General features: G+C 31.6%; 113 protein-coding genes (1 of these 113 running past the window's edge). 70 read left to right on the top strand and 43 right to left on the bottom strand.

The genetic code is table 11. From position 1 onward, the window contains the following. The 5 genes from H527_RS0107040 to H527_RS0107020 form a co-directional block, all read left to right on the top strand. A protein-coding gene (locus H527_RS0107040) for a non-ribosomal peptide synthetase (protein WP_027412047.1) crosses the window boundary here: on the top strand, positions 1-4,418 show its 3' portion. Its footprint begins 31 nt before the window's first position; 4,418 of the gene's 4,449 nt are visible here — the last part of the coding sequence; the start codon falls outside the window, past its left edge; its stop codon occupies positions 4,416-4,418. Between the two features lie 53 nt (positions 4,419-4,471). Beyond that, positions 4,472-6,394, top strand: coding sequence for an alpha/beta fold hydrolase (locus H527_RS0107035; protein WP_229809256.1), 1,923 nt, complete (start codon positions 4,472-4,474; stop codon positions 6,392-6,394). A 37-nt stretch (positions 6,395-6,431) separates the two neighbouring features. After that, the gene (locus H527_RS0107030) at positions 6,432-7,817 is read left to right on the top strand and encodes a hypothetical protein (protein ID WP_027412045.1); all 1,386 of its coding nucleotides are present in this window, start codon (positions 6,432-6,434) and stop codon (positions 7,815-7,817) included. Between the two features lie 480 nt (positions 7,818-8,297). After that, positions 8,298-9,698, top strand: coding sequence for a hypothetical protein (locus H527_RS0107025; protein WP_027412044.1), 1,401 nt, complete (start codon positions 8,298-8,300; stop codon positions 9,696-9,698). Positions 9,699-9,800: 102 nt separating this feature from the next. Next, positions 9,801-10,457, top strand: a complete 657-nt coding sequence (locus H527_RS0107020; protein ID WP_027412043.1) for a 4'-phosphopantetheinyl transferase family protein — start codon at positions 9,801-9,803, stop codon at positions 10,455-10,457. 222 nt (positions 10,458-10,679) lie between these two features. On the opposite strand, the gene H527_RS0107015 is transcribed toward H527_RS0107020, so the two are convergent. Both H527_RS0107015 and gldJ read right to left on the bottom strand, forming a co-directional pair. Beyond that, entirely contained in the window at positions 10,680-11,957 is a 1,278-nt protein-coding gene (locus H527_RS0107015) for a UDP-N-acetylmuramoyl-tripeptide--D-alanyl-D-alanine ligase (protein ID WP_027412042.1), read from the bottom strand. Positions 11,958-12,041: 84 nt separating this feature from the next. Then, positions 12,042-13,718, bottom strand: a complete 1,677-nt coding sequence (gene gldJ / locus H527_RS0107010; RefSeq protein ID WP_027412041.1) for a gliding motility lipoprotein GldJ — start codon at positions 13,716-13,718, stop codon at positions 12,042-12,044. A 505-nt stretch (positions 13,719-14,223) separates the two neighbouring features. Between gldJ and porV the strand changes: the two genes are divergently transcribed. The 7 genes from porV (at position 14,224) to H527_RS0106970 (ending at position 21,810) form a co-directional block, all read left to right on the top strand. Next, positions 14,224-15,399 (top strand): type IX secretion system outer membrane channel protein PorV, encoded by a 1,176-nt coding sequence (gene porV / locus H527_RS0107000; protein WP_027412040.1) that lies wholly within the window; start codon positions 14,224-14,226, stop codon positions 15,397-15,399. Positions 15,400-15,650: 251 nt separating this feature from the next. Beyond that, positions 15,651-16,133 carry a cytidine deaminase gene (locus H527_RS0106995; RefSeq protein ID WP_027412039.1) on the top strand — a complete coding sequence of 161 codons (483 nt, stop codon included), beginning with the start codon at positions 15,651-15,653 and terminating at the stop codon, positions 16,131-16,133. A gap of 148 nt (positions 16,134-16,281) precedes the next feature. Further along, on the top strand, positions 16,282-17,283 hold the full coding sequence (pdhA, locus tag H527_RS0106990; protein WP_027412038.1) for a pyruvate dehydrogenase (acetyl-transferring) E1 component subunit alpha: 1,002 nt from the start codon (positions 16,282-16,284) through the stop codon (positions 17,281-17,283). Between the two features lie 3 nt (positions 17,284-17,286). Further along, on the top strand, positions 17,287-18,891 hold the full coding sequence (locus H527_RS0106985; protein WP_027412037.1) for a pyruvate dehydrogenase complex dihydrolipoamide acetyltransferase: 1,605 nt from the start codon (positions 17,287-17,289) through the stop codon (positions 18,889-18,891). A gap of 163 nt (positions 18,892-19,054) precedes the next feature. Continuing rightward, a complete protein-coding gene (locus H527_RS0106980) occupies positions 19,055-20,026 on the top strand; it encodes a M20/M25/M40 family metallo-hydrolase (protein ID WP_027412036.1) in 972 nt (323 codons plus the stop codon). A gap of 48 nt (positions 20,027-20,074) precedes the next feature. Beyond that, positions 20,075-20,755, top strand: a complete 681-nt coding sequence (locus tag H527_RS0106975) for an SDR family NAD(P)-dependent oxidoreductase (RefSeq protein WP_027412035.1) — start codon at positions 20,075-20,077, stop codon at positions 20,753-20,755. A 269-nt stretch (positions 20,756-21,024) separates the two neighbouring features. Further along, a complete protein-coding gene (locus H527_RS0106970; protein WP_027412034.1) occupies positions 21,025-21,810 on the top strand; it encodes a hypothetical protein in 786 nt (261 codons plus the stop codon). 81 nt (positions 21,811-21,891) lie between these two features. Here the strand turns inward: H527_RS0106970 and H527_RS0106965 are convergent, their stop codons facing one another. Further along, the gene (locus H527_RS0106965; RefSeq protein ID WP_027412033.1) at positions 21,892-22,356 is read right to left on the bottom strand and encodes a hypothetical protein; all 465 of its coding nucleotides are present in this window, start codon (positions 22,354-22,356) and stop codon (positions 21,892-21,894) included. Beyond that, positions 22,353-22,748: a hypothetical protein gene (locus H527_RS0106960; RefSeq protein WP_027412032.1), complete on the bottom strand. Its 396-nt coding sequence runs from the start codon at positions 22,746-22,748 to the stop codon at positions 22,353-22,355. The genes H527_RS0106965 and H527_RS0106960 overlap by 4 nt, the downstream gene beginning before the upstream one ends. Before the next feature lie 643 nt (positions 22,749-23,391). Here H527_RS0106960 and H527_RS21610 point away from each other — a divergent pair. The 5 genes from H527_RS21610 to H527_RS21605 all read left to right on the top strand — a co-directional run bounded on the left by H527_RS21610 (position 23,392) and on the right by H527_RS21605 (position 27,996). Next, entirely contained in the window at positions 23,392-24,273 is an 882-nt protein-coding gene (locus tag H527_RS21610; protein WP_081414565.1) for a DUF4349 domain-containing protein, read from the top strand. Positions 24,274-24,348: 75 nt separating this feature from the next. Next, positions 24,349-24,945: a SprT-like domain-containing protein gene (locus H527_RS0106950; protein WP_027412031.1), complete on the top strand. Its 597-nt coding sequence runs from the start codon at positions 24,349-24,351 to the stop codon at positions 24,943-24,945. 2 nt (positions 24,946-24,947) lie between these two features. After that, complete coding sequence (locus tag H527_RS0106945) at positions 24,948-26,027, top strand: mannose-1-phosphate guanylyltransferase (protein WP_027412030.1); 1,080 nt, start codon at positions 24,948-24,950, stop codon at positions 26,025-26,027. 6 nt (positions 26,028-26,033) lie between these two features. Beyond that, positions 26,034-27,479, top strand: coding sequence for a DUF389 domain-containing protein (locus H527_RS0106940; protein WP_027412029.1), 1,446 nt, complete (start codon positions 26,034-26,036; stop codon positions 27,477-27,479). 31 nt (positions 27,480-27,510) lie between these two features. After that, positions 27,511-27,996, top strand: a complete 486-nt coding sequence (locus H527_RS21605; RefSeq protein WP_051316672.1) for a hypothetical protein — start codon at positions 27,511-27,513, stop codon at positions 27,994-27,996. Positions 27,997-28,061: 65 nt separating this feature from the next. On the opposite strand, the gene H527_RS0106930 is transcribed toward H527_RS21605, so the two are convergent. Both H527_RS0106930 and H527_RS0106925 read right to left on the bottom strand, forming a co-directional pair. Next, positions 28,062-28,826 (bottom strand): ABC transporter ATP-binding protein, encoded by a 765-nt coding sequence (locus H527_RS0106930; RefSeq protein WP_027412028.1) that lies wholly within the window; start codon positions 28,824-28,826, stop codon positions 28,062-28,064. After that, positions 28,826-29,563: an MlaE family ABC transporter permease gene (locus H527_RS0106925; protein ID WP_027412027.1), complete on the bottom strand. Its 738-nt coding sequence runs from the start codon at positions 29,561-29,563 to the stop codon at positions 28,826-28,828. The genes H527_RS0106930 and H527_RS0106925 overlap by 1 nt, the downstream gene beginning before the upstream one ends. 113 nt (positions 29,564-29,676) lie before the next feature. On the opposite strand from H527_RS0106925, the gene pafA reads away from it, so the two are divergent. After that, positions 29,677-31,317, top strand: a complete 1,641-nt coding sequence (gene pafA / locus H527_RS0106920) for an alkaline phosphatase PafA (RefSeq protein WP_035087579.1) — start codon at positions 29,677-29,679, stop codon at positions 31,315-31,317. Between the two features lie 93 nt (positions 31,318-31,410). Here the strand turns inward: pafA and H527_RS0106915 are convergent, their stop codons facing one another. From H527_RS0106915 to gcvP, 9 genes are all read right to left on the bottom strand, one after another. Next, positions 31,411-31,716: a carboxymuconolactone decarboxylase family protein gene (locus H527_RS0106915; RefSeq protein ID WP_027412025.1), complete on the bottom strand. Its 306-nt coding sequence runs from the start codon at positions 31,714-31,716 to the stop codon at positions 31,411-31,413. 124 nt (positions 31,717-31,840) lie between these two features. Continuing rightward, complete coding sequence (locus H527_RS0106910) at positions 31,841-32,587, bottom strand: SDR family NAD(P)-dependent oxidoreductase (protein ID WP_027412024.1); 747 nt, start codon at positions 32,585-32,587, stop codon at positions 31,841-31,843. Positions 32,588-32,652: 65 nt separating this feature from the next. Continuing rightward, positions 32,653-33,216, bottom strand: a complete 564-nt coding sequence (locus H527_RS0106905) for a TetR/AcrR family transcriptional regulator (RefSeq protein ID WP_035087577.1) — start codon at positions 33,214-33,216, stop codon at positions 32,653-32,655. A gap of 454 nt (positions 33,217-33,670) precedes the next feature. Next, positions 33,671-34,519 (bottom strand): glycosyltransferase family 2 protein, encoded by an 849-nt coding sequence (locus H527_RS0106900; protein ID WP_027412022.1) that lies wholly within the window; start codon positions 34,517-34,519, stop codon positions 33,671-33,673. Between the two features lie 50 nt (positions 34,520-34,569). Beyond that, on the bottom strand, positions 34,570-35,100 hold the full coding sequence (locus H527_RS0106895) for a methyltransferase domain-containing protein (RefSeq protein WP_027412021.1): 531 nt from the start codon (positions 35,098-35,100) through the stop codon (positions 34,570-34,572). Positions 35,101-35,242: 142 nt separating this feature from the next. After that, positions 35,243-35,956, bottom strand: a complete 714-nt coding sequence (locus H527_RS0106890; protein ID WP_155837824.1) for a hypothetical protein — start codon at positions 35,954-35,956, stop codon at positions 35,243-35,245. 235 nt (positions 35,957-36,191) lie between these two features. Further along, entirely contained in the window at positions 36,192-37,250 is a 1,059-nt protein-coding gene (locus H527_RS0106885) for a 3-oxoacyl-ACP synthase III family protein (RefSeq protein WP_027412019.1), read from the bottom strand. Positions 37,251-37,379: 129 nt separating this feature from the next. Then, positions 37,380-37,745, bottom strand: a complete 366-nt coding sequence (locus tag H527_RS0106880; RefSeq protein WP_027412018.1) for a group III truncated hemoglobin — start codon at positions 37,743-37,745, stop codon at positions 37,380-37,382. A gap of 67 nt (positions 37,746-37,812) precedes the next feature. After that, a complete protein-coding gene (gcvP, locus tag H527_RS0106875) occupies positions 37,813-40,668 on the bottom strand; it encodes an aminomethyl-transferring glycine dehydrogenase (RefSeq protein WP_027412017.1) in 2,856 nt (951 codons plus the stop codon). Between the two features lie 135 nt (positions 40,669-40,803). On the opposite strand from gcvP, the gene H527_RS0106870 reads away from it, so the two are divergent. Continuing rightward, a complete protein-coding gene (locus H527_RS0106870) occupies positions 40,804-41,634 on the top strand; it encodes a UbiA prenyltransferase family protein (RefSeq protein WP_027412016.1) in 831 nt (276 codons plus the stop codon). Between the two features lie 278 nt (positions 41,635-41,912). Here H527_RS0106870 and H527_RS0106865 read toward each other — a convergent pair whose 3' ends face one another. The 7 genes from H527_RS0106865 to H527_RS0106835 form a co-directional block, all read right to left on the bottom strand. Next, the gene (locus tag H527_RS0106865) at positions 41,913-42,170 is read right to left on the bottom strand and encodes a hypothetical protein (RefSeq protein ID WP_035087591.1); all 258 of its coding nucleotides are present in this window, start codon (positions 42,168-42,170) and stop codon (positions 41,913-41,915) included. A gap of 8 nt (positions 42,171-42,178) precedes the next feature. Then, positions 42,179-42,733, bottom strand: coding sequence for a sigma-70 family RNA polymerase sigma factor (locus tag H527_RS0106860; RefSeq protein WP_027412014.1), 555 nt, complete (start codon positions 42,731-42,733; stop codon positions 42,179-42,181). A gap of 118 nt (positions 42,734-42,851) precedes the next feature. Then, positions 42,852-43,313 (bottom strand): SRPBCC family protein, encoded by a 462-nt coding sequence (locus tag H527_RS0106855; protein ID WP_027412013.1) that lies wholly within the window; start codon positions 43,311-43,313, stop codon positions 42,852-42,854. A gap of 3 nt (positions 43,314-43,316) precedes the next feature. Next, entirely contained in the window at positions 43,317-44,228 is a 912-nt protein-coding gene (locus H527_RS0106850; RefSeq protein ID WP_027412012.1) for a TIGR01777 family oxidoreductase, read from the bottom strand. A gap of 7 nt (positions 44,229-44,235) precedes the next feature. Further along, entirely contained in the window at positions 44,236-45,117 is an 882-nt protein-coding gene (locus tag H527_RS0106845) for a methyltransferase domain-containing protein (RefSeq protein ID WP_035087590.1), read from the bottom strand. Between the two features lie 14 nt (positions 45,118-45,131). Further along, the gene (locus H527_RS0106840; RefSeq protein ID WP_027412010.1) at positions 45,132-45,572 is read right to left on the bottom strand and encodes a hypothetical protein; all 441 of its coding nucleotides are present in this window, start codon (positions 45,570-45,572) and stop codon (positions 45,132-45,134) included. Between the two features lie 87 nt (positions 45,573-45,659). Beyond that, positions 45,660-46,163: a GbsR/MarR family transcriptional regulator gene (locus H527_RS0106835; RefSeq protein ID WP_027412009.1), complete on the bottom strand. Its 504-nt coding sequence runs from the start codon at positions 46,161-46,163 to the stop codon at positions 45,660-45,662. Positions 46,164-46,853: 690 nt separating this feature from the next. Here H527_RS0106835 and H527_RS23090 point away from each other — a divergent pair. After that, positions 46,854-48,953 (top strand): M20/M25/M40 family metallo-hydrolase, encoded by a 2,100-nt coding sequence (locus H527_RS23090; protein ID WP_081414564.1) that lies wholly within the window; start codon positions 46,854-46,856, stop codon positions 48,951-48,953. Positions 48,954-49,049: 96 nt separating this feature from the next. On the opposite strand, the gene H527_RS0106825 is transcribed toward H527_RS23090, so the two are convergent. From H527_RS0106825 to H527_RS0106815, 3 genes are all read right to left on the bottom strand, one after another. Beyond that, positions 49,050-51,071: a M3 family metallopeptidase gene (locus H527_RS0106825; protein WP_027412008.1), complete on the bottom strand. Its 2,022-nt coding sequence runs from the start codon at positions 51,069-51,071 to the stop codon at positions 49,050-49,052. Between the two features lie 568 nt (positions 51,072-51,639). Further along, on the bottom strand, positions 51,640-52,125 hold the full coding sequence (gene purE / locus H527_RS0106820) for a 5-(carboxyamino)imidazole ribonucleotide mutase (protein WP_027412007.1): 486 nt from the start codon (positions 52,123-52,125) through the stop codon (positions 51,640-51,642). 91 nt (positions 52,126-52,216) lie between these two features. Beyond that, positions 52,217-53,374, bottom strand: a complete 1,158-nt coding sequence (locus H527_RS0106815; RefSeq protein ID WP_027412006.1) for a 5-(carboxyamino)imidazole ribonucleotide synthase — start codon at positions 53,372-53,374, stop codon at positions 52,217-52,219. A 559-nt stretch (positions 53,375-53,933) separates the two neighbouring features. Between H527_RS0106815 and H527_RS23485 the strand changes: the two genes are divergently transcribed. The 3 genes from H527_RS23485 to obgE are packed head-to-tail and all read left to right on the top strand — an operon-like array spanning position 53,934 to position 56,570. Then, positions 53,934-55,046, top strand: coding sequence for an adenylate kinase (locus H527_RS23485; RefSeq protein WP_081414563.1), 1,113 nt, complete (start codon positions 53,934-53,936; stop codon positions 55,044-55,046). Position 55,047: 1 nt separating this feature from the next. After that, a complete protein-coding gene (locus H527_RS0106805) occupies positions 55,048-55,539 on the top strand; it encodes a hypothetical protein (protein ID WP_027412004.1) in 492 nt (163 codons plus the stop codon). Between the two features lie 32 nt (positions 55,540-55,571). Then, entirely contained in the window at positions 55,572-56,570 is a 999-nt protein-coding gene (gene obgE, locus H527_RS0106800) for a GTPase ObgE (protein ID WP_027412003.1), read from the top strand. Positions 56,571-56,626: 56 nt separating this feature from the next. Here obgE and H527_RS0106795 read toward each other — a convergent pair whose 3' ends face one another. The 3 genes from H527_RS0106795 to H527_RS0106785 are packed head-to-tail and all read right to left on the bottom strand — an operon-like array spanning position 56,627 to position 58,684. Next, the gene (locus tag H527_RS0106795; protein ID WP_027412002.1) at positions 56,627-57,769 is read right to left on the bottom strand and encodes an FAD-dependent monooxygenase; all 1,143 of its coding nucleotides are present in this window, start codon (positions 57,767-57,769) and stop codon (positions 56,627-56,629) included. Between the two features lie 21 nt (positions 57,770-57,790). Beyond that, complete coding sequence (locus H527_RS0106790; RefSeq protein ID WP_035087574.1) at positions 57,791-58,213, bottom strand: DoxX family membrane protein; 423 nt, start codon at positions 58,211-58,213, stop codon at positions 57,791-57,793. Between the two features lie 18 nt (positions 58,214-58,231). Next, positions 58,232-58,684 (bottom strand): carboxymuconolactone decarboxylase family protein, encoded by a 453-nt coding sequence (locus tag H527_RS0106785; RefSeq protein ID WP_027412000.1) that lies wholly within the window; start codon positions 58,682-58,684, stop codon positions 58,232-58,234. A gap of 303 nt (positions 58,685-58,987) precedes the next feature. Here H527_RS0106785 and H527_RS23085 point away from each other — a divergent pair, with 303 nt between their 5' ends. Next, positions 58,988-59,590, top strand: coding sequence for a fasciclin domain-containing protein (locus H527_RS23085; RefSeq protein ID WP_051316670.1), 603 nt, complete (start codon positions 58,988-58,990; stop codon positions 59,588-59,590). Positions 59,591-59,649: 59 nt separating this feature from the next. Here the strand turns inward: H527_RS23085 and H527_RS23080 are convergent, their stop codons facing one another. From H527_RS23080 to H527_RS0106760, 4 genes are all read right to left on the bottom strand, one after another. Beyond that, positions 59,650-60,504, bottom strand: a complete 855-nt coding sequence (locus H527_RS23080; protein ID WP_162143810.1) for a hypothetical protein — start codon at positions 60,502-60,504, stop codon at positions 59,650-59,652. A gap of 33 nt (positions 60,505-60,537) precedes the next feature. Further along, positions 60,538-61,500, bottom strand: a complete 963-nt coding sequence (locus H527_RS0106770; protein ID WP_027411998.1) for a hypothetical protein — start codon at positions 61,498-61,500, stop codon at positions 60,538-60,540. Positions 61,501-61,618: 118 nt separating this feature from the next. Further along, positions 61,619-62,269: a TIGR02117 family protein gene (locus H527_RS0106765; RefSeq protein ID WP_027411997.1), complete on the bottom strand. Its 651-nt coding sequence runs from the start codon at positions 62,267-62,269 to the stop codon at positions 61,619-61,621. Between the two features lie 95 nt (positions 62,270-62,364). Then, positions 62,365-68,406, bottom strand: coding sequence for an alpha-2-macroglobulin family protein (locus H527_RS0106760; protein ID WP_229809257.1), 6,042 nt, complete (start codon positions 68,404-68,406; stop codon positions 62,365-62,367). A gap of 421 nt (positions 68,407-68,827) precedes the next feature. Here H527_RS0106760 and H527_RS0106755 point away from each other — a divergent pair, with 421 nt between their 5' ends. Further along, positions 68,828-70,198 (top strand): UDP-N-acetylmuramate--L-alanine ligase, encoded by a 1,371-nt coding sequence (locus H527_RS0106755; protein ID WP_027411995.1) that lies wholly within the window; start codon positions 68,828-68,830, stop codon positions 70,196-70,198. 35 nt (positions 70,199-70,233) lie between these two features. Here the strand turns inward: H527_RS0106755 and H527_RS0106750 are convergent, their stop codons facing one another. Then, positions 70,234-70,677 (bottom strand): DUF1569 domain-containing protein, encoded by a 444-nt coding sequence (locus H527_RS0106750; RefSeq protein ID WP_027411994.1) that lies wholly within the window; start codon positions 70,675-70,677, stop codon positions 70,234-70,236. Positions 70,678-70,781: 104 nt separating this feature from the next. Beyond that, on the bottom strand, positions 70,782-71,225 hold the full coding sequence (locus tag H527_RS0106745) for a hypothetical protein (RefSeq protein WP_027411993.1): 444 nt from the start codon (positions 71,223-71,225) through the stop codon (positions 70,782-70,784). Between the two features lie 228 nt (positions 71,226-71,453). Here H527_RS0106745 and radC point away from each other — a divergent pair, with 228 nt between their 5' ends. From radC to H527_RS23075, 4 genes are all read left to right on the top strand, one after another. Next, complete coding sequence (gene radC, locus H527_RS0106740) at positions 71,454-72,152, top strand: RadC family protein (protein WP_027411992.1); 699 nt, start codon at positions 71,454-71,456, stop codon at positions 72,150-72,152. A gap of 23 nt (positions 72,153-72,175) precedes the next feature. Next, entirely contained in the window at positions 72,176-73,477 is a 1,302-nt protein-coding gene (locus tag H527_RS0106735) for a polysaccharide deacetylase family protein (protein WP_027411991.1), read from the top strand. Next, positions 73,470-74,156 carry a YjjG family noncanonical pyrimidine nucleotidase gene (locus H527_RS0106730; protein WP_035087571.1) on the top strand — a complete coding sequence of 229 codons (687 nt, stop codon included), beginning with the start codon at positions 73,470-73,472 and terminating at the stop codon, positions 74,154-74,156. Before H527_RS0106735 ends, H527_RS0106730 begins: the two co-directional genes overlap by 8 nt. A 170-nt stretch (positions 74,157-74,326) precedes the next feature. Further along, complete coding sequence (locus H527_RS23075) at positions 74,327-75,106, top strand: hypothetical protein (RefSeq protein ID WP_051316669.1); 780 nt, start codon at positions 74,327-74,329, stop codon at positions 75,104-75,106. 65 nt (positions 75,107-75,171) lie between these two features. On the opposite strand, the gene H527_RS0106720 is transcribed toward H527_RS23075, so the two are convergent. Then, positions 75,172-76,449: a replication-associated recombination protein A gene (locus tag H527_RS0106720; protein ID WP_027411988.1), complete on the bottom strand. Its 1,278-nt coding sequence runs from the start codon at positions 76,447-76,449 to the stop codon at positions 75,172-75,174. Positions 76,450-76,638: 189 nt separating this feature from the next. Between H527_RS0106720 and H527_RS0106715 the strand changes: the two genes are divergently transcribed. Next, positions 76,639-77,397 (top strand): rhomboid family intramembrane serine protease, encoded by a 759-nt coding sequence (locus H527_RS0106715; RefSeq protein WP_027411987.1) that lies wholly within the window; start codon positions 76,639-76,641, stop codon positions 77,395-77,397. Positions 77,398-77,410: 13 nt separating this feature from the next. On the opposite strand, the gene rlmB is transcribed toward H527_RS0106715, so the two are convergent. The 5 genes from rlmB to H527_RS0106690 form a co-directional block, all read right to left on the bottom strand. Continuing rightward, positions 77,411-78,145 carry a 23S rRNA (guanosine(2251)-2'-O)-methyltransferase RlmB gene (gene rlmB, locus H527_RS0106710; protein ID WP_027411986.1) on the bottom strand — a complete coding sequence of 245 codons (735 nt, stop codon included), beginning with the start codon at positions 78,143-78,145 and terminating at the stop codon, positions 77,411-77,413. 99 nt (positions 78,146-78,244) lie between these two features. Continuing rightward, complete coding sequence (locus H527_RS0106705; RefSeq protein ID WP_027411985.1) at positions 78,245-79,018, bottom strand: hypothetical protein; 774 nt, start codon at positions 79,016-79,018, stop codon at positions 78,245-78,247. A gap of 478 nt (positions 79,019-79,496) precedes the next feature. Continuing rightward, on the bottom strand, positions 79,497-80,366 hold the full coding sequence (locus H527_RS0106700) for a hypothetical protein (protein ID WP_155837823.1): 870 nt from the start codon (positions 80,364-80,366) through the stop codon (positions 79,497-79,499). Between the two features lie 13 nt (positions 80,367-80,379). Then, entirely contained in the window at positions 80,380-82,092 is a 1,713-nt protein-coding gene (locus H527_RS0106695; protein ID WP_027411983.1) for a SusD/RagB family nutrient-binding outer membrane lipoprotein, read from the bottom strand. A gap of 10 nt (positions 82,093-82,102) precedes the next feature. After that, positions 82,103-85,360, bottom strand: coding sequence for a SusC/RagA family TonB-linked outer membrane protein (locus tag H527_RS0106690; protein ID WP_027411982.1), 3,258 nt, complete (start codon positions 85,358-85,360; stop codon positions 82,103-82,105). A gap of 894 nt (positions 85,361-86,254) precedes the next feature. On the opposite strand from H527_RS0106690, the gene rpsL reads away from it, so the two are divergent. From rpsL to H527_RS0106500, 38 genes are all read left to right on the top strand, one after another. Next, on the top strand, positions 86,255-86,629 hold the full coding sequence (gene rpsL, locus H527_RS0106685; protein WP_024770883.1) for a 30S ribosomal protein S12: 375 nt from the start codon (positions 86,255-86,257) through the stop codon (positions 86,627-86,629). Positions 86,630-86,651: 22 nt separating this feature from the next. After that, positions 86,652-87,128, top strand: a complete 477-nt coding sequence (rpsG, locus tag H527_RS0106680) for a 30S ribosomal protein S7 (RefSeq protein WP_027411981.1) — start codon at positions 86,652-86,654, stop codon at positions 87,126-87,128. A gap of 10 nt (positions 87,129-87,138) precedes the next feature. Then, entirely contained in the window at positions 87,139-89,265 is a 2,127-nt protein-coding gene (fusA, locus tag H527_RS0106675; protein WP_027411980.1) for an elongation factor G, read from the top strand. A gap of 11 nt (positions 89,266-89,276) precedes the next feature. Next, positions 89,277-89,582: a 30S ribosomal protein S10 gene (rpsJ, locus tag H527_RS0106670; protein WP_010181931.1), complete on the top strand. Its 306-nt coding sequence runs from the start codon at positions 89,277-89,279 to the stop codon at positions 89,580-89,582. Between the two features lie 183 nt (positions 89,583-89,765). Further along, positions 89,766-90,383, top strand: coding sequence for a 50S ribosomal protein L3 (gene rplC, locus H527_RS0106665; protein WP_027411979.1), 618 nt, complete (start codon positions 89,766-89,768; stop codon positions 90,381-90,383). Continuing rightward, positions 90,383-91,012: a 50S ribosomal protein L4 gene (gene rplD, locus H527_RS0106660; protein ID WP_027411978.1), complete on the top strand. Its 630-nt coding sequence runs from the start codon at positions 90,383-90,385 to the stop codon at positions 91,010-91,012. The genes rplC and rplD overlap by 1 nt, the downstream gene beginning before the upstream one ends. Positions 91,013-91,017: 5 nt before the next feature. Beyond that, positions 91,018-91,308 carry a 50S ribosomal protein L23 gene (rplW, locus tag H527_RS0106655; protein WP_027411977.1) on the top strand — a complete coding sequence of 97 codons (291 nt, stop codon included), beginning with the start codon at positions 91,018-91,020 and terminating at the stop codon, positions 91,306-91,308. A 9-nt stretch (positions 91,309-91,317) separates the two neighbouring features. Then, on the top strand, positions 91,318-92,142 hold the full coding sequence (gene rplB / locus H527_RS0106650; RefSeq protein WP_027411976.1) for a 50S ribosomal protein L2: 825 nt from the start codon (positions 91,318-91,320) through the stop codon (positions 92,140-92,142). A 6-nt stretch (positions 92,143-92,148) separates the two neighbouring features. After that, complete coding sequence (gene rpsS / locus H527_RS0106645; RefSeq protein ID WP_019386271.1) at positions 92,149-92,427, top strand: 30S ribosomal protein S19; 279 nt, start codon at positions 92,149-92,151, stop codon at positions 92,425-92,427. A gap of 8 nt (positions 92,428-92,435) precedes the next feature. Further along, the gene (gene rplV / locus H527_RS0106640; RefSeq protein ID WP_027411975.1) at positions 92,436-92,843 is read left to right on the top strand and encodes a 50S ribosomal protein L22; all 408 of its coding nucleotides are present in this window, start codon (positions 92,436-92,438) and stop codon (positions 92,841-92,843) included. An 8-nt stretch (positions 92,844-92,851) separates the two neighbouring features. Beyond that, positions 92,852-93,580: a 30S ribosomal protein S3 gene (rpsC, locus tag H527_RS0106635; protein WP_027411974.1), complete on the top strand. Its 729-nt coding sequence runs from the start codon at positions 92,852-92,854 to the stop codon at positions 93,578-93,580. A gap of 20 nt (positions 93,581-93,600) precedes the next feature. Beyond that, positions 93,601-94,020 carry a 50S ribosomal protein L16 gene (gene rplP / locus H527_RS0106630; protein ID WP_027411973.1) on the top strand — a complete coding sequence of 140 codons (420 nt, stop codon included), beginning with the start codon at positions 93,601-93,603 and terminating at the stop codon, positions 94,018-94,020. A gap of 13 nt (positions 94,021-94,033) precedes the next feature. Beyond that, a complete protein-coding gene (gene rpmC / locus H527_RS0106625) occupies positions 94,034-94,228 on the top strand; it encodes a 50S ribosomal protein L29 (protein ID WP_027411972.1) in 195 nt (64 codons plus the stop codon). Positions 94,229-94,240: 12 nt separating this feature from the next. Then, on the top strand, positions 94,241-94,498 hold the full coding sequence (gene rpsQ, locus H527_RS0106620; RefSeq protein WP_024770871.1) for a 30S ribosomal protein S17: 258 nt from the start codon (positions 94,241-94,243) through the stop codon (positions 94,496-94,498). Positions 94,499-94,500: 2 nt separating this feature from the next. Next, complete coding sequence (gene rplN / locus H527_RS0106615; protein WP_027411971.1) at positions 94,501-94,869, top strand: 50S ribosomal protein L14; 369 nt, start codon at positions 94,501-94,503, stop codon at positions 94,867-94,869. 13 nt (positions 94,870-94,882) lie between these two features. After that, complete coding sequence (gene rplX, locus H527_RS0106610; protein WP_027411970.1) at positions 94,883-95,194, top strand: 50S ribosomal protein L24; 312 nt, start codon at positions 94,883-94,885, stop codon at positions 95,192-95,194. A gap of 2 nt (positions 95,195-95,196) precedes the next feature. Next, positions 95,197-95,748 (top strand): 50S ribosomal protein L5, encoded by a 552-nt coding sequence (rplE, locus tag H527_RS0106605; protein ID WP_027411969.1) that lies wholly within the window; start codon positions 95,197-95,199, stop codon positions 95,746-95,748. Between the two features lie 2 nt (positions 95,749-95,750). Continuing rightward, positions 95,751-96,020, top strand: a complete 270-nt coding sequence (rpsN, locus tag H527_RS0106600) for a 30S ribosomal protein S14 (RefSeq protein WP_027411968.1) — start codon at positions 95,751-95,753, stop codon at positions 96,018-96,020. A gap of 22 nt (positions 96,021-96,042) precedes the next feature. Beyond that, complete coding sequence (rpsH, locus tag H527_RS0106595) at positions 96,043-96,441, top strand: 30S ribosomal protein S8 (RefSeq protein WP_027411967.1); 399 nt, start codon at positions 96,043-96,045, stop codon at positions 96,439-96,441. A 20-nt stretch (positions 96,442-96,461) separates the two neighbouring features. Beyond that, positions 96,462-97,004, top strand: coding sequence for a 50S ribosomal protein L6 (gene rplF / locus H527_RS0106590; RefSeq protein ID WP_027411966.1), 543 nt, complete (start codon positions 96,462-96,464; stop codon positions 97,002-97,004). 11 nt (positions 97,005-97,015) lie between these two features. Further along, positions 97,016-97,372, top strand: coding sequence for a 50S ribosomal protein L18 (gene rplR, locus H527_RS0106585; protein ID WP_027411965.1), 357 nt, complete (start codon positions 97,016-97,018; stop codon positions 97,370-97,372). A 6-nt stretch (positions 97,373-97,378) separates the two neighbouring features. Then, complete coding sequence (gene rpsE / locus H527_RS0106580) at positions 97,379-97,903, top strand: 30S ribosomal protein S5 (RefSeq protein ID WP_027411964.1); 525 nt, start codon at positions 97,379-97,381, stop codon at positions 97,901-97,903. Between the two features lie 11 nt (positions 97,904-97,914). Continuing rightward, positions 97,915-98,094: a 50S ribosomal protein L30 gene (rpmD, locus tag H527_RS0106575; RefSeq protein WP_024770862.1), complete on the top strand. Its 180-nt coding sequence runs from the start codon at positions 97,915-97,917 to the stop codon at positions 98,092-98,094. Positions 98,095-98,103: 9 nt separating this feature from the next. Next, on the top strand, positions 98,104-98,556 hold the full coding sequence (gene rplO / locus H527_RS0106570) for a 50S ribosomal protein L15 (RefSeq protein ID WP_027411963.1): 453 nt from the start codon (positions 98,104-98,106) through the stop codon (positions 98,554-98,556). Between the two features lie 11 nt (positions 98,557-98,567). After that, positions 98,568-99,905, top strand: a complete 1,338-nt coding sequence (gene secY, locus H527_RS0106565) for a preprotein translocase subunit SecY (RefSeq protein ID WP_027411962.1) — start codon at positions 98,568-98,570, stop codon at positions 99,903-99,905. Then, the gene (gene infA / locus H527_RS0106560; RefSeq protein WP_010181908.1) at positions 99,905-100,120 is read left to right on the top strand and encodes a translation initiation factor IF-1; all 216 of its coding nucleotides are present in this window, start codon (positions 99,905-99,907) and stop codon (positions 100,118-100,120) included. The genes secY and infA overlap by 1 nt, the downstream gene beginning before the upstream one ends. Positions 100,121-100,240: 120 nt before the next feature. Continuing rightward, entirely contained in the window at positions 100,241-100,357 is a 117-nt protein-coding gene (ykgO, locus tag H527_RS21580; RefSeq protein WP_013621733.1) for a type B 50S ribosomal protein L36, read from the top strand. Between the two features lie 2 nt (positions 100,358-100,359). Next, positions 100,360-100,734 (top strand): 30S ribosomal protein S13, encoded by a 375-nt coding sequence (rpsM, locus tag H527_RS0106555; RefSeq protein WP_027411961.1) that lies wholly within the window; start codon positions 100,360-100,362, stop codon positions 100,732-100,734. Positions 100,735-100,742: 8 nt separating this feature from the next. Next, positions 100,743-101,126, top strand: coding sequence for a 30S ribosomal protein S11 (gene rpsK, locus H527_RS0106550; RefSeq protein WP_027411960.1), 384 nt, complete (start codon positions 100,743-100,745; stop codon positions 101,124-101,126). Positions 101,127-101,256: 130 nt separating this feature from the next. Continuing rightward, entirely contained in the window at positions 101,257-101,862 is a 606-nt protein-coding gene (gene rpsD / locus H527_RS0106545; RefSeq protein ID WP_027411959.1) for a 30S ribosomal protein S4, read from the top strand. 23 nt (positions 101,863-101,885) lie between these two features. Then, a complete protein-coding gene (locus H527_RS0106540) occupies positions 101,886-102,878 on the top strand; it encodes a DNA-directed RNA polymerase subunit alpha (protein ID WP_027411958.1) in 993 nt (330 codons plus the stop codon). Positions 102,879-102,938: 60 nt separating this feature from the next. Beyond that, positions 102,939-103,430 carry a 50S ribosomal protein L17 gene (rplQ, locus tag H527_RS0106535; protein ID WP_027411957.1) on the top strand — a complete coding sequence of 164 codons (492 nt, stop codon included), beginning with the start codon at positions 102,939-102,941 and terminating at the stop codon, positions 103,428-103,430. Positions 103,431-103,613: 183 nt separating this feature from the next. Continuing rightward, the gene (gene carA, locus H527_RS0106530; RefSeq protein ID WP_027411956.1) at positions 103,614-104,714 is read left to right on the top strand and encodes a glutamine-hydrolyzing carbamoyl-phosphate synthase small subunit; all 1,101 of its coding nucleotides are present in this window, start codon (positions 103,614-103,616) and stop codon (positions 104,712-104,714) included. 220 nt (positions 104,715-104,934) lie between these two features. Next, complete coding sequence (eno, locus tag H527_RS0106525; RefSeq protein WP_027411955.1) at positions 104,935-106,224, top strand: phosphopyruvate hydratase; 1,290 nt, start codon at positions 104,935-104,937, stop codon at positions 106,222-106,224. A gap of 174 nt (positions 106,225-106,398) precedes the next feature. Continuing rightward, positions 106,399-107,685 carry a citrate synthase gene (locus H527_RS0106520; RefSeq protein ID WP_027411954.1) on the top strand — a complete coding sequence of 429 codons (1,287 nt, stop codon included), beginning with the start codon at positions 106,399-106,401 and terminating at the stop codon, positions 107,683-107,685. A 114-nt stretch (positions 107,686-107,799) separates the two neighbouring features. Then, entirely contained in the window at positions 107,800-108,762 is a 963-nt protein-coding gene (locus tag H527_RS0106510; protein WP_027411953.1) for an arginase, read from the top strand. Positions 108,763-108,798: 36 nt separating this feature from the next. Continuing rightward, on the top strand, positions 108,799-109,707 hold the full coding sequence (gene ctlX, locus H527_RS0106505; RefSeq protein WP_035087566.1) for a citrulline utilization hydrolase CtlX: 909 nt from the start codon (positions 108,799-108,801) through the stop codon (positions 109,705-109,707). A gap of 73 nt (positions 109,708-109,780) precedes the next feature. After that, on the top strand, positions 109,781-110,191 hold the full coding sequence (locus H527_RS0106500; RefSeq protein WP_027411951.1) for an RrF2 family transcriptional regulator: 411 nt from the start codon (positions 109,781-109,783) through the stop codon (positions 110,189-110,191). A gap of 55 nt (positions 110,192-110,246) precedes the next feature. Here the strand turns inward: H527_RS0106500 and H527_RS0106495 are convergent, their stop codons facing one another. Beyond that, positions 110,247-110,867: a chromophore lyase CpcT/CpeT gene (locus H527_RS0106495; RefSeq protein ID WP_027411950.1), complete on the bottom strand. Its 621-nt coding sequence runs from the start codon at positions 110,865-110,867 to the stop codon at positions 110,247-110,249. Positions 110,868-110,947: 80 nt separating this feature from the next. Beyond that, positions 110,948-112,375, bottom strand: coding sequence for an SDR family oxidoreductase (locus H527_RS0106490; RefSeq protein WP_027411949.1), 1,428 nt, complete (start codon positions 112,373-112,375; stop codon positions 110,948-110,950). Positions 112,376-112,540: 165 nt separating this feature from the next. Between H527_RS0106490 and argS the strand changes: the two genes are divergently transcribed. Together argS and H527_RS0106480 are read left to right on the top strand one after the other, a co-directional pair. Next, positions 112,541-114,322, top strand: coding sequence for an arginine--tRNA ligase (argS, locus tag H527_RS0106485; protein ID WP_027411948.1), 1,782 nt, complete (start codon positions 112,541-112,543; stop codon positions 114,320-114,322). 175 nt (positions 114,323-114,497) lie between these two features. Beyond that, positions 114,498-114,926: a GNAT family N-acetyltransferase gene (locus H527_RS0106480; RefSeq protein WP_162143809.1), complete on the top strand. Its 429-nt coding sequence runs from the start codon at positions 114,498-114,500 to the stop codon at positions 114,924-114,926. 98 nt (positions 114,927-115,024) lie between these two features. On the opposite strand, the gene H527_RS0106475 is transcribed toward H527_RS0106480, so the two are convergent. After that, positions 115,025-115,343: transposase (locus H527_RS0106475; protein ID WP_027411946.1), on the bottom strand; the 319-nt coding region annotated here is incomplete at its 5' end.

The following is a 115,343-nucleotide window of genomic DNA, read 5'->3' as shown; positions in this document are numbered from 1 at the left end:
ATTTTGAGCAATTGTTATACCCTAACGATCCTATTTATAATATAGGTGCCAAGATAGCTATCGAAGGTAATATGATATATGAAATACTTAATAAAGCATACGTTATGTTGATTAATCAACATGATGCATATAGAAGTATTGTTATAGAAAATCAAGAAGAAATACAAATTGAAATTTTATCAAATCATAATTCATCTTTAGGTTTTGTTGATTTTTCTAAGGAAGTTAATGCAGATAAAAAAGCAAATATTTATATGCAAGAAACCTTTAAGCAACCATTTAACTTAAAGGCAAAAGAATTATTACATCGATTTACTTTAATAAAAATTTCTGAGAGTCATTACTATCTGTTTTCAATGTATCATCATATTATTACAGATGGTTGGGGTACATCCTTGATGTTTCAAAGGTTAGTAGCAAATTATAATGAACTCACTAGGTTTGGGGGTATAAAAACCGAATACCCATACAGTTACAAACATTTTGTTTTAGACGATGAAACCTATTTTAACTCAGATTCGTTTATAAAGGATAAAGCATATTGGATCGAAAAATATCAAAACCTTCCAGAACGTTTATTCGAAAAGATAAAGGAAACAGGACCTATAAATAAAAGTAGTCGTAAAGAACTTATAATTAAAAGATCTCTATATAATCAACTTTCAAGTATTGCAACAAACTGTAATAGTTCTACTTTTCATATAATACTAGGTGTTTTATATCTTTATTTTGGGAGAAAGTGTCAAAATGATGATTTTGCAATAGGACTTCCTGTATTAAATAGAAGTAAATCTGTTTTTAAAAAAACAGTAGGGCTTTTTATGGGGGTTTCTGCTTTGCGTATTAACCTTGATTTTGAAGATACTTTTGAAAAATTAATATATACTATAAAGCAACAACTGCGGCAAGATTATAGATATCAACGTTTCCCTTTAGGAAAACTTATAAAAGAATTAGATCTCTTTAGAGAAAAAGACAGACTGTTTAATATTACGTTATCCTACGAGAAACAAAATTATGCAGATCATTTTGAGAATACAAAAACCAGCGTAATACCATTAACACACCAATCAGAACGGGTAGCATTGGCTGTGTATATAAGAGAATTTGATGATCAGGAAGATGTAAAAATTGATTTTGACTACAATGTTAATTATTTTGAAGAAAGTGAGATTACTCAGGTAGTTTCACATTTTGAAAAACTTATTTCTAATGTATGTGCTGATAGTAAGAAAAAATTAATAGAATACCAATATATAACAAAACCAGAACAGGCACTGTTGTTAAATAGTTTTAACCAAACTCATTTTGAGTATCAAAAAGAAGCTACATTACTAGATTTTTTTAATAAACAAGTAAAAGTAAAATCTGATAAAACCGCAGTAAAAGATGATAGTACTTCCTACTCCTATAAAGAGCTAGATATAGTATCTAATAAGATAGCAGAGTATTTATGTCAAAATTTTGACAATAAAGATACATCTCCCATCGCTGTTTTGATGGATCGTTCTGCAAATTTAATAGCAATATTATTAGGGATATTTAAATCAGGAAGAGCTTATATACCCTTAGATCCAGGTTTTCCACAAGAACGACTAAACTATATAATAGAACACAGCGAAGTAGAGTGTATTATTGGAGAAACAAAATTTAGCAAACTCATTACCCCTAAGGCTCAATTTGTGGATGTAAACTCTGTATTATATTCTAATAGCGAGATTACTTTAAAAAATGGTTCAAATATAAACTCTACAGATAACGCATATATAATTTATACGTCAGGATCCACAGGGAACCCCAAAGGAGTTGCAATCAAACACCAATCCCTGTTAAATTTTTTATTAAGTATACAGCAAAAACCAAAGGTTAACAGTAATGATTTATTATTCTCTGTAACAACACAATCTTTTGATATTTCAATATTAGAGTTTTTTACTCCTTTAATATCAGGAGCTACATTATATATAGCAGATACAAATACATTAACAGATCCTATAGCTTTAATAGAAAAATTAGAGCAAATACAACCAACCATATTACAGGCAACACCTAGTTTTTATCAAATGTTATATAATATTGGTTGGAGTGGAGATTTAAAATTAAAAGTATTATGTGGAGGAGATCTTTTAAGTGAATCTTTAGCAGAAAAATTAGTAAACACTTGTGCCGAAGTTTGGAATATGTATGGCCCAACCGAGACAACAATTTGGTCTAGTTGCAAACAAATAAAGACATCAAAAAATGCTTCAAACATAGGAAAACCAATACATAATACAAAGTTTTATATTCTGGATAAGTATAAAAAGTTGCTACCTGTCGGAACAGATGGAACCATTTATATCGCAGGAGATGGATTAGCAAAAGAATATTTTAGAGATAAAAAACTAACGTCTGACAAGTTTATTGAAAATCCTTTTGAAGAAGGACAAAAGATGTACGACACAGGAGATATTGGTAAATGGAATAGGGAAGGCGAGATAGAGTTTATGGGGCGTAATGATAACCAAGTTAAAATTAGAGGATATCGTATTGAGTTAGGAGAGATAGAAACAAAGCTTAACCAACTAAACTATATCAAGAACTCTGTTGTTATAGCAAAAAAAGGAGACCAACAAGAAGCAGTTCTAATCGCTTATATAATCCTTAATGAAACAAGTGTAGATCCAAAAGGAATCATAAACAAGTTACGTAAAGAACTTCCTGAGTATATGATACCACATACAATTATACCACTAGAAAAGTTTCCTCTTACACCAAATAAAAAAATTGACAGAAAATCACTATCTCTAAGAAAAATAGAAATAGAGCAAAAACAACAACAAGTACCTAATCAAATACCAACGACAGATCTGGAGATTAAACTTAGTAAATACTATCAAGAGGTTTTAGGATTAGAAAAACCAATAAGTGTTACAGAAAGTTTTTTTGAATTAGGAGGGCATTCATTAAATGCAGTAAAACTTATTAGTCGTATTGAAGAATATCTAAGCTATAGAATTTCGTTAAGGACAATCTTTGACTTTCCTACTATAAAATCTTTGTCGAAATACTTAGAAAATGAAAAAAAACAAAACTACAGTTCAATACAACTAGTAGAGAAAAAAAGTTTTTATAACGTTTTATCCTCTCAGTATTCTATTTGGTTAGCTTCTCAAGAAAAAAAAAGATCTATAGCCTATAACATGTCTGAAGCTTTTATAATAGATGGAGATATAGAGGAATCATTGTTAGAAAAAGCCTTTCAAAAGGTGGTGGAGAAATATGAAATATTAAGAACTAATTTTATTGAAATTAATGGAACTCCTTATCAAAGAGTTAATCTTGGAAATGCTATTTCTTTTAAGATAGACAAATTTCTTATAGAAAATGATATACAACAGAGGCTTGAGGATTATATGAATCAAGAATTTGATTTAGAAAATCAATTACTATTGCGCGTTGGGGTATTTCAAAAAACAAACGGAGACAAGATCTTGATATTTATTACACATCATATTATAATGGATGGATGGTCTTTAGAAATTTTAATTAAAGAAGTAATAGATAGTTATGTAGCGTTAAGTGTAAAAACAAATCCAGAAAAACAAGTATTAGGATTTGAATTTAAAGATTACGTAGACTGGCAAGAAAAGACAAAGAAAAAAAATGAAAAAGTAAATTATCAATTCTGGCAACAGTATCTATCTGGTTACGAATGGAAAAACCTAATTCAATTTGATCAAGATCCTTTGATAGAAAAATATAGGGCAGCTTTTAGAGACTTTAATTTAGAAACAAAAATTTTTGAAAAATTAAACCAAATTACAATAAAGCAAAAAATAACACTACATACACTTTTGGTATCTGTGTTTAATGTATTGGTTTATAAGATACAAGGTCATAAAGATATTTGTTTAGCAACAATAAATTCAGGGCGGCAGTTTCCAGATTTACATTCTCAAATAGGAATGTTTGCAAAAACACTACCATTGCGATCCAAAATAAATCCAAACCAATTATTTTCAGAATATCTAGAAAACGTACAGTTAGATTTATTGTCTTTGGATACATATCAGGATATTCCAGATAATATTAATAATAATCTACGATTAGACGTATTACTAGTTTTACAAAATCCAACATTTAGTTATAATCAAATATATGTTAATGAAAACCTAAGCTTAAAATCTTGCTCAATAGACTCTAAATATAGTAGGCTGCCATTACTGATTAATTTTTCTGTACAAAAACAAGAATTAGAAGGAAGGATTCAATATGATATCGATAAATACGATAAAGAAACTATCGAAATCTTAGTTTTAAAATATATAAAAATCATTGAACAAATTATAGATAGTATTGAGATTCCTATAGAGGATATAGATACAGATTTAGAATTTGAAAAAGAAAAAACCATAGAGATAGATTTTAGTTTTTAGAACAAATTCACATTATCAAACACATTTACACAATCATGAAACTTTACAAAAAAATGAAATATTTATATATAGTATTAATTGTTTTATTATGCTACAATGTAAAAGGGCAAAATGTAAAATTTGAAAAAGCAGAATCTTTTTACCCAAATTCTGAAAGTCTGAAACAAAAAAATATAATATGGGGACATCTTATTGTTCCAGAAAACTGGCAAGATATAAATAGTGCCAAAATCAAAATAGCCGTTTCTGTATTAAAAAATTCATCTAATAAATCGGATGCAGATGCAGTAGTTTTTATACAAGGAGGTCCTGGAGCTAGCGGAATTCAAAATGTTAGATCATGGCGTAACCACCCTCTACGAAAAAAAAATGACATCGTATTGATGGATATAAGAGGAACAGGGTTTTCAGAGCCTAGATTATGTCCAGATTTGGGAAGCAAGTTTTTAGAAATCTTAGCAAAAAACCAATCAGAGGAAGAAGATGAAAAGCAAAAAACAATTGCAGCATTATCTTGCAAACAAGACCTTATCAATAAAGGGATAGATATAGAAGTGTATAATAGTCTATCTATATCAAAAGACTTAAACGCTTTAAAAAAGCAGTTAGGATATGAAAATTGGAATGTTTATGGAGTTTCTTATGGCACATATATAGCACAAGTATATGCAAGTACATTTTCTGATGATATTAAAGCATTAATATTAGATTCCTCTGTATCAGATATTACTACATACTATACTAAGAATACTAGTAACTATATCTCTAGCTTATCTAAAGTATTTGAAAAATGTAAGAATAATGAAGCGTGTAATAGTCAATATCCAGAATTAGAAAACGTATATTATAAAACTATAGCAGATTTAGAAGATCATCCTATTACTGTTTCTGTAGATAAAGAGACAATAAAATCGGGAGAGTTTACTTATAATTCAGAAGATTTTAAAATTGCTGTTCAACAAGCATTATACAATAAGCAGCTTATTGAAGTAATCCCATTATTAATATATCAGTTTCAAGAAAGAAATGCAGATGCTTTAGGTAATTTGGTAAGTGCATTTTCAAATCTTTTGGGTATGGATTATGGAGTTTATTATTGCGTCAGTTGCAATGAAGTCCTTCCAAACAATAACATTTCAGAATATGAAAAAGATGTATCAAAATATGACAAAATAGGAGGAGGGGTATCTTTTTATAAATCAGACTTTAGGGTTTGTGATCAATGGAATCTAAACCGTAAAGATTCTATCGTAAATCATGATCTATCAAAATTAGAAGATTTCTCTTTTCCAGTAATGGTTTTTTCAGGAGAATACGATCCAATTACGCCCTCCGCTAATGGCAAAGAAGTTGCTAAGAGATTTAAAAAGGCTAACGTAATAAACGGGTTAACATATGGGCATGTTCCAAGTTTTACAAAAATAGGAAAAGAAGTAGCAGATTCATTTATAAATAACCCTTTTCAAAAACCAGATTTTCAGGCTTTTAAAAATGTAAAAAAAGTAAATTTTGTTAGTGATATCACAATTAATTCTGGAGTTGCCAAAATAGGAAACAGTCTTAGTCAGTTTGATCCTATTTTTATGGCTCCTTTATTTATAGCTTTGATAGTTATGATTGTTTTTGTGTTTACGTACACGATAAGGTTAGTAAAAAGAAAATACAATACAAATTCGGATAAAATAATAAGGGGTTTTGGTATTCTAACCTCTATTATAGGGATTGTAGGCTTGATTAGTCTTGTTTTAGCATTGATTAAGATTTCAGGCACTAACTATTTTGTCTTAGCTTTTGGGTTAACCAGTAATTTTAGTTATGTATTTACTCTAATAATTACTTTTGTAATATTACTTGTAGTTACGATACTCTATTTTATTATGAGTATAAAAAGGATACAGGATAGGAGTATTGTTTTTTCTTTACTGTTCTCAAATGTTTTATTAGTAACATATATGTTTTACTGGGGTATTATCTAAAACCTTTGATTTATAAAACAAATAAAAAAATAAGTTGATGAAAGAAACTGTTGTTCAAAAAAATAAAGAAAACACTATCCTTTCGGATAAATTTGATATGTTTTTTAATAATAGATCAGAGAACCTCGAAGCTATTATAGATATAAAAAAACATAATCTCTCAGGAACGCTCAAAAATTTCATATACCCTGTAAGCTCCTGGCCGGTAATATTAGAAAATGAAACATCTAATAAATTATCAGAATTAAGTGTGATATTACCAGAGTTAATATATCAAATTCCAGAACTTTATTTTGATAATGATATATCTTCTATAGCCCATTTTTATTTTAATGGAAATGAAGAACTAGCGCAATATGCGATGATGTGTCACAATAAAAAAATAGAAGTAAGTTGTCGTTTAGATTTAACATTAACCGATAGCGGTTTTAAAATATTAGAGATAAATGCAGGGTCATCTATTGGAGGTTGGCAATTAGATGATTTTGAAGGGATAGTTCGGGAATCACATGATATATTAAAAAACACACAAAATGATTTCAAATTTACAAGTATACAATCTACATATCTAAATTTTCTTATAGATAAAACACTTCAATATGTAAAAGAGATTAAGAATGAAATTAATGTTTTTGTAATTGTAGGTAATAATGCCGAAATTGATTCACAGGGAGAAAAAGACATCTTTTTTGATAATTTGCTAAAACAAAAATTAACGGAGAGAGGTATGAGTGGAAGTGTGCATATAGGTAAAGCATCGCTACTTAAAATGATAAGAGGAGATTTATATTTAAACAATAAACGTATTCATAGTGTTCTTAATATGGATTACGCTTTAAAAAATATAACGCCAGAATTATTTAGAGCTCATATTATGGGATCTGTTTATTTTCCAGATCATTTAGGAACCCCCATTTTGGGAGACAAAAGAAACTTGGCGATTTTAAGAGAACTAGCCCTAAGTGGCAAATTTGACTCAAAAAATAACGAGTTGATCCTAAACAGTATTCCCTGGACAGTAGTAATAAATAATGATAAAGTAACATTTAAAGAACAAGAACACAATTTACTTCGATTGTTAAAGGAACAGAAAGATCAATTTGTAATTAAAATAGCAAATGGATGTATGGGAGATAGTGTTTTTATCGGTAAATTTTTATCTGCAACTGAGTGGGAAAAGGCGATAGAAGTATCTATAGGAAAGGAAGCATATATTGCTCAAGAATTTAGCGATTCTATAGATTTTATTGCACCAAATATTTCGAATCAATGGACACAGCACAAATTGATATGGGGTTCATTTGGCTTTGGTAATACCTATGGAGGAGTAATTACAAGAATGGTCGATGTAGAAATAGATGATGGAATAATAAACTCTGCTAGAGGAGCTGTCTTGGGGATGGTTTATGAATGTATTGATTAGCCAAGATATTCTACATTAACGATCAAAAATATTATAATCACTACTTAATAAGTATTTAAATCGATAATAAAATACTTAACAAATATATAGAATAGAAAAATATTCTGATAAGCTTACACTATTAGAGAGTTGAAGCTTTTAAAAGTGCTATTAAAATAGTTATACCATTTGTAGTTTGAGTTTACTGGAAAAGAAAATTAAGATTTTTTTTCGCTTCAGTGAAGAATAAAAATTAAGCATAGCACAGATAGGGGGATTGGTTTTATAGAGACCAGCTCTTTTATATATTTAATCGATCAACACCTTACAAATTCTTTTTCAGAAATAATTATAAAGAAATTTTGAATAAGAATAAATCCACTAAAATAAATATCAGAGTTATTGTTTTTACTACTAATATCCGTAAATCTATTGTTTGTAATATACAATTAAACTATAGTCTTTCAATTCTTTTAAAAAACAACCTTTTATTTTAATTAAATGAAAAAAACGTTAACAGTTTGTACTAAAAATACAATACTATCAGATATGTACGATAAATTTACAACAGAACATTCAGAGAATTTACCAACCTGGATTAGTACGTTAGAAAATAATGTACCTCGAGTATTTAAAAATTATGAATATCCAGTAAGTTCATGGCCAGTTATAATTAATCAAGAAAAAGCGATTAGATTAAATAAATTGAGTGTAAAGTTACCAGAATTACTCTATCAGATTCCTTTGTTATGTTTTAATAATGATATTAAAAAAATTGCAGATTTTTATTTTGGAGGTAACGAAATGATAGCTGCAGTTGCTATGATGGGACATGAAAAAAATGTTGACATAGGATGTCGTTTAGATCTAACCTACACAAAAAAAGGATTTAAGGTTTTAGAAATTAATATGGGATCATCCATAGGTGGATGGCAAGTTCAAAGTTTTGAATCTATAATTAGAAAGTCACATCCTCAATTATCCAGTTCAGAAACTAGGCATAATTATGATTCCAAAAACACCCAATTAATTTATATTGAATTTCTAGTAGATAAGATAGTACAATATGTGCCTTCTGTTAATAATGAAATTAATGTTTTTGTTAGTTTAAAAAATGACATGAATGCCGATGTAAAGAAGGATGGCGTCGCATTTTTTAATGATTTATTAAAAGTAGAATTACAAAAACGAGGAATTAAAGGAGGAGCATATTCTGGAGATATTTCTTCTCTTAAGTTAGTGGATAAAAAACTAACGCTAAATAGTAAAGAAATACATAGTGTCTTATTTTTTAGTTTAGATAATACTCAGGAAGTCCCAAGGGATGTTTTTAGAGCTTTTATAATGGATAATATATATTTTCCTGATCATTTAGGAACATCGTTTTTGAGAAATAAAAAAAATCTAGCTTTATTAAGAAATTTAGCAGAACAAGGAAAATTTACCCCCGAAGATAATATGTTGATATTAGAAAGTATTCCTTGGACTTCTTTAATAAAAGATAGTATGGTAGTATATGAAGAACAAAAATATAAACTCATTGATTTACTAACACAAAAAAAAGATAGTTTTGTAATTAAGGCTGCAAATGGAGCTCAGGGAGAAGATGTTTTTATAGGGAAGTTTTCTACTGCAGAAAAATGGAAAACGATCTTAGAATTAGCATTAGAAAAGAATAACTTTATAGCACAAGAGTTTAGTGATTCGATAAGCTTTTTAGCACCAAACGGATCTAATGAATGGGTGCCGCACAAATTAATTTGGGGATCTTTTGGCTTTGGAGAAAGATATGGTGGTGTTTGGGTTCGAATGTCTGCCGTAAAAACAGACGTAGGGGTCATTAATTCTGCTACAGGAGCCGTAGAAGCAATTGTTTATGAAAACATTTCTTCGTTCAATTAATATCGTTTTATAGTTTAAATTTACTGAAAAATAATATTTTTATTGCAATAAATTTAAAATGATAAACACTATAATTTATTAGCTAACTAGTAACTTACAAAAATGACTCAAATACTTTATTCTTATATAAGTGAAGAGCATCATTCATATCTTTTAAAAGAGGTAGCTCCAAGGTTTTCTCATGATTTTCAAAAGAAAATTTTAAAGTATAGGCGATGGCAAGATGCTCAATTATCTTTATTAGGGCGGGTGCTTTTATGGAGTAGTTTAAAAAAACTAAACAAACATCTTTGCGTAGAAGATGTACGTTACAACTCTTACAAAAAACCATACTTTGAAAATGAGAATATTAAATTCAATATATCACATTCTGGAAACTTAGTTGTATGTGTAATAACACAAAATAACGAAGTAGGTGTAGATGTAGAGGTTTTGCAGGACATCAATGTGGAAGACTTTAAAGTTCAAATGACACCGTTAGAGTGGCAGAATATTGTTTCTTCACATAATGTTAAAGATGCTTTTTTTAATTATTGGACACAGAAAGAAGCGGTAATAAAAGCCCATGGCATGGGGCTATCCATTCCATTAAACTCTTTTGAGGTTATAGAAAATCGAACTAAAATTAAAGAAGATAGTTTTTTTTTAACGGAAATAAATTTAGATACTAATTATAAATGTCATTTAGCATCAAATGATAAAATTGATACCTCTTTGATAGATATTAAAAAAGTAGATTTATTTATGTCATTAAGTTAAGAATTTAAACTATTGATTTAAATTTTGTTAATGGTAAATTTCAGCCTACACTGGAATGATGAAATAACCAAAACACAATGCTTTCTGCTTGTCATTCCGGCGTAGGCCAGAATCCATGATGGCAGTAAAGGGGGGATTTTGCTTTTACAGATATTTAATCCTCAAAAAGATACAGGGTAACTTAACAACATTGGTAGATTTATTTATGTTTGAGAATAATTGTTAAAGCAGATCTAAAATTCGTTCTAATTTCATTCCTCGAGAACCCTTAATGAGTATTGCATCTTCGTTATTTTTTATATTCCAATTAGTTTCAAGTTCTTCAAAAGTTCTAAATCTTTGAACACGAGGATCATTACATTTGGTTTCAAAAAAAATATTTCCTATAAGATAAATTTCACTAACTTTTGTTTTACTTATTTCATCGACTATTTTTTGATGTTCTAAAGATGATTCTTTACCTAATTCAAACATATCCCCTAGAAACATAATTTTAGATTTATATTTTAACTGTACAAAATTACTTATTGCTGCAGTCATACTAGTAGGATTTGCATTATAAGCATCCAGAATGATGGTATGTTTTTGCTTTTTAATTATTTGAGAGCGATTATTGTTAGGGATATAGGATTCGATAGCTACTTTAATTTGATCGGCTGTAATATTAAAAAAACTTCCTATTGTAATTGCTGCAGCTATATTAGTAAAGTTATACTCGCCAATTAGATTAGTTTTTATTGTAGTATCTTGATAAGAAACAATCACATTTGGATTAACATCTATTACCTTTATAATAGCATCACTATTATCAGATTTAGAAAAAGTATACGTATTTACTCCCTGTGAAGCATCAAGAAGTTTGTGGTCATCAATATTTAAGAAAACTAATTTATTTTGCTTTTTTAGATAGTCATATAGCTCTGTTTTACCTTTTAAAACTCCTTCAATAGAGCCAAAACCCTCCAGATGAGCTTTGCCAATATTAGTGATATAACCATAATCTGGTTTGGCAATAGTAGATAAAAAACGGATCTCTCCAATATGATTTGCACCCATTTCTACAATTCCTATTTCGGTATCTTTTGTCATGGATAAAAGAGTAAGAGGAACTCCTATATGGTTATTTAGATTCCCTAAAGTAGCAGTTGTTTTAAATTGAGAAGAGAGTACAGCGTTTATTAATTCTTTAGTAGTAGTTTTTCCATTACTGCCTGTTAAAGCAATTACAGGAATATCAAGATATTCTCGATGATAAGAAGCCAAATCTTGTAATGTCTTTAAAACGTCATCTACAAGAATACATTTCTGCGAAATATTATATTCAATTTCATCTATTATAGCAAATGTCACACCAAGCTCTAATGCTTTTTTTGCATAGATGTTCCCATTAAAATTATCTCCTTTTAAAGCAAAGAAAATGGAGTTTTGTTTGATTTTTCGAGTATCGGTACACACACCGTTACTTGCTAAAAATAATTGATGTAGTTGAGGTATAGTCATTAACTAACTGGTATTAAAAAGCCCTGACAAAATTTGTACAGGGCTTTAGTATTTTATAACGAACTTTATAATAAATCTAATGTGCTATTTTCCAGGTTTTTGATGTCTTGGTGTTTTTTGCTTTTTAGCTTTGGTACCAACACGAGACATTGCGTTTCTAAAACCAATATAGTCTGTAGCCATATCTTGAGGCATAAATCTTCTTTGTGCCGGGTCTAACCAGTATGCTCTGTCTTTCCAAGAACCACCTTTATAGACACGTACTTTATTATCAACGATAGTAGTTCTTTTTGTAGACTCATCATATCGTCTATCCATTTTGGTACTGTCTTCAGCATCTGGACCTACATAATGAATAGGAGCATTATACATTCTTCTGTTTGGAGTATTTTGATCTTGATATCCTTCATAATACCTAGAAGAACTCTTATCTCCATCTCTATAGTTTCTATTATCACTATCGGTGAAGTTTGTTCTCATGTATGTTTCGTTTTCATCGATAGGAACTTGTAAAATTCCACCAGGCAATACTCTTGCTATAATTTTACCATTACTAAGCGTATCATAAACAACAGAATCTGTCATAACTATTTTTACAGTTCCATCAGGATTGATAGCATTTTTAGTATATACATTACCTCTGTAGTAATTGAAGTCATTATATTCATCATCAACAATTGGTCTGTATACATCAGCTACCCATTCAGCAACATTTCCTGCCATATCATATAAACCATAATCATTAGGCTCATAAGATTTTACTGGAGCGGTAATATCTGCTCCATCATCACTCCATCCAGCTATTCCTCCATAATCACCATCTCCTTGTTTAAAGTTAGCTAATTGATCCCCTCTTGTTCTTCTTTCTCCAGATCTAGTATATTTACCACTCCAAGGATATTTCTTTCTACCTCGGTATATGTTGTAACTTCTAAGTTCTACTAATGCCAAAGCAGCATATTCCCATTCAGCTTCAGTTGGGAGTCTGTATTTAGGTAAAAGCAATCCATCTTTACGTTGTATATATAAACCAGTAGAATCATTTCTTTTTTCATACTGTTCAGAAGCTCTACCTCCTCTGGTAGCTTCATCATTACCTCCATAAGTTTGTGAAGGAGCATTCAAATATGTTTCTGTATCAAAAGTACTTTCTGCAGAAACATCCTCAAAAGGAGCATTTTTCTTAATTACATCTTCTTCTTCAAGAATTCTTTCATTAACACGATTTGTTCTCCAATTACTAAACTCTATTGCCTGAATCCAATTTACACCTACAACAGGGTAGTTAGCATAGGCTGGATGACGTAAATAATTATTTGTCATCATTTCATTAAACCCAAGTCTGTTTCTCCAAACCAAAGTATCAGGTAGAGCCCCATAATAAATGTTTCTATATTTTGGCTCAGTAGGAGGGTAAACACCTTTTAACCAATCCAAATATTCTAGATACATCACATTGGTAACTTCAGTTTCATCCATATAGAAAGACTGAACATGCTGTTGGGTAGGAGTATTATTCCAATCGTGCATCACATCATCCTGCACACGTCCCATAGTAAAAGTACCACCTTCAATGAAAACTAATCCAGGACCTGTTTCTTGTTCTTTGTAGTTTGTAGCTACTTGAAAGCCACCGTCTTTAGAGTTGTATTCCCAACCCGTGGCTCTAGAATTACTCCCGTAATTGTTCTTAGAACAACTAAAAAATAATACACTAACGGCGAGTACCATTAGCGACTTAAAAATAAACGCGTTTTTCATAATCTTAAGTTCGTTAAAGTAGAAATAAGGGCTTGCAATATAATTAATAAACGTTAAAATTACCCTAATTTTTTCAAAATATTATCAATTCATATTTTTTTTATGAATTTATAACGACTTTGGTTTAACGCAATATTAATAAGTTTATTACTTATCCCCTAGGAAAAACTAAAAATATAAGCAGTTAAAGACCTATTTTATTTGTTTTTCTTAATATTTAAAAGATAATGAACAATAAATTGACTACATAGGGTTTTTTGTCTCAAAATATTTTACTCCTAAATATATAAAACCACTAATCATAAGTTTCTTAATTAGGTCTTTTTCTACCCAAAAAATTATGAAAAATTGAAATGATTGTTGAATTTTGATCATATAAAATAGGATTAAACATAAGATTTCTCTAAAATACACGTTTATAAACAGTCAACTTAAAAAAAATAAGAACACATTATTCTTAGTAACTAAATAACTATATATTTGTCAAACTCAATTTTTAAAGGATATGAAAAGAATATTAACCCTTAGCTTAGCGTGTGTTACGCTTTTAACTTTTAAAACGCAGGCTCAGGAACAAAACAGGGCGATAACAACCGCAGTTCCATTTTTATTAATTGCTGCAGATGCACGAGCAGCAGGTCTTGGGGATCAAGGAGTTGCCACTTCTGCAGATGCATTTTCACAACAATGGAATCCAGCTAAATACGCATTCATAAAAAACAAACAAGGTGTTGGGGTTAATTATACACCTTATTTAAGTAGCCTTGTTAACGATATATTTTTGGGGAATGTAAATTATTATAATCGTATTAATGAGCGTAGCGCTGTAGCAGCTAGTTTTAGATATTTTAGTTTAGGGGAAATTGAATTTAGAAAAGACGCAAATGATTTAGGGCTATCTCAGCAACCAAATGAATTAACATTTGATCTTACGTACGCTTTAAAGTTAAGTGAACGATTTTCTATGTCAGTAACAGGGCGATATCTTCGTTCTGATTTGAAATTACAAGGATTAGGAGATGATGCAAGTGCTGGTAATGGTTTTGGTGTAGATATCGCAGGTTTTTATAGGAGTGATGAGATTGCTTTTGACTCCTTTAATGGTAGATGGAGAGCAGGGGCTACTATTTCTAATATAGGACCAAAAATAAAATATGATGATGCAGGACAAGAAAATTTTATACCTACTAACTTTAGATTAGGGGGGTCTTTTGATTTTATATTTAATGAAGATAATCGAATTACACCATCTTTGGAAATCAGTAAGTTATTAGTGCCTACTCCTTTAGATAATAGTATAGATCGAAATGGGGACGGAGAAGTTGATGCTGCAGATACGGCTATTGCTAATACTGAGTATAATAATAAAAGTGCATTTGGATCTATTTTTTCTTCATGGGGGGATGCTCCAGATGGTTTTAGTGAAGAGCTAAAAGAAATGACATGGGCATTAGGAGCAGAATATGTATATCAGGATGTGTTTGCTTTTAGAGCAGGATATTTTAATGAAAGTGAAGAAAAAGGAGCTCGTAAATTTTTATCTCTAGGAACAGGATTTAAATATAATATTGTAAATCTGGATATATCCTATTTGTTCTCTACTTCAGCAGTTAAGAGTCCATTAGAAGGAACTTTACGTTTTGGTCTTTCATTTAATTTTGGAGACGAATATTATGACTAAAATAAAATAATCAAAACATAAAAAAAGTATCAAGCTTTACAGGTTTGATACTTTTTTTGTTTATAGTACATTATAGACCTAATAATTTAGGGATATTGAAAATTGTTAGAATACTTTTTTATTTAATCCACATTGTGGAGTTTAATTCTCCGAGGTCTGCCTCGAAAACAAAATATATTTTCGGAAGCATACCTCATGAGTTTGCTCCGAGGTTATTGATTAATCTGGGATATTAAAATATATAGTAGTGTATGAAAGAAATTGAAATAAAATCTATTTTACAAGTATATGACTCGTTTGATGAACTACCAGCAGATGTTCAAAAATTAATGGAGCAATCTATGATGGTTAGAGATAGAGCATATGCGCCTTATTCAGAGTTTTTGGTTGGCGCAGCACTTTTGTTAGAAAACGGAGAAGTTGTTTTAGGAAATAATCAGGAAAATGCGTGTTATCCATCTGGTTTATGTGCAGAACGCACTGCGATCTATTATGCCGGAGCTAATTTTCCGGATATTTCTATCACTACAATGGCATTAACTGCTAAATCCTTAAAGCATAAATTAATAACACCAACACCTCCGTGTGGAGCCTGTAGACAAGCAATTGCAGAATATGAAGTTAAACAAAATTTGCCCATAACCATATATTTTATGGGAGAAACAGGTAAAGTAGTAAGGTCATCATCATTGTCAAATATATTACCACTTGTTTTTGATAATTCATATTTATAACGTTTTCGTTGATTTTATAGGCAAACTCCTTTTTCCTTAATTTCGAATATGTTATTTTTGTTTTTTGTTTTCTTAATAAATAAGGGGATAATTAAATAATTGCTAGTTTTAAAACTAGTTTTTTATACATATATCAGCATAATTATAGATGAAAAAAATAACCAAAGATATTTACCTAAATTGGTACGAAGAAATGCTTTTCTGGAGAAAATTTGAAGATAAGCTAGCTCAGGTGTATATACAGCAAAAAGTAAGAGGTTTCTTGCACTTATATAATGGTCAGGAAGCGATTTTAGCAGGCGCCTTACATGCTATGGATCTTACCAAAGATCGTATGATTACAGCATATCGTAATCACGTACAGCCAATTGGTATGGGGGTGGATCCAAAACGAGTAATGGCAGAGTTATACGGCAAAGGTACTGGTACATCTCAAGGTTTAGGAGGATCTATGCATATTTTTTCAAAAGAGCACCGATTTTATGGAGGACATGGCATCGTAGGAGGGCAAATACCTCTGGGTGCTGGTTTAGCATTTGCAGATAAATATAATAAAAGAGATTCTGTAACATTAACTTTTATGGGAGATGGAGCTACTAGACAAGGATCTTTGCATGAAACTTTTAATTTAGCAATGCTTTGGAATCTACCTGTAGTGTTTTGTGTAGAAAATAATGGATATGCTATGGGTACATCTGTAGAAAGGACTGCTAATCATACAGATATTTGGAAACTTGGGTTAGGGTATGAAATGCCTTGTGGACCAGTAGATGCAATGAATCCAGTAAAGGTAGCAGAAGCTATGGATGAGGCAATTACAAGAGCAAGAACAGGAGGAGGCCCGTCTTTCTTAGAACTAAAAACATATAGATATAGAGGACACTCTATGAGTGATGCCCAAAAATATCGTACTAAAGATGAAGTTGCAGAATATCAGAAGATAGACCCTATAACTCAGGTTTTAGATACTATTAAAGAAGAAAATTATGCTACCGATCAAGAAATAGCAGAAATAGATAAAAGAGTAAAAGATAGAGTGGCAGAATGTCAAAAATTCGCTGAAGAATCACCGTTCCCGGATAAGAACGTAATGTATGATGTTGTATACGATCAAGAAAATTACCCATTTTTATCACACAAACCACAATAGATTATGGCTACAGTAATTAATATGCCGCGATTGAGCGACACCATGGAAGAAGGAGTTGTTGCGAAGTGGCTTGTTAAAAAAGGAGATAAGATTAGCGAAGGAGATATTCTTGCTGAAATAGAAACAGATAAAGCTACAATGGAGTTTGAGTCCTTCTATGAAGGAACATTGCTTCATGTCGGGGTTGAAGAAGGAGAGACAGCGCCCGTAGATCAATTATTGGCAATTATAGGAGATGAAAACGAAGATATTTCTGACCTGTTAAGTGGTAGCACAGCTACTGAAACAGAAACTCCAAAACAAAAAGAAGAACCAAAATCAGACTCTTCTCAAAAAAGTACAGAAATTCCAGAAGGAGTAGAAGTTATTACTATGCCTCGTCTTAGTGATACGATGGAAGAAGGAACTGTTGCGACTTGGTTGAAAAAAGAAGGAGAAGCTGTTGAAGAAGGAGATATTCTCGCAGAGATAGAAACCGATAAAGCTACAATGGAGTTTGAATCTTTCTATAATGGAACTCTTTTGTATGTAGGTATTAAAGAAGGGGAAACAGCCCCTGTAGATGCCTTGCTAGCAATTATTGGACCAGAAGGAACAGATGTCTCTAGTCTTAAAAGTGGTGTTTCAAAACCAGAAACAGCAACAAAACAAACTACTAAAATAGAGGAAACAAAAACAGAATCAAAAACAGTAGCTTCTGAAGAAGAAAGTGTTTCTGAGGGTAGAATTTTTGTTTCTCCTTTAGCAAAAAAAATAGCAGCAGATAAAGGTATTGATCTTAAAAAAGTGAAAGGGTCTGGAGAGAATGGACGTATTGTAAAAAAAGATATAGAATCCTATACACCTAGTAAAGAAGAAAAACCTTCTCAGTCTAAAACAGAGATGGTTTCTGAACCAGCAATACAAACATATACACCCGCAGGAGAAGAAAGCTTTGAAGAAGTGAAAAACTCGCAAATGCGTAAAGCAATAGCTAAATCTCTTTCGGCTTCTAAGTTTAACGCTCCACATTATTATCTTACTATCGAGATAAATATGGAAAATGCAATTGCATCTCGTAAAAATATAAATGAATTACCAGATACTAAAGTGTCTTTTAATGATATGGTGGTTAAAGCATGTGCTATGGCACTTCGTAAACACCCACAAGTAAATACACAATGGACAGATGTTGCAACAAAATACGCCAAACATATTAGTGTAGGTGTAGCAGTAGCGGTACCAGATGGTTTGGTGGTTCCTGTATTGCCTTTTACAGATCAAATGTCTCTTACTCAGATAGGAGCAAAGGTTAAGGATTTAGCAGGGAGAGCACGTAATAAAAAATTAACCCCGCAAGAAATGAGTGGTAGCACATTTACAGTGTCTAATTTAGGTATGTTTGGTATTCAAGAGTTTACTTCTATTATAAATCAACCTAATTCATCTATTTTATCAGTTGGGACAATTGTAGAAAAACCAATTGTAAAAGATGGGCAAATTGTTGTAGGAAATACAATGAAAATCACTTTAGCTTGTGACCATAGAACAGTCGATGGAGCTACAGGAGCACAATTTTTACAAACTTTAAAACAATATATTGAAAACCCAGTAACAATGCTGGCATAATTAGAGTATTTAAAGAAAATAAGATAAAAAAATCCTGCTTCCGATAAAGCAGGATTTTTTTTTATCTTTTAAAAAGATTTTAACTTGTTTCTATAAGTTAATAGATAAATTTGGTAATAACATAAAAATTAGACCATCTTTCGTCTAATAAACAATATAACATATGTATAAGAATATTTTTATTATTTTGATTTCAGTTTTGTTTATTAATTGCAAACAAGCCATTATCGCTCAGTCACAGATAGATGTAGCTGAAAAACGAAATTCAGAAAAAATTAAAGCTTCAGAGATAGAAGATATTATTAATTATTTAGCAAGTGATGAATTAGGTGGGCGTGATACTGGTAGTGAAGGATTGAAGAAAGCAGCACAGTTTATTGAAGAAGAGTTTAAGAAATATGATGTAGCTCCTTACTTTAAGACCTATAAAGATACTTTTAAAGCAAAAGGTATAGAAACATATAATATTGTAGGTTTTATAAAAGGAACAGATGCCAAATTAGCTAATGAGTTTATTGTGCTGGGTGCACATTTTGATCATATAGGGGTAGGAAAAGAAGTAAATGGAGATACTATTGCCAATGGAGCTAATGATAATGCAGCAGGAAGCAGTGCTGTATTGTCTCTGGCTAAACAGTTTGCAAAATTAAAAAATAATAAACGGAGTATCCTTTTTGTATTATTTGGTGCAGAAGAAAAAGGATTATTAGGTTCAGAGCATTTAGCAAAAACGCTAAAAGAAAAAAATGTAGACCTATATGCCATGGTTAATTTTGAAATGATAGGAGTACCATTAAATCAGAAAACTTATAAAGCATACATAACGGGATATGACACATCTAATATGGCAGATAAAATAAATAATTATGCTGGCTCTGAGTTGGTTGGTTACTTACCAAAAGCGAAAGAATTTCAGTTGTTTATGAGAAGTGATAACTACCCATTCTATAAGCAATTTGAAGTGCCTTGCCAGACAATTTCAACCTTTGATTTTACTAATTATGATTATTACCATCATGTAGATGATGAAGCTTCTGAGATGAATTTTGAATTTATAGCAGAACTTGTTAATGACTGTATTCCAGTAATAACAAAAATGGCAAATACAATAAAAAAAGAGATTATATTAAATTAATAAAATCTCACAGACGCTAAGGACTGTGAGGTTTGTTATATATAAAAAATGAAAAAAATAATCATAACTGGCGCAAGCAGGGGTATAGGCTATGAATTAGCAAAGCAATTTGCAGATGCAGGACATCAAGTTTTGGCACTTTCTAGAAATGAGATTCCTGTTGCAACATTACAACATAAGAATATACATACATTTTCTTTCGACATTAGTAAATCAGAAGATCTAAAAACAATGATTGACTATGTTGATTCAGAATGGAAACAAGTAGATATTTTGATTAATAATGCAGGTAGATTATTAAATAAACCTTTTAATGAAATTTCTACTCAAGATTTTGAAGAAGTGTATAAGGTAAACGTTTTTGGAGTAGCCGAAATCACACGATTGGTCTTACCTTATATGAAACACGGTAGTCATGTGATTACTATTAGTAGTATGGGAGGAATACAAGGTAGTATGAAATTCCCTGGATTAGCAGCATATAGTTCAAGTAAAGGAGCAGTTATTACATTAAGTGAGTTGTTGGCAGAAGAATATAAAGAAAGTGGAATAGCTTTTAATGTTTTGGCATTAGGAGCAGTACAAACCGAAATGCTCCAAGAAGCATTTCCAGATTATCAAGCACCGTTAAACGCTATAGAAATGGCAAATTATATCAAAGAATTTTCTTTAACAGGGAATAAATATTATAATGGTAAGGTGCTTCAGGTGTCTAGTACAACACCTTAGGTAATGATGATTTTAGTAGATAATCAGCGTTTTTTTTGATTAAATTTTAATTTTATTTTACTTGTAATAATCTGATTATGTAATGTTTACGAGTAATTTTTTTGAGTTTTTCTATTCGCTTAAAAACAGGGGTTTCCTTTTTTGTTTGGTTAATAAAAGATATATTTAGTATATACTATTTACTCTATTGATAAGATATTGAAATAAGTAACAGTATAGGCGTAATCTGAAAAGCCTTTAAAAGAGTAGGAGTCTTAAAACCACACAAAATGAAAACAACTTTTAAACTCTATTTATCGTTTTTTGTTCTTTTTTTTATGATCACAAGTTGTGATAAAGAAGAATTAAATATTGAAGAATCAAGTATTGAAGAAGCTAAGAACTTTGAGAATAAGGCAACAGAAATTGTAGAAATCACACATAACTATGATTACTATGGAGAAAAATTTAAAATCTTGTATGTGCTAGATACAAAAGAATCTCAAATACTAAAAGTAGACGGTGATGTACAAATAGCAGAAAGGATTTTTGGGAAAGAAGATGCTCCTCAAGGGTTGTTTTTTGAAGATTATAAAGAAGGAGATACTACTATTAATGTAAAAGTTTTTAAAACCAATAATGAGGTGGATGGTTATGTAGAAAAATTAGCAGGAGATTTCCCTAAAGAAACATCAGAACAACAAGTTACAAAAGAAGCTTGTGTTGATGGGTCTATTAATGGAAGTGGAACTTTCTATTTTTACTATCATATTAACTATGTTACTGAAATGACAGGCATAAGAAGAACTAATAAATATTACTATAAAGATTGGAATTTAGGAATTTATAATGATCACATGTCTTCCCTTAGAGTTACAAAACCATGGGGGCGCAGAGCATATATAAGATTGTATCAACACAGTTGTTATAATGGTAGAACATTAAATTTTTATTCTCCATATTATCAAACTTCTGTTGGTGCAAGAGATTTAAGAAGATATAGACTGTCTGGGTGGTGGTTCTGGAAAAAATCTTGGAATGATAAAACTTCATCATATAGAGTTTGGGCTTGGTAAACACCTCCTTATCTCATTATGTTTTTAATAATATAATATTAAATTAGAACCCATCGATTTTTGTTTAATCAATGGGTTCTATTAGTTACCTATATCCTCGGTCTTTTTAAATGCTATTTTATGAGTTTTGTAGGTTTTGTTATCTATAACTATAGTAGATGTTTTAATAAAGGTTATAATGGTGTCAGTTTGATGTTCTAGAACAACTTTTGTTACAACCTTTTTTATAGAATCAGAAACAATTTCAAAAGGGGATATAAGTTCAATACGTTTAATATTAGGATTGTTTTTAATAGAAATTAATTTATATTCCTCTGTTTCAGTATTAAAATCAGGGTTAGTTTTGAGTAGTGTTTTTTTATCTAAATATTCTTGAAGCTTTTGCTGGATTAATATAGAGTATGCATCAGCCTCTGATAAATAAGAGGTAGAAGCTTCTTCTGTAATTTCAAAAGATCTGGAATCTTCCATTTTTATAGTTTTAGAATTGTTGTTTGCGCATCCAAAACAAAGTAGGATAACCATGGCATACATAACTTTTTTCATGATTTTATCCGGAATTTTAGTTTAACTATCTGCTCATTTAGTTTTCTAGACTCTATGATCTCGATATTTTTTAAGCTTTGTGTAGGTGTCGTTAACTTATTAACAAACTCCTCTTTAGTATATATTTCGATTCCTAATCGGTGAGGTAGTACCTGAAAAATAGTTGCGTTATCTGCAATTATCTTAGATAATTCTTTTCTTCTGTTTTTCCAATTTTCAATTTTTCCATTAGCATAATAATGAAGCATTAAGGCATAATCATCCGTCTTTATTTGAAGATTTTCTTGATTCCCTAAGGAAGCCATTCTGTATATAGTATCTGTTTTATGATAAGGAGATCCTATTATAAAATGAATATAATCATCCTTTGTTTTCCAAATAAAACACCCCATGCTATCGCTTTTTGAATAAAAAGGAGATTCTTGATCGTTTAGAATAATAATGTCTATTGGTGTTTTGGTAACAGGCTGATTTCTGTCTTGATCTATAAAACAAAAACTAAACGTATTCTCTTTAGGAGATAAGAGGTATATAACAACTATTATAGCAAAACTTAAAAATCCAACCCAGATCCATTTAGAAATCTTAGTGCTCCTAGGAGAATTAGTAGAAATAGAATGATTACTTTTAAAATCATTCCAGCTTTTATAACCACAATATTGTGATAATAAATTTAAGATATCTATTCTAGGTAGTTTTTCTAAAGAATTTTTAAAATAACGATAAAAAGACTTTTCACTAATAGTAGCTTTTACTTTGTCTTGTAAATCTTCTTTAAATAATATAATTTCTTGCCCCTTCCACTCAGAAATATCTGCATTAGAAGTAGTGTGCTGTAGTAAAAATTGTTTTGCTACAGCTTTTTTAAGAATATCAAACAGTATTTTTTCGTCTGAAGTTATGATGGTAGTATTTTGATAATGAGTTGTTTATTTTTTGTAAAATAATTTACAATTGTTTTACAAGTATTCTACAATAGATAAATAACAATAGTCTTTAGGTTTGTTTTCAATCTAACGATATAAAAATATAAAAATGAAAATTAAGAAGGTTAAAATAAACAGAATAATAGTTGTTGTAGGAGTAATATTATTATGTTGTTCCTGTTCTAAAATGGAGAACAAACACCACATGGATACAGAAAATATCATGATGGAAGAGACCGGAGAAACATCTAGTTTATCTGGGGTTCAACAAGATATTAAAGAAGAGACAGCATTAGGTGCTGATAAAATACAACCAGAAAAAGGGAATATTGATTTTGAGCTAAAGATTATAAAAGAAGCAAACTGTAGAATTAAGGTCTTAGATGTTGAAGAAGCTACTGGGTTAGCTAAAAAAATAGCAGCAAAGTATAGAGGATATGTCTCAGATGAGAGATTTACAAACACCAATTATAGTAAAGAGAATAGATTTACAATTAGGGTTCCACAAAACAATTTTGATATTGTTTTAGATAGCATTTGTAAAACAGCAGAATTTGTAGATTTTAAAAACATATCTACCATAGATGTCACCGAAGAATATGTAGATATAACCTCAAGATTAAAAACAAAGTTAGAAGTAAAACAACGGTATGAAACTATTTTAAGAACCAAGGCAAAGACGGTAGAAGATATTTTAATGGCAGAAGAAAAATTAAGTAAACTTCAGGAAGAGATAGAGTCTGCACAAGGTAGATTGAAATACTTAGGTAGTAAAGTAACCTATAGTACTATTCAGTTAGATATATACGAAACTATAATTCCAAAAGTACAATCAGAGAAGTATACTCTTGGTTTTTTGGATAAAGCAAAAAAAGGATTGCTTTTTGGATGGTCTGTTATAGAAGTTTTAACACTGTCGTTATTTTACATATGGCCATTACTTATTTTAGGAATCTTTGGATTTATATATTTTAAATGGAGAAGAAAGTAAAAAAAATAATGAATTAAGCGTACCATAATGGTGCGCTTAATTTTGTATTTTGCAAGAGTAAAAGAAGATTAATAATTGAAAGAGATATTAGGACAATATATTCCAGAAAGATCAATAGATCAGGTGTTTGATCTTATTGTAAAATGGAACGTACATCTTAAAATTGTTAATGAGCGCGTTACACGTCATGGCGATTATCGCAAAATGCCAGACGGGAGACATCAAATTACGGTAAATGCATCTCTTAACAAGTATAGGTTTTTAATTACTCTGATTCACGAAATAGCTCATTTGGTCGCTTTTGAAAAATATGGACGTTATATAAAACCTCATGGTGTAGAATGGAAAACAACTTTTCAACAATTGATGTTGCCATATATTCATCCAGAAGTTTTTCCATCTAGGTTATTACCAATTATAGCACGTCATTTTAAAAACCCCAGAGCAAGTAGTGATACGGATGAAAAACTAGCACTAGCCTTAAAACAATATGACCCGGTTAACGATAAAAATTATATATTTGAATTACCCCTAGGAAGTGTTTTTAGGTTATATAACGGAAGAATCTTCAAAAAAGGTAATAAGAAAGTAAAGCGATATGAATGTGTAGAAGTTAACACAGGAAAGGTTTACCTATTTAACCCAAATGCAGAAGTCGAACTATTAAATTGATTATGAACAAAGATTATTATGCTATTTTGATGGCTGGTGGAGTAGGGTCAAGATTTTGGCCTGTGAGCACTACAGAGTTTCCGAAACAGTTTCACGATATGTTAGGAACAGGAGAAACCCTGATCCAACGTACATTTTTTCGTTTAGCTAAAATTATACCAAAAGAAAATATATTTATTCTTACCAATGAGCGTTATAATGACCTGGTATTAGAGCAGTTACCAGAGGTTAATCAACAACAAGTGGTTACAGAGCCAGCTATGCGTAATACCGCACCATGTATTTTGTATGCAGGGTTAAAAATTCAAAAAGAAAACCCCGATGCTTTAATGGTTGTAGCACCAAGTGATCACTGGATCGAAGATGAAGATGCGTTTATAAAAAATTTAGAACAAAGTTTTATTGAATGTTCTAAAAAAGATAGACTAATGACTTTAGGTATTAAACCTACTTTCCCTAATACTGGGTATGGTTATATCCAATACGATACAGAAAATGAAGTTGCCATAAAAAAAGTAGCTCAGTTTACAGAGAAACCAAACTACGAAACAGCAAAAGAGTTTATATCCAAAGGAAATTATCTTTGGAATGCCGGAATTTTTATATGGAGTGTTAAAAGTATAGTAATGGCTTTTGAAAAATTTCAAGAAGAAATGACTGCATTATTTAAAAAAGGAATAAATACTTATAATACAGAGGAAGAGAACGGTTTTATACAAGAAAATTATCCACTTGCAGAAAACGTATCTATAGATTATGCAATTTTAGAAAAAGCAGAAAATGTGTATGTTCTACCAGCAACCTTTGATTGGAATGACTTAGGAACCTGGGGATCTTTATATGATAAATTAGAAAAAACAGAAGCAAATAACGCAGTGGTTAATGCCAGAGTTTTACCTCACAACGCATCTGGTAATATGATAAGAACAACAAAAGATAAAATTGTTGTGATTGATGGATTACAAGATTATATAATTGTAGATAAAGATGAAGTGCTTTTGATTTACCCAAAAAGTAAAGAACAAAATATAAAGGAAGTATTAAAAAAAGTAAAAGAAACATACGGAGAAGAATACACATAGAATAACATGAAAGATGATGTAAACCAACAATCAGGGACTAATCAGGAAGAGATGGCAGAATCGGTAAAAAGAGATGCCAGAGGTCTTATCGAAAGTGTAAGTACTTTTCTTAGAGAGTTACTGGATATACGATCCCAAACCGATAAAGATCAAACTATCGAAGATGTTAAAAATGATATTCCATTTAAAGGGCATAATGCTTGGATTCTTATTTTTTCGGTATTTGTAGCATCTATTGGACTTAATGTTAGTTCTACCGCCGTAGTAATAGGAGCCATGCTAATTTCTCCATTAATGGGGCCGATTGTAGGCGTTGGATTATCTATTGCAATTAATGATATCGACACCTTAAGAAGATCTTTGGTTAACCTGGGAGTAATGGTAGGTTTAAGTGTTCTTACTGCAACATTATACTTTTGGGTTTCTCCTTTAACAGAATTAACTCCAGAGCTTGAGGCTAGAACAGCACCTACTATTTTAGATGTATTAGTAGCTGTTTTTGGGGGCTTGGCATTAATCGTAGCTAAATCTAAAAAAGGAACCATGCCTAATGCTATAGCAGGAGTAGCTATTGCTACAGCGTTAATGCCTCCGTTATGTACAGTAGGATATGGTATTGCAGAGTGGGAGTTGGAATATGCAATAGGGGCTTTATATTTATTTTCTATTAACGCAACATTTATTGCATTATCTACATTTATAGTTTCTAAACTATTACGTTTTCCGATGTTGCGATATGCTAATTCAGCAAAGAGAAAACGTACCGCACAACTTGCTTCTTTATTAGCAATAATGGTGATGATACCTGCAAGTTATACTTTTTATGTAACACTTAATGAGAGTAATGCAGAACGAGATTATAAAGCATTTAAAGCAAATGAAATTGATGCAAATGAGAATCTGTATATGCGAAAAGATTTTTATGATTATAACAATAAATCTATAAAATTATTTTTTGATGGAGAGATCAATGAAGCAACGGTAAGTGATTTGCAAAATGAAATTAAAGAATATCCAAGTATTAGTGATTTTACTCTGGTTATAAATGGTAATAAGTCCAGAGGTATAGATCAAATATCTAAAGCGTATGATAGATCGATAGAGCAATTAAATCGGGTAGAAAAAGAGAATGATAAGTTGCTAGATGATATCGAAGATCTAAAAATAAAGATAGCAGATTTAGAAGCACAACTTAATGAGGCTAATAAAGTAACTTCGTTAAATATAGCTTATGCTAGCATAGCTAAAGATGCAAAAATACGATTTCCAGATCTTGCAGAGTTAGGATATGGCGAAGTGCAAAAATCAAATTTCTTAAAAGTAGATACCATAAAAGTTATTTTTCCAAAATGGAAATTTCAAGTATCTGATAGCTTAAATAAAATACGAACAAATTCTCTAAGAGAATGGATCACTAAAGAAATGAAAACAGATACACTGTATGTAGAGTAGTGTTATATTATATAAGAAGCTAAAATTCACTATGGATTTACATGCTAATTGGAATAAAATACGGCAACATTTTAATAGGAGTTTTAAGTCTAATTTTCATGTTTCAATAGCTTCTGTAGATGTAAATAATAATCCTACAGTAACACCAATAGGATCTTTGTTTTTGAATAATGATCAAACAGGTTTTTATTTCGAAAAGTTTCCTTCAAAATTACCTGAACACGCTAGGATAAATAAGAATATTTGTGTTTTAGGAGTAAATAGTGGTACTCTTTTTTGGATAAAATCTTTGTTTAAAGAAAAGTTTAGTAAGTATCCAGCTATTAAATTATATGGTAAACTTGGAGAAAGAAAAAAAGCGACTGACAAAGAGATAAATAGGTTAAACAGAAGGATGAAGGCTACAAATGGACTAAAAGGAAATACCTATTTGTGGGGGAGTATGGAGTATATAAGAGAAATACAATTTATAAAAGCTGAAAAAATAAATTTAGGTAAAATGACAAGCGAATTATGAAGAACAGTGTATATTGTCTTGAATATAAGATTATATGTATCTAAATCAAAATAACTCTAATAAGCTTATAAACCTTTTAACTGAGCATCTCTAACTTTTTTAAACAAGTTCGAAGAATATACAAAATCAGTAACCGCTTTGTTATCCGTTTTAAAGATTTGGCTTTTGTCCCCTTCCCATTCCAAATGACCATTTTTCAGGAAAATTATTTTTTCACCTATTTCCATTACCGAGTTCATATCATGTGTATTAATAACAGTAGTGATGTCGTATTCTTCAGTGATTTCCTTAATAAGATTATCTATAACAATAGCAGTCCTTGGGTCTAATCCAGAGTTTGGTTCATCACAGAAAAGATATTTTGGACGAGTCACAATAGCCCGTGCAATAGCTACTCGTTTTTGCATACCTCCACTAATTTCAGATGGTAGCTTGTTATTTGCGTTTTCTAGATTTACTCTGGTTATAGCCTCATGTACTCTTTCTAACATCTCTTCTTTCTTCTGTTTGGTAAACATCATAAGAGGAAACATTATATTTTCTTCTACCGTCATAGAGTCAAATAAGGCACTGCCTTGAAAAACCATTCCCATCTTTTCTCTAAGATTTCTTTGTTCTTCTTCATCAAGTTCTGAGTATTTATTACCATCGTAGCAAATCTCACCCTGTTCTGGAGTAAAAAGACCTAACAGGCATTTTAAGAAAACAGTTTTTCCGCTTCCACTAGTACCAATAATAAGATTAGTCTTGCCGCGATCAAAAGTAGTTGTAATTCCTTTTAAAATTTCTTCGCCATTAAAACTCTTGTGCAGATTAGTAACTTCTATCATTAGCTTAATAGTAATTGGGTGAGAATATAATTAGATATAATAATAACTACTGTAGTCCAAACAAAGGCAGAAGTACTTGCTTTACCAACTTCTAACGCCCCTCCTTTCATGTAATATCCGTGAAAAGATGGTATAGTAGCTAATAAAAAAGAGTATAAAAAAGTCTTTATAAAAGCATATACAAGATGATAAGGGATAAATTCTTCTCGTAGACCGGTTAAAAAGTCATTAGTCGAAACAAATCCGCCATATACTCCAGCAACATATGCACCAAATATACCCATAAACATGGCGATAGCAATCACAAAAGGATACATAAGCATTGCTATGATTTTAGGGAAAACTAAATAATTAAGAGAGTTTATTCCCATTACTTCTAATGCATCAATTTGTTCGGTGACTCTCATGGTTCCGATACTTGAGGTAATAAAAGAACCAACTTTACCAGCCATAATTACGGAGATAAAAGTAGGAGCAAACTCAAGTATAACAGATTGTCTTGAAGCAAAAGCAATAAGTTTTTTAGGAATTAAAGGGCTGGTAAGATTAAGTGCCGTTTGTATAGCAACTACTGCTCCAATAAAAAACGCAAGAAAAATTGTTATTCCTAAAGAACCTATTATCAAATCATCGATTTCTTTAAAAATAAGATTACGTAGTACAGAGCGCTTAGTCATTCTACTAAAAACCCCTTTTAACATTAAAAAATACCGACCAATATCGTCTAGATAAAACATGTATATTAATTAGAAAGGCTAAAATAGAAAAAAAAAAATCCATAGCATTTAACCTTCTATTAAAGTTTTACATTTGCACAAATAGTATTTTTACAGTCTAAAACAAAAAAGTAATGGTGAAAAAAATATATCTGATTCTATTATTTGTATTATGTTACATACCAAGTAAATCTCAGGAAAAACCTATAATAAAAAGTTCTCCAAAGTTAGTAATAGGTATAGTAGTAGATCAAATGCGATACGATTATGTAACTCGCTTTTATGATAGATTTGGAAATGGAGGTTTTAAGCGCATGATCAATGAGGGATTTAATTGTAAAAACAACCATTTTAATTATGTGCCAACATATACTGGTCCAGGACATGCTTCGGTATATACTGGGACTACACCGCAAAATCACGGTATAATTTCAAACAATTGGTACGATAAATTTGGAAAAGAAAAGGTGTACTGTGCAGGTGATTCTACAGTTAGTGCAGTTGGATCAGATAGCAAGCTAGAGAGAATGTCTCCACATCGAATGAAAACTACTACTGTAGCAGATCAAAATAGACTACATACACAGTTAAAAGGAAAAACAATTGGTGTAGCGATAAAGGATAGAGGTGCTATTTTACCTGCAGGTCATTCTGCTAATGGGGCATATTGGTTTAGAGGTAAAGATGAAGGTAATTGGATAACAAGCACCTATTATCGTAATGAATTACCAGATTGGGTTAAACAATTTAATGATTCAGATAAAGCAGAGTCTTATTTAAAAGTATGGAATACTTTGTATGATATAAAAACATATACAGAAAGTGGTGTAGATCAAAATAAATTTGAAGGAGGTTTTAAAGGAAAAGAAGTAGCAACATTTCCTTATGATTTGGCAAAACTAAAAGATCAGAATTCTGGGTTTGATATTATCAAATCTTCTCCTTTTGGAAACAGTTTAACTACTGATTTTGCAATAGCAGCAATTGCAGGAGAACAATTAGGGGCAGATGAGATTACCGATTTTCTTACTGTAAGTTATTCGAGCACAGATTACGTTGGGCATAATTTCGGAGTAAATTCTAAAGAAATTCAAGATACTTATTTGCGATTGGATAAAGATCTAGAGCGGTTTTTTAATGTTTTGGATGCTAAAGTTGGAAAAGGAAAATATACTGTTTTTTTAACTGCAGATCATGGTGCAGTTCATGTACCCTCTTATTTGCAATCTGTTAAGATTCCGGCAGGATACTTTGATACAGACACTTTTGTAAAAAAGATAAAAATGTTTGTAAAGGAAGAGTTTAGAGCAGAAGGATTTATTGAAAATATATCTAATAATCAGATATTTTTTAATTATGAGATATTAAGAAAAAATAAGATAATGCCTGAAGATTTACAAAAAGCAATAGCACATTTTGTATTACAAGAAGATCAAGTCGATAAAGTATTTACAAGAAATCAACTAGAAAATACAGAATATTCTTCGGGAATTGCTGCGTTAATACAAAAAGGATATAACCAAAAAAGAAGTGGCGATGTTGTTGTTGTTTTAGATCCTGCTACTATCTCTTATTCTAAAACTGGTTCTACTCATGGTAGTGGATTACCTTATGATACCCATGCTCCATTATTGTTTTTTGGTCATGGTATAAAAAAGGGTAGTACTACTCAGAAAACATATATACCAGATATAGCACCTACTGTATCAGCTATGTTAGGGATTTCTTTTCCTAATGGAACTACAGGTGATGTGTTATCTTTTGTTTTAGAATAATAATTCATGTTTCTCTTTTTAGAAGGTATTAAATATAAAGAGTAAAGCTTGTTTTTTTGAAGCTTTACTCTTTACTTTTTTTAAGAATTTATATTATTTTTCCATAAGGTGAGCTCCATGAACTACAGCCGCACCAGCACGCAATACAGCTGCTATAAATGTAGTTTCAGCAAGTTCTTCTTGAGTTGCACCAGCATTTATGGCTTTTGTTTTGTGTATTTCTAAGCAATATGGACATTGTGTAGTTAAAGCTACAGCAACTGCCATTAACTCTTTATACTTTATTGGTATTGCTCCTTCTTGTAATGCAATATTATCAAATTTTTGAAATGCTTTCATTGCTTCAGAAGCATTCTTACTTAATGAGTCTAATTGTTTTAGGTTCTTCATGTCGTACATAACTATTCTTTTTTTTATTAATTTAATCTATATTGTGTAGTTTAATTCTCCGAGGCTTACCTCGAAAACAAAATATATTTTCGGAAGCATACTTCGTTAATTTGCTCCGAGGTTATTTTTTAATTTAATTTCTCCCTGCGATTACTCCTCCATCAATATCCCAGATAGCTCCTGTAACCCAAGAAGCTTGATCGGATAAAAGAAAAGTAATACTGTTTGCTATATCTTGAGAGGTGCCATTTCTTCCTATGGGATGAAAGTTATTAAATCCAACTAAAGCTTTTTTTGCTTCATCAGATCCACCAAATACACTGTCATATACAGGCGTTTCTACCACAGCAGGAGATACAGCATTTACTCTAATACCATAATCGGCAAGTTCCATTGCTAGGTGTTGTGTAAGAGAGTGTAAACCTGCTTTTTGCATAGAGTAAGCAGAAGAAGGTGTCGCTTTTACAGCTTGTTTAGCCCACATTGAACCTACGTTAACAATAGATCCACTATTGTTCTCTTTCATTTTTTTTGCAGCTGCTTGTGTAATAAAAAAGAATCCCCTGTTGAGGTCTTGATACGAATCATAATCTTTTAGAGTATGCTCTAAAAATGATTTAGGGCCAAAAATGCCGGATGCATTCACTAAATAATCTAAGCGATCTAATTTAGAAATAGTACTTATTAATTCATCTACACTAGAAGTGTTGGTAATATCAAGCTGATGTTTAATTACGTTATTCGCATCTTGTATTTTAGATGTGTTTCTGCCTATCACATGTACCGTAGCTCCTCCTTCAATTAAAGTGTTTACCGTTGCTTTACCAATTCCGCTTGTTCCTCCAACAACCAAGGCTGTCTTGTTTTTAAATGATGTCATTTTTTTTATAATGTTTAAGTTATTAATATGAACAGACAAGTCTGTCTTTTTTTAATTAAATTTTTTTAATTTAATATGTTTTTACATAAAGATAATCCAGATTGAATAGGCCAGATTTTTTGATGTAATTTGCTTTCTGCGATCGAACTTTCATAAATCAAATAAATTTTTCTTGCGAGTTCTTCATTTTTTGAATCTTCATTTTGGTTATAATTATCTTCTAATAACTTTTTAATAAATGAAATAAAAGCTTCTTTTTGGTCTTGAATTTTCTTTCTTATTTTTTGATTTTCACTTGGTATTTCAGCAATAGTATTTAAACACCAACAGCCGTTAAAATCCTTTTTATTAAAAAAAACTATAAGAAAATGAAACAAAGCATATAGTTGATCTTTTCCTTTAGGGGCATTATAAACAAATATTTTTATGTCTTTTATGAAGGTATCATTTCTATGAGTTAAGTAGGCTAAACAAATTTCTTCTTTAGAAGAAAAATGGTTGTATAAAGTAGCTTTTGCAATACCTGTTTCTTTTATAATCTCATTTATTCCAGTAAGATTATATCCTTTACGGTAAAAAAGATCAGAAGCAGTCTCAATGATATTTTGTCGAACTAAAGAGTGTTTCATACTGTAAATATATAAAAACAATATTAAAAACAGACCGACCTGTCTGTTTTTAATATTGTTCAACTTTTTTTTTGAGTTAGATATCTAATTCTTTAAGCTTTGTTCTATAAAACAACTGAACTACTAATTATTTGATTACCACCTGTGGTACCTGATTTGCTCAATCAATTATAAAACTACATCAGCCACTGTGTTCAATTTTTAAAGTATCATAAAATACCTCATCGGTATTAATTGAAATGATTTTATTGAAGTTATTACTATTACCCTATACGTTAATTTTATTCTCTGTATTATTACTAATCTTACCTAAAAAATAAAACATAATCTACATTATTGTTCTTATTATGTTTGTTACAAGAAGCAATATGAGGCCAAACAATAAGATAAATAATTTGATATTTATAAATTTATGTTTTGATTTAGGTTGGTGTTTTTTATAAATAAATTGTTACTATAATATTTTCTGTTTCATTTTTTTCCATCTAAGATTGCGAATAAACTTTCCTTCAATTTCAGAAACCAAAAAGGTATGTTTTTTTCTTTTTGCTTTAAAATAACCTATTAAATAATCTATAGCCAAACTGGGCTGTTTTTTAAGTAAAGCTAATTTTGTAGACGCAATAAGAGTGATCCAAAAGCCATATCGCATACTGTAAAAAGCCTCTCCTTGTTTATACCTTGCTTTTGGAGTGTAAGAATTTCCTGTAGGTTTTAAGTGTTTTACATGTAGTTCGTTTTCAGTTCTAATCTTCCAGTTATGATATTGAGCCAATAGTTCATCAATCGTATCCCAACCCATTGCTGATTTAAGACCATTTATATCTTTAAAACAAGCTTTTCGATATGCTTTTAAGGCACCACGAATATGATCTTTATTAGTTAAATTTTCTAATACCCAATTTTGATTTTTCTTAATATAACAAAATCCACCTACCATTCCGATACTACTATCTTGCTTAAATGAGTTTGTTATTTTTTCTAAATAATCTGTGGGAAAGATAAGATCTGCATCAAATTTGCAAATAATGTCATAATCTGTATCTAGGGTAGAGTAACCTTTGTAAAATGCACGAACAACTTTGCTGCCAGGCATATGATCTGTAGAGGCATTGGTGTGAACTAAACTAATAAAATTGTATTGATGGATAAAATCATTTACAATACTACAGGTGTTATCTGTAGAGTTGTCATTAACTACTACTATTTTTTTTGGTATTAAAGTCTGCAATACCAAAGAGTTTAGCGTTTTAGCTATAAAACGTTCTTCATTATGGGTAGGTATAACAATATATGTTTTCAAGAATAGTATACGTTTTTATGTTTTTTTAATACAAAAGCAAAAACAATATATTAGGAAGTCTTAACTCTTTCTGCATAGATAATATAGTATCTGGGAGTAAAAAATCTTAATAAAGGACGAAAACCAATTTTTTTGATTGGGTGTGTCCATTTTTCTCTAGCTATAATTTTCCATCCAGCTTTTTCTAATAACCAGTCAAATTGCCAATCTTCAAATTCATGAAAGTGCCTATCCCACATATCTGTTTTACTACGATAAGCAGGAGAGAACCATAATTTTAGAGGTATAGAAGCTACCAATTTGTTAGCTTTAATATCTTTTATAACATTAAAAGGAGCGATTAAATGTTCAAAAATTTCAAAAGCTGTAACAATATCTGCATCACTTGTTTTTACGGCTTCTGTGTTGATATCTAGATCCTCACCAGAGGTGTTGTGAACACTATATCCTTCTTTTTCCATAAATTCTGTAAATGGATTTCTTACTCCTAAATCTAAAACAGAGGCGGGGGCAGGAAAGTTTTTTCTTAGGAACTCTAATGTTTTTTGATATCTTTTATGAGGAAAAGTCCCTTCGTACATGTTCTTTATATTTTATATATATAGTTAATTAAAAAGATAAATGATATTAAAGTGTATTACAAGAAGTAAAGATTATATTATTTTTTCAAATAAAAAAGGGATGCAATTAAGTATCCCTTTTTTAGTAAAGTGAAGATATGTATTATTTACATTCTTTGGTATATTCATAAATATGCTTAGCAAATTCTGACCATTTTGGCTTAGCTCCATATTTTTCGATTAAAGTAGGGCAGTCACCAAAAAACATTTTAAATTCTTCTTCATAATTCTTTTTCTTAAGTCGAATAGCTACTTCTGTACCTTTTTTAACATAATAAGATTTTGAAATCCCACCAGCTTTTAATGGACCAATACCTATACTAGCAGTTTTTTTAGCATAAGGATCTTGAAAAACTTTAATTTTTTCGCAAAAAGAAGGGTTAACAAGTTGTACCATTAGCGCTTTTGTTTTTTTCTTTACGCGAACGTCCGATTTTTCAAAATAAGCATACCCGCTTTTAAATAGATTTTGATCAAGATCATCGTTGTTCCATTGATCAGCATCAGTTATAAAATCATTAAAGTTAGCTAGCTTTGCCAAACCACTAGGAGGTAGGTACATAAATGCAATGTTATTAGGTTTTATTTTAACTTTTTTGTCATTAAGATCTTTTATTTTAACCTCTTCAATAAGTCCTTTTTCATATTTTAATTTTTTTAGATTTCCTTTAACTATTTCCTCATTATCCATATGAAGATAAGATGTTTTCTTTTTAGAAAAACCATTAAATCCAGGTAGAAAATTTTGGGCTTGAGTGGATATGCTAATACAGATGAATAGCATAAAAATTGAAATTAATTGAGTAGTAATTTTCATAAAGAATAGTGGGTTTGAATTTATTTGATTATTTACAAATATAAAATTTCTTTTTTAAGACAAGGGGCTTCGAGTTATTTATAAAAGTTTGGTTTTTAATTCAACAGACTTTTTATAAATAATATTTTTGTGTTTTACCTTCTTTAAAAAAATACAAGTGTATATAATTTGTTCCTATAGGTGTTTAAATAAAGGTGATTGTTAAAACTGTACTTAATAGAATTTTGCAATAGAATTAAAATTGATAGAGTAAAGCATTGATATTCATGCCTGCACCTACACTGGCAAAGAGCAAAAGATCTCCTTCATTGATAGATTGATCTTTTATTTCACCTTTTAGGATGAGATCTAATAATGTAGGTATGGTAGCTACACTACTATTTCCTAGGTTTTTAATACTCATGGGCATGATTCCATAAGGAGTGCTTTGATCAAAAAGCTCGTAGAATCTTTTTACAATCGCTTCGTCCATTTTTTCATTTGCTTGATGGATAAGGATTTTTTTTATGTCAGAAATATGAAAATCGGTTTTATCCAAACAAGCTTTCATTGCATTAGGGACTTTATTTAATGCAAATTCATATATTTTTCGCCCATACATTTTAATATACTTATTAGAGTCTTGAGAAATAGAGCTATTAGTTTTTCCAAAGAATAAAAAATTATTTTCTTCTAAAGTATAAGATGCGCTTACGAACGATATAATTCCCCCTGTTTTTTCTGTTTTTTCCAGAATTACTGCACCTGATCCATCAGAATAGATCATAGAATCACGATCATGTTTATCTATCACACGAGATAAGGTTTCTGCACCAATAATAAGGCATTTTTGTGCCATATTACTTTTAATAAAGGACTGTGCTTGTATAACACCTTCTATCCAGCCAGGGCATCCAAAAAGAACATCATAGGCCACACAGTATGGGTTTTTTATTTTTAATTTATGTTTTACTCTTGCTGCAATACTAGGTACTGTGTCTCCTTGAGAAGTACCTTTATCTACATCTCCAAAATTATGTGCAACAATAATGTAATCTAATGTTTCGGGATCTATTTTTGAGTTTAAAATTGCTTTTTCTGCGGATAAAAATGCTAAATCCGAAGTATTGTGTTTGTCGGAAGCATATCTACGTTCTTCAATGCCAGTAATTTTTTTAAATTTATCAATTATAATACTAGTATCCCCATTGATTTTTATTCCATCCTCAGTAAAGAAATTGTGGTTTATAAAATCCTTATTTTTTTCTGTTTTTTCAGGAATATAGCTCCCTATACCAGTTATTTTGATACTCATTTGTTCCCAATTATTTAATTTAGCAAGGTAAGATAAACTTTTATTAATTAGTTATTATGCACGCATAATAATTTTTACAATACCCAACTACTTTTTATGATATTAATTTGATTAAAAACGATATAAAGATTACTTTATTTTTAATTGCATCACTGTAGCAATAGATAAAGCTCTGGTTTTAATAAGTTCTGCTTTTTCTCCTTTAAAATTTGTGTCAACGGTATTTTGAAATAGCGATAACCAAGTGTCAAAATGAATTTTATGCATTTCTTTTTTGTGATTTAAATTTTTATGAATTTGGATCACATTTTTTTTATAACCACCCTTTCTAAACAGCTGTTGTTCCCAAAAGTCTGTAATTGCAGGTATATGTTCTTCGAGATTAATTTTGGCAATTTTAGTAAAAAATATTCCAATTTCAGGATTAATAAATGCATCTTTATAAAAAGCTTGCATTAAAAATTCTATGTCTTCTCTTGATGTGATATCTTTCATGACTTTTTAAAGCTAACCAAAAAGAGGCAACTTTATAGCTGCCTCTCTGTAATTCTAATCTTGTACACTATGCGTTATTTTCCATGTACTCCTCTATAGGAGCACAGGTACATATTAAATTTCTATCTCCGTACGCATCATCTACACGTCTTACTGAAGGCCAAAATTTATTGTCAGCTATATAAGATAATGGGTATGCTGCCTGTTCTCTGGAGTATGGAAAATCCCAATTGTCATTAGTCAGCATAGCCAGAGTATGAGGTGCATTTTTCATTACATTATTTGGATTGTCTGCGTTGGCATCAGCTATTTCTTGACGAATAGAGATTAATGCATCGCAGAAACGGTCTAATTCAGCTTTGCTTTCACTCTCTGTAGGTTCTATCATAATAGTTCCTGCCACAGGAAAAGAAACTGTTGGAGCATGAAAGCCATAATCCATTAGTCTTTTGGCAATATCGGTAACTTCTATACCGTTAGATTTAAACGGTCTACAGTCAATTATCATCTCGTGGGCCGCTCTCCCTCTTTCTCCTTCATATAATACATTATAGTGACCATTTAAACGCTCTTTAATATAGTTGGCATTTAAAATCGCATATTGTGTAGCTTCTTTTAATCCATTAGTGCCAAGCATAGTAATATATCCATAAGATATTAGGCATGCTAGGGCAGATCCCCAAGGTGCTGCAGAAATAGCAGTTATTGCTTGATTACCTCCAGTAGTAATAATTGGGTTTCCTGGTAAAAAAGGAACTAATTGTTTTGCTACGCAAATAGGGCCAACTCCAGGACCACCACCACCATGTGGTATAGCAAAAGTTTTATGCAAGTTAAGATGACATACATCGGCACCTATTACTCCAGGATTTGTTAAACCAACCTGAGCATTCATATTAGCACCATCCATATAAACTTGTCCTCCATTATCATGAATAATTTTAGTAATTTCTTTAATAGCAGATTCATATACACCATGTGTTGATGGATATGTAACCATTAAGGCAGCAAGGTTATCTTTATGTTTTAGAGCTTTTTCTCTAAGATCTTCTACATCAATATTACCTTCTTCAGTAGCTTTGGTAACAACGACTTTCATTCCAGCCATAATCGCTGATGCTGGGTTAGTACCATGTGCAGAGGAAGGAATTAAGCATATATTACGATGATGATCTCCTCTAGATTCATGATATGCTCGAATTACCATTAATCCAGCAAACTCTCCTTGTGCACCAGAATTTGGTTGTAAAGAAGTACCTGCAAATCCTGTGATCTCAGTAAGTTGATCTTCTAGTTTTTTTAGAACTTTTTGATATCCTTCTGCTTGGGCTATTGGAACAAAAGGATGAATGTTACCCCATTGTGGATCGCTAAGTGGTAGCATTTCTGAAGCTGCATTTAATTTCATTGTACAAGACCCTAAAGGAATCATAGAATGATTTAGAGACAGATCCTTACGTTCTAATTTTTTGATATACCGCATCAACTCTGTTTCAGAATGATACGTGTTAAATACTTCGTTTGTTAAAAACTCTGTTTTGCGTTTTAAGTTTTCTGTAATGCTACTTGTTGTAGTAATCTCTTTAATAAAGGGGACCTTTTTTTGTGTTGCTTCAGCAAAAATGGTAATAATAGTATTAAGATCTTCTACAGTAGTAGCTTCGTTTAAGGATATCGAAATCGTTTTCGGATTTGGATAATAGAAGTTTACTTCATGTTTTTCAGCTATTTCTTTTATTTTATTAGCATCCGCTTTAATACGGATAGTATCAAAGTATGTAGCATTAAGTTGTTCAAAACCTAAATCGATTAAAGCATCACTTAAGGTAACTGTATAAGAATTTACTTTTGATGCTATATAAGTTAAACCTTTTGGCCCATGATAAACGCTATACATTCCTGCCATAACAGCTAAAAGAACTTGTGCTGTACATATATTAGAGGTTGCCTTATCTCTTTTAATGTGTTGTTCTCTGGTTTGTAGTGCCATTCTTAAAGCACGATTTCCATTTAGATCTTGAGTAACTCCGATAATTCTACCTGGAATATTTCTTTTATACTCTTCTCTCGTAGCAAAAAATGCAGCATGTGGACCTCCGTACCCTAAAGGGATACCAAAGCGCTGCGTTGTTCCTACGACAACATCTGCATCAAAGCTTCCTGGAGACTTAAGAGAGACTAAACTTAAGATATCTGCTGCTACGGCTACTTTGATTTCTGCTTGATGTGCTTTTTTTACAAAATCAGCATAATCATATACTTGTCCCGATATACCAGGATATTGTAAAATTGCACCATAAAATTCTTTAGAAAAATCAAAATGTTGATGATCTCCTACAACTAATTCTATATCGAGTGGAATAGCTCTGGTCTTTAGCAGGGAGAGGGTTTGAGGTAATATTTCTTCAGAAACGAAAAATTTGTTAGTATTATTTTTTTTCTGATCTCTAGAACGTATAGCAAATAACATAGTCATAGCTTCAGAAGCAGCTGTGCTTTCATCTAATAAAGAAGCATTTGCTAACTCCATGCCTGTAAGATCACAAATCATGGTTTGATAGTTTAATAAAGCTTCTAATCTACCTTGTGCGATTTCTGCTTGGTAAGGGGTGTATGCGGTATACCATCCTGGATTTTCTAAAATATTACGTTGAATAACTGCTGGTAAACAAGCTTCGTGATATCCTAAACCAATATAGGTTTTGTAAACGTTATTTTTAGAAGAAAGCTTTTGCATATGTGATGAGTATTCTTGTTCACTCATTGCAAAATCAAGATTAAGCGGTTTTTTTAAAAGAATATCATCAGGAACAGTCTCATTGATTAATTGTTCTATGGAGTTTACTTTAATTGTATTTAGCATATCACAAAGATCCTTTGTTGATGGACCTATATGACGCAATTTGAAAGAATCAGTTTTCATAGCGAAAAAAACAGTTGAAATTGAGATGCCAAAAATACATATTAAATTGTTAAACTTTCACAATTAATTAACCTAGATATGTCTAGTTTTTAACCAAATTCGGGTTTTGTTAACACACCCTTTTAATTTTTTAATTTGGAAACCCTTAAAAGTATATTCAGATTTTATATAAATGGAAGTATACATGTTGCATTAGCTATGTGTGCTTTGGTACAAGTTACATTTATTAAATTTGGGATTTCTGGTCAACATTATTTTCTTTTATTTAGTTTTTTAGGTGCGATTACTGCTTATAATTTTGTGAAATACTCTAAAGTATCTAAACTTTATCATAGAAGATTAACGAAGTCTATGAAAGGAATTCGCGTTTTAACTATTTTAAGTTGTATATTATTTATTTATTTTGCCAAAGAGATTTCAGTAGAGGCACTGATTTATATGATCCCTTTTAATGTACTAACAATATTGTATGTTATACCTGTTTTTCCTAATAAAAAAAATCTAAGAAGTCTTACTGGAATAAAAATTTTTATTATTGGTGTGGTTTGGGTAGGAATAACGGTATTAGTTCCGTTGGTTCATGCTAAAGGAAATTTAAACTTCGATTTTTTAATTGAAATGATTCAACGTTTTTTGTTTATAGTGGTTATGATGCTGCCTTTTGAAGTAAGAGACCTTCAATATGATGATGCTACTTTAGAAACGATTCCTCAAAAAATTGGAGTGACTAGAACCAAAGTTTTTGGTAGTATTTTATTAGTTGTTTTTTTATTACTTACAGCATTAAAAAATGACATGCTATCTTCTATAGAAATTTTAAGTACTATACTTATAACTACGATTAGTTTATTTTTTTTATGGGGTACAGAAAAAAAACAATCTGAATACTATTGCTCGTTTTGGGTAGAGAGTATACCTATAATGTGGTTAATTATAGTGGTTGTTTTACAAGAATTATTTAATTAACTTTTTCTGTATTTGTTGTTTTGTTAGCTTTTTTATAGAAAGATAAGTTATTTTTGATATTATAATTCTTAAAGATTTTGGTTTGTCTAGTGTTTTTTTAAAATAGGATTGGAGTAATTTTATAGTAAAATAAAAACTTCTCTGTGTTGGCTGTTTTATCGCAGATATACTTTAGCTTTTCATTAATAAGAATGACTTATTGGTTAATTTCATCAAATGATTCTATGAAATGACCTTTTCTACTCTGAGAGATGGTATGTTTATTTATAGAAGTAGTGCTATTTTTCAGACATTTTTTGCTTTAATTTTTCTCTCATAACTTCTTTATCAGAAGGGGTAATAGTGCTAACTTTTGGGTTTTTAACTAGCTTAGTTAATTTGCTATTCTTTGTAGAATATTTTCTACATACACTACAATATATAAGATGTATATTTAGCTTTACTTTTTCCCAAAATGTAGCTTCTTTATATTGATTCTTATCACAAAAGTGATTAGCATCAGCACAGCTTACAAAAAATCTTTTTTTCTTATTCATTATTTTTTCTAAAACCAATTTTTTTCTAAACACTCGGCCATTGCTGTACGAGCTCTATGAATAATAACCCATAAGTTAGACGCGGTAATATCAAATTCATTACAGATTGCTTCGGTCTCGAAACCTTGTATTGTTTTCATTTTAAAAACCTGGGCTTGTTTTTGAGGTAATTTCCCCATGCAATCATGTATAGCTAACCCTAATTCATTATTTTCAATTTTGCTATCTGCATTTCCATCAAAAGGGTCTGCTACTCTTTCTTCTAGCCAATCTCCTTCAGTTTCGGAGTCGGAGGTGTAATTTATTCTTATTTCTGCTTTTCCTTTATTACTATTGATCTTACGGTAATGATCAATAATTTTTCTTTTTAAAATAGAAATTAGCCAAGTACGTTCACTTGCTTCCCCTTTAAAGTTTTTCATGGATTTAAGTCCTGCAAAGAACGTTTCTTGCACTAGATCTTGTGCAATTTCCTTATCATCAACTCTTACGACGGTATAGTTAAATAAGTAATCACTGTATTTATCTACCCATGTATTGGGGTTTATGGTGTTTGTCGACATGGTTCTTTTCTGTTGTTAGGTTTTTCAAAAGTAGAATAAAAAGTCGAATCTTAAAGAAGCTTTTAATAAAGAATGACTTATAGAGATATTAGTAATATCTATTAACTTCATTTTTTAATTATTGTTTTGTTATGTTTTCTAGATGTAATTGTATAGCATGATTACGAGAAACAAGAAATTTGGTAAGATACTTTTTTAAAAAGAATACATCCAGTAGTTTACCTAAAAAACCTAAAGGTATTTTGTATTGTAATTTATCTACCATTTTGGTACCTGATTTAATTTTGTAAAAATGATGTTGATGTTTAAAATATACAAAATATCCTTTTACCATCTCGTCTGTAAAATTATTTGGATATTCAAAAGCAGTAATCAGACTTTTATGAGTGAGATATACTCCGAAATGTTTTCCTTTCCAAGTAACCGTTTCTTTCAGTCCTATTAACCCAGAAGTTCGTCCTGCAATTACTTTTTCTTTTGTTTTTTTAGCAGATATTATATGAAAATCAATACTTCTTGACAAGTCAAATACTTGGTGTGATGGTGCTTTTATTTCGGTTTCTAAGTATATGGTTGTCATGGGTTAATTTACTAGGTGGTTTATAGCGGTTTTTAGCTCTGGATATGTGAATTTAAATCCATTATTTTCAAGTTTTTTAGGGATTACATTCCTGCTTTTTAAGATAAGCTCTGTTTCTGTTTTTATTAATTTGGCTCCAAACTCTAGTAATGGTTTTGGTATTGGTATTCCGAAAGGAACACGTGTGATTTTTCTAAGGGTTTTCATAAAAACCGAATTACTAGAAGGCTTTGGGGAGACGATATTAATAACTCCTTCAATTTTTTTGGTATGGATTATAAATTCAATACTTCTGGCAAAATCCAATTCGTGTATCCAGCTTATTTTTTGATTTCCAGAACCCTGTTTTCCACCAAAACCAATTTTAGATAAATTTAAAATGGGTTGTAGAGCTCCGCCGTTTTTACCTAAAACAATAGCAGTTCTTAAAGCTACTTTTCTCGTATTCAAAGTTTGTTGTTTAAATAATGCTTTTTCCCACGATTTAGCAACATTTACAGAGAATCCCGTACCTATCTCTCCATTAGTTTCATCCATTTCTTTTTCTGATGAATGACGATAAATAGTAGCTGTAGAAGAATTAAGCCAAACTTTAGGTGGATTTGTGCATTTTTGGATTGCTTCTGCTAATATAATAGTAGAATCTATTCTAGAGTGTAAAATAAGATCCTTATTTTTTTTATTATATCTGCAATCCACCGATTTTCCTGTTAGATTTATCAATACATCTGCATTGTTTAGTTCGTTTGTCCAATTCCCGATCGTTTTAGCATCCCAATTCACATATTTAATATTGTTTATTTTCTTGTTTTTTCCACGAGTTAGTATAATAATAGTTTTTACTTTTGTTTTGAAATACTCGGTTACTATTTTTCCTAAAAATCCTGTTCCTGCTGCGATTACTATTTTTTTCATTGTCGATCTATTTTTCTGCGGTTATTATATAGTATCCAAAGTTTTTTATATGCAATCCCGATAATAGGGCAAACAAGGATCCTTTTAAGTTTTTTAAACTTTGAGGTTTTAATGGTTTTTTCTTTATCAGGGTTTTCATTATAAAACCAGTAATGGCAAATGGTACATGTAATACAGATGGTGCTACTCTAAAGGATATATCTTCAATATTTATATTTTTAAATCCAATTTGATGTAGCGTGTCTTTCACTTTGTTAATATTACCTAAACCATCTAGGCTCCAGCCTTTGCATAATTGTTCGTAACAATAATTGCTTCCAAGACATAGATGTTCTTCTTCTTGTTTTAAAAAGGCATCTGCTATAACTAATTTAGAATTAGGTTTTAATATTCTGTACGCTTCTTGTAGAGCCTGTTTGCTGTGTCCAGAATGACAGAAACTCTCGATAGCATAAGCGCCATTTACACTATTGGTTTTAAAAGAAGTGTTACAATAATTTTCTTCTAGGATTAATCCGTTTTTGTGCTGTAGCCTTTTGTTTCCTTCTTTAGCTTGAAAAGGGGATAGTGTTACACCTATGATATGAAGTAATGGATATTTTTTTAACCCATATTGTATGGTGCCACCAATACCACAACCAAGATCTGCCACCAATGAGTTTTGCTTAGGAACATGTAAACGATCAAAAACCTGTTGGTTCATTTGATTAAGCATAGAGTCTCGTTTAAATACATTGGTTTTAAAAGGGATGTAGTATCCAAAGTGCATGTTAAAATCTGTACTCCAGAATTTATAATCTTCGGTTGCTTCATCATAAAAACGTATTATTTTTTCTTTTGAAGCAGATTTTCTAAATCTTAATTTATCTAAAAGGGTTAAGGTGTTCATATTTAATAGTTTTGTTAAAGGTTGAAAAATCCTATACAATTGTATATTGCTAATAGAGTGTAGATTGTAGCAAAAAGAGTAAATAAACAATTCATAAAATAACTGCCGAGTTTAAATATTCTTTTTTTAGGAATATCATACATAGGGTAATAGGCGATTTGAGTTATTACTTTTCCTACCCAATAAATAGCAATAAGACTAGTTATGGCAATTGCTAGTTCCGTTTGATTTTTTAGATTTTCAGGAATTAAAATAGTAATACATCCAAAAGAAAAATTAAGACCTTGAATGTATCTTCCATAGGTTTTTGCAATTTCTTGGTTAAGAGGTTTTAGTTTTTTTACATCTGTATACCAATCAAATACCTTATGGCGTATATATGGATATATTAAAGCAGTAAATATTTGGCCAATTCCTCCTGTAATTAGTAACCAATTTGGAATAGTAAGCGTCATAGTTTTAATTATTTTAAACTTTCAGAAAGTATTGAAATATTAATTTTAAATAAAAAGGAGAAAAACCTCCTTCATATTTTTACATTGTTATTTAATAAGTTTTATCAAAGCTTTTGTAACCCAGTTTTGATCTTGCCCAACTACTTTAGTCATCATGATATCTAGATTACTAGCCATTTCATGTAAAGCTTTGGTTTGTTTTATCAACTCTTTAGTTTTAGAAGTTCCATCTTCTTCAATATTAGAAACATCATTTAATATTTTAATTGTTGGTTGTAACTCTCTTCGGCTTCTTTCTTTTGCTATTTGTCTTGCTAGTTCTTGTACATCTTTTTCTGAAGTGAAGTATTCTTTTCGCTCTCCCATTTTATTTTCTTTAAAAACAATGCCCCAGTCCATTAATTGACGAAGATTCATACTGGTATTGCCTCTTGATATTTGCAATTGTTCCATGATATCTTCCATAGAAAGAGGTTCTGGAGAGATTAATAATAAGGCATGGATTTGTGCCATAGCTTTATTTATTCCCCATAAAGTACCTAGGGATCCCCAGGTAGATATAAACTTATTTTTAGCTTCATCATAATTCATATTTCAAATATATAAAAAATTTTAAACTTTCAAAAAATATTGAAATAAAAAATATAGCTTTGAGTTTGTTCGTCTACTTTGATTCTAAGAGCATATTTTATAAGATAATATTTCTGTTTTAAAGTGTACTAGATTATGTTTTAGGACACTGTATAAAGGATATAAGACATAAATTTATAGGATTAACAAGGCTTTTTTAATAATTTTGTTTACAACTTAATATACACAAACACAAAAATCAACTTTTATGAAATTTCAAGACTTACTCCAGTTCATTAACAATTGTACTCATTTCTTCTCTCATTATGGGACGTGATAATTTGTAATATTTATCCTTACAAATACAACCAAATTAAAGTGAATAAAATATAGCAAAATCTATGTTGTTCTTTTATTCATAGCCTAATTTATTTTTGAAAAACTAGTATTAAAAAAAAGAAGTATCATCAGTATGTATACACCTATCCTTAAGAGGTGTGACAAATGCTTTATTGTTTAAAAAATAAAACATAGAGCGAATTATAAAGAAATTATACTTCTTTATATAGACTGGTTATTCTTTTTACAATCGAAGTGTATTTCGGGGTTAATTCTATTTTATTGAAATATAGTGCCCTGTGTTAGGGTTTGGTGTTATTTTTTTAAACTATTAAAACACAAATTATATAAACTCAACAAATAAAACTAAAAATGAAAAAAATTAATTTATTTATCTTAGCGATGTCATTAAGTATATGCACATCATTTATGTACTCTCAAGAGCGTAAAGGCATGTTTTATGCTACTATGGATACTCAGAGTGCATTACAATTAAAAAAAGATCATCCTAATGATGTGAAAATTATTAAGTCGATAAATGAATATAGTGCAGTAATGCTAAATAACCGTTCGGCAGAAGAATTACATCATACTGGATTGAAACATGGACCGGGCTACTTTTATGAATCCTCTAAAGAAGAAGCCCTAAAGGCTATCGAACAAATTATCTTAATTGATCAACAAAAAGCTTCTTCTGCAAAAAGAGCTGTAGCTTTTGAAATTACTCAAGATCAATTGGTAAATCAAAGTTTGGGGTTGGTTAATAACACTAATATTGATAGACAAATAAAAGAATTAGAGAATTATGGTACTCGTTACCATACTACTGCTAGTGGAAAAAGAGCATCTACAGATTTAAAAGTAAAATGGGAAAGTCTTGCAGGAAATCGTAGTGATGTAACCGTTAGATTAGTAAATCATTCCAATACTTCAATGCCATCTGTTATTATGACGGTTAGAGGGACAGAAAAACCAGACGAGTATGTTGTTTTAGGAGGACATTTAGATTCTACCTCAAGAGAAGGAAACAATAATGCTCCAGGAGCAGATGACAATGCATCAGGTATTGCTACTATTACAGAAGTTGCCAGAGTTTTATTTAGCATGGATTATAAGCCTAAGAGAACTGTAGAGTTTATGGCATTTGCAGCAGAAGAAGTTGGTTTGGTAGGGTCTAAAGAAATAGCGAGAGATTATAAAAATCGAAATGTTAATATAGTAAGCTATATGCAATTAGATATGACTAATTATAAAGGATCTACTCAAGATGTTTTTATAACAACAGATTCTTACAATAGTACTTCTTTAAATAATTTTTTAAAGAAATTAATGGATCATTATAACGCTTCAGGAACACATAAAATTACTTATAGTAACTCTGCTTGTAACTATGGTTGTTCTGATCATCATAGTTTTGCTCAACAAGGATATGAAACAGCATTCCCTATTGAAGCTAAATTTAGTGAAAGTAATCCTAATATACATACGTCCAGAGACACATCGTCTAGATTTCCTACTGCAAACGCAACCCATGCAGCTAAATTTGCAAAGTTAGCTTTAGAGTACCTTATAGAGATTTCTAATGCAGGTTCTGGAGGAAATCCTCCAACAGGATATTGTGCCTCTAATGGTCAAAAAACATCTGATGAATATATTGGTAAAGTAGCTGTAGGAACAATAAATAAAACCTCTACAGCTGGAAATGGTGGGTATAGTGATTTTACTGCCGAGTCCACTAATTTATCCAAAGGATCTTCAAATACTATTACTATAACACCTGCGTGGAGTGGATCTTCTTATAATGAGGGATATGCAGTTTGGATCGACTATAATCAGGATAAAGATTTTGCAGATGCAGGAGAATTAGTATGGAGTAAGTCAGCTTCAAAAACAACTCCGGTAAGTGGTAGTTTTACAGTGCCTTCTGGAGCAAAGGATGGAAGTACAAGAATGCGTGTATCTATGAAATATAATGCAGTTCCTACTGCTTGCGAATCTTTTGAGTATGGAGAAGTCGAAGACTATACTGTAGTTATAGGTGGAACTACTGGTGGAAACGACCCTTGTGAAGGTGTTACACCATATAATTCTTCAGCTACTTATCAGCCTGGGGATCGTGTAACGTATCAAGGTAATCTTTATGAAAGAACCAGTAGTAATGGTTGGAATAAAATTGGACCTTGTAGTTCTTCTGCAAAAAATATAGAAAAAGAAGTATTAGCAAATGACAATGCAATGCTAAAGTTCTATCCTAACCCTGTAACTGGAGATCATATAGATGTAACTGTAGGGAATGATTTATGGAAATCAGGAAACTTACTAATTATAGATGTAAAAGGTAATATACTACAGGAAATAAAGCTTAAGAGTAAAGCTACTCAAATTAATACTTCAAAATTTTCTAGTGGGATATACTTTTTGACACTTTTTAATGGAGCAAATAATTATTCAAAACAGATGATTGTAAAGTAAAATAGAATACTAAGAATGTCAGTCATGGGCTTGTCAAAGGTAGTTTGTTATAAATAAAAACTTCGACAGGCCCATTTTTTGACATTTTATTTAGGTTTATTTTAGTAATCCTGCTCTTTTTAATAAGGCTTCTGGCTTAGGTTCTTGACCTCTAAAGCGTTTATAAAGGATCATTGGGTTTTCTGTTCCGCCCTTAGACAATATATGGTCTTTAAATTTAGTAGCAATCTCCTTATTAAAGATTCCATTTTCTTTAAAATATTCGAAAGCATCAGCATCTAATACTTCTGCCCATTTATAAGAGTAATATCCAGCAGAATACCCTCCCTGAAAGATGTGTGAAAAAGCAGTGCTCATACAATTTTCTTCTACATCAGGATATAAAGAGGTAGTTGAAAAAGTCTTTTTCTCGTATTCTTTTACATTTTTAATGGTAGATGGATCTTTTGAGTGCCATGCCATATCTAATAATCCAAAACTTAATTGGCGAAGAGTAGTCATTCCTTCCATAAATGTTGAAGATTTTTTTATTTTTTCAACCAATTCCATAGGGATTACTTCTCCAGTTTCATAATGTTTGGCAAAAAGCTCAAGTGCTTCTTGTTCATAACACCAATTTTCTAGTACCTGGCTTGGTAATTCTACAAAATCCCAATATACACTAGTTCCTGATAATCCAGGGTATGTTGTGTCTGCAAGCATGCCATGTAATGCATGACCAAACTCGTGAAATAAAGTAGTAACTTCATTAAATGTTAATAAAGAAGGTTTACTAGGGGTAGGTTTAGTGAAATTACAAACGATAGAGATATGCGGACGTATATTATCCCCATTTTTTCTCATTTGTGGCTTATACGAGGTCATCCATGCTCCATTTCGTTTTCCTGGTCTTGGGTGAAAATCCGCATAAAATAAAGCAATAGGATCTCCTTTTTGATTTGTAACATTATATGTTTTTACCTCTTCGTGGTAGGAGTCTACATTTTTAGTTTCTTCAAACTGAAGACCAAATAGTTTGTTGGCAACTATAAACACTCCATCGATTACATTTTCTAGTTTAAAATACGGTTTTAATTTTTCGTCATCTAGATCAAAAAGCTTTTGTTTTAATTTTTCAGAGTAATAGGCGCCATCCCATTTTTGAAGCGCATCAATGCTATCTAATTCTTTTGCGAAGCTTTCTAATTGTTTAAATTCATTTTCTGCAGTAGGTTTTGCTTTTTCTAAAATTTCATTTAAGAAAGAAAATACAGTATTAGGAGTTTCTGCCATTCGCTCTTCAAGAATATAATCCGCATGAGAGGCGTATCCTAATAAGGTAGCACGTTGATGTCTAAGGTTTACTATTTTTAAAACAACCTCTTGATTATCCAAAGAATCTTTGTTAAACCCTTTAGATCCAAAAGCAAGAGCAAGTTTTTTCCGTAGTTCTCGATTATCTGCATAAGTAATAAAAGGTATATAACTAGGATAATCTAAAGTGATTAGCCAACCTTTTTTGTTCTTAGCTTCGGCCATAGCTTTGGCAGCTTCTTTAGCCCCTTCTGGTAAACCAGATAGATCTGATTCTTCAGTGAGTAACATTTCAAATTTATTGGTCTCGGCTAGAATGTTTTCTCCAAATTGTAAACTTAAAGTAGAGAGTTCTTTATCGATTTCTCTAAGTTTTTCCTTTTTGTCATCAGGTAGATTGGCTCCATTTCTTGAAAATGATTTATATCTTTTTTCAAGCAGTCGGGATTGTTCTGCATTAAGGTTTAGTACATCTTTTTGTTTATAAACAGATTCAATTCGTTTAAATAAATCTAGATTAAGAGCGATATCATTACTGTATTCAGAAAGTAAAGGAGATGCTTGTTGGGCTATTTCTTGAATTTTGTCATTAGTTTCTGCACTATTCAAATTAAAAAAAATACTGGTAACTCTGTCTAAGAGTTCTCCGCAATAATCTAAAGCTTCTATAGTATTAGAAAAAGAAGGAGGCTCAGGGTTAGTAACGATACTATCTACTTCTTTTTTGGCAATAGAAATACCGTTTTTAATTGCTGGTAAAAAATGCTCAGACTTTATTTTTGAAAAAGGAGCGGTATCAAAGGGGTGTAATAATGGATTCTTCATTTTTTGTAATGATAATTTCTTAGTGTTATTACTTATGTCGAAAAAAATAACCTTTTATCGAAAAAGACTTAAAGGCTATCTATGTTTTTACCAAAACTAAATTTTATACCGATAGATTTGATAAGGTTTATTAGTATGGTCTGTTATTAGAACAGAGGGTTATTTCTATTTGGGGTATGAATATTAATAATTGTTCTAATATTAAGGACCAAATTTGACGAAAGAGCTGCGATTTTTGCAGCTCTTTTGCTTTAATTTTTTGTTAAAAACTTACTTTTTGTCTAAAAACACCATTATAGATCTGTTTTTTCAAGCAAAAAAATCTTTCAAAATAACTAAATATTGTTTTTTATCGATTAAATATGCTTTTCATCGAAAAGTTGAAATATTTTACATTACTTTTATTGTGTAATTAAAGTAAGGTTTTACCTTTGTTATAGGTTTTAAGAGTAATGGTCTTACGTTGAATTTTTTGTGTAATATATTTAAGTTGGTTAATAAATATTGTTATATTCTTTTGTAAGACCTGATATTCAAGAGAGCTACTGAAAAGTAGCTCTCTTTTTTTTTACTTTTTTATTTGTTTTGCTCCTTCAATAACTTTTTGTTTCAGACCTTCTTTATACATGATGATTTTATCTAATACACATTTGTCGCCAGCTCCTATAATTTGAGCAGCCAAAATACCAGCGTTTAATGCACCATCCAGAGCTACAGTTGCTACAGGAACTCCTCCTGGCATTTGTAAAATAGATAAAACAGAATCCCATCCGTCTATAGAGTTTCGTGATTTTACAGGTACACCAATAATAGGTAAAGGGGATAAAGAAGCTACCATGCCTGGTAAATGAGCCGCACCTCCAGCCCCAGCAATAATTACTTGTATCCCTCTGGTATGTGCGTTTTTTGCATAATCGAATAATTTTTCTGGAGTACGATGTGCAGAAACAATATCTACTTCAACTTCGATATCAAAGCCCTGTAGTACTTCGATAGCATTTTCCATTACGGGCATATCACTGATACTACCCATTATAATTCCTACCTTGCTCATTGTTTATTTGTGTATTTTATAATTAATTATTTAATAAAAAAATCAGAAGAGGTGTTTCTATTAATAGAATTATGTTTTTTATCTAAAACCTCTATATACTAATTACTTGTATGGTATTTTTTACTTTTTCAGCTATTTTTCTGGCTTCGTCTATATTTTCATGAATTATAGTAACATGCCCCATTTTTCTAAAAGGTCTTGTTTGTTTTTTGCCATAGATATGAGGAGTTACACCTTTCATTTTTAGGATTAATTCGATGTCTTTATATACTACATCCCCAATGTATCCTTCTGCACCTGCTAGGTTTACCATAATACCACCTAATTTACTTTCTGTAGCTCCAAGTGGTAAATTTAGGATAGCTCTTATGTGTTGTTCAAATTGATTAGTGTAGCTGGCTTCAATACTATAATGACCACTATTATGAGGTCTGGGAGCAACTTCATTGACAAGGATATTACCATCCTGTGTTAGAAACATTTCTACTGCTAATATTCCAACATGCTCAAATGCCTTAGATACTTTTTCTGCAATCTCCATTGCTTTTTCTGCAACTTTGTCTTCTATTCTAGCAGGGCAGATAACATATTCTACCTGATTTGCTTCTGGGTGAAACTCCATTTCTACAACAGGGTATGTTTTAATTTCACCAGAAGGGCTACGGGCAACAATAACAGCTAACTCGTTTTTAAAATCAATCAAGCTCTCGGCAATGCATTCTGTATCTGGTAGTTTAGCTAAATCAGCACCCGATTTAATAATAGATACTCCTTTACCATCATATCCTCCTTGAGTACTTTTCCATACAAAAGGAATTTTTACTTTATTACTTGTAATTCCTTCGGTAAGATGAGCTTTATTAGAAAATCTAATAAACTCCGCAGTAGGAATGTTTTTTTCCTTGTAAAATAATTTTTGTCGCCCTTTATTTTGGATTTTCTCTAAAGTTTTTGAACTTGGGTATACTTTTTTTCCTTCTTTTTCTAGTTGGATTAAAGCTTTTAGGTTTACCGATTCAATTTCAAAAGTAAGGATATCTACTTTTTTTCCGAAATTATAGACAGTATCATAATCCATTAGGTTTCCTTGTTGAAAATAATCACAGGCTATTTTGCACGGCGCATCCTGACTAGGATCTAGAACGTGAGTTTTTATGTCATATTTTCGGGTTTCATACAACATCATTTTACCTAGTTGTCCTCCTCCTAATATTCCTAACTTAAAGTTTGACGAGAAAAAGTTTGTCATTTCTGGGGTTTCATTTTTATTTTAAGCAACAAAAATAATTTTTTCATAAAGAATATCCATACTAATTAAAGTAAATACTACTATTATGTTTATAGAGAGCAAAATAAAAAAAAGAATAATTTATAATTCATGTCTTTATAACCAATTTTATATAGAGGTTTGATTTCTATGTTTTAATTTTTTGTGACAGATTAGTTTTCTAAACCTTGTCTTAGAATAATTATATATAAAAGTATGTCACGTGGGTTTCCTAAGAGTTAATTCAGAAGTAAAAAAAGAGAAGGGTTTTATAGTCTAAATAATTGAAATTAATTAGGCTAATTTATATTGTAGTTTTTGTTTTTTTTAAAAATATCTTCGTTTTTCTATTTGCTAAAATTTACAATTTATTATGTTTGTTCTTAAGGATAAAAGGCTTGTAGAGTTTATGTTGTATCTATTTAATCTTGCTTGTTGCTAAATATAGGTTGATGATGTAATTCTTAGTTATGCTCATTTCTAATCACTATCTTTGCCGCTTTAAAATAAAAAAATCAAATTATATCAGGTATTGGATAGAATGATAAGACTACATGATTTACAGTTTATACCTTTTATTACAGAAGAAGAAATAGTTGCTTCGATAAATAGAGTATCTAGTAAATTAAATAATGATTTAGCAGATAAAAACCCTTTATTTATAGTGGTGTTGAATGGTGCATTTATGTTTGCATCAGAGGTTTTGAAGCGATTTAATTATGATTGTGAAGTGAGTTTTGTGAAATTAGCTTCATATCAAGGAACAGAAACTACTAATCAAATTAAGGAATTAGTTGGGTTAGAGAAAGAAGTATCAGGAAGATCTGTAGTAATTGTTGAGGATATTGTAGATACAGGAAATACTATAGAAGTATTAATAGAAATGTTAGTAGAAAAAGGATGCGAAGTATTTAAAATTGCTACATTATTCTATAAACCTGAAGCATATACAAAAAAATATAATATAGATTATATAGGGATTGAAATCCCTAATCGATTTATTGTTGGATATGGACTAGATTATAATGGATTAGGTCGTAATCTTACAGAAGTTTATCAATTAAAATCAAACAACATGACAAATTTGGTGCTATTTGGACCACCGGGAGCAGGAAAAGGAACACAAGCAGAAGTTTTAAAACAACAATACGATCTGGTACATATTTCTACAGGAGATGTGTTTCGATATAATATAAAAAATGCAACCGAGTTAGGGACTCTTGCAAAATCATATATTGATAAAGGACAATTGGTGCCAGATGAGGTTACTATTAATATGCTTAATGCCGAAGTGGATAAAAATCCCAATGCAAAAGGTTTTATTTTTGATGGATTTCCTAGAACTGAAGCTCAAGCGGATTCTTTATCCAAATTATTAAAAACAAAAGGAACAGAGGTTAGTGCCATGGTTGCTTTAGAAGTTGAAGATGAAGTTTTAGTGCAACGATTATTAGAAAGAGGAAAAACATCGGGTAGACCAGATGATGCAGATGAGAGTATAATTCGTAATCGTATTAAAGTATATTATACAGAAACCGCAATATTAAAAAATTACTATCAAAAGCAAGATAAATATTTTGGAATTGATGGGGTAGGTGCTATTAGTGAGATTACAGATAGATTAAGTAAAGTGATAGATGGTTTGAGTAGTTGATATGAAAAAAATAATGCTTGTTTTTGTAGCGCTAATCATATCTTGTTCAAGTAAGCCAGAGAAGATTCCATTAAACGAAATCTCTGAAGATCTTAAATGGGCAGCAGATGAGACAGCAAAAAATATTATAGAATTTTGTAATAATGAAAAAGCTCTGGATGAATTTAATTTGAGATCGAGTACAAAATCTAAATTACAAAAAGGAGCAGGAAAATATTTACTTACCTGTATTTTGTATTCTACCGAGGTTACAGATATTCAATTAGGAAACTTGTATAGAGTAAATAAATTAAAAGGAAATATAAAAAGGTTTAAATATAAATTAGATATAGCGAGTGTGAATTATGATATAATGGAGCTTCATCTAGATCTGAATTCTAATAAGTTTATAGCCAATTATACCATTCATGGAAAGCAAAAGGATGGAAAATGGGTTTCAGTACTAGATAAATTAGAATTAGAAGCACGTAAATTTATGAAAAACTTAAATTAAAATACAGATCAAGGATTTAATAGAATAGAATTATGACAGAAGGAAATTTTGTAGATTATGTAAAGTTGAATTTAACTTCTGGAAACGGAGGTAAAGGATCTGTACACTTGCATCGTGAGAAATTTATTACCAAAGGCGGCCCTGATGGAGGAGATGGTGGACGAGGAGGACACATTATTATTCGATCTAATCCTAATATGTGGACATTGTACCATTTGAAATTTAAACGTCATTTTAAAGCAGAACATGGTGGACACGGTAGTAAAAGTAGAAGTACAGGAGCCGATGGAGAGGATATTTATGTAGATGTGCCCTTGGGAACAGTTATTAGAGATACCGAAACTCAAAATATTATAAAAGAGATTACCGAAGAAGGACAAGAGTATATAATAGCCAAAGGAGGTATGGGTGGTAGAGGAAATTGGCACTTTAAAAGTTCGACCAATCAAACACCTCGATATGCACAGCCAGGGACTGAAGGACAAGAGTGTGATATTACTTTAGAACTAAAGATATTAGCAGATGTTGGATTAGTAGGCTTTCCTAATGCAGGAAAATCTACACTATTATCTGTGATAACCTCTGCAAAGCCAAAAATTGCAGATTATGAATTTACAACCCTAAAACCAAATTTAGGTATTGTAGAGTATAGAGATTTTCAAACCTTTGTAATGGCAGATATACCAGGTATTATAGAAGGTGCTGCAGAAGGAAAAGGGATAGGACATCGTTTTTTAAGACATATTGAGCGTAACTCTACATTGTTATTTTTAATTCCTGCGGATGCTCCCGATATTAACAAACAATATGAAATTCTTTTAGACGAGTTGCGTAGGTATAATCCAGATTTATTGGATAAAGAAAGACTTGTAGCTATATCTAAATGTGACATGCTGGACGAAGAATTGAAAGAAGAGTTAAAAATAGAGTTGGATCAAAAACTAAATGCTCCCTATATGTTTATTTCCTCAGTAGCGCAGCAAGGATTACAAGAGTTAAAAGATAAGCTTTGGCAGATGTTAAATGCTTAACTGTTAAAATATAATAATATTCTATATCCGTTAAATAGGTTTGAAAGAACGATAAATTAATTGTTTTTTTCAATTTGATATAGTTCTATCATCTTTTTAGCGGACATACTTTTTGGAATATTTTTCAAGATTAGATTCCGTAGTCTTTTTCCATATTTTAAATGAGCTATTTTTTCTATACTTCTGGATTGGGTAACTATAGTGTTGACCTTTTTACGTCTTTTTTTTTGAAACTTAGGGTAGGCATTTGAAATCTCACTCTCTTGAGCTATTAAGTGGGATAAATAATACGCATCTTCAATAGCTTGTGCACCACCTTGCCCTAGATCAGGAGTGGCGCAATGAGCTGCATCACCAATAAGGCATATGTTGTCTTTATACCAATATTTTAATGGTTGGATATCATTTATATCTCCTTTTATAATATTGCATTCATCTGTGTTTAAAATTAGTTTGCCTACTATTGGATGAAAAGGCGAAAACATATCTATAAGATATTTTTTTACATCTAAAAAAATACTATTACTGTTAGATTTACTAGTAATTACAGCAAACCAATATGTTTTTTTGCTTGCTATTCTAGAGATTCCAAAGCGTATTTGATTTCCCCACATTTCGATACCTTGATGTTTAAAACGATCTTCAATTTCGATATCTGCAACACCTCTCCAGCATGTTTGTCCAGAATATCTAATTATATTTGTTGGAAATAGTTGTTTTCTTACTTTAGAATGTATACCATCTGCGCCAATAAGATAATTAGTTTCGATTTGAGAAGTATCCTCAAATGTGATTTTAATTGTGTCATCTGTTAATTTTTCAAACGTGCGTAATGATTTTCCTAATTTAATCTTTTCATTAGGGATATTCTGCAAAAGAATTTCTTGAAGTTTTGCACGATGTATAGCAATAGTACAATACCCAAATTTATCTTTTATAAATTGTTGACAGGAATCAGACAATGGTTTTAGGTCATGTGTAGCTATAGTAATTCTATTTATAGAATTGCCATTACTTTGTATAGATTCAAGAATGCCTAGCCATTCTAGTATTTGCAAAGCATTTGGGGCAAGCCATATTCCTGCCCCAACTGTTTTGATAGAATTTGTTTTTTCAAATACCTGATAATCAATATTAAGTTTTTCTAAAGCTAAGGCTAATGACAATCCTCCTATACCAGCTCCAATAATTGAAATCATAAAATAGTGTATTTTTAAAGTTTATTTTGCCTGTAGTAATACATCAACCTCCAGATACTTCTCTTTGATTAAACCAAGTCCAAAAGCAGCAGCTGCAGCAGAAAATACCGAATAATCTAAAGGAGCTTTAATGCCAACAGTAATAGACATTGCTACTCCAAATATAAGAAGTAATACGCCGCTAATTTTAGCAGATAATGAGGTTTTAAACCCAATAACTAAAAGTATGGCAAGGATTACTTCGGCACAAGTAACTATAATACCAATAAAATTTGTAAAATAATCAGGAAACCAAGGGTTTAGTGTTTGGGTGTATGCTATAAAATTACTCCAGTTGCCCCAAGTAGATTGTTCTGTTGGCCACCAGCCAAGTCTGTCTGCAACCGCAGATATAAATCCAAGAGCAATACTTAGTCTTAAAAAAAGCTTAATATATAAAATCATTATTTGTATAAAATTTAGTTAATCTTGTGAAGGAATTGGTGTCATTAGAGTTGCTCGCCCTATTCTATTCCACGAATTAATACAACAAATAGCCATAATGATATCTGCTACTTTTTCTTCGCCAAAAATATGAATAGCTCTTTGATAAAGTGTATCATTCAATCCTTCTACAGAAATATTAGTAATAGCTTCGGTTATCTCAAGAATTAATTGCTCTTCCTCAGTAAAAAACGGAGATTCTTTCCAAAATGGTAGTGCATGAATACGATATTGTTTTTCTCCCTGTAGGATAGCATTTTTAATGTGCATTTGTACACAATAAGAACATCCATTAATCTGGGAAGCTCTTATTTCAATTAATAAAAACTCTAAATCAGATAAAGAACTTTTTTTTATATCGTTGTATAAGGATACTAATGGTTTGTATGCATTTGGATTGATTTCGCTAATATTTATTCGATCTGTTTTCATAATTTATTGTGTTTTTAAAGATTCACAACAAAATTCGAAAAATGAAATCACTAAAAAATTAATCTGGATTAAGAAATAAAACCAAAAGAACGAATTCTAGAAAAAGCATAACAGATACTAAGTTGGTAGATAAATTTTTTAGATGTTACACTATTTTTATAAAAGATCAGGAAGGGGGAGTTTGGTTTTATGTAATGAATTATAGAGTTTAGTATTTCATTAATTATTATTTAACTAAATATTACCAAAGCAAAACATCTATAGACCGTTTCTGAGTATATATAACATTGAAAAATATTCATAATGAGAATTAAAAATAATATATCCGTTCTTTTTTTATCAGGACTATTAGTTGTAACTGCTTGTAGCGAAACTAAAAAAGAAGGAAAAGAAATAAAGGGGAATGAAAAATTAATTGCAGAAAATATTATACAACCTCAAAAAATAGAAAAAAACAAACCTACGATAATAGAGTTTACTGCTATGGATAAAGGTTTTTCTATACTAGCTTCAGTTATAGAGGTAGCAGAGTTTTCTAAGGTTTTGAATACTGAAAATTCTTATACTATTTTCGCTCCGGTAAATATGGCATTTGATAAGTTACCCGAAGGTAAGGTAGAAGAATTATTAGAGTCTCGAAATAAAGAAAAATTACAATCTATATTAAATTATCATGTAATACCAGGTAAAATCACGAAAGAAGATATTACTGCAGCTGTAAAAGAGGGTAGAGGGAGCATGCAGTTAAAAACTCTGGGAGGATCTAAGTTAACTGTGTCTATGAAAAAGAATAGGATTTTCATTATTGATAAAATGGGTAATGGCGGCACATTGGTTACTACCGATGTAGAAGCTTCTAATGGTATAATCCATACTATTGATGCTGTAATGACGTCAGAAAAATAATACGTTTGCAAAGCGAATTTAATAGTGTTGATGTTTAAAAAAAAATAACAATCAAAGATTTAACGATATTTTCTTATCCCATTTATTATTCGTTTTTCAAATTGTTTGAGGGCTATTTTACGATAATTCTTTTTAGAGCGTAAGGTAACTATTTGATATAAGTTTAATAATTTTAATGCAGAGGTATCTTTATTACCCACTATCTCAATATCTACAAAAGAGGTTTTAAATTTGATTGTATCTTGGTGGCTTACCATTTTGTTATCCAAAATTAGAGACAAAGTATCTTGATTATTTTGATAGTGAAAAATATTTGTTTCGCTATTAAAATTAATTTTACCATGGCGTTTATTTAGTTTTTGAATTTCATATAATTGTATCATATTTAATCTTGATACTAGTTCTGTTTTCGAAAAATTAAAAACATACTCTTTATTTATGTCTACATATTTTCTGTTTTCACGAGGCGGCATAGAGGTAGCGATAAATGCGATAGAAGAACATATAATGACTGTTTTTGATAGAAATGGGCGTAGTTTTAGATGTCTTTTATTTTTTAATAATGAATAAGAAATAAAAATACTAGGCAATGCGATAAGATCTGTATAATCAACAGTTCTATAAAGAGGTAAACCTATTTGATTACATATATTGATCAGAGGTTGTGACCAAGTACTTTTCCAAAAAACAAAAAGAATTCCAATAAGGATATGGATAGTTTTTTTTTGTTCAATAAAAAATAAGCTTAAAAAAAAGGGAAAAGCAATAAGACCAGCAAAATCTGACAACTTTCCAGTAATAGTATTATGAAAGAAGGCTTTTAAAAACCAATCATTAAGGATAAGTACCCCCAGACTTATTAGGAAAATAGGATTTCCAATATTTTGAGATATTATTTTTTTTGATGTTATCATTTTTGTAATCCTCATAAAGTGTTTTTATTCTTGTTATTCAAAATAAATACTATCTTTTTCTAATTCCTGCGTTTCAGGTATATTATTGGTGTTTTTTTGTATATTAAGATCTTCATTTTTTTCTATTGGTGTAATATATTGGGGATAGTCCATAAAACTTTTTAGGTTAGGATCGTATAAAATTGCACTCCTGTAACTACCTCCATAAAACTCTAAAATAATACCATTATTTGGTGCTGGCTTTAAGGTGTTATCGTTTTGATATATTAAATCATTTTTTTTAAAGATTTTCATGATAGGAGAACCACCTCCATATGTTGCGGTGTATATAGTATTACATCTTTGATTATCATCTCTATGAAAAAAGTATAATGCATGGCTTCGTGTATCTTCACTTTCTAATATAATAGCAATATCTTTTTCTTTTTCGCTAGTAAAATTATCTATAACAAAAGTACTTTTAGCTCTGTCAGAAATAGAACTAAAACGCCATCTTTTATTTTTATGTAGTTGTTCTTGATAAAAAAAATCTACAATACAACTTTGAAACTTATATGGTATATCATTATAGTCATTTGTGGGGAATACTTCATAATAATTAAGATTATCAAAAGAAAAATACTCTAATATATCATTTGAGATGTATTTGTGAATAATCTCTTCTGCAAAAATATCATTTCTACCTTCGTAATTGCTTAATCTGTAGTAATATCCATATCCATCTGCCAATACCCAATTATTAAGCATTACATCAACTTTGGTTCCTAAAGGAAGCACTTTGTATTTTTCGAACTCTAATGTTTTTGGATTAATCACATATAATTGGATAGAACTCCTAACTACACATTCTGCGATTTTTGGTTCAATTTCTACTGGAAAAAAGAGATGTTTTTTATTATAAAAGTAAGAAATAATGCTACCTAAAAGAATTACTATGATTAGTAGGGTAATTATAATTTTATTTTTACGCTTTGGTTTAGTTTTTTTTCGCTCCATATATTTCTTAGGTTAAAATTTGAGATGAACAGATGTAATTTTTTTCAGATTATTTTTACGTGCTAAATGTTTACTTACTTTAGTTCCTGAAATTCTAAATTATTACCCAAACTTTTGTTTATTTTTTATGTAGATAAAGCAGACCAAAGTCATAAGGTGTCCATAAACATGCCTTTATGTTGCTCTTTTTTAATCCAGTGTTTACCCAAGTATTGCAGGTGTTAAAGCAAGTGTAGTTGCCTCTTGCTTCATAGAAATCATCATTTTTATAATATCCTAACCCAGCAAGTATTATTTTTTTGTTTTTAGAGTCTAATCTAAATGTATTTAAAATATACAGATTGATTTTTTTTAGCTGTTCTGGATCTATTTTTAAAGCAACCCAGTTTTTGTCTACTGATGAATATCTGGATACATGCAATAGTGTAGGAGTTTTAAGAAACAAAGCTTGAAATCCATTTACAAAAGTAAGATCTGCCCAAATAGGAGTCTCTATATAAAAATTTTTATCTCCCCAGCCAAAAGAGAAGTATTGTGCTTGAGAGGTATACTTTTGATCTTTTAAAATAGATGTGTTTAAATCGTTTTTAGCGATAATTATTTCTAAATGTATACCATTAGAATTTAAATAAATGGTGTGATTTTTTGTAGTATTATCTGTACCATTATTTATAGGGATATAAGTTAAAATTAAAGATATGATTATATAGATAATCGGAACCAGTACAATGATTCCGATATATTTAAATATCTTCTTGGTTAACCGCATACGTACTCTATATAATTAAAGCCCCACAGATATGTCTGTAAAATTTATTTGCAACATATTTGTGGGACTAAAATAATAAAAAGTAATTTATTTTTTTATTGAATGTTCACTCTAATTCCTTCAGAATGACTAGAAAACTCAGGAGCATACATACTTTGTATAGTGGTGATACCATTAGAAAAATCTCCTTTATTATTTACTCTTAGATCATATTCAAAAACAAATACTCCTTTTGGTAGGTAATCAAAGAAAAAGTTAGTAGATGCATCTTTAGTACTTTCATAATAGCCTAAATTATCTTGCCACTTATATTGTGAGATAACATTAACAGGTTCTAATCCGGATGCCCGCATATCTTTCATGTGTACAAACTCCATTGCACGATCAGATCTTAACTCTATGCGTACTCTAATTAAATCTCCTAATTCTAATTTAGTATCTTTAGTGATTTCAGTAATTCCTTCTCCAGTATCGGTGTTCTTTTTCAGGAATAACTTTTTCTTTAGAGATAAAGGGGTTTTTGCAGAAGTAATTTTGTCCAGATTTTCAAAATATTGCCAGTATAATGCTCCCCAGGCAATACCTTTTCCTTTCTTAGATATTTTAGCAGTTGCCATATTAGGTTGTATTTCATTACCACTCCAAGAGGTTTTAAAGTACCCTGTTCCTGCCTCTACTCTTACATCTTTCATTGTGCTTGGGTCAATTTTTTGATCCCCTAATACAATATCTACCATGTCGGTTATCGATAACCAGTCACTACCTTGTAATAATAATGCGTATACTGCATCAGAAGTAGCTTTGGTTGTCTTCCAGCGATTGGTTTGCTTGTTTTTCAGTAACCATATTTTTAAGTTATCTACTATTTTTGTTCGTTTTGGTTCTGTTTCTATTTCAGAAAAAACTTCAATCATAAGAGATTGAGTTTCTATAGGAGCCTGATACCAAAACCAACTTGCGGTATTTGATTTCCAATACATACCCAACTCTTCACTAGAAACACTTTTCTCATCTAAAGATCTAATTATTTTTGTTGCCGTAGTAGGATCTTCATTTCTATGCATAATTAAAGCAAGAAGGCCTTGGGAGTATAAACTCTGACTTAACCAATATTTTTTAGATTGCCCCAAATAATAGTTCCAAGCTTCATTAGTGCTTTTAGGTCTGTTGATATTGCTAAAAAAACTACGCATATACAAGTAATGAGTTTGGGTGTGGCTTAGATGGTTTTTATTGATATCTATCTTGTTTTTTAGACAGTATCTTTTTAATTCATCATATTCTTTTACAAATTCATTATCCAAAAAGCGAATAGCATTTTGTAGCATATTGGTTGTTCCTGAGTCAAATTGAGTAACCCCTAACTTTTTTAAATGTCCAAATCCAGTAGCAATATGTTGAGTTATAAATCTATTTTCGCGTCCGCCTTGAAACCAAGGAAACCCTCCAGATCCATATTGCATTTGCTCTAATTTGCGCAAAGCAGATTTTTGCTCACTATTCATTTTATTTAAATCAAATAATAGAGCAATTCTTTTCTTTTGTTCCGTTTCGCTTTGTGCATCTCTTAACCAAGGTGTTTCCTGAATTAAAAGAGATTTTAGTTCCTGATTTTTTTCAAGATTGCTTAATAATGCGTCACTAGATTTCCATTGATCAAAAACCTCTTGTATTCTTGGATTAGAGTTAGCAATGTAACTAGCTAATGTATTGGCGTAATATCTGGAGAAGGTTTGCTCTGCACACTCATATGGATATTCCATAAGATATGGCAATGCTTGTACTGCGTACCAAGCAGGATTAGAGGTCATCTCTAGAGTAAGTTTATGGTGCTTTAAGGTAGTCGAGTTGTTATCCTTTAATTTATCTAATGTAAATGTTTTTGTCTGGTCAGAACGAATCCACATCGGTAAGGTTTCGGTAACTAGCATTCTGTTGCTTAATACTGGTAGTACATTTTGTTCTCCATCAGAAAAATTACCTGCTTTAGCAATGATTTTATATTGAACTGTCTGTACGTCATCCGGAATTTCTAATACCCAAGATACATTTGTGTTTCCTTTAGCTTTAACACTAAAACCTAAACGGGCGTTATTGTTTTTAAGCTCAGTATCTATTGGTTTGTTGGTCAAAGCATCTAATAACTGTAATTCTATTATACCGTTAAGGTCTTTGGTCGCCAGATTAGATATTTTAGAGCTTAATACAATTTTATCTCCTTCTCTTAAAAACCTTGGAGGGTTGGGTAAGATCATTAATTCTTTTTGGGTAACCGTTTCTAGTGTTGTAGTTGCTGCATTTAAGGTTTTGGTATGCGCCAATAACTGCAATTTCCATTTGGTTAATGCTTCTGGAGCAGTAAAATTAAAGCTTATATTGCCCTCTACATCGGTAGTTAGCTGCGGAAAGAAAAATGCAGTTTCTTGTAGGTTTTTTCTGATTTTAATCCCTTCTAGAGATGGTTTTTTATCTTCAGAAGATATATCCTTGTTTTCTGTAGCACTTTCTGTATTTGACTTTTTCTTATCTAAAGAATCACTTTCAGCAACACTCTCTTCTAACTCCATATCATCAGAAACAGACTCCATTGCGGCAGATTTTTCCATCATTGGTGCAGGAGCTCCGCTAAGTCTCATGCTTTTGGCTCGACTTCCAAAATATTGTTGACCAAAGTAGAGTCCAAACCAATTTAATTGATCGTATCCTTGAGTGCCATAATAGTAATTCGGAGTATTAGGATTTTGTAATTTAAAATCTTGTATTCCAAAACTTTGCGATCCTTTTCTTTGGCTTTGTGAATAATAAGTAGGGTTGGTGATAGGGGTGAAATACCATTGGTGGGGTCTAAACTGATCTAAAGAAGCATCATACATACTGGCTAGTAGCTCTGCACTAACCTTATCTCCTTTTGGACCTTTGATGGTAAAACTCCAGGTTTCTTGTTGTCCTGGTAATAATTTGTCTCTAAATGTTTTGGTTTCTATACTAAGCTCTGTAGGCTCATACGGCACTGGAATTATGGATATCCCGCTTTGATACCCATTATAATTTAGGTAGCTGTAATTGATCGAGAAACCTCCTAAATCATCTTTTGTAACAGGAATTTTAATTGTTTTACTATCGTTAGAAAGATGTATAAGCTTTGTTTCGATAATACTATGGTTTTTTTCAATGTCTACTGTAATGGTAATATCTTTTGAAGCAGAACTAAATTTTATGACAGCTTCGTCTCCGATACTGTAAGAAGCTTTATTGGTAGTGATTTCAAATAATTGTTGGTCACTTATAATTTTATCTTCCTGACTGTACAAGGTAAAATATTGTATGTCTTTTACTTCTTGTCCAAATCGATCTTTGGTGTTTAATTCTACGACATATTTACCAGATCTCCATTCTTTAGTATTGTCTAGAGATAACTTTTGTACTCCTTTTTTATTCTCTTTGGTTGCAGCGGTATTAAAAGGTTTATCAAAAACCATTTCACCTTTGTCCCAAGTTCTATAATCGTGTTCATTTTTAAAAGCATCGTGGGGGAACAGTTTTTTAAACTCCTCTTCCTTAAAGCCTTCATAATCTGGTGCTTTCCAAGGGCGCACTCGCATAGGTTTTTCAGGAGCTTTTAGTTTAAAAATTTTAATGTTTCCTGTAGTTGAAACTGGTTCATTATTAAGGTTTATGGTGCTTACAGAAAAAGTATTGTCTTTATCTGTTTTGTCTATGTTGTTTTTAATTGTAACTGCAGTAGTTAACGCATGATATCCTACATTTACAATAGTTGTAGTGCTTCGTGTTTCGCCATTAATATCAATTACATCTGCGGTAACTTCATAATTAAATATGGGTAGATTTTCTTTAGATACACTTAGATCTGGTATTGCTACAAAGTTTATAGTGTATTCTCCTTTTTCATTAGTTTTAGTTTCGCCATGTGTTATTTCTTGAGGCTCTACGGTATGTTGTGGATACCAATAACACCATCTTGGATATTGCACTTTACGATGCACTCGATATACTACCTTAGCATCTGTAATTGCACTACCTGCGTAAGCAGTAGCAACTCCTGTAAGTTTTATGTTATCTTTTAATTTATAAGTTTCTGTTACAGGATTAAATGTAGTTTCAAACTTTGGACGTTTATACTCTTCAACAGAAAAAGAGGTAAGATTATAGTAGTCATTTGCTTCTATAGTATAGATTCCTGTTAATCCAGAATTTGGAAGTATGAACTCTCCATGAAAAGATCCATAATCGTTTGTTTTTAAATTTAGGGTTTTTACTTCTTGATCATTAACATCTTTTAGGGTAACGAAAGTAGAATGGTTTGGTAGTACCTTATGGTCTTTGTTATTGGTAGAAGACATTACAATGCCTTTAAAATAGACAGTTTGTCCAGGTCTGTAAATACTACGATCTGTAAATACAAAAGTGTTATGTTGGGTAGTGATATTGTTATTAGGTTTATACGATTGATTAAGATAATATCCATTAAAAATAGCTGTATCTTTTTCGTGAGAAACAGTAATGGTTACATCATAATAATGAGTGTTTACTACTAGGTGTGCCTCTCCTTTTTCGTCTGTAGTTATGGTTTTATCTAACTTATTACCGTATCCTCTGTCGTTATCTGTTTTGAGATGTATTTTAGCGTTGACAACAGGAGCTCCATTATTTCGATCCAAGACCTGAAAAAACAGCTTATCTGGTGTTTTATTTTCAATTAAAGCTAAGTTGGTAATTTGTGTATCACCATAAGAGAACATGCTTTTTGTAGAAAGATCATTAGTTGTAGTTGCCAAAATAAGATATGTACCTTGTTCTAATTCTGGTAATAATACTTCTGTGTTGTGATTTTGATAATCCTTTTCGTTACGGATTTCTGCTTTCCAGCTTTTAATTGTTTGTAGGGAATTTAAGAACTTGACTTGATCTTCCGTTTTATATAATTGATTTATACTTTTTAATTGTTTATCCGTTATTTTTAAAGCTTTAAAGTATAGTTTGTCAAGATTTTTGTAGGTAATTAATAGTCTTCCTGCTGTTTGTATAGGGATATATTTTTCAGTTTTAATCTCTAATACAGAGTGAACTATTTGGCTTTTTAAAGCTTTGCACTTGTTTGCACCTCTCGAATCTGGGAATTTCTTTATTGTAGCATCACATACTTCTACAGCTTCTTTTAATTTCCAACGATTTATTTTGTTTTCTTCAGGTATATATACAGAACCTTGTTGCTTATATAAGTTTGCGATTTCATAATCATACAATGCAGAAGCGCTTTGGGTTGCATGATTCTTTTTTTCAGATTGAAAAGAGGAAAGTAAAATAGCTTCTTTATCCGCAAACACAGCATTTTCATACACAAAATTTAGCCGTTCTATGTTTACTTCAATTAACGGATCAGGGGTTTTGTTTCTAGCATGAAATTTTATTAGGTTTTGAAATAATTTTAAAGCGTTAAATTGTAAGGATAATGAATCTTTAGAACTTATTTTTAAGGAAGAAAAGATATTGTAATCCTGTAAATATTCGCTTTCATCTATAGTAAAAGCATATGATGGTTTGGTTATGCCTGTTTCAGATGTTTTATAAAATTCTAAAGCATTGTGGGTTAGAAAATCGTATAATGTTGGCCTGTATTTTTTAGAATCTGACGCAGTATTTAAAATTTCATCAAATTGTTTAAGATCGGTTTGTTGTGCTAAAACTCCATTTTGAAGTGATTTTTGGTAGTATACATGTACTTCATTAAATAAGGTTTTTAGATCCCAAGTTCTAAAATCTTCTTGATCTACTTTTTCAGAAGTTTGAGTTCGATTATAAAATTTCCATCGGTTTTGTTGAAAATATTGCCAATAAAGATTAGCAAGAATACTCTCTAAGATGTTTCTTTTTGGAAACGTACTAGATTTTATTTCATTTTTTAAGTCTTTTATGATTAAAAGTTGTGCATTTTCCTCCAGAGTAAGCAAATATTTTGCTCTGTAAATTAAAGATTTAATTATTTGATTATTATTGGTCTCTTTTTGGGCTTTGTTGTATATAGATTCTACTATTTCTAAAGCAGATTTTGGTAACCCTTGTTGGTCAAAAGTTTCTACTTTTTTCCAATTACTTTGATAATCATTTTGACCTTTCATAACATATAGGTTTGATATGCAGATTATAATAAGAAGGAAATACTTTTTCATCATAATATATTATTAAGTTGTTACATAAACATAAACAAGGGTTGTGCCATTTTATTGGGTGCTGCCTTGTTAATTTGTAAATGACATTATAAAACTACGTATTTTGAAACAAGCTAAGCTAATTTTATTGCTGTAAATTTTAATGAATTACAAATTAAATTAAAGAGCTAAGAAATGGGGAAATAAATTTAAGTAAAAAGTTAAATGAGGGAAATGCTTGTTTTGTTTAGTAAAGTAGATAGTTTGTGGTTTTTTTGATAGAAATATTGATATATCTAATATTTTGAATGAGTAGGTAGCTCTTAAGACTTTTTTTGTTTCATTAGCTCATTGTTAATTGTATCTTTACTTTTCGATTTAAGAATTAATTATGCGAGTACATTTTATAGCTATTGGAGGTAGTGCAATGCATAACCTGGCGATAGCATTACATCAAAAAGGATATCAGGTTACAGGAAGTGATGATACTATTTTTGAGCCTTCAAAATCAAGATTAGAACGATATGGTTTGTTACCAGAACAATTTGGTTGGTTTCCTGAAAAAATCACATCTAACCTTGATGCTATTATTTTGGGAATGCATGCAAAAGAAGATAATCCAGAGCTTTTTGAAGCACAGAAGCTGGGATTAAAAATCTATTCATATCCAGAATTTTTATACGAGCAATCTAAGAATAAAACACGAGTAGTTATAGGGGGGTCACATGGTAAAACTACCATAACCTCTATGATCTTACACGTTTTGCATTATCATGATAAACAAGTAGATTATATGGTAGGTGCTCAATTAGAGGGGTTTGATACGATGGTGCATCTAACAGAGGAGAACGATTTTATAGTTTTAGAAGGAGATGAGTATTTGTCATCACCAATAGATCGAAGACCAAAATTTCATTTGTACCAACCTAATATTGCTTTAGTAAGCGGTATTGCTTGGGATCACATTAATGTTTTTCCTACGTTTGATAATTATATAGATCAATTTAGGGTTTTTATGAACTCTATAGTTAATGGAGGAGCATTAGTGTATAACGAAGAGGATGTTGAAGTTAAAAAAATAGCAGAATTAGCAGAAAACCCTATGCGTAAATTTCCATACAATACTCCACAATATAGAGTAGAGGAGGGGGAAACTTTATTAGATACTCCCGAAGGAGAAATGCCAATAGAAGTATTTGGAGCTCATAACTTAAATAACCTTGCTGGTGCCAAGTGGATTTGTCAACATATGGGTGTTGATGAAGATGATTTTTATGAAGCAATTGCTTCTTTTAAAGGAGCATCTAAACGATTAGAAAAAATAGCAGAAAGTAATAACGCTGTGGCATATAAAGATTTTGCGCACAGCCCTTCTAAAGTAAGTGCAACTACAAAAGCGGTAAAAGAGCAATATAAAAACAGAACTGTTATAGCCTGTTTAGAATTGCATACGTATAGTAGCTTAAATGCCGAATTTTTAAAAGAGTATAAAGGAGCATTAGATGCAGCTGATGAAGCAGTAGTGTTTTATTCTCCTCATGCAGTAAAAATTAAACAACTTAAAGAAGTTTCTGTAGATCAAATAGCTAAAGCTTTTGATCGAGAAGATTTAATTATTTATACCAATCCAAAAGATTTTAAAGATTATTTAAAACAAAAAGATTTTTCTAACTCTGCATTGTTGCTTATGAGTAGTGGTAATTATGGAGGTTTAGATTTTGATGAGGTTAAATCTATGATCAATCCCTCATTGAAGGTTTAATTTTCTGAAGTTTGTAATAAGGGTTCTTGTACAAACTATACATTAAACTGTTGTAAATGATGATCAAGGTGCTTGTATTGCATTTTTCCCCACTGTTCGTAGGTAAATTTTCCAAACATGGGGTGGGGTGCCCATTCTTTTCGATCCCTTTGATTAGAAAAATCATTTACAAGCTCTAAGAGAGATTCTTTTTCGGTATTGAAATTCTTAGAATCTACAACTTTTAGCTTTGAATGTGTAGGTAAGTTTTTTCTCCAAGGTTTATCACTATACATTGTTTTTTTGAAAAATAATTTAGCAAAAAAATTGGGTTTAAGTTTAATCTGTTCTTTTTGTAAAGCAATTTTTAAAGGAAATTGACAATGATAAAACATTTGGGATACGTCCATTTTCCCCCAGATAGGTATACTAGTATCGGATAATTTATGGATTCTATTTTCTATTTCATTTAATGTAATTTTATCAAAGAGAGATTTCATAAATATGTATATTAAATAATATATAAAAATAATGTTTTATATTAAAAAAGTAAAGGCTAATCATTTAGATTAGCCTTTACATATAAATAATATGTCGTATTTTTTTAACTTACTTCATCAAAGAACAAACTTAAAAACCCATCTAAATCTTCATTAGTTGCAATATCTTTTGGTGTACCTAAGTTGATCATTAAAGGTTGATCTTTAATAGTGCCTTGTAAAAAATATTGAAATGTAGTGCCCATTTGAAACTTATATCCTTTTAGTTGTGCACCAAAAGATGTAAATGTAACTTCTTTTTTGGAGGTATTACTTTCTGCAAATGCGGTTATAGTAGCATCAAAAACTGCAGTTAGCATATCATCATTATAATAATCCCATTTTATAGATGTACCGTTACAAGCTTGTAACTCATATTCAGATTGAGCTTGACATCCGTTAGGAACTTGTATGTTATTTCCTACTAAATTAAGAAACGAAATCTTTTTATCCTGCCCATAAAAACTCAGTGTTGCAAGAAGTAAAACGAAAGTAAAAATATTCTTCATAAATAGGTTAATTTGAAGTTGTTAAAATGTTCATTTTTTAATTAAGGGTGCCCAAATATAGTAAAACTTTCATTTTCAAACAAATATATGAGGTAAATAATGTGACTCAGGAAGTAAAGAGGTGTGGTTGTTTGTGTAATAATTGTAGAATAAGATATTGTAATAGAGATAAATAGTTTATACTTGAAGATGAAGTATTTATATGATTTTTATTTATATTTTAGTTAAATGAGTAAATTAAATTCATCATTTTCTATCAAGGAATGGAGTGAAAATGATCGTCCAAGAGAGAAATTAATCGCTAAGGGGAAGAATTCATTAACCGATGCAGAGCTAATAGCTATACTAATAGGGTCTGGAAACCGGCAAGAGAGCGCTGTAGCATTAAGTAAAAGGATTTTAGCTAGTGTAGATCATAAAATTAATGCCCTAGGCAAATTATCTATAAAGCAATTAACAACCTTTAAAGGTATTGGAGAAGCTAAAGCTATAACTATTGTTGCTGGTTTAGAGTTAGGTCGTAGAAGACGAGAAGAAGATGCACCTTTAGAACCAAAGATAATATGTAGTAAAGATATATTTAATATTTTACGACCCATTATAGGTGATCTTGAACATGAAGAGTTCTGGGTGTTATTTTTAAACAATGCAAATAAAGTAATTCAAAAAAAACAAATTAGTATAGGAGGAAAAACAGGTACGCTGGTAGATGCTAGAATTGTCTTTAGATTAGCTTTAGAATATGGAGCTACTGCTATAGCACTAGGACATAATCATCCTAGTGGAGCATTATATCCTAGTCAATCAGACAAAAAATTAACACATAAACTAAAAGAAGCAGGCCAGACATTAGATATACACCTGTTAGATCATTTGGTTATTACAGAAAAAAGCTATTTTAGCTTTGCAGATGAATCTATACTATAGAGATTCTAATTAGAGATTAAATTATGTTGCTAATTTATGTACAAAAAGTCACTCCTAGAGTCTCTTATATATTTAGACAAGTGTGTAAACGTATTTTAGGGTTAGATATTGATTTTACGTCTAAGATAGAATCTTTTATAGCCCACGATGGGCCAAAGTTTTCTTATGGAAAACATCCTTTAGGAAAAGAGCTTTATTTTCAAAGCGTTGAATTGCTGTTTGATCACGGTTTAAATGATGTAGATATTCAAGTGAGTAATTGGGAAGATACAAAATGCTTTTTTGAAGTCAAACACAGTCATTCAGCATTACCTTTTGATATTTTTGCAGCTAGTTTCTATTTGTTAACAAGATATGAAGAATATTTGCCTCATGTAAAAGATGGTTTAGGACGCTTTCCTGCTACAAAAAGTATTGCTTTTATAAATGATTTTTTAAAAGACCCAGTAGTGGATATATGGGCATATAAATTCAAAAAAAATCTTTTAATTAAATACCCAGATTTAGAATTTCAAAAAAAATCTTTTACCATCATACCTGTTGTTTCTGTAGGGCAGACATTTGCATATAAAAATAAAGGTATTTTAAGATCCATAGGAGGAGGGCTTATAGATATATGGAAATTGCAATTAGATATCCTCATAGATAGAATCAAGGTAATTGTTGGGGTAAAAAAAGATCCTTACGATATATTTGATTTCATAATTGAATTGCAAAAAAAGAAAAAAAGAAAATCTCGCATTTTATTTGGGCTTGGAGATTATTCAACATACGAAAAAAACATAGGGTATAACCACCCAGGACATCATATTGTTATTAAGCATATTGCAGATTATATAGAGGTAGGCCTAAAAGTGTCATACGATGCAATATCTGATATTTCAATTTTAAAAAAAGAAAAATTAAGAGCAGAGAATATTATTAATAGAAGGCTTAAATATGTAATGTGTACTTTTTTTAAAATAAAATTACCAGAGGCATATCGCAATTTTATAGAATTAGAGATAAAAGAAGATTATTCTATGGGCTATTCAGGCTATTCAGGTTTTCGTGCAGGGACTTGTTCACCTTTTATGTTTTATGATCTAGATTATGAAGTACAGACTCCTTTAGTAATTAATTCATTTTGTATTTGTAGTCAAGGCTACAACCAAGATGCTAATGAACCTTTGACAAGAGAGGAGATTGTTTCTTACATTAATAAGGTAAAAGAGGTAAACGGAGTATTTATCCCTGTTTTTAGTAACGTAGTGTTTAGTAATTTACAGAACCAACATTTCTGGAAATCAATTTTAGAATTTATTTGGACTATTGAAAATGAATAATACAATAAAGCATATTTTTTTTGATTTAGATCATACTCTTTGGGATTTTGATAAAAACTCATCCTTGGCATTTCAAATGATTTTTAAAAAATTTGAAATTAACATTGAAGTTCATGATTTTCTAAAAACTTATCAACCCATTAATATGAATTATTGGAAGTTGTATCGAGAAGAAAAAGTAAGCAAATTAGAACTTAGAAGAGGGCGTCTTACAGAAGCTTTTTCTAATTTAAATATCTTTTTTTCTTTAGAAATTATAGATGCAATGTCTGAAGATTATATTGATTTTTTACCTCTTAATAATCATCTTATAGAAGGAACCAAAGATTTATTAGAGTATCTTAACCCTAAATATAATTTACATATTATCACAAATGGTTTTAAAGAAGTGCAAAATAAAAAGTTATTTAATTCAGGAATACAACATTATTTTGATACAGTAACCGATAGTGAAGAAGCAGGGGTGAAAAAGCCAAACCCAGTTATTTTTAAACAAGCAATACAAAAATCTGGGGCACAACTAAATAGTAGCTTAATGATAGGGGATAATTATGAAGCAGATATAGTAGGGGCAGAATCAGTAGGGTTAAAAACTATTTGTTTTAATTATCATAAAGAAACATTACCATTAAGTAATATTCAAGTTTCTAAATTAAGTCAAATAAAAGACTATTTATGATTTTTTGAAGATAGAATAGTAGCAATAATACGATACTAAAGCTACTAAAAATATATGATATATGTTAATAAGATAAATCATATATTCGGTGATAATTTATGAAAATATAGAAACCTTGTCAAAGAAGAATAAGAATTTACAATTAAGTTTTAATGATAAAAAGTGATTATATGTTACGTATATTATTTATAGGAATAATAACGATCTCGGCATTGCGTGTAAATGCTCAAAGTGAAATTAATGATTTTAAATATGTGGTAGTTCCAGATAATTATACCTTTTTTAAAGGTAAAGATGTTTATCAGATAAATTCACTTACCAAATTTTTATTTAATAAATATGGTTTTGAAGCGTATATGAATGGTGATGATTATCCAGAAGATCTTAAAATAAACGGTTGTAAGGCATTACAAGCAGATGTAAAACGTAAATCTGGAGTTTTTGTAACTAAACTTACTGTAGAATTAAAAGATTGTAATGGTAGAATAGTATTCACTTCTTCAGAAGGGAGAAGTAGAGAAAAAGAGTTTAAACCAGCATATCACGAAGCTCTTAGGGAAGCGTTTAAAGATGTAGAAGGGCTTCATTATAACTATAATGGTAATAAAGAAAAATCTGTTAGAATAAAAGGTCAACAGGAGGAGGGTGTTGTTTCTGAAGAAATGCAAGCTGTAGCACTATCTTCCTCAATAGAAAGCACTATTTCTTACCTTTTTAATAATACAATTTTTGTGTTTAAAAAGCAGGAGTATGGGTTTGAGATATTCAAACATGAAGAGAAAGAAATGTTAGTGGGTAAAGCTTTTAAATCTAAAATAAGCAAAAGCTATATAGTACAAGCAGGAGATTTAAGTGGTAATGGCTATTTTGATGCGTATAGTAATTTTATATTAGAACGAATTAACCCAGTAACCAATAAAATAGTTACAGATACATTTGCTAGACAATAAAAAAACAAAGTATTTGTATATGTTTAAATATTTGAAACAAAGTAGAGAGAGGATAGATACTTTTGTTAATATTTATATTTATCTCCCCATCTGGATTTAAGAAATGTTCGAATAGATTGTTCTCGTTGGTTATCTCCTGGATTATATAATTTAGTTTCTGCAATTTCATCAGGAAGAAACTCTTGTTTTACAAAATTATCTTTATGATCGTGTGCATATTTATAATCCTCACCATATCCTAGTTCCTTCATTAGTTTGGTAGGAGCATTTCTTATGGGCAATGGCACAGATAAATCCCCAGTTTGTTTTACCAATTGTTGCGCTTTATTAATAGCCATATATGAAGCATTACTTTTAGGAGAAGAGGCAAGATAAATAGCACATTGGCTTAGTACGATTCTTGCTTCGGGATATCCAATAGTAGTAACAGCTTGAAAAGCGTTATTAGCTAAAATTAGGGCAGTAGGATTGGCATTTCCAATATCCTCAGATGCAGATATAATTAATCTTCTGGCGATAAATTTAAGATCTTCACCTCCTTCAATCATTCGTGCAAGCCAATACACCGAAGCATTAGGGTCACTTCCTCTAATAGATTTAATGAATGCCGAAATTATGTCGTAGTGTTGTTCTCCTGTTTTGTCATAACGAACCGTGTTTTGTTGCACAAGTTTTAATACCAGATCATTAGTGATTGTAATTGGGTCTTGATCTTGGCTAGAGACAATTAATTCAAAAATATTTAGTAGCTTACGAGCATCTCCACCACTAAGTTTAAGTAAAGATTCGGTCTCTTTTAGTTTTATTGTTTTGGTTTTTAAATACTCATCTTCTTGCATTGCTCTGTGTAGTAGAGCTTCTAATTCTTTTTTTCCAAAAGGATTAAGAGTGTATACCTGACAACGTGATAAAAGAGCTGGTATGACTTCAAAGCTAGGGTTTTCAGTTGTAGCTCCAATGAGTGTAACCCAGCCTTTCTCTACAGCACCTAATAAAGAATCTTGTTGTGATTTACTAAAACGATGAATTTCATCAATAAAAAGAATTGGATTTTTTGTTGTAAATAATCCTCCGCTTTGTTTTGCTTTGTCAATAACTTCTCGAACATCTTTTACGCCGCTATTTATTGCGCTAAGAGTATAAAAAGGTCTTTTAGACTCACTAGCAATAATATTAGCAAGGGTTGTTTTTCCTACTCCAGGAGGCCCCCAAAGTATTAAAGATGGAATAATTCCTTTTTTAATTTGTTGGGTTAAGGAACCGTCATCACCAATAAGGTGTTCTTGACTCAAGTATTCTTCGAGGGATTTTGGACGGATTCTTTCTGCTAGCGGTTTATTCATGAGTGTAAAAATACAAGCTTTTGTAGAATTTTAAGTGCAAAATTTTTAATTGTAAACAGAATAAAGGGGGATATGTTTTTTTTTGTTGATTCGATATTTATTAAGAGTATTTAGGTTTAAAGTAAGGTATGTCTGCCATTTTAGCCGAAAAGAGTATTTTGGAATTTTTTTTGCTATATCCTTGATATTATGCAAGAAAAAGATAAGTATTTTAAATTTAGCACAGGAGTAGTTGGATATCCTCTATTATTTGTTTTAGTTATTTGGATAGTTTTTTGGTTCGAGATTCGTTTTGGCTTTGATTTTAATCGTTTTGGAGTATATCCAAGGACAATTATAGGCTTAAGAGGGGTTTTGTTTTCTCCTTTTATCCATGCAGATATTAATCATTTATGGCATAATACCTTACCGTTATTGATTCTATCCGCTGCGCTGTTCTTTTTTTATCAGAAAAATGCTTGGAAAGTATTGATTGTCGGAATATTTTTAACAGGTATTCTAACGTGGTTTTTGGGTAGACCAGCAAATCATATAGGAGCTAGTGGTGTAATATATATGCTTTTTGGTTTTCTTTTTTTTAAAGGAATTATAACAAAACATCTTAGGTTAATAGCATTGTCTTTTATAGTAGTTTTTATTTATGGTAGTATGGTAATGTATGTTTTCCCGATAGACCCTAAAATATCTTGGGAAGGTCATTTGTCAGGCATAGTAACAGGGGCATTATTGGCTTTTACTATAAAAAAGGGGATAGCTCCTCCTATGTTATATTCTTGGCAATCCAAAGACTATAATCCAGAAGAAGATGAGTTTTTAAAACATTTTGATGAAAATGGTAATTTTATAGAAAATATTCAGCAAGAAGATTTGGAAGCAGAAGAAGGAATCAAAATTATTTATGAATATAAGGAAAAAGCCATGGATGATGATTCTAAGGAGAGTAATTAAGTATAAGTTTTTCTTATAGCCTTTGTCTAGTTACTTCATATAGAAACACCCCGCAGGCAACCGATACATTTAAGGAGGCAATATCTCCATACATAGGTAACTTTGCTTGATAATCCACCAATTTTAAAACAGATGTTGATATTCCTTTACCTTCACTACCCATGATTATTGCAGTTGGGATTGTTAAGTCAGTATCATAAATATTTGTTGTTGCTTTTTCAGTAGCTGCTACCACTTGAATTCCTGATCCCTGAAGATAAAACATCGCATCTTTTATATGATCAACCTTACAGATAGGCATTTTGAAAACAGCGCCAGCAGAGGTTTTGATTGTATCAGCATTAACAGGGGCACCACCTTTCTTTTGAATAATAATACCATCTACACCAGTACATGCTGCAGTTCTAATAATTGCTCCAAAATTTCTAACATCAGAAAGCTGATCTAAGATCAAAAATAAAGGAGTTTTTCCAGATTCTATTGTATTAATAACAAGATTTTCCAGATCATAAAAATCAATAGGAGATATATTTGCGACTGCTCCTTGATGATTTTTAGCCGTAAGTCTGTTTAGTTTTTCTATAGGGACATAGGTAAAAGTAATATTGTTTTCTCTTACAAGTTGCATTAACTCTTTAGCAATATCTCCTTGTAATCCTTTTTGGATAAAAAGTTTGTCAATAGTTTTTCCTGCTAAAATAGCTTCTATAATAGCTCTGATACCAAAAATTAAAGATTCATTTTTCATAGTTGCCAAAGATAGTTATAAAAATAGATCTCGATGAAATTTCATCGAGATCTATTTTTATAACTATAATTTTTTCATTAAACCTTAGATAAGAAAAGATTAGTTTTTTGAATTTAAGTTGTTTATGAAATTAAATAATTGAATCAAATCTTTTTCTTTTTTAAGGTTAATCTTTTGACCTTTTATAAAATTAGAAATACTAGAATGATCTTGCTCAGGGAAAAGCAGATATAATTTTTTGCTTTTTCTAGGAAGTTCTTTAGCTTCTTGAGAGTCTTCAGTAAGAATGTAATAAGAGATGAATGTAGAAAACTTAGCAGGGCTCGCTTTAGATAAAGAAGTAGAAGCTTCAACACCACGATCTCTGAATATTTTTTTTATTCTTTTATATAAAACATGAGCTTTAGAGGGGTTTGTAAGTGAAATTAAGTACCCATTCTCTGCAATTTTATTTATGGGTTTAAAAGAACCATAAATTAATTTTTGATCATTTATAACGCAGTTAATTAATGTGCTTTTAATTAGAGCGGCATATTCTTGATGTTTAGTGTTTTTTTTGATTTCAATTTCATCACTAAAAATATTATATCTCATGTATAGTTTTCCAATAGGATTAGTTTCATAATATACATCACCTCTGGTAAAATTTTCTGATAAATAAGGAGATCCTTTTATTTTATCTAGGGGTAGTCCATCTTTGTATCCTTTTTTTACCTTATTAAATAAATCATCCAGTTTAAGATTTCGACCTTGTTGATATGCTGGTGCTTCTGATAGCCCTTGCGCTACAACAGAATAATTTAGGATTAATGATACAATCAAAAGTATCCGAAATACATTAGTGTTTTTTGATAAAGAATTTAAGTATTTCATTTTAAAATAGTATTTGTGTTTTATTTCTAATTAAGTAATCTGTTTTAAAGGTTTTGTATGTTTAATACTAAAGTTTTGTTTTATAGCGCTGTGATTGATTTGCATAGCAGTAGCTATAGAAATCACGAACAAAGAATATACATCAGAAAATGAATACCTTTAGATGTGACATTTTATGGTTAAATAGGTATTATACGATTTACGAATAAAAATCTCACATATAATCGCATTCTTTTTCTACTATATTTTCTTCATAAAATGAAACAATAGCTATGACTATTCTTTAATTTGATTCATCAATCTAACGAAAAACCTTTGCAATTATTTATACGTAATTCTCATCCGTAAATTGTATTAGTAGCATTAGAGATTACTAAATTTGTAAAAAAAATCTCAGCAAACGATATGTTTGCTGAGATTTGATATTCATTAAAAACTAAAAATAGATATCTTTATTTTAGAAGATATATTTTAAGGTTTAGTTTTTCTTTGCAATAAGTTTATAATCACCCCAATCACCATCGCTATCAGCGTAAAGAAGATTTAATATAATTTTGCCAGTACAAGAGAAAAAGAAACTTGTATCAGTGTTTGTATTAATTGTTCCTAGTGAAAAACCATCAAAAGTATCAGCAACTACTTGTTTTTCTATATTAATGGTACCAAGATTTAAATTTATAGACATAGTAAAACTTCTTTCAGCAGTATATAAACCAGTTACTATTGCAGTATCATCAGTTGGACCAGGAATTACTTCAAAAGTAGTGTTTGCAGGTTCGTTTTCTACAAATCCATCACTTATAACGGTGTATGTCCCGTAGGGGTTATCAGAAGTGTCAAAAGGACATATTATAGAGGTCGTGTGGTTAAAACCTTGAAATTGACCAGAACCTCGAGAATCTCCATTTAAATTAGAAAAAGAAGCTGTCTGACCATTAGTACCTGTGGCAGTAGATTCAAATTTAAACTCATCCCCAGGAATAAGACTATCTGCATTTACACCTAAGGCATTAGCAACATCATTTCTAGTAATACTAAAATCAGCAGGAAAAGATGTGGCTTTTTTAACAGATACTACTTTGGATACTGCATCGTTAGATATATGTTTAACTCTCAAATCATATTCTGCGACATTATTTGCAGGAGCGGATATTGTAAATTTGTAACTTGTTTCTGGTTTTGTGAAATCAATTACAAGATTATTAGGATCTTTAGCAATAGTTACAAATGTAGCATCGTTACTACGTTCACTATCAATAAATAGTGGGTTTTTGTCTTCATCTTCGCAACTAGTAATTGCTAAAGATGCAAAAAGAACAAAGAATATTTTTATATATGTATTTTTCATATCTATTTTGTTTTTAGTCAATAAAGTTTGCAGGGTTAGTATCCCAAAACACTTGCGTAGAAATAGGTTTGCTATCTACGCTACTATTTCTATTAACAAGAGCGTCAGGATAAGGAAATGTCCTTATGTATACCCCAGGAGTAGCTAATAATGTAGGCTGTAAGTCTGGTTTCCCTGTTCTTCTATATGTGTTATATGCCTCTACACCATTTTGCCATAAAGCAAGGAAATATTGTTCTATGATAATGTCAAGTTTTGCGTCATCATCTAATCCTGGTGCATCATATTTTTCTAGTATTGCATCTTTATAAGTAGTAATGTCAGAAGCTGAAGGAACAAGAGATGAAGGTATTTCATCTGCAGGTAATTGTTGTCCAAAAGCTAATACTTTGGTAATTGATTGAGCAATACCAGCGTCTAGGTGTGCTCTCGCATCACCACTGTAACTAGTTGTTAAAGCAGCTTCTGCTAACATAAATTGGACGTAAGATGATAACATAATCATAGAACTACCCGCGCCTCTTAGACCTACATTTCTGTTACGAACATTAGCACCAGAATCATTATCAAAAGGACCTCCTACAGGATATACGCCAAATAGTGTTCTTAAAGCATCATCTGGTGGAAGACCATCATCATCTCCATGATCTCTACCCCAATAACCACTACCTACGCTATTACAATAGGTCTCTTCTGTAGAGTAGTGCGCAGGTCTGTCTTCACTAATACATGGTTTTTTCTGTTCATCTGCAGCAGTATAATCTGTTTCCTGTCTGTATATATAATAACGTCTTCTAGGATCATTTATATTTGCATCAGCTAAGTTTTTTTGATTTACTAAAGCATTCATGTACCAGTTACCTACATAATCTAACGGGCCATTATCAAAACTAATTCCAAATAAAGGGTGTCTGCTATCTGGATTAACGTCGGTAGTAGAATAGTTAAATTGAAAGTCATCCGCAGATGATTGAATGTAATTTCCTTCTGTTACAATTGCAGTTATTTTATTTCCTGCATTAGCATCTACTAGCCTAGTTTGTAGATATGACTTTAGGCGTAAAGTGTTAGCAAGTTTTATCCACTTACTTTCATCTCCTCCATAAAAGAAATCATTAGCTACATCTGCTGATTCTTCTTTATTAAAGTTTACAATAGCATCAATCAATAATTGCTCTATAGCGGTATAAATATCTTTTCCAGGTGTTAGGCCAGGGTTAGTGTTTTCTGAGCCTAAAAAAGCTTCCTCGTAAGGGAAATCACCAAAATAGTCTACTAAGGTCATCATTATATACGCTTCTGAAACTTGAGCAATGCCAAGATGGGTATACAAACCTTTTTCCTCAGCCAATGGAATTAGTGTTCGAATATCTATCATAACACCAGTATATGCATCTGCATACATACCATTTAAATCTGCAGGCGTATATGCATTTTGATAAGAAGTACCACCAGTCATAGCTATCATTCTGGTTACTTGCATGCCCAATTCATTTGCGCCATTAAAATTATCTGTATTGTCAGAATCAAAAAAGGCAGTAAGTCCTAATTGTATTCCAGATACAAATAAATCTTCAGATGCTTGATCAGGTTGTAATCTGCTAGGATTATCTAAAAGATCCAATTCGGTTGTCTCACAAGAGTTAGTTACTATTACGAGACCGATTAATACTAAAGGGATAGTAAAGTATTTAAATATCGTATTTGTTATATTATATTTTTTCATAGTTTTTTTATTAAAACGTTGCTTGAATACTAAACCCATATCTTCTAACACTAGGACCTGTAATGAAATCTATTCCTAATCCATTACCAACACCTGTACTTAAAGAGTTGGTGTCGAATCGAACATCTTCTGGGAAATTAAAAGCTTTATACCATAAATTATATCCAGATGCCTTGATTGAAACGCTTCCAAAAGGAGTGTTGTTTAAAAACTTAGAAGGCATTTTGTATCCAACTGCTAACTCATTAAGTCTAAGAGTTGAACCATCAAACATTTTAAACTCATTTGCACCAAAACCATAAGTGTCAAAACCTACATTAGCAGCAGTTACTTGGGTAGTATTAGGGTTTGTTGCGACAACTTGTCCATCGCTATTGAATTGTTGAACAACCCCTGGAAGTACATATAAAGCTTCTCTGTCAAGAGGATCATCTTTATCTACTACACCACGTCCAATAAGAGAAGCAGTAGTAGTAGAGTATATATCACCACCATGGCGGTATTGCCAATCCATATAAAAAGAGAATCCTTTATAGCTAAAACTAGAGTTAAGATTAGTTGTCCAATCTGGGTTTGGATCCCCTAATTCTTTAAGATCATTATCTATAATGTATGCTCCATCGTTATCAACAAGCCTGTTCCCATTAGCATCTCTAGCTACTGTACTACCTAAAATAACGCCATAAGGTCTTCCTTCTACAGCAAAGTTTGCTCCTTCTCCAATAACAAAATTAGTAAGAGCGATTCTATCAACACTATCATCAAGGTTTTTTACTTCATTTTCATCAGCATAGAAATTACCACTCAAATTCCATTTAAACCCATCAGCATCATTTGGTCTTATAATATCAATATTATAATCTATCTCAATACCTTTTGTTTGTAATTCTCCAGCATTTACTTGTTGTACATCAAACCCGGTTGCAGGGTCTAATGCTTGATCGGTCAATAAATCAGTAGTTTTTTTACTAAATACACTTATATTGAAATCTAAACGTTTGAAAAATTTTGTATCCATACCAAGCTCAAATTCACCAACTAGTTCAGGTTTTAAATCAGGGTTACCTAATCTGTCAGCAACAGAATTAGTTGGGATAGCAGCTCCATTTTCTGTCACAAAACCTCTAGGGTTAAGGTCTAGAACATTTCTGGTACTGTATGGGAAAGGGAATCCAGCAGAAGACCCATATCCGAAACGAAGTTTTAAGTAATTTAATGTATCCCCAGCTAAACCTTCAAATGCAGAAGTTGGCACAAATGAAATACTTGTAGCAGGATAGAATAAAGAATTATTTCCTCTTTCTAGAGTAGAAGACCAGTCGTTACGACCAGATACATTAAAATAAAGAAAGTCTTTATAACCTAAAGTCGAATCAAAGTACATTCCAATAGTATTCACAGTTTGTTTAAGTCCTATAGGAAGGTTGCTAAAACTGTTAAATGATGATTGACTTCCAAAATTAAAGTGTTCTAGAACTCCGAATGATAATTGTCCTACACTTTCTACACCTTCTCTTTCAAAACTCTCATATCTTGGGTTTAGTCCAAGGTTTACATTTAAATTAAGATTTTCAGATAAATCTTTATTAGCATTTAAAGATAATGTATGATCCCAAATAGTATTTACAACAGCAGTAGTTCTGTAAATCCCTAGTTGTTGCCCGTCAACCCCTCCTTTATTTTGTCCATATGTATTTGATTCTGTGTATTGATCAATACCTACACGATAAGAAAGACTTAGCCAATCTTTCATGTCATATTTTAATGCAACATTACCAAATATTCTACGAACCTCTTGTGTTGCTTTAGTGTTAGCAACAGTCCATCTTGGATTTTGTATATCATTTCCTGATCGGTAGTATACACTACGCCCATCTTGTGCTTGAAATGGTAATCCAAATAAATTAACACTCCTAGGGGTGTATAAAAGATCACCAAAGACTGATCCTCCATCAAAACTAGTACCTGATCCAAAACTAGGAGCAACAGGAGGAGATTTAAAATCTGTTAAAGCAAAATTAATAACTCCACTAACAGTTAATTTGTTTACTAATTTAGCGCTACCACCTAATCCTATATTATTTCTTCTTAATGTATTTCCAGGAGTTACACCTTCATCATTTAAATGAGTATAACTTAAATTAAATCGTCCTTTTTCGGATCCTCCCCCTATATTAATAGATGTGGTCGAAGTATATCCTGTTTTAAAAAAATCATCAACACTATTATATGGTTGGTATTTGTATGGAGTATCGATCTGATCTTCAACACCGATGTTAAGGGTTTGATCAGAAATATTTCCAAGAGGACCATTTACAAGTGTAGTTCCATCAGGAGCTATACCAATAAAATTTGGATTAGCAGACAAATCACCATTAAAAGAAGGTCCCCAGTTACTAAAGAAGAACCCGTAACTTTGATGAAAACCACCTCCATAATTATTTTGGTATTTGGGTAAAATAGCTTCAGAAGCAAAAATAGATTGAGTAAGAGTTACTTCAAATTTTTCTTTTGAAGATGCTGTTGCTCCATTTTTAGTAGTAATAAGAATAACACCGTTACTACCAGCTTGACCATATAAAGTTGTAGCACTTAATCCTTTTAATACGTTAACATTTTCAATTGAATTTGGATCTAAATCCAAAAATCTACTAGATTCTGTTACGTTGTCAAGGAAATTTGTTTGGGTGTTTGTTCCTCCATCAAAAGGAACACCATCTACAACGAAAAGAGGCTGGTTACTACCAGTTACAGAACTATACCCACGAATAATGATATTAGTTCCAGAACCAGATAATCCGTTGGTAGAAGTAATGTTTACTCCTGCGGCTTTACCAGATAAGATACGACCTAGATCGGCCTCTGCTTTCTGTTCAATTTTATCATTAGCAACAGTACTTACAGCATAACCAAGAGATTTTTTCTCTCTCCGGATACCTTGTGCTGTGACAATAACTTCTTCAAGTTGTGCTGCATCTTCTGATAATTGAACATTAATTCTATTGCTGTCTCCGACAACAATTTCTTTCGCGGCAAAACCTACGTAACTATAAGTTAACACAGAACCTCTATTTGCATTGATGGTGTAATTACCATCAAAATCGGTTTGTGTACCTGTAGCAGTGCCTTTTACAACGATATTTACTCCAGGTAAAGGAAGACCACTATTGTCTGTCACATTACCAGAGATCGTTTTTTCTTGTGCAAACGATAGTTGCACTACAAACGCTAGAATTAGCGTTAGAATTCCACTAAACTTTGTTCTCATTTTTATGATTTATTTGAATTAGCCAATGTCAAAAATCACAATAATATCTTTATTAAGCAATTTTTTTTCATAAAAAATTAACTATTCATTAATATTTTATGATAATAATAATTGATATATGTAAGTTTTGTGTGAATTAATTTTATTAATGTTAATAGTTTGTTTTTTAGGTAACTATTATTGAAGCCTGTCTTTATGATAAACTGGTTTTTTATTTTAATGGTTTATTTGTTAAAAAAAAGATTAAATATATAGGGTGTAGTTTGGTTTCTTAATATTTTGTTCTGTATCAGAACAAAGATGAAGTAGATGTTTTGTTTTAGATTGATAGTCTGTTTATTCTTTTTGAAAACATTATTATTGTTTTTGGAGGAGTAGGTATTCAGGTTTGTGTTTATTTTAGTGTAAATCATTATAGTTGATAAGGTTGTTGATGTAGAAGAGTGTTGTTTCTGAAAAACCATCTTTGTTTAATGTCTTTTACGTCAAATTAGTTATTAAGTACTTTTAGTTAAGCAACTAAATAGATGTAATTTTGATTCTGAAAAAATACTGTGGTAATGTTTGTAGGGTATTATTTGTGTTTCTGAAATTGTAAAGAGGTGTGCTGATTGTAGTTGTTAAAAGAAAAAGTCTTGTTCAGATTGGAGGTGTATTGAGGAAAGATTATAGTTAGTTAATAAATAGAGGGTGGTTTTGGTAACATAAATGCGCTTATGGAGTTTAAAGTTATAATCGTTCAGCTAAGATAGAATTAAGATGTAATTGAATAAAAAAGACGGATATGTTTTAAAATTAATCCCTTAAGATTTGATTTACTGAAAATTATTCCTACCTTTGCAGCCCTTTAAAAGGGATATTTGGAAAAATAATAAAAACAGTGTAAAGCAAATTATGCCAACAATTTCACAATTAGTAAGAAAAGGTAGAGCCAAAATAACTAAGAAGAGTAAATCGGCTGCTTTGGATTCGTGCCCGCAACGCCGCGGTGTTTGTACGCGTGTTTATACTACAACTCCTAAAAAACCAAATTCAGCTATGCGTAAAGTAGCTCGTGTTAGGTTAACAAACGGGAAAGAAGTAAACGCGTATATCGGTGGTGAAGGTCATAACCTCCAAGAGCACTCGATAGTATTAGTTAGAGGTGGAAGGGTAAAAGATTTACCAGGAGTTAGATATCATATTGTTCGTGGAGCTTTAGATACCGCAGGTGTCGAAGGAAGAACGCAACGTAGATCTAAGTATGGTGCAAAACGCCCTAAGAAGTAATTAAAAACTTTAAGAAGAAGACATGAGAAAAAGAAAGGCCAAAAAGAGACCAATTTTGCCAGATCCACGTTTTAATGATCAATTAGTGACTCGTTTCGTTAATATGATGATGTGGGATGGTAAAAAGTCAACTGCTTTTAAAATATTCTATGATGCTATAGATATTATAGATGAAAAGAAACAAAACGAAGAAAAAACTTCATTAGAAATGTGGAAAGATGCGTTATCTAACGTAATGCCTCACGTAGAGGTACGAAGCAGACGTGTTGGAGGAGCTACTTTTCAGATACCTAATCCAATCAGACCAGATCGTAAAATATCTACAGCTATGAAGTGGTTAATTCAGTTTTCTCGTAAAAGAAATGAGAAATCTATGGCTCAGAAACTAGCTGCAGAAATTATAGCTGCAGAGAAAGAAGAAGGAGCAGCTGTTAAGAAAAGAGTAGATACTCATAAGATGGCTGAAGCGAATAAAGCATTCTCACACTTTAGATTTTAATCCTTAAGAAATGGCTAGAGATTTAAAATATACTAGAAATATAGGAATTGCTGCTCATATTGATGCAGGAAAGACTACTACGACAGAGCGTATCCTTTATTATACAGGAGTAAGTCACAAGATTGGAGAAGTTCATGATGGTGCTGCGACTATGGATTGGATGGAGCAAGAACAAGAAAGAGGTATTACTATTACTTCTGCTGCTACAACATGTACTTGGAATTTCCCTTTAGAAAACGGACAGTCTGTTGATGAGACTAAGGGATATCATTTTAATATTATTGATACTCCAGGACACGTTGATTTTACTGTAGAAGTAAATCGATCTCTTCGAGTTTTAGATGGTCTTGTTTTCTTGTTTAGTGCAGTAGATGGTGTGGAACCACAATCTGAAACAAACTGGAGACTTGCAGATAATTATAAAGTTCCAAGAATTGGATTTGTAAATAAAATGGATCGTCAAGGATCTAATTTTATGGCAGTTTGTCAGCAAGTGAAAGATATGTTAGGTTCTAATGCAGTTCCTATTGTATTAAATATTGGTGATGAAGCAGATTTTAAAGGTATTGTTGACTTGGTTAAAAACCGTGCTATAGTATGGCATGATGATACTCAGGGAGCTACTTTTGATGTTGTTGATATTCCAGAGGATTTAAAAGAAGAAGCTAGAATTCTTCGTGGTAAGCTTATTGAAGAGGTTGCTGCTTATGATGAAGATCTTTTAGAGAAATATATGGAAGATGAAGATTCAATTACAGAAGAAGAAGTGCACGCTGCGCTTCGTGCTGCTGTAATGGATATGTCTATTATCCCTATGATCTGTGGGTCAGCATTTAAAAATAAAGGAGTTCAATTTCTATTAGATGCGGTATGTCGTTATTTACCTTCTCCAACAGATAAAGAAGGTATTGTAGGGATAAACCCAGATACAGATAAAGAAGAATTACGTAAACCTGATGCAAAAGAGCCTTTCGCTGCTTTAGCATTTAAGATAGCTACTGATCCTTTCGTGGGTCGTTTAGCATTTTTCCGTGCATATTCAGGTCGTTTAGATGCAGGTTCTTATATATTGAATAATCGTTCAGGTAAAAAAGAACGTATTTCTCGTATTTATCAGATGCATTCTAACAAACAAAATGCAATTGATTATATCGAGGCTGGAGATATTGGAGCTGCAGTAGGGTTTAAGGATATCAAGACCGGTGATACTATGTCTGATGAAAAACATCCTATTGTTTTAGAGTCTATGGATTTTCCTGATCCAGTAATAGGTATAGCAGTGGAGCCTAAAACAAAGGCAGATGTTGATAAGCTGGGTATGTCGTTAGCAAAATTAGCAGAAGAAGATCCTACATTTACAGTTAGAACTGATGAAGCTTCAGGACAGACAATTATTTCTGGAATGGGAGAACTTCATTTAGATATTATTGTAGATCGTTTAAGACGTGAATTCAAAGTTGAAGTAAATCAAGGTCAGCCGCAAGTAGAATATAAAGAAGCTATTACAGCTGCAGCAGATCACAGAGAGGTTTATAAGAAACAATCTGGTGGTCGTGGTAAATTCGCAGATATTGTGTTTACTATTGAGCCAGCTGATGAAGGTGTTGTTGGATTGCAGTTTGAGTCTATTATTAAAGGTGGTAACGTTCCTAAAGAATTTATCCCTTCAATTGAAAAAGGATTTAAAATGGCAATGGTAAATGGTCCATTAGCAGGATACGAAGTAGATTCTATGAAAGTGACATTGAAGGATGGATCTTATCATGATGTTGATTCAGATCAGTTGTCTTTCGAATTAGCTGCTAAATTAGGTTTTAAGAATTCAGCAAAAGCTGCTAAAGCCGTAATTATGGAGCCAATAATGAAGTTAGAGGTTATTACTCCAGAAGAAAACATGGGTGATATCGTAGGTGATCTTAACCGTCGTAGAGGGCAAGTGAGTGATATGGGGGACCGTGCAGGTGCAAAAACAGTAAAAGCGACTGTTCCGCTTTCTGAAATGTTTGGTTATGTAACAACATTAAGAACATTATCATCTGGTAGAGCAACATCTACAATGGAATTCTCTCACTATGCTGAAACCCCTTCTAATATTTCAGAAGAAGTTATTGCAGCAGCAAAAGGAGTTAACGCTTAATTATTACAGAAATGAGTCAAAAAATCAGAATAAAACTAAAATCTTACGATCACAACTTAGTAGATAAATCTGCAGAGAAAATCGTAAAGACGGTAAAGAGTACAGGAGCTGTAGTAACTGGGCCAATTCCTTTGCCAACACATAAAAAAATATTTACAGTACTTCGTTCACCACACGTAAACAAAAAATCTAGAGAGCAATTTCAATTGAGTTCTTATAAAAGACTTTTGGATATCTATAGTTCTTCTTCAAAAACGATTGATGCGTTAATGAAATTAGAGTTACCAAGTGGGGTGGAAGTAGAGATTAAGGTGTAATTTTGAATTTCTAGAATTCTTCTTAATAAAGATCGCTTAGCGATGTCAAAGCGAAAAATGTCCCAAGCTGCGCGCAAGGGAAAAACGATAAAAAACATTCAGGGTTGAAATGTTTTGACCCTGTTTTTTTGTTTGTTTATAAAAAATTAAAATAAGAATAGTAATAATTAATAATTAATAAATATGTCTGGGTTAATAGGAAAAAAGATCGGTATGACCAGCATCTTCGACGAAAATGGAAAGAACATTCCATGTACAGTTATCGAAGCTGGACCATGCGTGATTACCCAAGTCAGAACTGAAGAAGTTGATGGCTATGAGTCTATTCAGCTAGGTTTCGATGACAAAGCAGACAAAAATGCTACTAAAGCGGCCTTAGGTCATTTTAAAAAAGCAGGAACTGTTGCTAAACGTAAAGTTGTCGAATTCAAAGGTTTTGAAAAAGGGTACAAATTAGGAGATACAGTAACGGTAGAGCATTTTACTGAAGGAGAATTTGTTGATGTTTCAGCAACCTCTAAAGGTAAAGGTTTTCAAGGAGTGGTAAAGAGACATAACTTCGGTGGTGTAGGTCAAGCAACTCATGGTCAACATAACCGTTTAAGAGCTCCAGGTTCTATAGGTGCCGCATCATATCCTGCAAGAGTTTTTAAAGGAATGAAAATGGCAGGAAGAATGGGAGGAGATCAAGTAAAAATTGAAAACTTAAGGGTGTTAAAAGTGGTTCCTGAAAAGAATCTACTTGTTGTTAAAGGATGTGTTCCTGGGCATAAAAACACGTATGTAACGATTCAGAAGTAATGGAAGTAACGGTAATTGATATTAACGGGAAAGAAACAGGCAGAAAGGTAGACCTTTCTAAAGCTGTTTTTGGTATAGAACCAAATGATCATGCTGTGTACTTAGATGTGAAGCAATACTTGGCTAATCAACGCCAAGGTACTCATAAAGCTAAGGAACGTGCAGAGATTGCAGGTAGTACTAGAAAAATAAAGAAACAAAAAGGAACAGGTACGGCTAGAGCCGGAAGTATAAAGTCTCCTGTGTTTAAAGGTGGAGGTAGAATTTTTGGTCCAAGACCACGTAACTACTCTTTTAAATTAAACAAAAATTTAAAGAAACTTGCTCGTAAATCAGCATTGAGTATTAAGGCAAATGATAAAGCTATCACGGTAGTCGAAGACTTTACTTTTGATACAATAAAAACGAAAAATTTTATAGCAGTTTTAAAGTCTTTAGGACTTGAGAATAAAAAATCTTTGTTTGTGTTGCCTGAGTCAAATAAAAATGTATATTTGTCGTCACGCAATTTAAAAACCTCAGAAGTTATAACTTCTTCAGAATTAAGTACTTACAAAATACTTAATGTGAATAATTTAGTCATTCTAGAGAGTTCTTTGAAAGGAATTGAAACGAATTTAAGTAAATAGAAGCCATGAGTATCTTAATAAAACCTATTATTACAGAAAAGGCTACTGCGGATAGTGAAGTTTATAATCGCTATGGTTTTGTAGTAGACAAGAAAGCGAATAAGGTAGAGATCAAAAAAGCAGTAGAATCTGCTTATGGTGTATCTGTTACTAAAGTTCGTACAATAAACGTCCGCCCAGATCGTAGTACACGTTATACAAAAACGGGTATGGTTACTGGTAAAACAAGCGCTTATAAAAAGGCAATTGTACAGGTGGCGGAAGGTGAAGTAATTGATTTATATAGTAATCTTTAAGACTAAAAAATGTCAGTAAGAAAATTAAAACCAATTACCCCAGGTCAGCGTTTTAGAGTAGTTAATGGATTTGACGCCATTACTACTGATAAGCCGGAAAAAAGCCTATTGGCTCCGAAAAAAAGATCTGGAGGTAGAAACAGTCAAGGAAAAATGACTATGCGCTATAAAGGTGGTGGTCATAAAAGAAGGTATCGTATTATTGATTTTAAACGAGATAAGCAGGGTGTTCCTGCTACCGTTTCTACAATAGAATACGATCCAAACAGAACTGCATTTATAGCGTTGTTGAATTATCAAGATGGTGAAAAACGCTATGTTATCGCTCAAAATGGTCTTCAAGTAGGTCAGAACGTTGTTTCAGGAAATAATGTTGCTCCTGAAATAGGTAACGCAATGCCTCTTAGTGATATCCCTTTAGGAACCATCATTTCTTGTATAGAATTACGTCCAGGTCAAGGTGCTGTTATGGCACGTAGCGCAGGTTCATTTGCACAGCTAATGGCTAGAGATGGTAAATTTGCTACGGTTAAATTGCCTTCTGGAGAAGTAAGAATGATATTAGTTAATTGTGTAGCTACCATAGGAGCGGTGTCTAACAGTGATCATCAGTTGATCGTTGGAGGTAAAGCAGGTAGAACAAGATGGCTAGGTCGTCGTCCACGTACAAGACCAGTAGCAATGAACCCTGTTGATCACCCAATGGGTGGTGGAGAAGGTCGTTCTTCTGGAGGTCATCCTCGTTCTAGAAAAGGTCTTCCTGCAAAAGGTTACAGAACCCGTTCTAAGACGAAAGCGAGTAATAAATATATTGTAGAACGTAGAAAGAAATAATAAGATATGGCACGTTCATTAAAAAAAGGACCTTACGTTCACTATAAGTTAGAGAAAAAAGTAGCTGCAAATGTAGAAGCTAACAAAAAGTCTGTTATAAAGACTTGGTCTAGAGCATCTATGATTACTCCTGACTTCGTAGGGCAAACAATCGCAGTTCATAATGGTCGCCAATTTGTACCGGTATATGTTACCGAGAACATGGTAGGTCATAAATTAGGAGAATTTTCGCCAACACGTTCCTTTAGAGGACACGCAGGTGCTAAAAATAAAGGTAAAAAATAATTTAAGTCATGGGAGTTCGTAAAAGAGAAATGGCAGAAAGAATTAAGGAAGAAAAAAAGCAAATTGCTTTTGCAAAACTTAATAACTGCCCTACTTCACCTCGTAAGATGCGTTTAGTTGCAGATTTAGTACGTGGTGTAAAAGTTGAAAAAGCGCTTCAGATTCTTAGATTTAACCCTAAAGAAGCATCGCGTCGTCTGGAAAAACTATTGCTTTCTGCGATAGCAAACTGGCAAGCGAAAAACGAAGACGCTAGCATCGAAGATGCAGATCTTTTTGTAAAAGAGATTCGTGTAGATGGAGGAAGTATGTTGAAAAGACTTCGTCCTGCTCCACAGGGTCGCGCACACAGAATAAGAAAACGCTCTAATCACGTTACTATCGTGGTTGCAGCAAACAATAATACACAAAGCTAATATAAACTATGGGACAGAAGACAAATCCAATCGGAAATCGCCTAGGTATTATCAGAGGATGGGAGTCCAACTGGTACGGAGGCAATGACTACGGTGATAAACTTGCCGAAGACGATAAGATTAGAAAATATGTACACGCACGTTTATCTAAAGCTAGTGTATCAAGAGTAATTATTGAGCGTACTCTTAAACTTGTAACCGTTACTATCACTACTGCTAGACCTGGTATTATTATCGGAAAAGGCGGTCAAGAGGTAGACAAGTTAAAAGAAGAGCTTAAGAAAATTACCGAAAAGGAAGTTCAGATCAATATTTTTGAAATCAAAAGACCAGAGTTAGATGCGTTTTTGGTAGGGTCTAGTGTTGCAAGACAAATCGAAAACCGTATTTCATATCGTCGTGCTATTAAAATGGCTATTGCGGCTGCGATGAGAATGAATTCAGAAGGTATTAAAATTCAGATTTCAGGACGTTTGAATGGTGCAGAGATGGCACGTGCAGAGTCTTATAAAGAAGGTCGTATTCCTTTATCTACATTTAGAGCTGACATAGATTATGCTTTAGTTGAAGCACACACTACTTATGGTAGATTGGGTATCAAAGTATGGATCATGAAAGGTGAAGTGTATGGTAAAAGAGAGCTTTCTCCTTTGGTTGGTTTATCCAAAAAGCAAGGAAAAGGTGATAGCAACAAAGGTGGACGAAGTGGTAATAACAAATCACGTCGTAGAAAGTAATTTTTTAAAGTAAATTAACAATGTTACAGCCTAAAAGAACAAAATTCCGTAAACAACAAAAAGGACGTATGAAAGGTATTTCCCAAAGAGGACATACGCTTTCTAACGGAACTTTCGGAATAAAATCATTAGATTCAAGTTTTGTTACTGCCAGACAGATAGAAGCAGCTCGTATTTCTGCTACTCGTTATATGAAAAGAGAAGGATCTCTGTGGATTAAAATTTTCCCAGACAAGCCAATTACAAAGAAACCTCTTGAAGTACGTATGGGTAAAGGAAAAGGTGCTGTTGAGTATTGGGCAGCAGTAGTAAAACCAGGAAGAATATTATTTGAAATAAGTGGAGTGCCTTACGACGTAGCTAAAGAAGCTTTACGTCTGGCAGCACAAAAACTTCCTGTAAAAACTAAGTTTATCGTAGCTAGAGATTATCAAGCTTAATATTTGAGAGATTATGAAACAATCAGAAGTAAAAGAATTATCTACAGCTGAATTACAAGAGGAACTTGGTAAATCTCAAAAAGCGTATTCAGATTTAAGAATGGCTCACGCAATGTCTCCTTTAGAAAATCCTTTACAATTACGTAAAGTTAGAAGATCTATAGCGAGAATAGCTACAGAGCTAACAAAAAGAGAATTAAACGGTTAATTCTGCTGAAAGATGGAAAAAAGAAATTTAAGAAAAGAACGTATAGGTGTTGTTACTAGCAACAAAATGCAAAAATCAATTGTAGTTGCCGAAGTTAAAAAAGTAAAACACCCAATGTACGGAAAGTTCGTGTTAAAAACGAAAAAATACGTTGCACACGATGAGAAAAACGACTGCAATATTGGTGATACTGTAAAGATCATGGAAACAAGACCTATGAGTAAAACCAAGTGCTGGAGATTAGTAGAAGTAATTGAAAGAGCGAAGTAATTATGGTACAACAAGAGTCTAGATTAAAAGTAGCCGATAACACAGGAGGAAAAGAAGTTTTGGTAATCCGTGTTTTAGGTGGTACAGGAAGAAGATACGCCTCTGTAGGAGACAAGATAGTTGTCAGTGTTAAAGAAGCAACTCCAAATGGAAACATTAAAAAAGGAGCTGTTTCAACTGCAGTTGTAGTTCGTACTAAAAAAGAAGTGCGCAGACCAGATGGTTCTTATATCCGTTTTGACGATAATGCTTGTGTTCTATTGAACCCTGCAGGAGAAATGAGAGGAACTAGAGTATTTGGTCCTGTTGCAAGAGAACTTCGTGATAAGCAATTCATGAAGATTGTTTCACTAGCGCCAGAAGTGCTTTAAAACATTTGTAAAGATGACAAAGCTAAAAATAAAATCAGGAGATACAGTACGTGTAATCGCTGGAGACAATAAAGGTCAAGAGGGTGTGGTACAAAAAGTATTGAAGGACAAAAACAAGGCAGTTGTAGAAGGTGTTAATTTAGTTTCTAAACACCAGAAACCTAGTGCTACTAATCCACAAGGAGGAATAGTAAAACAAGAAGCACCTATTCATATCTCTAACTTATCGTTGTTAACCTTAAAAGGAGAGACAACTAGAGTAGGATATAGAGTAGAAGGAGATAAGAAAGTGAGATTTTCTAAAAAATCTAATGAAGTAATATAGTTATGGCTTATATCCCAAGATTAAAACAAGAGTATAAAGACAGAGTAGTGTCTGCTCTTACAGAAGAGTTTAGCTACAACAATATAATGCAAGTACCTAAACTAAAAAAAATAGTTGTTAGTAGAGGTGTTGGAGCAGCAGTAGCAGATAAAAAGCTAATTGATCACGCAGTAGATGAATTAACAACAATCACTGGTCAAAAAGCAATAGCGACTATGTCTAAAAAGGATATTGCTACTTTCAAATTACGTAAAGGAATGCCAATTGGGGCTAAAGTTACCTTACGTGGAGAAAGAATGTATGAATTCTTAGATCGTTTAATTACTTCAGCTTTACCACGTGTGAGAGATTTTGGAGGAATTAAAGCTACAGGTTTCGACGGGAGAGGTAATTACTCTTTAGGAATTACTGAGCAAATTATTTTTCCAGAGATTGATATTGATAAAGTAAATAAAATTTCAGGAATGAATATTACTTTTGAAACTTCAGCTAGCACAGATAAAGAAGCAAAATCATTGTTAACCCAACTAGGTTTACCTTTTAAAAAGAATTAATTATGGCTAAAGAATCAATGAAAGCCCGTGAGGTGAAGAGAGCAAAAACAGTAGCTAAATATGCTGAAAAACGTAAAGCTTTGAAAGAAGCTGGAGACTATGAAGCATTACAAAAGTTACCTAAAAATGCTTCTCCAGTTCGTAAGCATAATCGTTGTAAGTTAACAGGAAGACCAAAAGGATATATGCGTCAGTTTGGAATTTCTCGTGTAACATTCAGAGAGATGGCTAATCAAGGATTAATTCCAGGAGTAACAAAAGCTAGTTGGTAATAATATTTTAAAGGAGATAACAATGAATACAGATCCTATAGCAGATTATTTAACCAGAATTCGTAATGCAAATAGTGCTCAACATAGAGTTGTTGAGATACCAGCATCAAAGGTTAAAAAAGAAATCACTAAAATATTATTCGATCAAGGATATATTTTAAGTTATAAATTTGAAGATAATACAGTTCAAGGTACTATTAAGATAGCACTTAAATACGATAAGATTACAAAAGAACCTGTAATAAAACAATTACAGAGAATAAGTAAACCAGGTTTACGTAAATATTCAGGTTCTGATAATATTCCTAGAATTCTTAACGGATTAGGTGTTGCAATAGTTTCTACTTCTCACGGTGTTATGACTGGTAAACAGGCAAAACAAGAGAATGTAGGAGGAGAAGTACTTTGCTACGTTTATTAACAGTAAAAAAGACAAAAGAAATGTCAAGAATAGGAAAAAATCCAGTAACTATTCCGTCTGGTGTCACTGTTGAAGTGACAGGTAATATTGTTACTGTTAAAGGAAAATTAGGAGAACTTACTCAAGAAATTGACAGTATCAATGTAAAGATTGAGGATGGTCAAGTAATTCTAGAAAGACCTAGCGAAATCAAAGATCATAAAGCAAAGCATGGTTTGTACCGTTCTTTGATTAGTAATATGATACAAGGTGTTTCCGAAGGGTTTACTAAAGAGTTAGAATTAGTAGGAGTTGGTTATAGAGCTTCTAACCAAGGTCAAAAATTAGATTTGGCCTTAGGATTCTCTCACAATATAGTACTTGACTTAGCTCCAGAAGTTAAAGTTGAGACTATTTCAGAAAAAGGTAAGAACCCTATAGTGAAATTAACTTCATACGATAAGCAATTGGTAGGACAGGTAGCAGCTAAGATTAGAGGTTTCCGTAAGCCAGAGCCTTATAAAGGAAAAGGAGTTAAATTCGTAGGAGAACAATTAAGAAGAAAAGCAGGTAAATCTGCATAATGATTAACGTTATGGCATTCTCAAAAGATTTAAGAAGATTAAAGATAAGAAAGCGTATCCGCGGTAATGTAAGTGGAACAGAGCAACGTCCTAGATTATCTGTTTTTAGAAGTAATAAAGAAATCTATGCTCAAGTCATAGATGACGTATCTGGTAAAACAATCAGTGCAGCTTCTTCAAGAGATAAAGATATAGCTTCGGTAGCTGGAAATAAAATAGAAAAAGCAAGCTTGGTTGGAAAAGCACTTGCCGAAAAAGCAATGAAAGCTGGTATAGAAACAGTATCCTTTGATAGAGGAGGATATTTGTATCACGGTAGAGTAAAATCATTAGCAGACGGTGCTAGAGAAGCAGGACTTAAATTCTAAGAAATTATGTATCAAAAATATAAAAACGCAGAATTAGTAAAGCCAAGCGGACTTGAACTTAAAGATCGTTTAGTTGGTGTGCAACGTGTAACCAAAGTAACTAAGGGTGGTAGAGCATTTGGCTTTTCTGCAATAGTTGTTGTAGGTGACGAAAAAGGAGTTGTAGGTCACGGTTTAGGGAAATCTAAAGAAGTAGCAGAAGCTATTTCTAAGGCAGTAGAAGATGCAAAAAAGAATTTAGTTCGTATTCCATTACATAAAGGTACATTGCCTCATGAACAAAAAGGTAAGTACGGTGGAGCAAGAGTATTACTAATGCCTGCAGCGACGGGTACAGGAGTAATTGCTGGTGGTGCTATCCGTGCAGTATTAGAATCTGTTGGAGTACATGATGTACTTTCTAAAAACCAAGGATCGTCTAACCCACACAATGTGGTGAAAGCAACGTTTGATGCTTTGTTACAAATGCGTAGTGCGCAACAAGTAGCAGCTCAACGTGGTGTTTCACTTGAGAAAGTGTTTAAAGGATAAATTTAGGAACGATGGCAAAGATTAAAATTACTAAAGTAAAAAGTGCGATTAACCGTACTCAGAGACAAAAGAGAACTCTAGAGGCTCTAGGTCTTAAAAAGATCGGCCAGGTTGTGGAGCATGAAGATACTCCTAATATCCTTGGGATGGTAAATAAAGTTAAACATTTAGTTTCTATAGAAACAAAATAATAAAAGCACATGGATTTAAGTAACTTAAAACCTGCTGCAGGTTCGGTAAAAAACGATGGCAAGCGAGTAGGTCGTGGACAAGGTTCTGGTAAAGGAGGAACTTCTACTCGTGGACATAAAGGAGCAAAATCACGTTCTGGGTATTCTAAAAAGATAGGTTTTGAAGGAGGGCAAATGCCACTTCAAAGACGTGTCCCAAAATTTGGATTCAAGAACATCAACAGAAAAGAGTATCAGGGGATTAATTTAGACACACTACAAAAATTAGTAGATGATGGAAAAATTAAAGATACTGTAGATCTGGATTTGATTTTAGCTACACGTCTTGCGGGGAAAAATGATTTGGTTAAAATATTGGGAAGAGGTGAGTTGAAAGCTAAATTAAAAGTTTCAGCTCATAAATTTACAGCCACTGCAAAAGCTGCTATAGAAGCAGCAGGTGGTGAAGCAGTAACCTTATAATTGACAATTTCATGAAATTTATTGACACAATAAAAAACATTTGGAAAATCGAAGAACTAAAAAATAGAATCTTAGTTACTCTAGGATTACTTTTAGTATATCGATTTGGAGCACAAGTTGTACTTCCGGGAGTAGATGCTTCAGAATTAGCAAATCTGGGAACACAAACCCAAGATGGTTTGTTAGGATTGCTTAATGCATTTACAGGAGGAGCTTTTGCTAACGCTTCGGTATTTGCTTTAGGTATTATGCCATATATATCAGCTTCAATCGTAGTGCAATTAATGGGGATTGCTATTCCTTATTTACAAAAACTACAAAAAGAAGGAGAAAGTGGTAGAAAAAAGATTAATCAAATTACCCGTTGGCTAACTATTGCTATAACTTTGGTTCAAGGGCCTGGGTATATTTATAATTTGTTTGCAACATTACCACCAGAAGCCTTTGTGATACCTAATCAAACCGTTTTTGTTGTGTCTTCAGTTATCATTATATCTACTGGTTGTATTTTTTCAATGTGGTTAGGAGAAAGAATTACGGATAAAGGTATCGGTAACGGTATTTCTCTATTGATTATGGTTGGTATTATAGCAACATTACCACAATCGTTTGTTCAGAATTTTGCATCAAGAACATCTGGTGATAGTGGAGGAATGATTATGGTGCTTATAGAGTTGGTTATCTGGTTTGTTGTTATTTTGGCATCTGTGCTATTGGTAATGGCTGTTCGTCAGATACCTGTTCAATACGCTAGAAGAACAGCAGGAGGAGGCTACGAAAAAAATGTTTTCGGTTCTCGTCAGTATATACCATTAAAGCTTAATGCTTCTGGAGTAATGCCAATCATTTTTGCTCAAGCAATTATGTTTGTTCCTTCAGCAGTTGCAAGTCTTTCTGATTCTGAATTTTCTCAGGGTGTAAAAGCTGCATTTAGTGATATTTTTGGGCTATGGTATAACCTAGTATTTGCGCTATTAATTATTATCTTTACTTATTTTTATACTGCAATTACAGTCCCTACTAATAAGATGGCGGATGACTTAAAGCGAAGTGGTGGTTTTATTCCTGGTATTCGTCCAGGAAGTGAAACTTCTGAATATTTAGATAAGATTATGTCTCAAATTACTTTGCCAGGATCTATATTTTTAGCTTTAGTAGCAATATTTCCTGCAATAGCAGTTAAATTGTTAAACGTTCAACAAGGGTGGGCATTATTTTTTGGAGGTACCTCTTTACTTATTATGGTTGGGGTAGCTATAGATACAATGCAACAAATTAATTCATATTTATTGAATAGACATTATGATGGATTAATGAAAACTGGTAAAAATCGTAAAGCAGTAGCATAATGGCAAAACAACCTGCAATAGAGCAAGATGGTAGTATAATCGAAGCATTGTCTAACGCAATGTTTAGAGTGGAATTAGAAAATGGTCATGTAGTGACAGCTCATATCTCTGGTAAAATGCGAATGCATTATATTAAATTATTACCAGGTGATAAGGTTAAATTAGAAATGAGTCCTTATGATTTATCAAAGGCTCGTATTACATATAGATATTAATAGTGTATTAATATATTAGTTAATTAAGATTTTTTATGTACTTTTGCGGGCTGAAAAATCTTGTTACTGATTCCTTCCAAAATAATATATTAATATGTTTTGGGAATAAAAAACAAAGAGATGAAAGTTAGAGCATCAATAAAAAAGAGAAGTGCCGAGTGCAAGATTGTGCGTAGAAAAGGCCGACTTTACGTGATTAATAAAAAGAATCCTAGATTTAAACAAAGACAAGGGTAATTATGGCAAGAATTGCAGGGGTAGATATACCTAAACAAAAGCGAGGAGTTATAGCATTAACCTATATCTTCGGAATTGGTAGAAGTAGAGCTAAAGAGATTTTAGTAGCTGCCAAAGTAGATGAAAACATAAAAGTTTCTGATTGGGATGATGATCAAATTGGTCGTATTCGAGAGGCTGTTGGAGTCTATACCATAGAAGGAGAATTACGTTCTGAAGTACAGTTGAATATCAAGCGTCTTATGGATATAGGATGTTATAGAGGTATTCGCCACAGAGCTGGTTTACCACTTAGAGGGCAACGTACTAAAAATAATTCTAGAACACGTAAAGGAAGAAGAAAAACAGTTGCTAACAAGAAAAAAGCAACTAAATAATAAGTAGTATGGCAAAGTCAACTTCAAAAAAACGTAAAGTAATTGTTGAGTCTGTAGGAGAAGCACATGTAACTGCTTCTTTTAACAACATTATTATTTCGTTAACAAATAAAAAGGGAGACGTAATTTCTTGGTCTTCTGCTGGTAAAATGGGTTTTAGAGGTTCTAAAAAGAATACTCCATATGCTGCTCAATTAGCTGCAGAAGATGCTTCAAAAGTTGCTTTAGAAGCAGGGCTTAAGAAGGTTAAAGTATACGTAAAAGGTCCAGGGAATGGTAGAGAGTCAGCAATACGTTCTCTTCATAATGCAGGTATAGAAGTTTCAGAAATTATCGATGTTACTCCAATGCCACATAATGGATGTCGTCCTCCTAAAAGACGTCGAGTATAATTACTATCCCGAACTTTGTTGTTCGGGTTCTTTTTATATAATTAAATAAGTAAATCTAAAAGAGGAGTATCAATTATCGAAGGAAAGAGACCTTAATTCATAATTATCCTCTATAACTAAACAATCAATAATGGCAAGATATACTGGTCCAAAAACTAAAATCGCTCGTAAATTTGGCGAAGCAATTTTCGGAGATGATAAATCTTTCGAAAAAAGAAATTATCCTCCTGGGCAACATGGAAACAACAGAAGAAGAGGTAAAAAGAGTGAATATGCAATCCAATTAATGGAAAAGCAAAAAGCTAAGTATACTTATGGTGTTCTTGAACGTCAGTTCCGTAACATGTTTGAAAAAGCTACTCGTGCTCAGGGTATTACAGGTGAAGTTTTACTTCAGTTATGTGAATCTCGTTTAGATAATGTAGTGTTTAGAATGGGACTTTCAAATTCTAGAAGCGGCGCAAGACAATTAGTTTCTCACAGACATATTACTGTAAATGGGCAACAGGTTAATATTCCTTCTTATCAGTTAAAATCTGGTGATGTTGTTGGTGTGAGAGAAAAATCAAAATCATTAGAAGTAATCCAAAATTCATTAGCTAATAATAGTAAAGTGTACGAATGGATTACATTTAATAATGATACTAAGCAAGGTACTTTTGTGTCAGTTCCGGCAAGAATTCAAATTCCGGAAAACATTAACGAACAATTTATCGTCGAATTATACTCTAAGTAATAACTCTAAGAAGAAACAATAACATGGCAATATTAAATTTTCAGAAGCCCGATAAAGTTATCATGATCGACTCCACTGAGTTCGATGGTAAATTTGAATTTAGACCATTAGAACCAGGGTATGGATTAACAGTTGGTAATGCTTTACGAAGAGTTTTGCTGTCTTCTTTAGAAGGATTCGCTATAACTTCTCTTAGAATGGAAGGTGTAGATCACGAGTTCTCAACTATTTCTGGAGTTGTAGAAGATGTTACAGAAATTATTTTAAATCTTAAACAGGCACGTTTTAAGCGCCAAATAGAAGATATTGATAATGAATCTGTGACAATATCTATTTCTGGACAAGAGCAATTAACTGCTGGTGATTTTCAGAAATTTATTTCTGGTTTTCAGGTTTTAAATCCAGATTTAGTTATTTGTAATATGGATAAAAAAGTAGCACTTAACCTTGAAATTACCATAGAAAAAGGTAGAGGTTATGTTCCTGCTGAAGAAAACAAGAAAGCTAATGCTCCTATTGGAACTATTTTTACAGATTCAATATATACTCCAATTAAAAATGTAAAGTATAGCATAGAGAATTATCGTGTAGAGCAAAAAACAGATTACGAAAAATTAGTTTTTGAAATTGTAACTGATGGGTCTATACATCCTAAAGATGCATTAACTGAAGCTGCTAAAATATTAATTCATCACTTTATGTTGTTCTCTGATGAACGTATAACACTAGAGGCTGATGAGATTGCACAAACAGAAACTTATGATGAAGAATCTCTTCATATGAGACAGTTGTTAAAAACTAAATTGATCGACATGGATCTTTCTGTACGTGCATTAAATTGTTTGAAAGCAGCAGAAGTAGATACTTTAGGAGATTTGGTATCTTACAATAAAAATGACTTAATGAAGTTCCGTAACTTTGGTAAGAAATCTTTAACTGAACTTGAAGAATTAGTAAACGTTAAAGGACTTAACTTTGGTATGGATCTCTCTAAATATAAATTAGATAAAGACTAATCTATCATATTTTGCTCCCCAGAGAGGGTTGTAGCAAGATGATGATTAAAATTAAATGTCATGAGACACGGAAAAAAAGTAAATCATTTAGGAAGAAAAACAGCACATCGTAAAGCAATGCTTGCGAATATGGCTTGTTCCTTAATAGAGCATAAAAGAATAAACACTACAGTTGCAAAAGCAAAAGCACTTAAGCAATTTGTAGAGCCATTGGTAACAAAATCTAAAGAAGATACTACGCATAATCGTCGTATCGTATTTAGTAAGTTGCGTAATAAGTATGCGGTTACTGAATTGTTTAGAGATGTAGCTCCTAAAGTAGGAGATCGTCCTGGAGGGTATACAAGAATTATTAAACTTGGTAATCGTCTTGGAGATAATGCAGATATGGCAATGATTGAATTAGTGGATTATAACGAGCTTTATAATGCTGGTAAACCTGCTAAGAAAAAATCAAGAAGAAGAGGTGGTAAAGGAAATAAGTCAGAGTCGGCAGCAGCTCCTGTAGCTCCTGCTCCTGCAACAGAAACCCCTAGTTCTGAAGAAGAATAAATGAAAGATGCGAATCGCACATAATGTAAAAAGGATAAACGTTCGTCGTTTATCCTTTTTTTTTGAATAATTTTATAAAGTCTGATCTTTTAAACAATTAAAAACAAAGCGAGCATTGTAAGTTGCTAAAATGCTAATTTTGCAACTTGTGTTCGAATCTTAAAAAATAATTTTTATTTACAGATGAAATATCAATCTCGAAAAAAAGCAATTCTCTTATTAGCAGATGGAACCATTTTTCATGGTAAAGCAGTAGGGAGAGAAGGTAACGCCTTTGGTGAAGTATGTTTTAATACTGGTATGACTGGTTATCAGGAAATTTTTACAGATCCCTCTTATTATGGGCAATTAATGGTGGCTACTAATGTGCATATTGGTAATTACGGAACTAATGAAGAAGAAACGGAATCTGATTCAATTAAGATTTCAGGTTTGATTGTCAAAAATTTTAGTTATGAATATTCTAGAAGTTTAGCTGATAGTTCTTTACAAGACTTTTTGGAAAAACATAACCTTCTTGCAATTTCAGATGTAGATACTCGTGCATTAGTTAGTTATATAAGAGATAATGGAGCAATGAATGCTGTAATTTCTACAGAGGTAGATAATATAGAAGCTTTAAAAAAGGAATTAGAAGGTGTTCCTGCTATGAGCGGATTAGAATTAGCTTCTAAAGTGTCAACAGTAAAACCCTATTTTTATGGAGATCCTAATGCTATATATAAAATATCTGCACTAGATTTGGGAGTTAAACGAAATATACTTAGAAACTTAGCAAAAAGAGATGCGTATATAAAAGTATTTCCTTTTGATGCAACGTTTGAGGAGATGAATGATTGGAGGCCAGATGGGTTCTTTTTGTCAAATGGTCCTGGGGATCCAGAACCGTTATTTCAAGCAATTAATACAGCTAAAGAAATTTTAAATAATAACAAACCGCTTTTTGGTATCTGTTTAGGGCATCAAGTAATAGCATTAGCAAATGGAATTAGCACCTATAAAATGCATAATGGACACAGAGGAATAAATCACCCAGTTAAAAACTTGATAACTGGTAGTGGAGAAATAACTTCGCAGAACCACGGATTTGCAATAAATAAAGAAGAAGCTGAAAAAAACAAAGATGTTGAAATAACACATGTTCATCTTAATGATAATACAGTAGCGGGTATTAGGATGAAAAATAAGAATTGTTTCTCTGTACAATATCATCCTGAAGCTAGCCCTGGTCCAAATGATTCCTTGTATTTATTTGATCAGTTTATTGATAATATGAAAAAATAAAATTTGTCTATTTGATTAAAAGCTAGTTTATTTTAATAATATTTTGCTCTTTTGAGTAGGATTTAACTTCATTAGACAGGATTCCTCTAACGTTATAGTTAATAACTTCATCATTATATTGTGATTTGGAATGATAAATTAAAGTTTTTTGAAGTTATTAAAATTTACTGGTTTTGTATATTGCATCGAATTAGAATTATCCAACAAATAAATTTAAAACATGAGTGTAATTATTAATATTCACGCTAGACAAATCTTAGATTCAAGAGGTAACCCAACAGTAGAGGTAGACGTAATTACCGAAAATGGTATTTTAGGTAGAGCAGCTGTTCCTTCTGGAGCTTCTACAGGAGAACATGAAGCGGTAGAATTACGAGATGGGGGTTCGGCATATATGGGTAAAGGAGTTCTTAAAGCGATTGAAAATGTAAACACAATAATTGCTGAAGAATTATTGGGGTACTCTGTGTTTGATCAAAATTTATTAGATCAAACAATGATTGAGTTAGATGGTACTCCAAACAAATCAAAGTTAGGAGCTAATGCAATATTAGGAGTTTCGTTAGCGGTAGCAAAAGCAGCAGCAAGTGAGCTTAATATGCCATTGTATCGTTATATAGGAGGGGTTAGTGCAAATACTTTGCCTGTGCCAATGATGAATATTATAAATGGAGGATCACACAGCGATGCTCCAATAGCATTTCAGGAATTTATGGTAATGCCAGTAAAGGCTAAAAACTTTACGCATGCAATGCAAATGGGAACTGAGATTTTTCATAACCTTAAAAAAGTGCTACATGATCGTGGATTAAGTACAGCAGTAGGTGATGAGGGTGGTTTTGCTCCAAAATTAGATGGTACAGAAGATGCTTTAGATTCGATTGCTTTAGCAGTGGAAAAAGCAGGGTATAAGCTCGGAGATGAAATAATGGTAGCATTAGATTGTGCAGCAGCTGAGTTTTATGTAGATGGTAAATATGATTATACCAAATTTGAAGGAGATAAAGGAGTTGTTCGTAGTAGTCAAGAACAAGCGAATTATCTTGCAGAATTATCTTCAAAATACCCTATTATTTCAATAGAAGATGGTATGGATGAAAATGATTGGGAGGGTTGGAAATATCTTACAGATAAAATAGGAGATAAAGTTCAATTAGTAGGCGATGATTTATTTGTGACTAATGTAGAACGACTTTCTAAAGGAATCAAAAATGGTATTGCAAATTCAATATTAATTAAGGTAAATCAAATAGGAACCCTTACAGAGACTATAGCAGCGGTAAATATGGCACATAATGCAGGATATACTTCTGTAATGTCTCATAGATCTGGAGAAACAGAAGATAATACTATTGCAGATCTGGCAGTAGCTTTAAATACAGGGCAGATTAAAACAGGATCAGCTTCTCGTAGCGATAGAATGGCAAAATATAACCAATTACTTCGTATTGAAGAAGAACTAGGTACTGTTGCTTACTATCCCAAAAGAGATGCTTTTAAAATAAAATAAAAATATTTTTTTTATAAAAAGAGGGGAGATTTTTAAAAATCTCCCCTCTTTTATTTTATGTAATCTTGAAAATGTTTTGTAAGGTTAAAAATGATTTCATGATTAATAATATATTAACACTATATTTCGTAATTTAGCGATCCTACAATAACAGCAAAATTCTAAAATAATCACATGTCAAAAAAAGCTACGTTAGAAATCGACGGTAATAGATATGAGTTCCCAATTATAGAAGGAACAGAGAATGAACTAGGAATTGATATCAAGACACTTAGAGATGTAACCGGTGGTGTTACAACCATAGATCCTGGATATAAAAATACAGGAAGTTGTGAGAGTGGTATCACTTTTCTTGATGGAGAAAAAGGAATTCTAAGATATCGAGGATATTCTATAGAAGAATTAGCAGAAAAGGCAGATTTTTTAGAAGTTGCATATCTGCTAATATTTGGAGAACTTCCTACGGCAGCACAGCTAAATAAGTTTGATAAAGATATAAAAGAAGAATCTCATGTAGATGAAGATATGAAGAAAATCTTAGATGGTTTTCCTAAAAGCGCCCATCCAATGGGAGTTTTGTCTTCACTGACAAGCGCATTAATTGCTTTTAATCCAGGTTCTGTAGATGTCGCATCAGAAGAAGCTATGTATAATGCTATTGTGAAGATAATGGCAAAATTCCCTGTGTTAGCAGCATGGACAATGAGAAAGAGAAAAAGTCTCCCTTTAGATTATGGAGATAATTCATTAGGATATGTTGAAAATATACATAAAATGATGTTTTCAAGACCAAACAAAACTTATGAGCCTAACAGGATAGTTAACGATGCATTAGATAAATTACTAATCCTTCATGCAGATCACGAGCAAAACTGTTCTACTTCTACCGTTAGAATAGTAGGTTCCTCTCACGCTGGATTGTTTGCATCCTTATCAGCAGGTATATCTGCATTATGGGGACCTCTTCATGGAGGTGCCAACCAAGCGGTTATTGAAATGTTGGAAGCAATTAAAGCCGATGGAGGAGATACAGCAAAGTATATCAATAAAGCAAAAGATAAAGATGATCCTTTTCGATTAATGGGGTTTGGACACAGAGTATATAAGAATTTTGATCCAAGAGCTAAGATTATAAAAAAATCTGCTGAAGAAGTTTTAGGAAATTTAGGGATTGAAGACCCTGTTCTAGATATAGCCAAAGGTTTGGCTTCAGTAGCATTGGAAGATGACTATTTTGTGAAAAGAAAATTATATCCGAATGTTGATTTTTATTCAGGAATCATTTATAGATCTCTAGGAATTCCGACAGAAATGTTTACTGTAATGTTTGCCTTAGGTAGATTACCAGGTTGGATTGCGCAATGGAGAGAGATGCGACTTCGTAAAGAACCTATCGGTAGACCTAGACAGATATACGTTGGAGAAAATCTTAGATCTTTTGTAAAGGTAGAGGATAGATAGAAAAGTATATTTTTACACATAAAGCTTTACATTATTTTTTCATAAATCTGTAAAGCTTTTGTTGTTTTAGCTATTGTTCTTTTTTGGAATAATTTAAAAACAATAAAATAAATCATGAAAGAAATTAAATTAATTAAAAATAGATCTGATATCGGAGCAGGAACCAGAGGTTCTGATCTGGGGATTGATGCAATAGAAATAGCAGCTATTAATAGTAAAGATGATTATTTTAATCTTTATAAATATGAAAATGTAGAGACAGAAAATGAAACTATTTATGATAAAGTAAATAACTCTTTTGCTAAACGAATAGGAAGTGTAATTAATGTGTGTACCAGATTAAGTAGTAGCGTAGCAAAAAGTTTAGAAAGGAATGAATATCCAATTGTGTTATCTGGAGATCATTCTTCTGCATTAGGAACAATTAGCGGAATAAAAACAGCAAATCCTACCAAAACATTAGGCGTAGTTTGGATAGATGCACATGCCGATGTGCATTCTCCTTATACATCACCTTCAGGAAATATACATGGTATGCCGTTAGCAGCAGCACTTTTTGATGATAATCTTGATTGTAAAACAAATGAAGTATCAGAAGAGACGGCCAGACTATGGAGTAAAATGAAAAATATCGGTGTTGATGGTCAGAAAATTAAGCACGAACATATAATATATTTTGGAGTAAGAGATACAGAAGAGCCTGAAGAAAAAGTTATAGAAAAAAATAAGATTAAAAACTATACAGTAGAAGAAATACGCTATCGAGGTTATGAAAAGTGTTTAAAAGAAGCTGTTCAAAGATTAGAGGATTGTGATATTATATATATATCTTTTGATGTAGATAGTTTAGATTGTGATTTAATATCTAAAGGAACAGGTACTCCTGTTTCTAGAGGATTTGATATTAATGAAGCAATTTGTATTATCCAGGCGTTTGTAAAAACAAAAAAAACTGTTTGTTTTGAAGTCGTTGAAGTTAATCCTACTCTTGATAATAAAGGGAATAGAATGGCAGAAGCAGCCTTTGAAGTGCTAAAAGCAACAACAGATACAATTGTAGAAAAAATGATACATTAATTTATATTGGAAAATCAAGTCACAAATACCATAGTCATGATTCGTCCTGCACAGTTTAGGATGAACGAGGAAACTGCTGTAAATAATTACTATCAAAAAGATGCAGGAATAAAACCTGAAGAAGCCAATCTAAAAGCGCAACGAGAATTTGATCAATTTGTAAAAAATCTGAAAGAAGTAGGAGTTCGAGTTATTGTTATTGACGATAATCCTGATAATAATACTCCTGACTCTATTTTTCCAAACAACTGGATTTCTTTTCATCAAAATGGAAATGTAGGAATATATCCAATGTTTGCAGTTAATAGACGAAAAGAGCGTAATCCAGAAGTTTTAGATCGAATTGAAGAATCTGGTTTCGAAATAAAAAATATTATTGATTATACAGATGCAGAAGAAGCAGAGTTGTTCTTAGAGGGTACAGGTAGTCTTGTATTGGATAGAGTAAACAAAAAAGCATACTGTGCGTTATCTCCCAGAGCAAACGAGGATCTACTAATAGAATTTTGTGAAGATTTTGAATACACTCCTGTTATTTTTACGGCATATCAAACAGTAAACTCTAATAGATTACCAATATATCATACAAATGTTATGATGGGGATTGGAGAAACATTTGCAGTAGTGTGTTTAGATTGTATAGATGATAAAAAGGAACGAAAAAATATCATTAAACATTTAAAACAAGATAAAAAAGAAATTATTTCGATTACAGAAGATCAGGTAAATAACTTTGCTGGTAATATGCTTCAAGTTGTAGGTTTAGGAGACAAGCGTTATCTTGTGATGTCAACAGCAGCTTTTAACAGCCTTACTAAGGATCAAATAATCAAAATAGAAAAACATTGTGCTATTCTTCATAGTGATTTGGGTACTATTGAAAGATTAGGAGGAGGAAGTGCGCGCTGTATGATGGCAGAAGTTTTTCTTCCTTTATGTCCGTAACTTATATTTATAAAATTAGGGTTTAAAATACCGTATTATAATTACAAGTTATATATCTGAAACTAATTAAAATATGCTTTCTAAGAAAACTAAATACGGCCTAAAGGCACTTACATATATTGCAAGAAAAAAATGTGATCACCCTGTTTTAATATCAGAGATTGCAATTAGTGAGAATATTTCTCAAAAATTTTTAGAAAGTATCTTATTAACTTTAAGAAAAACAGGGTTTTTAGGTTCTAAAAAAGGAAAAGGAGGAGGGTATTACCTTATTAAAGACCCAAAAAATATTACGATGGCTTCTATAATAAGAGTTTTAGAAGGGCCAATTGCTATGGTACCGTGTGTGAGCCTTAATTTTTATGAGAAATGTGATGATTGCCCAGACGAAGATCAATGTGCAGTGCATAGCGTTATGATTGAGGTAAGAGATAGTACCTTAAAAGTGTTAGAAAATAAAACGCTGGCGGATTTTATCAAATAGATAACCATACTTATTGTAATTTTAAGAATGTGAAGTGTTTTAGTATTAATGGGTATTATTTTTTTAATCTTTTGTATTTATAAGGCCCTTTTATTTTTCCCCAAACTTGCTTTCCGTTATTGTCATATCCTTTTGTCCAAATAGAAATTTTATTTTTGCTAATTACAAAAGCACTTGTGATATAATCGATATAATCAATACTACTGGGACAAGATTTTTTTTTGATTTTTCCAGAGTATATTGTTGAAGTTTTTTTCTTAAAGTACATTTGGCATCCGTCTCTTATTATAATGCTATCTCTAGTCAATTTGTTGAAAAGTTTAGATTTTTCTTGAATTCCTTTATAATTTTCAGGATTAAGAATTGTATAACTTGTACTTACAAAAGTCGAAGCATTCATTCTTTTATAATTTATTATTCTTTGAATGTATACTAGATTATGGTTTTTAGCATTAGAAACTTCTGAATATAACCAATATCCAGGTTTGTTTTCCCAAATTCTTATGTTTTTTAAATTTAGATGTGTAAAACTAACATCATTTTCTGCTTGTTCTTCATTAGAAAACTCACCTGTTAAAAGCAATATTAACTTATGTAACTCAACATCTTTTATAGGTTTAGAGTCACATGATAAAAATAATGTAGGTAGAAAAATAATTAGTAAAAATTGCTTCATACAGGTTTTTATTAAATATAAGAAAAATAAAAAAAAGAGCGTAATTTATCGATGAAACTTAATACTTTGTCTGGATTAAATTAATTTATAGCAGCTATTTTTTTTATCATACCTGAAAAAATAAAGAAATGAAACGGAATCATAGAGTACCAATATAGTCTCCCCCAAATACCTTTAGGTCTAAAAGTAGCAGTTTGATGTAAGATATTGTTATTATCAATATTAAATTCTAGCCAAGCCTCTCCGGGGATTTTCATTTCAGCAAAAAGTAGTAGACGTTTATTTTTTTTATCAGCAATAAGAACTCTCCAAAAGTCCAAGGCGTCTCCAGAAAATATTTTATCTGGGTTAGTTCTTCCTCTTCGTAACCCAACTCCTCCAAAAAATTTATCTATATATCCTCTTATTTTCCATACCCAATTTCCATAATACCATCCATTTTCTCCTCCTATAGTCCAAATTTTTTCTACTGTTTTTTCAGTATTTTTTATTTTAGCTTTTTTGTAATCTTTAAAACATCCTCTTTTAGGAACAGAAATATGCTTTTGAATATTATTATCAAAACGACCACTAACCATTGAGTCTTTCCAACTAGAAACAACTTGGTTTTGTTCTATTTTTATAAACGCCAACTCTAAAGCTTTTACATAATTCATAGGAGTGATATCTAGCATTTCCTGAAGATGTTTGTTGTTAGCAATAACAGGGATTTTCATGCTGTCTACTAGATTTAGTGCCAGTTTATAAGAGGTAGATGTAACAAAATATAGCCAATAAGAAGATAATTTTGGAGTCATAACTGGGATGGTAAATATAAATAGTTTGATTTCTCTTACTTTAGCATATAGATATAGCATTTCTTTATAGCTAAGAATATCGGGACCACTTATGTCAAAAGATTGATTATAGCATTTTTTGTTTCCTAGAACCCTTGTCATAAAAATTAGAACATCTCTAATAGCAATTGGTTGCGTTTTGGTATTAACCCATTTTGGGGTAATCATTATAGGAAGTTTCTCACATAAATCACGTATAATTTCAAAAGAGGAGCTTCCAGAGCCTACTATAATGCCTGATCTTAAAACGGTAAGGTTATATTTACCTTTATATAATATTTCTTCTACGTTTTTACGAGACCATAGATGTTTAGATAAGTTTTTCTCATTTACAATACCACTTAAATAAATTACTTGCTGAACTGTAGTTTTCTCTAAATGTTTAATGAAATTGAGAGCAGATATTTGTTCTTTTTTATCAAAATCTGTTGTTGAGGAACTCATGGAGTGTATAAGGTAATAAGCAGCATCAATATTTATAGGTAAAATAGATAGATCAGGCTCTTTTAGAAAATCAATTTCTATGACAGTAATTTTTTCTTTAATTTCTTGATCTATCGATAGTCTTTTTTTATCTCTTACACAACATAGTACGTCATGTCCAAGATCTAATAATAATGGTAATATTCGCATTCCTATATACCCATTAGTCCCTGTAAGTAGTATTCGCATTTTTCTTTATAAGGTACAAAGAATTAGGGATAGGGTAAACTATTTTTAAAAATTGTATAATCGCTGTTTTATATTATTTTTTTGGACGCAAAAAAATGAATTGATATAGAAACGCATAGGAGACTCTGTAATTTCTACTATCTTTGCAACCTAATTTTTTATAAAATGAGTTTACAAAAAAAGATTTCTGGTAAAGTAAAAGAAGCGATATTACAATTGTATGATGCTAGTCTAGAGTCTGTAGAACTACAAGCAACACGAAAAGAATTTGAAGGAGACATAACAGTGGTCGTGTTCCCAATGCTTCGTGTAGTAAAGGGAAACCCCTTACAAATAGGAGAAACTATTGGTAAGTACTTAGTAGAAAATGTAAAAGAAGTAAAAGATTATAATGTTGTTAAAGGTTTCCTTAATTTAGTGATCTCAGATTTATATTATCTTGATTTTTTTGCAATAATAAAAGAAGATAAACAGTACGGGTTTGTTACTCCAGAGGTAAAAGGAGAAGCTTTAATGGTAGAGTACTCTTCACCCAATACTAACAAGCCATTACATTTAGGTCATGTTAGAAATAATCTTTTAGGATACTCTGTAGCAGAGATAATAAAAGCTAGTGGCAAAAAAGTGTATAAAACTCAAATTATTAATGATAGAGGTATCCATATTTGTAAATCCATGTTAGCATGGCAAAGATATGGTAATCAAGAAACACCAGAATCTACTGGGCTTAAAGGAGATAAACTAGTAGGTAATTATTATGTAAAATTTGATCAAGTATATAAAGAACAAATAGAGCATTTAATTACAAAAGAAGGCAAAACAGAAGAAGAAGCTAAAAAAGAAGCGCCTTTTATATTAGAGGCTCAGGAGATGCTTCGTAAATGGGAAGCAGGAGATGAAGAGGTTGTACAATTATGGAAAATGATGAATGGATGGGTGTATGAAGGCTTTGATCAAACATATAAAGCTTTAGGAGTTAGTTTTGATAGTTATTATTATGAAAGTAACACTTATTTGTTGGGTAAAGATAATATCGAAGAAGGACTTGCTAATGGTGTTTTTTATAAAAAAGAAGATGGATCTGTTTGGTGTGATTTAAATGATGAAAAGTTAGATGATAAACTAGTATTAAGAAGCGATGGTACTTCTGTATATATGACACAAGATATAGGTACAGCAATACAGCGTATTAAGGATAACCCCGATGTAGGAGGGATGATTTATACTGTTGGTAATGAGCAAGATCATCATTTTAATGTGCTGTTTGCCATATTAAAAAAGTTAGGCTATGATTGGGCAGAGCAATTATACCATTTAAGCTATGGGATGGTAGATTTGCCCAGTGGTAAAATGAAAAGTAGAGAAGGTACCGTAGTAGATGCAGATGAACTTATCGCAGAGATGACATCTACAGCAGGAGATATATCTAAAGACTTAGGGAAATTGGAAGGGTATACAGAAGAAGAGAAAAATGAAGTTTATAATATTATAGGTCTTGGGGCTTTGAAATATTTTATATTAAAAGTAGACCCTAAAAAGCGTATTCTTTTTGATCCTAAAGAATCTGTAGATTTTCAAGGCAATACAGGTCCGTTTATACAATATACCTATGCTAGAATTCAAGCGATTTTACGTAAAGCAGATCTTGATTATAACGAAAGTATTACAGATATAAAATTACACGAAAAGGAAAGAGATCTTATTAAACAATTAGAATATTATCCAGAGGTTATCCAAAATGCAGCAAGTGAACTTAGTCCTGCTATAATAGCTAATTACACTTATGATTTGGTAAAGAGTTATAATTCATTTTTTCAGAATGTATCTATATTTGGGGCAGATACAGATAAAGAAAAAATATTTAGAGTACAACTTTCTGGCTTAGTAGGAAATACAATAAAATCCGCCTTTGGTCTTTTGGGGATTAATGTGCCTGATAGAATGTAAAATCGATATTTTTATATTGTTTTTTGTTTAAAAACAGAAGAAGATCGATTTTTTGTTCCTTTTATCTATTAATTAGGATAAGCATCAAGTAAAATTACAATAATAACAGATTTGTTTTTATTTTAGTAATATGTATTGTAATATATCACGGGCAACATATCAAGATTTACCATTAATGCAACATTTGTTTTATCAAACGGTGATAACTTATGGGGCGCAATTGTTTACAAAATCGGAAATAAAAAACCACTCCCAACTAGCTCTTGATAAATCGTATTGGCAAGAAAAATTTGAAAATGATTTTATCTATAATGCCAAATTAAACGGGGAGATTGTAGGCTCTTTTTCAATGGATAAAAAAGGGAATATTGAATATCTTTTTGTCCATATGAATTATCATGGGCAAGGAATAGCAAGTGATTTATATTCCGAAATTGAAAAAATAGCAAGGAACACTAACATTAAAATGCTTACTACTCAAGTAAATAAAACAACTCAATCTTTTTTTGAGAAAAAAGGATTTAAAATTATTAAGAACTCAGTAAAAGTGGTAGGAGGAGAGGAGATCATAAGTTATAGTGGAGTTAAAAGTATTATTTATTAATTGTATTCTATTTGTTTAAGATATTCCCGATAGAAAACCCTAATAGCTTATCATTTTTATTGAATAAGAAAGTATTAACCTGAGTTCGACGTAAGGATTTAACAGAAAAGAGTCAATTGTTCAGATTTTTGTGTTTCAAATTTGATACTTGGTTTCTTTTCTTGAAAGGAGTATGCTATTAGACTAGCCACTAAATTAGTGATGAAATTTCCAAAACTTCTGTGTCTGGAATGTTCAGCTTGAGCGATGTTTTTAAGTTGATCATTGATAGTTTCTATAACTGATCTTTTGCGAAGCAATATTTTATCTCTTAGTGTCATTAATACATTTTTCATATTGTTTCTAATACCTGTTACTAGGTGTAAGCCTTGATCAAAGAGTAAGTTGGCTAACTCTTTGGAAATATATCCTTTATCC

It is taken from the genome of Aquimarina muelleri DSM 19832, from assembly GCF_000430665.1.
GTDB classification, from domain to species: Bacteria; Bacteroidota; Bacteroidia; order Flavobacteriales; family Flavobacteriaceae; genus Aquimarina; species Aquimarina muelleri.
This window is presented reverse-complemented; position numbering and strand designations above follow the sequence as displayed.

Bases quoted from the DNA above. Each gene is read 5' to 3' on its own strand.
- H527_RS0107035 (WP_229809256.1), top strand. From the start codon at position 4,472: ATGAAATATTTATATATAGTATTAATTGTTTTATTATGCTACAATGTA.
- H527_RS0107030 (WP_027412045.1), top strand. From the start codon at position 6,432: ATGAAAGAAACTGTTGTTCAAAAAAATAAAGAAAACACTATCCTTTCG.
- H527_RS0107025 (WP_027412044.1), top strand. From the start codon at position 8,298: ATGAAAAAAACGTTAACAGTTTGTACTAAAAATACAATACTATCAGAT.
- H527_RS0107020 (WP_027412043.1), top strand. From the start codon at position 9,801: ATGACTCAAATACTTTATTCTTATATAAGTGAAGAGCATCATTCATAT.
- H527_RS0107015 (WP_027412042.1), bottom strand. From the start codon at position 11,957: ATGACTATACCTCAACTACATCAATTATTTTTAGCAAGTAACGGTGTG.
- gldJ (WP_027412041.1), bottom strand. From the start codon at position 13,718: ATGAAAAACGCGTTTATTTTTAAGTCGCTAATGGTACTCGCCGTTAGT.
- porV (WP_027412040.1), top strand. From the start codon at position 14,224: ATGAAAAGAATATTAACCCTTAGCTTAGCGTGTGTTACGCTTTTAACT.
- H527_RS0106995 (WP_027412039.1), top strand. From the start codon at position 15,651: ATGAAAGAAATTGAAATAAAATCTATTTTACAAGTATATGACTCGTTT.
- pdhA (WP_027412038.1), top strand. From the start codon at position 16,282: ATGAAAAAAATAACCAAAGATATTTACCTAAATTGGTACGAAGAAATG.
- H527_RS0106985 (WP_027412037.1), top strand. From the start codon at position 17,287: ATGGCTACAGTAATTAATATGCCGCGATTGAGCGACACCATGGAAGAA.
- H527_RS0106980 (WP_027412036.1), top strand. From the start codon at position 19,055: ATGTATAAGAATATTTTTATTATTTTGATTTCAGTTTTGTTTATTAAT.
- H527_RS0106975 (WP_027412035.1), top strand. From the start codon at position 20,075: ATGAAAAAAATAATCATAACTGGCGCAAGCAGGGGTATAGGCTATGAA.
- H527_RS0106970 (WP_027412034.1), top strand. From the start codon at position 21,025: ATGAAAACAACTTTTAAACTCTATTTATCGTTTTTTGTTCTTTTTTTT.
- H527_RS0106965 (WP_027412033.1), bottom strand. From the start codon at position 22,356: ATGAAAAAAGTTATGTATGCCATGGTTATCCTACTTTGTTTTGGATGC.
- H527_RS0106960 (WP_027412032.1), bottom strand. From the start codon at position 22,748: ATGGGGTGTTTTATTTGGAAAACAAAGGATGATTATATTCATTTTATA.
- H527_RS21610 (WP_081414565.1), top strand. From the start codon at position 23,392: ATGAAAATTAAGAAGGTTAAAATAAACAGAATAATAGTTGTTGTAGGA.
- H527_RS0106945 (WP_027412030.1), top strand. From the start codon at position 24,948: ATGAACAAAGATTATTATGCTATTTTGATGGCTGGTGGAGTAGGGTCA.
- H527_RS0106940 (WP_027412029.1), top strand. From the start codon at position 26,034: ATGAAAGATGATGTAAACCAACAATCAGGGACTAATCAGGAAGAGATG.
- H527_RS21605 (WP_051316672.1), top strand. From the start codon at position 27,511: ATGGATTTACATGCTAATTGGAATAAAATACGGCAACATTTTAATAGG.
- H527_RS0106930 (WP_027412028.1), bottom strand. From the start codon at position 28,826: ATGATAGAAGTTACTAATCTGCACAAGAGTTTTAATGGCGAAGAAATT.
- H527_RS0106925 (WP_027412027.1), bottom strand. From the start codon at position 29,563: ATGTTTTATCTAGACGATATTGGTCGGTATTTTTTAATGTTAAAAGGG.
- pafA (WP_035087579.1), top strand. From the start codon at position 29,677: ATGGTGAAAAAAATATATCTGATTCTATTATTTGTATTATGTTACATA.
- H527_RS0106915 (WP_027412025.1), bottom strand. From the start codon at position 31,716: ATGTACGACATGAAGAACCTAAAACAATTAGACTCATTAAGTAAGAAT.
- H527_RS0106910 (WP_027412024.1), bottom strand. From the start codon at position 32,587: ATGACATCATTTAAAAACAAGACAGCCTTGGTTGTTGGAGGAACAAGC.
- H527_RS0106905 (WP_035087577.1), bottom strand. From the start codon at position 33,216: ATGAAACACTCTTTAGTTCGACAAAATATCATTGAGACTGCTTCTGAT.
- H527_RS0106895 (WP_027412021.1), bottom strand. From the start codon at position 35,100: ATGTACGAAGGGACTTTTCCTCATAAAAGATATCAAAAAACATTAGAG.
- H527_RS0106890 (WP_155837824.1), bottom strand. From the start codon at position 35,956: ATGAAAATTACTACTCAATTAATTTCAATTTTTATGCTATTCATCTGT.
- H527_RS0106885 (WP_027412019.1), bottom strand. From the start codon at position 37,250: ATGAGTATCAAAATAACTGGTATAGGGAGCTATATTCCTGAAAAAACA.
- H527_RS0106880 (WP_027412018.1), bottom strand. From the start codon at position 37,745: ATGAAAGATATCACATCAAGAGAAGACATAGAATTTTTAATGCAAGCT.
- gcvP (WP_027412017.1), bottom strand. From the start codon at position 40,668: ATGAAAACTGATTCTTTCAAATTGCGTCATATAGGTCCATCAACAAAG.
- H527_RS0106865 (WP_035087591.1), bottom strand. From the start codon at position 42,170: ATGAATAAGAAAAAAAGATTTTTTGTAAGCTGTGCTGATGCTAATCAC.
- H527_RS0106860 (WP_027412014.1), bottom strand. From the start codon at position 42,733: ATGTCGACAAACACCATAAACCCCAATACATGGGTAGATAAATACAGT.
- H527_RS0106855 (WP_027412013.1), bottom strand. From the start codon at position 43,313: ATGACAACCATATACTTAGAAACCGAAATAAAAGCACCATCACACCAA.
- H527_RS0106850 (WP_027412012.1), bottom strand. From the start codon at position 44,228: ATGAAAAAAATAGTAATCGCAGCAGGAACAGGATTTTTAGGAAAAATA.
- H527_RS0106845 (WP_035087590.1), bottom strand. From the start codon at position 45,117: ATGAACACCTTAACCCTTTTAGATAAATTAAGATTTAGAAAATCTGCT.
- H527_RS0106840 (WP_027412010.1), bottom strand. From the start codon at position 45,572: ATGACGCTTACTATTCCAAATTGGTTACTAATTACAGGAGGAATTGGC.
- H527_RS0106835 (WP_027412009.1), bottom strand. From the start codon at position 46,163: ATGAATTATGATGAAGCTAAAAATAAGTTTATATCTACCTGGGGATCC.
- H527_RS23090 (WP_081414564.1), top strand. From the start codon at position 46,854: ATGAAAAAAATTAATTTATTTATCTTAGCGATGTCATTAAGTATATGC.
- H527_RS0106825 (WP_027412008.1), bottom strand. From the start codon at position 51,071: ATGAAGAATCCATTATTACACCCCTTTGATACCGCTCCTTTTTCAAAA.
- purE (WP_027412007.1), bottom strand. From the start codon at position 52,125: ATGAGCAAGGTAGGAATTATAATGGGTAGTATCAGTGATATGCCCGTA.
- H527_RS0106815 (WP_027412006.1), bottom strand. From the start codon at position 53,374: ATGACAAACTTTTTCTCGTCAAACTTTAAGTTAGGAATATTAGGAGGA.
- H527_RS23485 (WP_081414563.1), top strand. From the start codon at position 53,934: ATGATAAGACTACATGATTTACAGTTTATACCTTTTATTACAGAAGAA.
- H527_RS0106805 (WP_027412004.1), top strand. From the start codon at position 55,048: ATGAAAAAAATAATGCTTGTTTTTGTAGCGCTAATCATATCTTGTTCA.
- obgE (WP_027412003.1), top strand. From the start codon at position 55,572: ATGACAGAAGGAAATTTTGTAGATTATGTAAAGTTGAATTTAACTTCT.
- H527_RS0106795 (WP_027412002.1), bottom strand. From the start codon at position 57,769: ATGATTTCAATTATTGGAGCTGGTATAGGAGGATTGTCATTAGCCTTA.
- H527_RS0106790 (WP_035087574.1), bottom strand. From the start codon at position 58,213: ATGATTTTATATATTAAGCTTTTTTTAAGACTAAGTATTGCTCTTGGA.
- H527_RS0106785 (WP_027412000.1), bottom strand. From the start codon at position 58,684: ATGAAAACAGATCGAATAAATATTAGCGAAATCAATCCAAATGCATAC.
- H527_RS23085 (WP_051316670.1), top strand. From the start codon at position 58,988: ATGAGAATTAAAAATAATATATCCGTTCTTTTTTTATCAGGACTATTA.
- H527_RS23080 (WP_162143810.1), bottom strand. From the start codon at position 60,504: ATGATAACATCAAAAAAAATAATATCTCAAAATATTGGAAATCCTATT.
- H527_RS0106770 (WP_027411998.1), bottom strand. From the start codon at position 61,500: ATGGAGCGAAAAAAAACTAAACCAAAGCGTAAAAATAAAATTATAATT.
- H527_RS0106765 (WP_027411997.1), bottom strand. From the start codon at position 62,269: ATGCGGTTAACCAAGAAGATATTTAAATATATCGGAATCATTGTACTG.
- H527_RS0106760 (WP_229809257.1), bottom strand. From the start codon at position 68,406: ATGAAAGGTCAAAATGATTATCAAAGTAATTGGAAAAAAGTAGAAACT.
- H527_RS0106755 (WP_027411995.1), top strand. From the start codon at position 68,828: ATGCGAGTACATTTTATAGCTATTGGAGGTAGTGCAATGCATAACCTG.
- H527_RS0106750 (WP_027411994.1), bottom strand. From the start codon at position 70,677: ATGAAATCTCTCTTTGATAAAATTACATTAAATGAAATAGAAAATAGA.
- H527_RS0106745 (WP_027411993.1), bottom strand. From the start codon at position 71,225: ATGAAGAATATTTTTACTTTCGTTTTACTTCTTGCAACACTGAGTTTT.
- radC (WP_027411992.1), top strand. From the start codon at position 71,454: ATGAGTAAATTAAATTCATCATTTTCTATCAAGGAATGGAGTGAAAAT.
- H527_RS0106735 (WP_027411991.1), top strand. From the start codon at position 72,176: ATGTTGCTAATTTATGTACAAAAAGTCACTCCTAGAGTCTCTTATATA.
- H527_RS0106730 (WP_035087571.1), top strand. From the start codon at position 73,470: ATGAATAATACAATAAAGCATATTTTTTTTGATTTAGATCATACTCTT.
- H527_RS23075 (WP_051316669.1), top strand. From the start codon at position 74,327: ATGTTACGTATATTATTTATAGGAATAATAACGATCTCGGCATTGCGT.
- H527_RS0106720 (WP_027411988.1), bottom strand. From the start codon at position 76,449: ATGAATAAACCGCTAGCAGAAAGAATCCGTCCAAAATCCCTCGAAGAA.
- H527_RS0106715 (WP_027411987.1), top strand. From the start codon at position 76,639: ATGCAAGAAAAAGATAAGTATTTTAAATTTAGCACAGGAGTAGTTGGA.
- rlmB (WP_027411986.1), bottom strand. From the start codon at position 78,145: ATGAAAAATGAATCTTTAATTTTTGGTATCAGAGCTATTATAGAAGCT.
- H527_RS0106705 (WP_027411985.1), bottom strand. From the start codon at position 79,018: ATGAAATACTTAAATTCTTTATCAAAAAACACTAATGTATTTCGGATA.
- H527_RS0106700 (WP_155837823.1), bottom strand. From the start codon at position 80,366: ATGAAAAATACATATATAAAAATATTCTTTGTTCTTTTTGCATCTTTA.
- H527_RS0106695 (WP_027411983.1), bottom strand. From the start codon at position 82,092: ATGAAAAAATATAATATAACAAATACGATATTTAAATACTTTACTATC.
- H527_RS0106690 (WP_027411982.1), bottom strand. From the start codon at position 85,360: ATGAGAACAAAGTTTAGTGGAATTCTAACGCTAATTCTAGCGTTTGTA.
- rpsL (WP_024770883.1), top strand. From the start codon at position 86,255: ATGCCAACAATTTCACAATTAGTAAGAAAAGGTAGAGCCAAAATAACT.
- rpsG (WP_027411981.1), top strand. From the start codon at position 86,652: ATGAGAAAAAGAAAGGCCAAAAAGAGACCAATTTTGCCAGATCCACGT.
- fusA (WP_027411980.1), top strand. From the start codon at position 87,139: ATGGCTAGAGATTTAAAATATACTAGAAATATAGGAATTGCTGCTCAT.
- rpsJ (WP_010181931.1), top strand. From the start codon at position 89,277: ATGAGTCAAAAAATCAGAATAAAACTAAAATCTTACGATCACAACTTA.
- rplC (WP_027411979.1), top strand. From the start codon at position 89,766: ATGTCTGGGTTAATAGGAAAAAAGATCGGTATGACCAGCATCTTCGAC.
- rplD (WP_027411978.1), top strand. From the start codon at position 90,383: ATGGAAGTAACGGTAATTGATATTAACGGGAAAGAAACAGGCAGAAAG.
- rplW (WP_027411977.1), top strand. From the start codon at position 91,018: ATGAGTATCTTAATAAAACCTATTATTACAGAAAAGGCTACTGCGGAT.
- rplB (WP_027411976.1), top strand. From the start codon at position 91,318: ATGTCAGTAAGAAAATTAAAACCAATTACCCCAGGTCAGCGTTTTAGA.
- rpsS (WP_019386271.1), top strand. From the start codon at position 92,149: ATGGCACGTTCATTAAAAAAAGGACCTTACGTTCACTATAAGTTAGAG.
- rplV (WP_027411975.1), top strand. From the start codon at position 92,436: ATGGGAGTTCGTAAAAGAGAAATGGCAGAAAGAATTAAGGAAGAAAAA.
- rpsC (WP_027411974.1), top strand. From the start codon at position 92,852: ATGGGACAGAAGACAAATCCAATCGGAAATCGCCTAGGTATTATCAGA.
- rplP (WP_027411973.1), top strand. From the start codon at position 93,601: ATGTTACAGCCTAAAAGAACAAAATTCCGTAAACAACAAAAAGGACGT.
- rpmC (WP_027411972.1), top strand. From the start codon at position 94,034: ATGAAACAATCAGAAGTAAAAGAATTATCTACAGCTGAATTACAAGAG.
- rpsQ (WP_024770871.1), top strand. From the start codon at position 94,241: ATGGAAAAAAGAAATTTAAGAAAAGAACGTATAGGTGTTGTTACTAGC.
- rplN (WP_027411971.1), top strand. From the start codon at position 94,501: ATGGTACAACAAGAGTCTAGATTAAAAGTAGCCGATAACACAGGAGGA.
- rplX (WP_027411970.1), top strand. From the start codon at position 94,883: ATGACAAAGCTAAAAATAAAATCAGGAGATACAGTACGTGTAATCGCT.
- rplE (WP_027411969.1), top strand. From the start codon at position 95,197: ATGGCTTATATCCCAAGATTAAAACAAGAGTATAAAGACAGAGTAGTG.
- rpsN (WP_027411968.1), top strand. From the start codon at position 95,751: ATGGCTAAAGAATCAATGAAAGCCCGTGAGGTGAAGAGAGCAAAAACA.
- rpsH (WP_027411967.1), top strand. From the start codon at position 96,043: ATGAATACAGATCCTATAGCAGATTATTTAACCAGAATTCGTAATGCA.
- rplF (WP_027411966.1), top strand. From the start codon at position 96,462: ATGTCAAGAATAGGAAAAAATCCAGTAACTATTCCGTCTGGTGTCACT.
- rplR (WP_027411965.1), top strand. From the start codon at position 97,016: ATGGCATTCTCAAAAGATTTAAGAAGATTAAAGATAAGAAAGCGTATC.
- rpsE (WP_027411964.1), top strand. From the start codon at position 97,379: ATGTATCAAAAATATAAAAACGCAGAATTAGTAAAGCCAAGCGGACTT.
- rpmD (WP_024770862.1), top strand. From the start codon at position 97,915: ATGGCAAAGATTAAAATTACTAAAGTAAAAAGTGCGATTAACCGTACT.
- rplO (WP_027411963.1), top strand. From the start codon at position 98,104: ATGGATTTAAGTAACTTAAAACCTGCTGCAGGTTCGGTAAAAAACGAT.
- secY (WP_027411962.1), top strand. From the start codon at position 98,568: ATGAAATTTATTGACACAATAAAAAACATTTGGAAAATCGAAGAACTA.
- infA (WP_010181908.1), top strand. From the start codon at position 99,905: ATGGCAAAACAACCTGCAATAGAGCAAGATGGTAGTATAATCGAAGCA.
- ykgO (WP_013621733.1), top strand. From the start codon at position 100,241: ATGAAAGTTAGAGCATCAATAAAAAAGAGAAGTGCCGAGTGCAAGATT.
- rpsM (WP_027411961.1), top strand. From the start codon at position 100,360: ATGGCAAGAATTGCAGGGGTAGATATACCTAAACAAAAGCGAGGAGTT.
- rpsK (WP_027411960.1), top strand. From the start codon at position 100,743: ATGGCAAAGTCAACTTCAAAAAAACGTAAAGTAATTGTTGAGTCTGTA.
- rpsD (WP_027411959.1), top strand. From the start codon at position 101,257: ATGGCAAGATATACTGGTCCAAAAACTAAAATCGCTCGTAAATTTGGC.
- H527_RS0106540 (WP_027411958.1), top strand. From the start codon at position 101,886: ATGGCAATATTAAATTTTCAGAAGCCCGATAAAGTTATCATGATCGAC.
- rplQ (WP_027411957.1), top strand. From the start codon at position 102,939: ATGAGACACGGAAAAAAAGTAAATCATTTAGGAAGAAAAACAGCACAT.
- carA (WP_027411956.1), top strand. From the start codon at position 103,614: ATGAAATATCAATCTCGAAAAAAAGCAATTCTCTTATTAGCAGATGGA.
- eno (WP_027411955.1), top strand. From the start codon at position 104,935: ATGAGTGTAATTATTAATATTCACGCTAGACAAATCTTAGATTCAAGA.
- H527_RS0106520 (WP_027411954.1), top strand. From the start codon at position 106,399: ATGTCAAAAAAAGCTACGTTAGAAATCGACGGTAATAGATATGAGTTC.
- H527_RS0106510 (WP_027411953.1), top strand. From the start codon at position 107,800: ATGAAAGAAATTAAATTAATTAAAAATAGATCTGATATCGGAGCAGGA.
- ctlX (WP_035087566.1), top strand. From the start codon at position 108,799: ATGATTCGTCCTGCACAGTTTAGGATGAACGAGGAAACTGCTGTAAAT.
- H527_RS0106500 (WP_027411951.1), top strand. From the start codon at position 109,781: ATGCTTTCTAAGAAAACTAAATACGGCCTAAAGGCACTTACATATATT.
- H527_RS0106495 (WP_027411950.1), bottom strand. From the start codon at position 110,867: ATGAAGCAATTTTTACTAATTATTTTTCTACCTACATTATTTTTATCA.
- H527_RS0106490 (WP_027411949.1), bottom strand. From the start codon at position 112,375: ATGCGAATACTACTTACAGGGACTAATGGGTATATAGGAATGCGAATA.
- argS (WP_027411948.1), top strand. From the start codon at position 112,541: ATGAGTTTACAAAAAAAGATTTCTGGTAAAGTAAAAGAAGCGATATTA.
- H527_RS0106480 (WP_162143809.1), top strand. From the start codon at position 114,498: ATGCAACATTTGTTTTATCAAACGGTGATAACTTATGGGGCGCAATTG.